Annotated in this window: 98 protein-coding genes, 3 tRNA genes, 1 pseudogene and 1 riboswitch (1 of these 103 running past the window's edge); of the genes and pseudogenes, 69 read left to right on the top strand and 33 right to left on the bottom strand. The window is 55.0% G+C overall.

What is annotated here, in order from left to right:
• From K1558_RS25550 to pyk, 6 genes are all read left to right on the top strand, one after another.
• On the top strand, nt 1-112 hold the final stretch of the coding sequence (locus K1558_RS25550) for a DNA polymerase III subunit alpha (protein WP_238654775.1). 3,551 nt of this gene lie to the left of the window's left edge; the window shows 112 of its 3,663 coding nt (coding positions 3,552-3,663); the start codon falls outside the window, past its left edge; it ends in the stop codon at nt 110-112.
• A 157-nt stretch (nt 113-269) separates the two neighbouring features.
• Nucleotides 270-770 (top strand): phosphatidylglycerophosphatase A family protein, encoded by a 501-nt coding sequence (locus tag K1558_RS25545; RefSeq protein ID WP_238654774.1) that lies wholly within the window; start codon nt 270-272, stop codon nt 768-770.
• Between the two features lie 147 nt (nt 771-917).
• Nucleotides 918-1,106, top strand: coding sequence for a glutamate decarboxylase (locus K1558_RS25540; RefSeq protein WP_238654773.1), 189 nt, complete (start codon nt 918-920; stop codon nt 1,104-1,106).
• Nucleotides 1,107-1,190: 84 nt separating this feature from the next.
• Nucleotides 1,191-2,084 (top strand): acetyl-CoA carboxylase, carboxyltransferase subunit beta, encoded by an 894-nt coding sequence (gene accD / locus K1558_RS25535; protein ID WP_238654772.1) that lies wholly within the window; start codon nt 1,191-1,193, stop codon nt 2,082-2,084.
• A 1-nt stretch (nt 2,085) separates the two neighbouring features.
• Nucleotides 2,086-3,087 (top strand): acetyl-CoA carboxylase carboxyltransferase subunit alpha, encoded by a 1,002-nt coding sequence (locus tag K1558_RS25530; RefSeq protein ID WP_238654771.1) that lies wholly within the window; start codon nt 2,086-2,088, stop codon nt 3,085-3,087.
• Nucleotides 3,088-3,461: 374 nt separating this feature from the next.
• The gene (pyk, locus tag K1558_RS25525) at nt 3,462-4,886 is read left to right on the top strand and encodes a pyruvate kinase (RefSeq protein ID WP_238654770.1); all 1,425 of its coding nucleotides are present in this window, start codon (nt 3,462-3,464) and stop codon (nt 4,884-4,886) included.
• 140 nt (nt 4,887-5,026) lie between these two features.
• Here pyk and K1558_RS25520 read toward each other — a convergent pair whose 3' ends face one another.
• Nucleotides 5,027-5,767, bottom strand: coding sequence for a G1 family glutamic endopeptidase (locus K1558_RS25520; protein ID WP_238654769.1), 741 nt, complete (start codon nt 5,765-5,767; stop codon nt 5,027-5,029).
• 102 nt (nt 5,768-5,869) lie between these two features.
• Here K1558_RS25520 and K1558_RS25515 point away from each other — a divergent pair, with 102 nt between their 5' ends.
• The 3 genes from K1558_RS25515 to K1558_RS25505 are packed head-to-tail and all read left to right on the top strand — an operon-like array spanning nt 5,870 to nt 7,997.
• Nucleotides 5,870-7,051, top strand: coding sequence for an MFS transporter (locus tag K1558_RS25515; protein WP_238654768.1), 1,182 nt, complete (start codon nt 5,870-5,872; stop codon nt 7,049-7,051).
• A 59-nt stretch (nt 7,052-7,110) separates the two neighbouring features.
• Nucleotides 7,111-7,602: an acyl-CoA thioesterase gene (locus K1558_RS25510; RefSeq protein WP_238654767.1), complete on the top strand. Its 492-nt coding sequence runs from the start codon at nt 7,111-7,113 to the stop codon at nt 7,600-7,602.
• Nucleotides 7,599-7,997 (top strand): FxsA family protein, encoded by a 399-nt coding sequence (locus tag K1558_RS25505; RefSeq protein WP_238654766.1) that lies wholly within the window; start codon nt 7,599-7,601, stop codon nt 7,995-7,997. The genes K1558_RS25510 and K1558_RS25505 overlap by 4 nt, the downstream gene beginning before the upstream one ends.
• A 74-nt stretch (nt 7,998-8,071) precedes the next feature.
• Here the strand turns inward: K1558_RS25505 and ytvI are convergent, their stop codons facing one another.
• Nucleotides 8,072-9,187 (bottom strand): sporulation integral membrane protein YtvI, encoded by a 1,116-nt coding sequence (gene ytvI, locus K1558_RS25500; RefSeq protein ID WP_238654806.1) that lies wholly within the window; start codon nt 9,185-9,187, stop codon nt 8,072-8,074.
• 389 nt (nt 9,188-9,576) lie between these two features.
• Between ytvI and citZ the strand changes: the two genes are divergently transcribed.
• From citZ to K1558_RS25485, 3 genes are all read left to right on the top strand, one after another.
• Entirely contained in the window at nt 9,577-10,689 is a 1,113-nt protein-coding gene (gene citZ, locus K1558_RS25495) for a citrate synthase (RefSeq protein ID WP_238654765.1), read from the top strand.
• Between the two features lie 91 nt (nt 10,690-10,780).
• Nucleotides 10,781-12,076: an NADP-dependent isocitrate dehydrogenase gene (icd, locus tag K1558_RS25490; RefSeq protein WP_238654764.1), complete on the top strand. Its 1,296-nt coding sequence runs from the start codon at nt 10,781-10,783 to the stop codon at nt 12,074-12,076.
• Nucleotides 12,077-12,174: 98 nt separating this feature from the next.
• Nucleotides 12,175-12,600: a hypothetical protein gene (locus K1558_RS25485; protein WP_238654763.1), complete on the top strand. Its 426-nt coding sequence runs from the start codon at nt 12,175-12,177 to the stop codon at nt 12,598-12,600.
• A gap of 231 nt (nt 12,601-12,831) precedes the next feature.
• On the opposite strand, the gene K1558_RS25480 is transcribed toward K1558_RS25485, so the two are convergent.
• On the bottom strand, nt 12,832-13,365 hold the full coding sequence (locus K1558_RS25480) for a GNAT family N-acetyltransferase (protein ID WP_238654762.1): 534 nt from the start codon (nt 13,363-13,365) through the stop codon (nt 12,832-12,834).
• A gap of 256 nt (nt 13,366-13,621) precedes the next feature.
• Here K1558_RS25480 and K1558_RS25475 point away from each other — a divergent pair, with 256 nt between their 5' ends.
• Nucleotides 13,622-14,494 (top strand): SDR family oxidoreductase, encoded by an 873-nt coding sequence (locus K1558_RS25475; RefSeq protein WP_238654761.1) that lies wholly within the window; start codon nt 13,622-13,624, stop codon nt 14,492-14,494.
• An 86-nt stretch (nt 14,495-14,580) separates the two neighbouring features.
• Here the strand turns inward: K1558_RS25475 and K1558_RS25470 are convergent, their stop codons facing one another.
• On the bottom strand, nt 14,581-14,919 hold the full coding sequence (locus K1558_RS25470; protein WP_238654760.1) for a hypothetical protein: 339 nt from the start codon (nt 14,917-14,919) through the stop codon (nt 14,581-14,583).
• A 280-nt stretch (nt 14,920-15,199) separates the two neighbouring features.
• Nucleotides 15,200-15,302, top strand: a riboswitch (TPP riboswitch).
• 115 nt (nt 15,303-15,417) lie between these two features.
• On the opposite strand from K1558_RS25470, the gene K1558_RS25465 reads away from it, so the two are divergent.
• The 4 genes from K1558_RS25465 to thiH are packed head-to-tail and all read left to right on the top strand — an operon-like array spanning nt 15,418 to nt 18,252.
• Nucleotides 15,418-16,074 (top strand): thiamine phosphate synthase, encoded by a 657-nt coding sequence (locus K1558_RS25465; RefSeq protein ID WP_238654759.1) that lies wholly within the window; start codon nt 15,418-15,420, stop codon nt 16,072-16,074.
• A gap of 6 nt (nt 16,075-16,080) precedes the next feature.
• On the top strand, nt 16,081-16,284 hold the full coding sequence (thiS, locus tag K1558_RS25460; protein ID WP_238654758.1) for a sulfur carrier protein ThiS: 204 nt from the start codon (nt 16,081-16,083) through the stop codon (nt 16,282-16,284).
• A 57-nt stretch (nt 16,285-16,341) separates the two neighbouring features.
• Nucleotides 16,342-17,106: a thiazole synthase gene (locus K1558_RS25455; RefSeq protein ID WP_238654757.1), complete on the top strand. Its 765-nt coding sequence runs from the start codon at nt 16,342-16,344 to the stop codon at nt 17,104-17,106.
• A gap of 24 nt (nt 17,107-17,130) precedes the next feature.
• A complete protein-coding gene (thiH, locus tag K1558_RS25450) occupies nt 17,131-18,252 on the top strand; it encodes a 2-iminoacetate synthase ThiH (protein ID WP_238654756.1) in 1,122 nt (373 codons plus the stop codon).
• Between the two features lie 52 nt (nt 18,253-18,304).
• Here the strand turns inward: thiH and yfbR are convergent, their stop codons facing one another.
• Entirely contained in the window at nt 18,305-18,925 is a 621-nt protein-coding gene (gene yfbR, locus K1558_RS25445) for a 5'-deoxynucleotidase (protein WP_238654755.1), read from the bottom strand.
• 104 nt (nt 18,926-19,029) lie between these two features.
• Between yfbR and K1558_RS25440 the strand changes: the two genes are divergently transcribed.
• From K1558_RS25440 to K1558_RS25385, 12 genes are all read left to right on the top strand, one after another.
• Complete coding sequence (locus K1558_RS25440; RefSeq protein ID WP_238654805.1) at nt 19,030-20,691, top strand: fumarate hydratase; 1,662 nt, start codon at nt 19,030-19,032, stop codon at nt 20,689-20,691.
• 651 nt (nt 20,692-21,342) lie between these two features.
• On the top strand, nt 21,343-24,318 hold the full coding sequence (locus tag K1558_RS25435; RefSeq protein WP_238654754.1) for an alpha-amylase family glycosyl hydrolase: 2,976 nt from the start codon (nt 21,343-21,345) through the stop codon (nt 24,316-24,318).
• 88 nt (nt 24,319-24,406) lie between these two features.
• A complete protein-coding gene (locus K1558_RS25430) occupies nt 24,407-28,237 on the top strand; it encodes a carbohydrate binding domain-containing protein (protein ID WP_238654753.1) in 3,831 nt (1,276 codons plus the stop codon).
• A gap of 637 nt (nt 28,238-28,874) precedes the next feature.
• Nucleotides 28,875-30,668, top strand: a complete 1,794-nt coding sequence (gene pnpS / locus K1558_RS25425) for a two-component system histidine kinase PnpS (protein ID WP_238654752.1) — start codon at nt 28,875-28,877, stop codon at nt 30,666-30,668.
• Nucleotides 30,669-30,861: 193 nt separating this feature from the next.
• Nucleotides 30,862-31,590, top strand: a complete 729-nt coding sequence (locus tag K1558_RS25420) for a response regulator transcription factor (protein WP_238654751.1) — start codon at nt 30,862-30,864, stop codon at nt 31,588-31,590.
• A gap of 124 nt (nt 31,591-31,714) precedes the next feature.
• Nucleotides 31,715-32,470 (top strand): phosphate ABC transporter ATP-binding protein PstB, encoded by a 756-nt coding sequence (pstB, locus tag K1558_RS25415; RefSeq protein WP_238654750.1) that lies wholly within the window; start codon nt 31,715-31,717, stop codon nt 32,468-32,470.
• Nucleotides 32,471-32,528: 58 nt separating this feature from the next.
• Entirely contained in the window at nt 32,529-33,188 is a 660-nt protein-coding gene (gene phoU / locus K1558_RS25410) for a phosphate signaling complex protein PhoU (RefSeq protein ID WP_238654749.1), read from the top strand.
• Nucleotides 33,189-33,401: 213 nt separating this feature from the next.
• Nucleotides 33,402-36,014 carry a DNA polymerase I gene (gene polA / locus K1558_RS25405; RefSeq protein WP_238654804.1) on the top strand — a complete coding sequence of 871 codons (2,613 nt, stop codon included), beginning with the start codon at nt 33,402-33,404 and terminating at the stop codon, nt 36,012-36,014.
• 51 nt (nt 36,015-36,065) lie between these two features.
• The gene (gene mutM / locus K1558_RS25400; RefSeq protein ID WP_238654748.1) at nt 36,066-36,908 is read left to right on the top strand and encodes a DNA-formamidopyrimidine glycosylase; all 843 of its coding nucleotides are present in this window, start codon (nt 36,066-36,068) and stop codon (nt 36,906-36,908) included.
• A gap of 136 nt (nt 36,909-37,044) precedes the next feature.
• Nucleotides 37,045-37,749, top strand: a complete 705-nt coding sequence (locus K1558_RS25395; protein ID WP_238654747.1) for an MntP/YtaF family protein — start codon at nt 37,045-37,047, stop codon at nt 37,747-37,749.
• Nucleotides 37,750-37,758: 9 nt separating this feature from the next.
• The gene (gene coaE / locus K1558_RS25390; RefSeq protein ID WP_238654746.1) at nt 37,759-38,352 is read left to right on the top strand and encodes a dephospho-CoA kinase; all 594 of its coding nucleotides are present in this window, start codon (nt 37,759-37,761) and stop codon (nt 38,350-38,352) included.
• A 2-nt stretch (nt 38,353-38,354) separates the two neighbouring features.
• A complete protein-coding gene (locus K1558_RS25385; RefSeq protein ID WP_238654803.1) occupies nt 38,355-38,918 on the top strand; it encodes a lytic transglycosylase domain-containing protein in 564 nt (187 codons plus the stop codon).
• An 85-nt stretch (nt 38,919-39,003) separates the two neighbouring features.
• Here K1558_RS25385 and K1558_RS25380 read toward each other — a convergent pair whose 3' ends face one another.
• The gene (locus K1558_RS25380; protein ID WP_238654745.1) at nt 39,004-39,222 is read right to left on the bottom strand and encodes an alpha/beta-type small acid-soluble spore protein; all 219 of its coding nucleotides are present in this window, start codon (nt 39,220-39,222) and stop codon (nt 39,004-39,006) included.
• Nucleotides 39,223-39,387: 165 nt separating this feature from the next.
• Here K1558_RS25380 and nrdR point away from each other — a divergent pair, with 165 nt between their 5' ends.
• From nrdR to K1558_RS25340, 7 genes are all read left to right on the top strand, one after another.
• Nucleotides 39,388-39,855 carry a transcriptional regulator NrdR gene (gene nrdR / locus K1558_RS25375; RefSeq protein WP_238654744.1) on the top strand — a complete coding sequence of 156 codons (468 nt, stop codon included), beginning with the start codon at nt 39,388-39,390 and terminating at the stop codon, nt 39,853-39,855.
• A gap of 226 nt (nt 39,856-40,081) precedes the next feature.
• A tRNA-Ala gene (locus K1558_RS25370) sits at nt 40,082-40,157 on the top strand.
• A gap of 10 nt (nt 40,158-40,167) precedes the next feature.
• A tRNA-Lys gene (locus K1558_RS25365) sits at nt 40,168-40,240 on the top strand.
• A gap of 655 nt (nt 40,241-40,895) precedes the next feature.
• A complete protein-coding gene (locus tag K1558_RS25355; RefSeq protein WP_238654743.1) occupies nt 40,896-41,072 on the top strand; it encodes a hypothetical protein in 177 nt (58 codons plus the stop codon).
• Nucleotides 41,073-41,357: 285 nt separating this feature from the next.
• Nucleotides 41,358-41,993, top strand: coding sequence for a TetR/AcrR family transcriptional regulator (locus tag K1558_RS25350; RefSeq protein WP_238654742.1), 636 nt, complete (start codon nt 41,358-41,360; stop codon nt 41,991-41,993).
• A complete protein-coding gene (locus K1558_RS25345; RefSeq protein ID WP_238654741.1) occupies nt 41,990-42,445 on the top strand; it encodes a DoxX family protein in 456 nt (151 codons plus the stop codon). The genes K1558_RS25350 and K1558_RS25345 overlap by 4 nt, the downstream gene beginning before the upstream one ends.
• A gap of 227 nt (nt 42,446-42,672) precedes the next feature.
• Nucleotides 42,673-47,487 (top strand): Ig-like domain-containing protein, encoded by a 4,815-nt coding sequence (locus tag K1558_RS25340; RefSeq protein WP_238654740.1) that lies wholly within the window; start codon nt 42,673-42,675, stop codon nt 47,485-47,487.
• A gap of 377 nt (nt 47,488-47,864) precedes the next feature.
• Here the strand turns inward: K1558_RS25340 and K1558_RS25335 are convergent, their stop codons facing one another.
• The 4 genes from K1558_RS25335 to K1558_RS25320 form a co-directional block, all read right to left on the bottom strand.
• Complete coding sequence (locus tag K1558_RS25335; protein ID WP_238654739.1) at nt 47,865-49,193, bottom strand: TerD family protein; 1,329 nt, start codon at nt 49,191-49,193, stop codon at nt 47,865-47,867.
• Between the two features lie 21 nt (nt 49,194-49,214).
• Nucleotides 49,215-49,781, bottom strand: a complete 567-nt coding sequence (locus tag K1558_RS25330) for a hypothetical protein (protein ID WP_238654738.1) — start codon at nt 49,779-49,781, stop codon at nt 49,215-49,217.
• A 74-nt stretch (nt 49,782-49,855) separates the two neighbouring features.
• Nucleotides 49,856-51,238 carry a sensor histidine kinase gene (locus tag K1558_RS25325; RefSeq protein WP_238654737.1) on the bottom strand — a complete coding sequence of 461 codons (1,383 nt, stop codon included), beginning with the start codon at nt 51,236-51,238 and terminating at the stop codon, nt 49,856-49,858.
• On the bottom strand, nt 51,238-51,951 hold the full coding sequence (locus tag K1558_RS25320) for a response regulator transcription factor (protein WP_238654736.1): 714 nt from the start codon (nt 51,949-51,951) through the stop codon (nt 51,238-51,240). The genes K1558_RS25325 and K1558_RS25320 overlap by 1 nt, the downstream gene beginning before the upstream one ends.
• A gap of 161 nt (nt 51,952-52,112) precedes the next feature.
• On the opposite strand from K1558_RS25320, the gene K1558_RS25315 reads away from it, so the two are divergent.
• The 3 genes from K1558_RS25315 to K1558_RS25305 are packed head-to-tail and all read left to right on the top strand — an operon-like array spanning nt 52,113 to nt 54,517.
• Nucleotides 52,113-53,030, top strand: coding sequence for an ABC transporter ATP-binding protein (locus tag K1558_RS25315; RefSeq protein ID WP_238654802.1), 918 nt, complete (start codon nt 52,113-52,115; stop codon nt 53,028-53,030).
• Nucleotides 53,030-53,779: an ABC transporter permease gene (locus K1558_RS25310; RefSeq protein WP_274528864.1), complete on the top strand. Its 750-nt coding sequence runs from the start codon at nt 53,030-53,032 to the stop codon at nt 53,777-53,779. The genes K1558_RS25315 and K1558_RS25310 overlap by 1 nt, the downstream gene beginning before the upstream one ends.
• Nucleotides 53,780-53,791: 12 nt before the next feature.
• Complete coding sequence (locus K1558_RS25305) at nt 53,792-54,517, top strand: ABC transporter permease (RefSeq protein WP_238654734.1); 726 nt, start codon at nt 53,792-53,794, stop codon at nt 54,515-54,517.
• 53 nt (nt 54,518-54,570) lie between these two features.
• On the opposite strand, the gene K1558_RS25300 is transcribed toward K1558_RS25305, so the two are convergent.
• The 3 genes from K1558_RS25300 to K1558_RS25290 all read right to left on the bottom strand — a co-directional run bounded on the left by K1558_RS25300 (nt 54,571) and on the right by K1558_RS25290 (nt 57,343).
• Nucleotides 54,571-55,713 carry an asparaginase gene (locus tag K1558_RS25300; protein WP_238654733.1) on the bottom strand — a complete coding sequence of 381 codons (1,143 nt, stop codon included), beginning with the start codon at nt 55,711-55,713 and terminating at the stop codon, nt 54,571-54,573.
• Nucleotides 55,714-55,976: 263 nt separating this feature from the next.
• On the bottom strand, nt 55,977-56,828 hold the full coding sequence (locus K1558_RS25295) for a hypothetical protein (RefSeq protein WP_238654732.1): 852 nt from the start codon (nt 56,826-56,828) through the stop codon (nt 55,977-55,979).
• Nucleotides 56,825-57,343, bottom strand: a complete 519-nt coding sequence (locus K1558_RS25290; RefSeq protein WP_238654731.1) for a sigma-70 family RNA polymerase sigma factor — start codon at nt 57,341-57,343, stop codon at nt 56,825-56,827. Before K1558_RS25290 ends, K1558_RS25295 begins: the two co-directional genes overlap by 4 nt.
• A gap of 234 nt (nt 57,344-57,577) precedes the next feature.
• On the opposite strand from K1558_RS25290, the gene K1558_RS25285 reads away from it, so the two are divergent.
• From K1558_RS25285 to K1558_RS25265, 5 genes are all read left to right on the top strand, one after another.
• Nucleotides 57,578-58,615: an ABC transporter substrate-binding protein gene (locus tag K1558_RS25285; protein WP_238654730.1), complete on the top strand. Its 1,038-nt coding sequence runs from the start codon at nt 57,578-57,580 to the stop codon at nt 58,613-58,615.
• Nucleotides 58,616-58,659: 44 nt separating this feature from the next.
• Nucleotides 58,660-59,766 (top strand): ABC transporter ATP-binding protein, encoded by a 1,107-nt coding sequence (locus K1558_RS25280; RefSeq protein WP_238654729.1) that lies wholly within the window; start codon nt 58,660-58,662, stop codon nt 59,764-59,766.
• Nucleotides 59,763-61,418: an ABC transporter permease gene (locus K1558_RS25275; protein WP_238654728.1), complete on the top strand. Its 1,656-nt coding sequence runs from the start codon at nt 59,763-59,765 to the stop codon at nt 61,416-61,418. The genes K1558_RS25280 and K1558_RS25275 overlap by 4 nt, the downstream gene beginning before the upstream one ends.
• 102 nt (nt 61,419-61,520) lie before the next feature.
• Complete coding sequence (locus K1558_RS25270) at nt 61,521-63,242, top strand: sensor histidine kinase (protein ID WP_238654727.1); 1,722 nt, start codon at nt 61,521-61,523, stop codon at nt 63,240-63,242.
• On the top strand, nt 63,214-64,044 hold the full coding sequence (locus K1558_RS25265) for a response regulator transcription factor (RefSeq protein ID WP_238654726.1): 831 nt from the start codon (nt 63,214-63,216) through the stop codon (nt 64,042-64,044). The genes K1558_RS25270 and K1558_RS25265 overlap by 29 nt, the downstream gene beginning before the upstream one ends.
• Before the next feature lie 65 nt (nt 64,045-64,109).
• Here the strand turns inward: K1558_RS25265 and K1558_RS25260 are convergent, their stop codons facing one another.
• Nucleotides 64,110-64,877 carry an ABC transporter ATP-binding protein gene (locus tag K1558_RS25260; RefSeq protein ID WP_238654725.1) on the bottom strand — a complete coding sequence of 256 codons (768 nt, stop codon included), beginning with the start codon at nt 64,875-64,877 and terminating at the stop codon, nt 64,110-64,112.
• Nucleotides 64,877-65,989, bottom strand: a complete 1,113-nt coding sequence (locus tag K1558_RS25255) for a FecCD family ABC transporter permease (RefSeq protein WP_238654724.1) — start codon at nt 65,987-65,989, stop codon at nt 64,877-64,879. Before K1558_RS25255 ends, K1558_RS25260 begins: the two co-directional genes overlap by 1 nt.
• A gap of 256 nt (nt 65,990-66,245) precedes the next feature.
• On the opposite strand from K1558_RS25255, the gene K1558_RS25250 reads away from it, so the two are divergent.
• Nucleotides 66,246-67,316: an ABC transporter substrate-binding protein gene (locus K1558_RS25250; protein WP_238654723.1), complete on the top strand. Its 1,071-nt coding sequence runs from the start codon at nt 66,246-66,248 to the stop codon at nt 67,314-67,316.
• Nucleotides 67,317-67,350: 34 nt separating this feature from the next.
• On the opposite strand, the gene K1558_RS25245 is transcribed toward K1558_RS25250, so the two are convergent.
• The 4 genes from K1558_RS25245 to K1558_RS25230 are packed head-to-tail and all read right to left on the bottom strand — an operon-like array spanning nt 67,351 to nt 71,189.
• Nucleotides 67,351-68,367: an ABC transporter ATP-binding protein gene (locus K1558_RS25245; RefSeq protein WP_238654722.1), complete on the bottom strand. Its 1,017-nt coding sequence runs from the start codon at nt 68,365-68,367 to the stop codon at nt 67,351-67,353.
• Nucleotides 68,367-69,149, bottom strand: a complete 783-nt coding sequence (locus K1558_RS25240) for an ABC transporter permease (protein WP_238654721.1) — start codon at nt 69,147-69,149, stop codon at nt 68,367-68,369. Before K1558_RS25240 ends, K1558_RS25245 begins: the two co-directional genes overlap by 1 nt.
• 28 nt (nt 69,150-69,177) lie before the next feature.
• Nucleotides 69,178-69,987, bottom strand: coding sequence for an ABC transporter permease (locus tag K1558_RS25235; RefSeq protein ID WP_420800469.1), 810 nt, complete (start codon nt 69,985-69,987; stop codon nt 69,178-69,180).
• An 8-nt stretch (nt 69,988-69,995) separates the two neighbouring features.
• Nucleotides 69,996-71,189: a serine hydrolase domain-containing protein gene (locus K1558_RS25230; protein ID WP_238654719.1), complete on the bottom strand. Its 1,194-nt coding sequence runs from the start codon at nt 71,187-71,189 to the stop codon at nt 69,996-69,998.
• Between the two features lie 216 nt (nt 71,190-71,405).
• On the opposite strand from K1558_RS25230, the gene K1558_RS25225 reads away from it, so the two are divergent.
• Together K1558_RS25225 and K1558_RS25220 are read left to right on the top strand one after the other, a co-directional pair.
• Nucleotides 71,406-72,713 (top strand): APC family permease, encoded by a 1,308-nt coding sequence (locus tag K1558_RS25225; RefSeq protein ID WP_238654718.1) that lies wholly within the window; start codon nt 71,406-71,408, stop codon nt 72,711-72,713.
• 148 nt (nt 72,714-72,861) lie between these two features.
• A tRNA-Lys gene (locus tag K1558_RS25220) sits at nt 72,862-72,934 on the top strand.
• A gap of 375 nt (nt 72,935-73,309) precedes the next feature.
• Here K1558_RS25220 and K1558_RS25215 read toward each other — a convergent pair.
• Nucleotides 73,310-73,675 carry a VOC family protein gene (locus K1558_RS25215; protein WP_238654717.1) on the bottom strand — a complete coding sequence of 122 codons (366 nt, stop codon included), beginning with the start codon at nt 73,673-73,675 and terminating at the stop codon, nt 73,310-73,312.
• Nucleotides 73,676-73,763: 88 nt separating this feature from the next.
• On the opposite strand from K1558_RS25215, the gene K1558_RS25210 reads away from it, so the two are divergent.
• The 3 genes from K1558_RS25210 (at nt 73,764) to K1558_RS25200 (ending at nt 78,240) form a co-directional block, all read left to right on the top strand.
• Nucleotides 73,764-74,129 (top strand): DUF4180 domain-containing protein, encoded by a 366-nt coding sequence (locus K1558_RS25210; RefSeq protein WP_238654716.1) that lies wholly within the window; start codon nt 73,764-73,766, stop codon nt 74,127-74,129.
• A 92-nt stretch (nt 74,130-74,221) separates the two neighbouring features.
• Nucleotides 74,222-77,152 (top strand): insulinase family protein, encoded by a 2,931-nt coding sequence (locus tag K1558_RS25205; RefSeq protein ID WP_238654715.1) that lies wholly within the window; start codon nt 74,222-74,224, stop codon nt 77,150-77,152.
• Between the two features lie 38 nt (nt 77,153-77,190).
• A complete protein-coding gene (locus K1558_RS25200; protein WP_238654714.1) occupies nt 77,191-78,240 on the top strand; it encodes an LLM class flavin-dependent oxidoreductase in 1,050 nt (349 codons plus the stop codon).
• A 68-nt stretch (nt 78,241-78,308) separates the two neighbouring features.
• On the opposite strand, the gene K1558_RS25195 is transcribed toward K1558_RS25200, so the two are convergent.
• Nucleotides 78,309-79,196: a fructose bisphosphate aldolase gene (locus K1558_RS25195; RefSeq protein ID WP_238654713.1), complete on the bottom strand. Its 888-nt coding sequence runs from the start codon at nt 79,194-79,196 to the stop codon at nt 78,309-78,311.
• A 177-nt stretch (nt 79,197-79,373) separates the two neighbouring features.
• Here K1558_RS25195 and K1558_RS25190 point away from each other — a divergent pair, with 177 nt between their 5' ends.
• Nucleotides 79,374-80,021 (top strand): hypothetical protein, encoded by a 648-nt coding sequence (locus K1558_RS25190; protein ID WP_238654712.1) that lies wholly within the window; start codon nt 79,374-79,376, stop codon nt 80,019-80,021.
• A 249-nt stretch (nt 80,022-80,270) separates the two neighbouring features.
• Nucleotides 80,271-81,512: an RICIN domain-containing protein gene (locus K1558_RS25185; RefSeq protein WP_420800468.1), complete on the top strand. Its 1,242-nt coding sequence runs from the start codon at nt 80,271-80,273 to the stop codon at nt 81,510-81,512.
• A gap of 77 nt (nt 81,513-81,589) precedes the next feature.
• Here K1558_RS25185 and K1558_RS25180 read toward each other — a convergent pair whose 3' ends face one another.
• Together K1558_RS25180 and K1558_RS25175 are read right to left on the bottom strand one after the other, a co-directional pair.
• A complete protein-coding gene (locus tag K1558_RS25180; protein ID WP_238654711.1) occupies nt 81,590-83,110 on the bottom strand; it encodes a DUF4179 domain-containing protein in 1,521 nt (506 codons plus the stop codon).
• A 20-nt stretch (nt 83,111-83,130) separates the two neighbouring features.
• Entirely contained in the window at nt 83,131-83,622 is a 492-nt protein-coding gene (locus K1558_RS25175; RefSeq protein ID WP_238654710.1) for a sigma-70 family RNA polymerase sigma factor, read from the bottom strand.
• A 254-nt stretch (nt 83,623-83,876) separates the two neighbouring features.
• On the opposite strand from K1558_RS25175, the gene K1558_RS25170 reads away from it, so the two are divergent.
• From K1558_RS25170 to K1558_RS25160, 3 genes are all read left to right on the top strand, one after another.
• Nucleotides 83,877-84,809 (top strand): alpha/beta hydrolase, encoded by a 933-nt coding sequence (locus K1558_RS25170; RefSeq protein ID WP_238654709.1) that lies wholly within the window; start codon nt 83,877-83,879, stop codon nt 84,807-84,809.
• Between the two features lie 102 nt (nt 84,810-84,911).
• The gene (locus K1558_RS25165) at nt 84,912-85,298 is read left to right on the top strand and encodes an iron chaperone (RefSeq protein WP_238654708.1); all 387 of its coding nucleotides are present in this window, start codon (nt 84,912-84,914) and stop codon (nt 85,296-85,298) included.
• Between the two features lie 50 nt (nt 85,299-85,348).
• On the top strand, nt 85,349-85,543 hold the full coding sequence (locus K1558_RS25160) for a transcription initiation factor TFIIIB (RefSeq protein WP_238654707.1): 195 nt from the start codon (nt 85,349-85,351) through the stop codon (nt 85,541-85,543).
• 121 nt (nt 85,544-85,664) lie between these two features.
• Here the strand turns inward: K1558_RS25160 and K1558_RS25155 are convergent, their stop codons facing one another.
• Nucleotides 85,665-87,356, bottom strand: coding sequence for a M3 family oligoendopeptidase (locus tag K1558_RS25155; RefSeq protein ID WP_238654706.1), 1,692 nt, complete (start codon nt 87,354-87,356; stop codon nt 85,665-85,667).
• Nucleotides 87,357-87,739: 383 nt separating this feature from the next.
• Here K1558_RS25155 and K1558_RS25150 point away from each other — a divergent pair, with 383 nt between their 5' ends.
• The gene (locus K1558_RS25150; protein ID WP_238654705.1) at nt 87,740-88,015 is read left to right on the top strand and encodes a CD3324 family protein; all 276 of its coding nucleotides are present in this window, start codon (nt 87,740-87,742) and stop codon (nt 88,013-88,015) included.
• A 416-nt stretch (nt 88,016-88,431) separates the two neighbouring features.
• Here K1558_RS25150 and K1558_RS25145 read toward each other — a convergent pair whose 3' ends face one another.
• The gene (locus tag K1558_RS25145) at nt 88,432-89,079 is read right to left on the bottom strand and encodes a transcriptional regulator (protein WP_238654800.1); all 648 of its coding nucleotides are present in this window, start codon (nt 89,077-89,079) and stop codon (nt 88,432-88,434) included.
• Nucleotides 89,080-89,314: 235 nt separating this feature from the next.
• Here K1558_RS25145 and K1558_RS25140 point away from each other — a divergent pair, with 235 nt between their 5' ends.
• Nucleotides 89,315-90,640 carry an amidase gene (locus K1558_RS25140; RefSeq protein ID WP_238654704.1) on the top strand — a complete coding sequence of 442 codons (1,326 nt, stop codon included), beginning with the start codon at nt 89,315-89,317 and terminating at the stop codon, nt 90,638-90,640.
• A 30-nt stretch (nt 90,641-90,670) separates the two neighbouring features.
• Here the strand turns inward: K1558_RS25140 and K1558_RS25135 are convergent, their stop codons facing one another.
• A complete protein-coding gene (locus K1558_RS25135) occupies nt 90,671-91,939 on the bottom strand; it encodes a S8 family peptidase (RefSeq protein ID WP_238654703.1) in 1,269 nt (422 codons plus the stop codon).
• A 166-nt stretch (nt 91,940-92,105) separates the two neighbouring features.
• Here K1558_RS25135 and K1558_RS25130 point away from each other — a divergent pair, with 166 nt between their 5' ends.
• A complete protein-coding gene (locus K1558_RS25130) occupies nt 92,106-92,465 on the top strand; it encodes a hypothetical protein (RefSeq protein WP_238654702.1) in 360 nt (119 codons plus the stop codon).
• An 18-nt stretch (nt 92,466-92,483) separates the two neighbouring features.
• Here K1558_RS25130 and K1558_RS25125 read toward each other — a convergent pair whose 3' ends face one another.
• Entirely contained in the window at nt 92,484-93,551 is a 1,068-nt protein-coding gene (locus K1558_RS25125) for a GerAB/ArcD/ProY family transporter (RefSeq protein ID WP_238654701.1), read from the bottom strand.
• Nucleotides 93,552-93,632: 81 nt separating this feature from the next.
• Between K1558_RS25125 and K1558_RS25120 the strand changes: the two genes are divergently transcribed.
• The 4 genes from K1558_RS25120 (at nt 93,633) to K1558_RS25105 (ending at nt 99,859) form a co-directional block, all read left to right on the top strand.
• Nucleotides 93,633-95,087, top strand: a complete 1,455-nt coding sequence (locus tag K1558_RS25120; protein WP_238654700.1) for a spore germination protein — start codon at nt 93,633-93,635, stop codon at nt 95,085-95,087.
• Nucleotides 95,084-96,217 carry a Ger(x)C family spore germination protein gene (locus K1558_RS25115; protein WP_238654699.1) on the top strand — a complete coding sequence of 378 codons (1,134 nt, stop codon included), beginning with the start codon at nt 95,084-95,086 and terminating at the stop codon, nt 96,215-96,217. The genes K1558_RS25120 and K1558_RS25115 overlap by 4 nt, the downstream gene beginning before the upstream one ends.
• Nucleotides 96,218-96,440: 223 nt before the next feature.
• Entirely contained in the window at nt 96,441-97,844 is a 1,404-nt protein-coding gene (locus K1558_RS25110) for an NAD(P)-binding domain-containing protein (protein ID WP_238654799.1), read from the top strand.
• Between the two features lie 176 nt (nt 97,845-98,020).
• Nucleotides 98,021-99,859, top strand: a complete 1,839-nt coding sequence (locus K1558_RS25105) for a UbiD family decarboxylase (RefSeq protein ID WP_238654698.1) — start codon at nt 98,021-98,023, stop codon at nt 99,857-99,859.
• Nucleotides 99,860-100,223: 364 nt separating this feature from the next.
• On the opposite strand, the gene K1558_RS25100 is transcribed toward K1558_RS25105, so the two are convergent.
• Nucleotides 100,224-101,621, bottom strand: coding sequence for a transcriptional regulator (locus K1558_RS25100; RefSeq protein WP_238654697.1), 1,398 nt, complete (start codon nt 101,619-101,621; stop codon nt 100,224-100,226).
• Nucleotides 101,622-101,795: 174 nt separating this feature from the next.
• Nucleotides 101,796-102,953, bottom strand: a complete 1,158-nt coding sequence (locus K1558_RS25095; RefSeq protein ID WP_238654696.1) for a glycosyltransferase family 4 protein — start codon at nt 102,951-102,953, stop codon at nt 101,796-101,798.
• A gap of 176 nt (nt 102,954-103,129) precedes the next feature.
• Here K1558_RS25095 and K1558_RS25090 point away from each other — a divergent pair, with 176 nt between their 5' ends.
• Complete coding sequence (locus K1558_RS25090) at nt 103,130-103,321, top strand: hypothetical protein (RefSeq protein WP_238654695.1); 192 nt, start codon at nt 103,130-103,132, stop codon at nt 103,319-103,321.
• A 310-nt stretch (nt 103,322-103,631) separates the two neighbouring features.
• Here K1558_RS25090 and K1558_RS25085 read toward each other — a convergent pair whose 3' ends face one another.
• Nucleotides 103,632-104,630 carry a zinc dependent phospholipase C family protein gene (locus K1558_RS25085; protein WP_238654694.1) on the bottom strand — a complete coding sequence of 333 codons (999 nt, stop codon included), beginning with the start codon at nt 104,628-104,630 and terminating at the stop codon, nt 103,632-103,634.
• A 240-nt stretch (nt 104,631-104,870) separates the two neighbouring features.
• Here K1558_RS25085 and K1558_RS25080 point away from each other — a divergent pair, with 240 nt between their 5' ends.
• Entirely contained in the window at nt 104,871-106,850 is a 1,980-nt protein-coding gene (locus K1558_RS25080; RefSeq protein ID WP_238654693.1) for a methyl-accepting chemotaxis protein, read from the top strand.
• Here the strand turns inward: K1558_RS25080 and K1558_RS25075 are convergent.
• On the bottom strand, nt 106,830-107,732 hold the full coding sequence (locus K1558_RS25075) for an NAD-dependent epimerase/dehydratase family protein (RefSeq protein ID WP_238654692.1): 903 nt from the start codon (nt 107,730-107,732) through the stop codon (nt 106,830-106,832). The two genes, K1558_RS25080 and K1558_RS25075, sit on opposite strands and share 21 nt — an antisense overlap.
• Before the next feature lie 51 nt (nt 107,733-107,783).
• Nucleotides 107,784-108,506 (bottom strand): RNA polymerase sigma factor, encoded by a 723-nt coding sequence (locus K1558_RS25070; protein WP_238654691.1) that lies wholly within the window; start codon nt 108,504-108,506, stop codon nt 107,784-107,786.
• A 181-nt stretch (nt 108,507-108,687) separates the two neighbouring features.
• Here K1558_RS25070 and clpP point away from each other — a divergent pair.
• Nucleotides 108,688-109,272 (top strand): annotated as a pseudogene (gene clpP, locus K1558_RS25065) (ATP-dependent Clp endopeptidase proteolytic subunit ClpP); the annotation flags it as partial.
• A 19-nt stretch (nt 109,273-109,291) separates the two neighbouring features.
• Nucleotides 109,292-109,498: a hypothetical protein gene (locus K1558_RS25060; protein ID WP_238654689.1), complete on the top strand. Its 207-nt coding sequence runs from the start codon at nt 109,292-109,294 to the stop codon at nt 109,496-109,498.
• A gap of 143 nt (nt 109,499-109,641) precedes the next feature.
• Here K1558_RS25060 and K1558_RS25055 read toward each other — a convergent pair whose 3' ends face one another.
• Nucleotides 109,642-111,309 (bottom strand): acyltransferase, encoded by a 1,668-nt coding sequence (locus tag K1558_RS25055; protein WP_238654688.1) that lies wholly within the window; start codon nt 111,307-111,309, stop codon nt 109,642-109,644.
• Nucleotides 111,310-111,464: 155 nt separating this feature from the next.
• On the opposite strand from K1558_RS25055, the gene K1558_RS25050 reads away from it, so the two are divergent.
• From K1558_RS25050 to nspC, 3 genes are all read left to right on the top strand, one after another.
• Entirely contained in the window at nt 111,465-112,331 is an 867-nt protein-coding gene (locus tag K1558_RS25050; RefSeq protein WP_238654687.1) for an AraC family transcriptional regulator, read from the top strand.
• 407 nt (nt 112,332-112,738) lie between these two features.
• Complete coding sequence (locus tag K1558_RS25045; RefSeq protein ID WP_238654686.1) at nt 112,739-113,938, top strand: saccharopine dehydrogenase family protein; 1,200 nt, start codon at nt 112,739-112,741, stop codon at nt 113,936-113,938.
• Between the two features lie 27 nt (nt 113,939-113,965).
• Entirely contained in the window at nt 113,966-115,102 is a 1,137-nt protein-coding gene (gene nspC / locus K1558_RS25040) for a carboxynorspermidine decarboxylase (RefSeq protein WP_238654798.1), read from the top strand.
• Nucleotides 115,103-115,343: the final 241 nt, after the last annotated feature.

Raw genomic sequence — 115,343 nt, 5'->3', positions numbered from 1 at the left:
GCGCAACCAGAAGGTGCTGGCGCTCAGCGACAGCTACCGGATCGAGCCCTCGGAGCAGCTGATCGCAGACATTGAAGCCATGCTGGGGGCAGGCACTGTGAGAATCAGGTAGTGATGGAATGCACTTGTCCCGGATAGGCACATTTCCTGAAATTTCTGCATACATTAGGTGAACCGGTAGAGTGGGCTTAGCATCTGCCAAGCATCATTCGTAAGTTCAGCTTATACAGCGGGACGACCAAGTCCCGTGCGGAAAGGGGAAATGCGCCATGTCCTATCAAATGGCTGAAGACCTGCTGGAGCGCAGAGGCGTCTCGCTTGCATCCATCGCGGAGATCGTCTACACGCTGCAATCGGCCTATTATCCGGATTTAACACAGGAAGAATGCCTCCTGAGCGTCAAGTCCGTCCTGAACAAAAGGGAGGTGCAATACACCCTGATGACAGGGATTGCCCTGGATGAGCTGGCTGAGCGGAAGCTGCTGCCCCAGCCCCTGCAGGCCGTACTTGAGGCCGATGAGTCGCTATACGGGGCGGACGAGACACTGGCCCTCGGCATCACCAGCGTTTACGGGATGATCGGTCTGACCGGTTTTGGCTACCTGGATAAAATAAAGCTTGGCATTATCGGCAAATTGAATGATGATAAAGGAAGCATTCATGTGTTCCTGGATGATCTGGTTGCCGGAATATCAGCCGCAGCTTCCGCCAGAATCGCCCACCGGCATGAGGGGGCTAACGTCTACCCCCATGTTACCGGAACGGAATAATCCGCTCCGCATCACGGCTGCCCTGCAGCCTCCCGATCCCGCTTCCATCATGCCGGGCTTCTTGCGGGAAAAAAGAAAACTGTGTTATCATGATTCCATTATATTCAGGATACGGCTGGATTTGAGATTAGGGAGGCCTTGCAGGGCATGTGGACGGTAATCTATATAGCGCCGACCGCCAAAGTGGCGGAGATGATCCAGAGGAAGCTTACGGAAGAAGGATTTCTGATTAAATGCCGTCCCGTCAATATGTCCAAGCAGCAGTATGAGATTCTGGTTCCTTCGGGAGAGCTTGAAGAGGTGCAAGAGGTCCTGAATCTGATCCTGCACCCGTGAGAAATACAACGTAGAGCATTAAGAGCATTCAAGACAGCGGCATGCTGCTATTTACGCAAATAAACGGCTGAAGAGGTGCGACCCTTGTTCAAAGATTTATTTCAAAAAAAACGGAAGTACGCGACTATTCCTTCAGAGCGTCTGGAGCGGAGCGGCGGACCGGCAGAAGGCGAGCGCCCCAAGCGTGAGATTCCCGAGGGACTCATGAGCAAGTGCAACAAATGCGGAACGATCCAGTACAGCAAAGAGCTGGAGAAGAATCTGAAAATATGCCCGTCCTGCGGCTATCATATGCGCCTGAATGCGTCGGAGCGGATCGCGATGACGCTGGACCCGGAAGGGTTCATTGAGTTCGACAGCGAGATGGCTTCCATCGATCCGCTGAAGTTCCCCGGCTATGCCTCCAAGCTGGAGCAGCAGCAAGCCAAAACCGGACAGGTTGAGGGGGTCATCACCGGACAGGGCAGTATCGGCGGCTATCCGGTGATTGTGGCCGTGATGAACTTCGAATTCTTCACCGGCAGCATGGGCTCAGTGGTCGGCGAGAAGATTACCCGGGCCATAGAAGAGGCGACCGAGCGGAGAATTCCGCTGCTGATCTTCTCCACCTCCGGCGGGGCCAGAATGCAGGAGAGCATTCTCAGCCTCATGCAGATGGCGAAGACAAGCGCAGCGCTGGCCCGCTTCAGTGAAGCAGGCGGGCTGTATATATCCGTCATTACAGATCCTACCACCGGCGGGGTATCCGCGAGCTTTGCCAGTCTGGGTGACATCATTATTGCCGAGCCTGGTGCGGTATTCGGCTTTGCCGGACGTATTGTTATCGAACAGACCATCCGCCAGAAGCTGCCGGAGGATTTCCAGACGGCAGAGTTCAATCTGGAGCACGGGCAGCTGGATATGGTCGTGCACCGCAAGGAAATGCGCTCCACACTTACGAAGCTGCTGGAGCTGCATGATGTGAAAGGGGGATTTTAGGTTGGCGGGAGAGTTGCCTTTTGAAATGCCTCTGGTAGAAATGCGCAAGAAGATCGCCGAGCTGAAGCAGTTCGGCGAAGAGAAGGGCATCGATTTCAGCGATGAGGTAGCCCGGCTGGAGGAGCGCTACCGTGAGCTGGAGAACGAGATTTATTCCAATATCTCCCCGGCCCAGAAGATGCATCTGGCCCGGCATCACGGCCGCCCGACCTCGCTGGATCTGATCGGGCTGATCTTCACGGATTTCATCGAGCTGCACGGCGACCGCCTGTTCGGAGATGATCTCGCGGTGGTCGGCGGAATTGCCAAGCTGAACGGCCGGCCGGTAACGGTCATCGGACAGCAGCGCGGCAAGGACACCAAGGAGAACATTCAGCGCTTCTTCGGCAGCGCCCATCCCGAGGGCTTCCGTAAGGCGCTGCGCCTGATGAAGCAGGCCGAGAAGTTCGGCCGTCCGATCATCACCTTCGTAGATACCAAGGGAGCTTACCCCGGGAATACGGCAGAGGAGCGCGGACAGTCCGAAGCGATTGCCCGCAATCTGTTCGAGATGTCACAATTGTCTGTACCGGTCCTCTGCGTGATTATCGGGGAAGGCGGCAGCGGCGGTGCCCTGGCTATGGCCGTGGGCAATCGCGTTCTGATGCTGGAGAATGCAATCTATTCCGCGATATCCCCCAACGGGGCGGCTTCCATTCTGTGGAAGGATGCCACCAAGGCGGAGCAGGCAGCGGAGGCGATGAAGATCACGGCCACCGATCTGCTGGAGATGGAGGTCATCGAGGAGATTATCGCTGAGCCCAGAGGCGGGGCGCACCGGGATTACGAGGCGGCGGCGCAAGCAATCAAGGATTCGGTATGGCGTCATCTGGAGGAGCTGTCGGCGATGGACGCGGCAGAGCTGAAGGAAGACCGCTATCTGAAGTTCCGCAAGATCGGCGAGTTCTCGGAGTCGCTGGCGGAGCAGGAAGAGGATCTGGAAGAAGTGCGGACTACAGAGTAGCGGGCGGATTTTTCTACGAAAGACAGTGGCCGGCGGCAGCCGCCGGTTTGCACTTTTCGACATATCCCAGCTTATTCCAAACGGGGAGCAGTGCAAGGTTTGATAGCCTTTCATTTACATTTCAATCATCCTGCGTAACTTGCGGGATGATTTTTATTTTGACGGCAATCCTGCGCTATTCGACTATAATTTACAGCAAAAACAGCCGCTAACATTGATTTTGTCTGCAATTTGCAGTAATATTCATAAGGGCGCAACTGAACGTTGCATGTGAGTGCATGTGATAAAGTTCCTATACAGAGAGCGATCCTTATAGTAGATTTTGTAGTTGGAAAAAGCGAGACAGAGAGAACGAAAAAACGGAGGAAAACCTAATGCGGAAAAGTAAAATTGTATGTACGATCGGACCTGCTAGTGAATCGTTGGAGAATATTAAAAAATTGATTTTGGCTGGTATGAATGTAGCCCGTCTGAACTTCTCCCACGGCGATTTCGATGAGCACGGCGCGCGGATTAACACGATCCGTCAAGCGTCCAAGGAACTTGGCAAGACCGTTGCCATCCTGCTTGACACCAAGGGACCTGAGATTCGTACAGGCAAGCTGGAAGTAGAACCGATTGAACTGGTTCAGGATGAGTATCTGACCTTGACTACGGAAGAGATCCTTGGGGACCAGAACCGTATCTCCATCACTTACGACAACCTGCCTAACGATGTTCAAGTCGGATCGACGATCCTGATCGACGACGGCCTGATCGGCCTGACCGTTGTAGACATTCAAGGCACCGAAATCAAGACCCGTATTGTTAACGGCGGTACCATCAAGAGCAAGAAGGGCGTTAACGTACCGGGCGTTTCCATCTCCCTGCCGGGGATTACGGAAAAAGACACCAACGATATCATTTTCGGGATCGGACAGGACATTGATTTTATTGCCGCTTCCTTCGTGCGTAAAGCCAGCGACGTTCAGGAGATCCGTGAATTGCTCGCGAAGCACAACGCCTCCCACATCCAGATTATCTCCAAGATCGAGAACCAGGAAGGCGTTGACAACCTGGACGAAATCCTGGCTGTATCTGACGGCCTGATGGTTGCCCGCGGCGACCTTGGCGTAGAGATCCCTGCTGAAGAAGTGCCGCTGGCGCAGAAGCTGATGATCCAGAAGTGCAACATTGCCGGCAAACCGGTAATCACAGCTACCCAGATGCTGGATTCCATGCAGCGCAACCCGCGTCCAACCCGCGCTGAAGCGAGTGACGTAGCGAACGCAATCTTTGACGGAACCGATGCCATCATGCTGTCCGGCGAGACTGCTGCCGGGAAATATCCGGTAGAATCCGTACTGACCATGTCCCGCATCGCAGAGAAGGCGGAATCCGCCCTGAATCACCGTGAGATCTTCATGAAGCAGCAGATTGCCCAAGAGACTACGGTCACTGAAGCGATCAGCCAATCCGTAGCGATCTCCGCGCTGGATCTGAATGCTAAAGCGATTATCTCTTCGACAGTAACAGGCCACACTGCACGCGTGGTTTCCAAATATCGTCCTAAATCACAGATCATTGCTGTAACCACCCAAGAAAGAACGATGCGTCAGCTGGCACTGGTATGGGGCGTAACGCCTGTATTCGGCCCTGAAGCTCATTCTACTGACGAATTGCTGGAAACAGCGCTTAACGGCGGTAAAGCTTCCGGTCTGGTGAAGGCAGGCGATCTTGTAGTGATTACTGCAGGTATCCCGCTTGGACGTTCCGGCTCCACCAACCTGGTGAAGGTAGATACGATTCCAGCTGACTAGGCTCGGACGCGTTCTGCACAGCACTGAATATGATAATAAGAGCAGTGGCTTCAGGCCGCTGCTCTTTTTGCGTACAGTGGTTGCTATAAATGATGTGAATGTATATAGTGGACCTGAGAGTTTTGCCCATAGAATTGCCGTCAGGAAGTGATGCGGATCGGGCTCTTGGAATACGGGGCAGGCCGGCTGTTGCGGTAGATCCGTCTCACTGAGAACGCATCGCCGCAGCGCGGCAGCGTAGGTACGGCCAGCAGCTTGTTGTTCTGGACCATAATGCCGCCGTCTGCCGCCTTCAGTTCCGGATTGCGCCCGTTCACCCGGCAGTTCGAGAAGCGGACCGGGGTTATATTGGCCAGCCGGGCGATATCGAATCCGATCTGCGGGGCCTCTGTAATCCATTCGGCCGAGCTTTGCGGCCCGTTGTAGCGCTGTACGGTGCGGAAGACCCAGCATTTGCTGAGGTTGCGCAGGGTGATGCACCATTTGCCTTGACTAAGCTTGACAATGGATGCACGCATGTGATTGCCGGGGGATACCGGCAGGGGAATGACGGTCTCGGAAGCGGGCAGGATCTCCCACCAGGCATAATAACGGACCTTCCCGTTCACCGATTCGTGGCCGGTTCCGGTCTGAATCAGGCTGCTGTTCTTGAAGCCGTCAATACCGATCCAGGCTGAGGAATACGTAGCCTTGGACGTCGGTTTAATGTAAGGTACAATCCAGTCGGCGGATACCCGCTTGTAGCTGCCTTTTTTGCCGGAGATCGCGTAGCCGCTCCAGTTGCTGGAGGTCCAGCCGAAGCCTGAACTGGCCGCTCTTCCTGTATTGAGCTTATCCTTCAGACAGGGCTTGCTCCTTGTTGTTCTATTGATTTGGCCCACTTGTCCACCGCCTTATTATAGGTTCTGCTCTATTTAATGCAGCTAGCGGCTATGAAGGTTGGGTATTCTGTTAAAAAGAAAGAGAGATGACTTGCAACTCCCATGGAAAAAATAACAAAGCTGCGCGGGTTCTATCTGTTCCTGGGGCTGGCCGGGGGCTCCTTCGGCTCTTATCTGTCGCTGCTGCTGAAATCGAACGGGCTTGGAGTCAGCCAGATCGGCGTGCTCATGGCAATGGGAACCCTGATCGCCATCTGTGTCCAGCCCTTATGGGGCATGATATCGGACAGATATAACCAGGCGCGGCTGGTGCTTATATTAAGCGTGGCGGTTCCGGCTGTGCTGGCCGTTTTGTACCGCTCGGAATATTTCATCGTGCTGATGCTGGTCTACACCGTGTCCACGATCTTCTCTTCCACACAGGCTCCCATCGCCGATTCCTACGCCATTGTGGCGGCGAACAAGGCTGGAGCCACCTATGGCAGCATCCGTATGATGATGAGCATAGGAGCGGCTGTAGGGGCCATTGCGGGCGGACAGTATGTGTCCCGGTTCTCTGTCTCGACCATCTGGCTGCCGTTCCTGCTGCTGAATGCGGTGGCGGTAGCCATTGCCCTGACGCTGCCCAAGCAGGCGGAGGAGAACCGGATGATGAGCCAGTCGTTCTCCCAGGGAATCAGACAACTGCTGGGCAACCGCATTTTCCTGGCCTTCCTCGGCGGGAGCTTCCTGGTGAACCAGACGATGGCTGCCTTCGGCACCTATTTTGTCATCGCCTTCCAGTCCGTCGGCGGATCGACCGGCCATGCCGGGATCGCCCTGTTCCTGGCGTCCATTACGAATGTCCCCTCCATGTTCTTCGCCTCCCGTGTCATCCGCAGGCTGGGCATGGAGCGGACGCTGCTGATCGGGGCGGTGATCTATGTACTGCGCTGGGGAATCCAGGTGGCCTTCCCGTATCCTTCTGTTATGATTGGCGTACAAGTGCTGCACGGCCTGTCCTTCGGCTTATTCTATATCGCAGCGGTCGAATATGTATCCAAGATCACCTCGGCGGAGATGCAGGCCACCGGACAGAGTGTATTCAACATTGTTTTCTCCGGGCTCGCGGGGATACTGGGCAATCTGCTGAACGGGATGCTGCTGAACCAGGGCGGGGTCGGCCTGATGAATCTGTCCTGTATGCTGAGTGCGGGTGTAGGTGCAGCACTGCTGTTCTATGTCGCGCGCAGCTCCCGCAGCAGGCTGAAGCTGAATCAGGCCTCTGAAGGCATCGGCGCTTAACCGCCGGATGACTGTAACTGATTGTAACTGTAGAGGCTAGAATAGAAAGGGGCATGACAATGAATCCGCACAAGCCGGGATGGACCAGCCGCTGGCACAGTACTTCCTTCCGGGTACGTTATGAGGAGACCGATCAGATGGGCGTGGTCTATCATGCCAATTATCTGATCTGGTTCGAGAGCGGCCGCACCGAGATGTTCCGGGAGCTGGGCTTCGCCTACCGGACCCTGGAGGGGTACGGGCTGCTGCTGCCTGTAACTTCTGCAGATTTGCAATTTAAAAGCCCGGCGCGATATGATGATCTTATCACCGTGTATGCGCGGTTAACGACCTTCACGGCGCTGAGGGTTGTCTATGAATATGAAGTCCGCCGCCAGCCGGCGGGCTGTGAAGGGCAAGATAGAGCTGCCGGCGAGCTGCTGGTCAGCGGCTCCACGAGCCATGTCTGGCTGAACAGGGAGTGGAGGCCGGTGCGGATCGACAGGGCACAGCCTGAGCTGTTTCAGTCAATCGTGGCTGCGCTCGGGGAAGAAGAAGGAGGAGCAGTATGATCAGGAACAAATGGCTGTGGGCGGGATTATTTGCCGTCCCGGCCGTGGAATTATTCGGTTTCATCTATGTCTCAAGTTTTCTTGGAGCACCTAAGACGCTGCTGATCATGCTGGCCACCTCGGTCATCGGGTTCCTGATGATGCAGTTTGAGGGCAAGAAGGTGCTGCATGACAGCAGAACCCATATGCAGGAGGGCCGGGTGCCCGGGAGGACAATGCTGGACGGCTTATGTATCTTTTTCGGCGGCCTGCTGCTGATTCTGCCGGGCTTCGTGACCGATCTGATCGGCTTCACGCTGGTGTTTCCGCTGACGCGTCCGCTCTACCGGGTCTTCCTGCTGAGATGGATTGAGAAGAAAATGAAAAACGGCACCTTCACCTTCTACCGGCGGTAGATCATAAAAAAGGCGTTCAGCTGCAGAGTACTGCAATTGAACGCCTTTTGAATATCAGGTTAGCGTGAGGCAAGCTAATGCAGCCTGCCGCTCAGAATGTAGCTGCGCAAGGCGCGGAAGACACCGGCGCGGGTGAAGGCATCCAGGATGACGAGCAGCACAGGGCCGAGAATCAGACCAATCATACCCAGCAGCTGGAGCCCGGCGAACATGCCGATCAGCATGGCCAGGGGATCAATGCCGATACTGCTGGCCAGCACCTTGGGCTCCAGCACCTGGCGGGTGACCAGGATGATGCCGTACAGCACCAGCAGGCCAATGGCCAGTCCGATATTCCCCGTCATATAGGAATACAGGGCCCAGGGGAGGATGACGACACCGACGCCTAAATAAGGGATCAGATCGACGATGCCGATGGTCAGGCCGATGGCGAAGGCCGAGCGTACGCCAAGCAGCAGCAGGCCGATAATGACAATCACCGCGGTGACGGAGATCAGCACCAGCTGGGCGCGGAGATAGCCGAACAGTGCCTTGCGCAGATCCATCCAGATTTCCGAGACGGGTCTGAGCATCGAAGCTGGCAGCAGGGATTGCAGCTTGGCCGTATGCCGGTCCCAGCCGGTGCTCAGGAAGAAGGCCGCCAGCACAATGACGATCAGAATAGTGCCAAGGCTGGGCAGCGAGGAGATCAGCTTCAGAATGATATTGAAGAACCCGGTAATCATCTGGGTCACGGCCTGGCCGACCGTCTCTGTGGTCCGGTTGATATTGCTGTCGATCGTGGCATGGTATCCCGGATTATCGTGGTAAAACTGGTTGATCTGGTTAATAATATTCTGAATGCTGGCATTCCTGCTCAGCGATTGCAGCAGTCCCCGCCATTGATCCGTATGGAGGTCGAAGGTCTGAAGCAGCCCGATCAGCTCCTTCACCAGCCGGGTGATCAGGGCGGTCAGCACCAGCGCCGTGCCTCCGATATAGAACAGCAGCGAGAGGGAGACGGCCAGCCACCCGGGCAGCCGCAGCCCCTTAAGCATCTGCACCAGCGGGTGCATCACATAAGCGAGCAGCCAGGCGAGCAGGAGAGGATACAGGAGCGGCAGCAATACATAGACCGCCAGCAGAATTGCAGCGGCGGCAAGCACGACCCACAGGCCGCGCAGCATTCTTTTGAGTACAAGTGTATCGATCCTCAGTCCCTCCCGCTCTGGCAGATTGCCTGAATAACGGCTCGTCTTATATATATTCATCAGGGAGGTGAAAAGACTAACCGCACTCCAAAAGAGTGCCTGAAACATCGGGGCTTAACCTGGGAGCGGAAGCATGAAACAGTTTTTGCGTTCGTTTTTTTCTATCTATGCGATAAAATCATTTGATGCCTTTCAAAGCTTCCACGTTGTTCACATAAACGTCAAAATCCGGTATGATGAATAAAGGTTAAACCGCAGAAATCCCGTTGCAAATCTTCAAAGCCTGTCCTAACGCCTGTTTCAGAAAGTTGAAATACGCAAAAATGTAAATGTTTTCATTAGGATTAAAGCAGCATTATACACCCTTGTTGGCAAAGGAGAGAGATACTATGACAGCTACTAAAGGACTTGAAGGCATTGTTGCAACGACCTCCTCGATCAGCTCGATTGTTGATGGGGTGCTTACGTACCGCGGTTATGATATTGATGATCTTGCGGATCATGCCACCTTTGAGGAGACCGTCTATTTGCTGTGGTACGGCAGTCTGCCGACTGTGCCGGAGCTGGAGGCTCTGCGGCGTGAGCTGAGCGCAGCTGCGCCTATTCCTGAGCAGGTGCTTGCTCAGATGAAGCTCTATCCGAGCGAAGCCAACACTATGGCCGCGCTGCGCTCAGCCGTATCCAGCCTGTCGCTCTATGATGAGGCTGCGGAGGATATGAGCAAGGAAGCGAACCAGAAGAAGGCGCTGAAGCTGCAGGCCCAGATTCCGACTGTGGTTGCTGCGCTGGCGCGCATCCGCAAAGGGCTGGAGCCGGTAGCCCCCAAGGAGGGGCTTGGCATCGCCGAGAACTTCCTCTATATGCTGTGGGGCAAGCAGCCGGATGCCGTATCGGTGAAGGCGCTGGATACCGCGCTGGTGCTTCATGCCGACCATGAGCTGAATGCTTCGACGTTTGCAGGACGGGTCACAGTTGCCACCTTGTCGGACATCTATTCCGGTGTGACCTCAGCCATCGGCACGCTGAAGGGACCGCTGCACGGCGGAGCCAATGAAGCGGTCATGAAGATGCTGGAGGAGATCGGCAGCATGGATGCGGTAGAGCCGTATATTCAGGGCAAGCTGGAGCGCCGTGAGAAGATCATGGGCTTCGGGCACCGGGTATACAAGAATGGCGATCCGCGGGCCAAACACCTGATGAAGATGTCCAGAGAGCTGGGCGAGATGAAGAATGACACCAGCCTCTACGACATGTCGGTCAAGGTGGAAGAGCTGATTACAGGCCAGAAGGGGCTGAAGCCGAACGTGGACTTCTATTCCGCTTCGGTCTATACCCAGCTGGGCATTGAGCGTGAGCTGTTCACCCCGATCTTCGCCATCAGCCGGACTTCCGGCTGGACAGCGCATATTCTGGAGCAATATGAGGATAACCGGATCATCCGTCCGCGCGCGGAGTATACCGGTATGTCCGACATGAAGTACGTCCCTGTTGACGAGCGCTAATAGGGCGGCCCTTGCGGGCCGTCCCACCCCTTTAGTACAATGAATGATAATAATGCTTGTACATCATACCTATTAGGAGGAATTCCCACCAATGTTGAAACTGGAACAATACGATCTGCCCACAGAAGGCGAACAAATTACAATCGAAGACGGCAAGCTGCTGGTTCCGGATCATCCGATCATCCCATTCATCGAGGGTGACGGTACCGGCCGTGACATTTGGAAAGCCTCCAAGCGTGTACTGGATGCTGCTGTAGACAAAGCTTACGGCGGAGAGAAGAAGATTGCCTGGTACGAAGTGTTTGCCGGCGAGAAGGCCTTCAATACATATGGTGAATGGCTGCCGAACGACACGCTGTCCGCCATCCGCGAGTACATCGTGGCGATTAAGGGCCCGCTGACCACTCCGATCGGGGGCGGCATCCGTTCCCTGAACGTGGCGCTGCGCCAGGAGCTGGATCTGTACGTCTGTCTGCGTCCGGTACGTTACTTCGACGGTGTGCCTTCTCCGGTGAAGCATCCTGAGCTGGTGGATATGGTTATTTTCCGTGAGAATACAGAAGATATCTATGCCGGTATTGAATATCAGGAAGGCTCCGCTGAAGTGAAGAAGGTCATCGAATTCCTGCAGCAGGAGATGGGCGTGAACAAGATCCGCTTCCCGGAGACCTCCGGTATCGGCATTAAGCCTGTATCCGAGGAAGGCTCCAAGCGCCTTGTTCGTTCTGCGGTAGAGTATGCGATCAAGCACGGACGCAAGAGCGTGACCCTGGTACACAAGGGCAACATCATGAAGTTCACTGAAGGCGCCTTTAAGAACTGGGGCTACCAGGTAGCTGAAGAAGAGTTCGGCGACAAGGTCTTCACCTGGAACCAGTATGACGCCATCAAGGAACGTGACGGTGAAGCTGCAGCTAATGCGGCACAGAAGGCAGCTGAAGAAGCCGGCAAAATCATCATTAAGGATGCAATCGCCGACATCGCTCTGCAGCAGGTGCTTACCCGTCCGACCGACTTCGATGTCATCGCGACATTGAACCTGAACGGCGATTACCTCTCTGACGCGCTGGCTGCCCAGATCGGCGGGATCGGTATTGCACCGGGCGCGAACATTAACTATGTCACCGGACATGCCATCTTCGAGGCAACCCACGGCACAGCGCCGAAGTATGCAGATAAGGACGTTGTGAATCCGGGCTCCGTGATTCTGTCCGGCGTTATGCTGCTGGAGCACCTGGGCTGGCAGGAAGCGGCTGACCTGATCTACAAGGGAATGAGCACGGCGATTAACAATAAGACGGTTACTTATGACTTTGCCCGCCAGATGGAAGGCGCTACTGAGCTGAAATGCTCTGCGTTCGCTGACGAGATCATTAAGCATCTGTAAGCGTACAGGAACGGCGAACTGGCAGGTATGGGCTGCACATCCGTGCAGCTTATGCCTGTTCTTTTACGTAACATACTAATTGAATGGAGGAGATTACGGTGGGTCATGTTTTCTTTTTACTGCATATGATCGGGACGCTGGCGCTTGGCTTCTACCTGGTGCTGCCGTTCATTCTGAGCGGGACGGCCAAGCTGTCCTCACCGGCGAAGGAAGGCACGTTAAGTGCAATCGGCGGGCTTAACCGTTTCGCCCAGTACGGTCTGGTCATTCAGCTTCTTACCGGCGGCTACATGATGACCAAGGGTGAATACTCCGTACCTTGGATGATCGTGGTCACGATCCTGCTGCTGGCCATGTTCGCCTTCGGCGGCATTATGACCAAGCCGCTGCGCCTGGCTGCGGCCGGTATGCGTGAGAACCGCGATGTCTCGGCCGAGACCGCCAAGATCCGCACCATGAGCCTGCTGCTGATGGTCGCGCTGCTGATCATGGTGTTCCTGATGGTGTACAATCAGATCATTTGATGGTGTATGGGCCCCTGGCCCGGCGGGGATTGGCCGGGTAGGTATTTGAAAAAAGCTCTGGAGGCTGCGCGCTTCCGGGGCTTTTTGTGGGCTTAGGGCAGGTGGCGGGTAGCGGATATAGACGAAAAGCGAATACATTGGGCGTTACGTGGGCGTGTAGAGCAAATGTAATTGGAAAACCGATTATAATGGGCAGGGGTGCGTGTGGTAGTAAGTTTGTTCATTCGGGCTTTATAGCGGCGCGGCGGCAACCTTCTGGTACTCCCGTTCTAATATGGCGTAGAAGTATTGATCTGCCCACTGGCCGTTCCAGTTCAGCTCCTCGCGGAAAACGCCTTCCCGCACCATGCCCAGCCCCTTCAGCACTTTGGCAGAGGCGGTATTGAACGCATTACACATCGCGACCACTCTATGGGCCTTCCACTCTTCAAAAGCAAACTTCAACGCTATCCTCGCCGCCTCCCCGCAATAGCCCTGCCCCCGGAATTCCGGGAAAAGGCAGAAGCCTAGCTCCCAGCTATCCCGTTCATGGACATACCAGTGTATAGTCAGCTCCCCAATAATAGTGGCTTCAGAAGCATTCAGGCGGATCAGGTACTGCTTGTACCAATCACTGCCGATTCGCTCCGCCACTGCCTTCCGCACCGCCGCCTTGTTGGTGGGAATCCGATCCTCGTACGGCCAAAGGCTGGCATTAGTTTCTAGGTCTACGATGAATTCTATGTCTTCCTCAGTGACCGGGGTTAAAGTGATTCTTGGGATCATAGTGTGTTGCCCTCCTTACAGGATGATTGAGATACGTAATCTATCAGCACAAAGTATAGGCCATAACCCTTCCCGCTTATAGATAATATTCTATTTCTAGATGTTCCTTACATACCTGTTTGGCTGGTTGTCGAGCGGGTAATTAACATAACGTACAGCGGTTCTGAACAAGCTGTCAAGATGCATAAACACCAGACCTTAAGCCATGCTAACAGGATTAGACCCTATGATGTGAACAGCGAAAGGAGAATGGATTATGCCAGACACAAGCAAAGAACAGACGAAGACACTACCTCCACAGGTGCAGGACCAGCGTCCGGGCATCGAAAGTGAAATGAACCCGCTCCCGGAGTTTGAGACTTCGGCTTACAAGGCAGCAGGGAAGCTGCTGGGCAAGGCTGCACTCATTACCGGAGGCGACAGCGGAATTGGGCGTGCGGTTGCCGTTCATTTTGCCAAGGAGGGTGCGGACGTTGTGATCTCCTATCTGAATGAGCATGACGATGCGCAAGAGACCAAACGCCAGGTGGAGCAGGAGGGCAGAAAGTGTATTCTGGTCTCCGGGGACATCGGGGTGGAGGCCTTCTGCCAGGATCTGATGAATAAAACGGTGGAGGGACTCGGCAAGCTCGACATCCTCATCAACAATGCGGCCGAGCAGCATCCGCAGGATAATATTGAGGACATTACGGCGGAGCAGCTGGAGCGGACGTTCCGGACCAATATTTTCTCTATGTTCTATCTGACCAAGGCGGCTATGCCTCATCTTAAAAAAGGTTCGACCATTATCAACACCACCTCCATCACGGCGTATCGCGGTAGCCCGCAATTGCTGGATTATTCGTCCACCAAGGGAGCGATTCTCAGCTTCACCCGCTCGCTGTCGATGAATCTGGCCGAAAAGGGTATCCGTGTGAACGCGGTTGCACCGGGTCCGATCTGGACGCCGCTCATTCCGTCTACGTTTGATGCCAAGAAGGTCAGCGAGTTCGGTGCCACCCAGCCGATGAAGCGCCCGGGACAGCCGGAGGAGCTGGCTCCCGCCTACGTCTACCTGGCCTCCGACGATTCCTCCTATGTCAGCGGACAGGTGATTCATGTGAACGGCGGCGAGGTTGTTAACGGCTGATGTCATAGAATAGAGGAATGTGAACAAGCCAGCCGGGAGGCTGGCTTGTTTGCTGTATGGGTGAAGTGTGGCTAAAGCGAAAACGGCTACCTTACTTTTTCAATTACATCTTGTATGGAATTTATGAGTGAATCTGCGGATGTACCTGTGATGCTATCGATACCGCTAAGATCAATCTCGCCGCGATTGTATTGTAAAGATACGTTATTCGATGAATCCATTTCGATATGATACGGAAGCGAAGCAGGAGTATAAAGATCTTGTGGCTGATACTTTTTGAGAAAAAGGATATATCGGCTGTCAAAGTTAGGGTCAACGTAATTCGGATCTGTAAAATTCTCAGCATAGGTTTGCCCTTCAATTACCGTTGAGACTTGCTTCAAGCGGGGGATGCCCACAGGAATATTCTGAGGTAAATCACCCATAAGGGTCTCCTCTATAACAAAATTATAAATATCGCCTTCCGAGTATGGGTCTGCGCTGATTTCCCAGTTTTTCTCGTATTTGTCGTAATGGCCTATTACAATGTAGTCCGCATTTTGGACTAATCCCTCTACGTCAACAGCTAAGGCACGGTCAGCATGGGATTCGACTCTATAAGTGACTTGTCCGGCTCAGTTTAAGGGGGATATGTTAGCATGAAAGGATAGCTCTAACAGGAATAATGTGTTAATATACAAAAGGCAAGAGCACATAATTGCATAGAACGATCACTAGGGGTGCCGCAAGGCTGAGACGGGCGTAATTGCTCGGACCCTTTGAACCTGATCTGGTTTATACCAGCGTAGGGAAGTGGAGAACGAATGATACAGCGGGGTTACACGGCCAGTCCGGGATTTCTGCTTGTGTTCGGAGACTGCTTCCTTATGGGAGGCGGTCTTTTTTGTTGTTGCGGGAATGAAGCAGGGGAGCGGGGGGGGAAGATGTTGTACGAGCTTCATGTGATCTCTGACGGGCGGTTGCCTCCCGGGGCGCTGGCAGAGCTGGCTGCGGCGGTGCAGCCTATGGCGGATTATATCCATCTCCGGGAAAAAGCAATGTCCGCACGGGAGCTATTGGCGGCTGCGGAGCAGTTGCTTGACGCAGGGGTTCCCCCGGCGAAGCTGGTCATCAACGACCGGATCGATATGGCGCTGGCCGCCGGAGCAGGCGGTGTACAGCTAGCCTGGCACAGTCTGCCGCCGGAAGCCGCCCGGAGCATTGCACCAGACCTGCGGGTCGGCCGCTCGGTCCACTCTGCGGAGGAGGCAGCGCAGGCGGGGCAGCAGGGTGCGGACTTCTGCCTGTACGGGCATGTGTTCCCAACGGCCTGCAAGCCCGGGCTGGAAGCGCGGGGCCTGGAGCAGCTGGCGGAGGCTGTCCGCAGCAGCAGTGTTCCGCTGATTGCGCTCGGGGGCATTACTCCAGGCAATACTGGAGCGGTGCTGGCTCAAGGGGCGGCTGGCATTGCCGTCATGTCGGGGATCTGCGGAGCCCCGGACCCTGCGGCAGCGGCCAGGGCGTACAGGGAAGCCCTTGACAGGGCGGCCGGGCGGGCTGATGCACTGGATGCAGCACAGGCCAAAGGCAAAAGGAGGTGAGCAAGCATGAATATAACGGTGAACGGGAAGACGCAGAGTGTTGAAGAGAACTGCCGGACACTGGCCGATCTGCTGGCCCGGCCCGAATGGGCGGGGAAGCTGGTGATTGTGGAGCTGAACGGCGAGCTGGCCGGCAGAGAGATGCACGGGGATATTGTGCTAACTGAGGGGGACCGGGTGGAGCTGGTTCATTTTGTCGGCGGGGGTTAGGGCTTGGGCATTGCATTCATTAAGGTTCCATACACACATCATCCGGGAGGCGTTAACATGCAAGATCCATTCATCATTGGCGGCGTGACACTTAGCAGCAGACTGTTCATCGGCACCGGCAAATACAGCCGGAATACGCTTATTCCTGAGGTCATCGCGCGTTCAGGTTCAGAGGTCATTACGGTGGCGCTTCGCAGGGTAGACCCGCAGAGCGAGGACAATATTGTTCTCCATATTCCCTCCCACATGACCTTATTGCCCAATACGTCCGGTGCGCGCACCGCAGAGGAAGCGGTACGGATTGCCAGGTTGGCGAGGTCGGCGGGGCTCGGCAATTGGGTGAAGATTGAGGTCATCAACGACCAGAAATATTTGCTGCCGGATAATATCGAGACGATCCGGGCGACGGAAATCCTGGCCGCAGAGGGCTTCGTGGTGCTGCCTTATATGAGCCCTGACCTGTCGGCTGCCCTTCGGCTGAAGGAGGCAGGGGCAGCAGCAGTTATGCCGCTGGGTGCGCCGATCGGCTCGAACCGGGGATTGCAGACCAAAGAGCTGATCCGCATTCTGATCTCGGAGACGGATCTGCCTGTCATTGTGGATGCCGGAATCGGCAGACCGTCTGAGGCGGCGGAGGCTATGGAGATGGGCGCGGCTGCGGTTCTGCTGAACACAGCGATTGCGACAGCCAAAGATCCGCTGCTCATGGCTGAAGCCTTCCGTGAAGCGGTATCCGCCGGGCGTAAGGCGTATCTGGCCGGACTTGGACCGGTGGAGGAGACGGCATCCGCTTCTTCGCCGCTGACCGGTTTTCTGGCCTGATTGATAGAAGGGGAGGCGAAGGATATGAGCTTTTATGAAACGATGACCCGGCTTGCGCAGCTTCCTTACGGAACCCTGTGGAGCCGGTATATGGCGGAGGATGTGCAGCGGGCGCTCCGTGCAGAGCAGGTCGATGAAGAAGGGCTGATGGCCCTGCTGTCGCCTGCAGCGGAGCCTTATCTGGAGGAATTGGCACAGAAGGCGAACCGTTTGACGCGAATGCATTTTGGCTATGTGATGCAGCTCTTTACCCCGATGTATCTCGCAGACTTTTGTGTGAATCATTGTACCTACTGCAGCTTCAGTTCGATCTATGATTATCCGCGCAAAAAACTGACGCTGGAGGAAGTCGCCCGCGAGGCAGAAGTCATTGCCGCCACAGGTCTGCGCCACATTCTGATTCTGACCGGGGAATCCCGGAAGGATAGTCCGGCCAGTTATGTGAAGGAGTGCGTGGAGGTGCTCCGCCGCTATTTTTCCTCCGTCAGCATTGAAGTGAACCCGCTCTCTACAGAGGAATATGCGGAGCTCCGGGAGGCAGGCGTGGACGGTCTGACGCTCTACCAGGAGGTCTATCATCAGGAGACGTACCGGGCGCTTCATGTAAAAGGACCCAAGCGGGTGTACCGCAACCGTCTGGATGCGCCTGAGCGGGGCTGCCAGGCCGGGTTCCGCTCGGTCAATATCGGGGCGCTGCTGGGAATGTACGAATGGCGCCAGGAGGCGCTTGCGACAGCGCTCCATGCCCGGTACTTGCAGGACAAGTATCCTGAATGTGAAATCGGGCTGGCGATTCCCAGATTCCGTCCGTACCTGGGGGAGCACAACCCGGCAAGTGATGTCAGCGACCGTGCGCTGGTGCAGATCATTCTGGCCTATCGGCTGTTCCTGCCGCGTGCCGGAATTTCGCTGTCTACGCGGGAGCCGTCTGCGCTGCGGGATCATCTGGTTCATCTCGGCATCACCAAGATGTCAGCCGGGGTGTCCACCGAGGTAGGCGGGCATTCGCTGGAAGGCGGAACCCCGCAGTTCGAGATCTCGGATGGCCGGAGTGTGAATGAGGTTGTGGAGATGCTGCGCCAGCAAGGACTTCAGCCGGTGTTCAAGGACTGGGATATCCTGTCTGAGCCCCTGGCTATATCATGAGCTGACTGATATTAGACAAAGCTTCAACCCGCCGCGAGGCGGGTTATTTGCGTTACAGGTCTTCCTGATTCATGCTTGACGACAGCTCATCCAGGGACATCTCGAAGCTTGGGGACATATGGGTGAGAAAATACTCCATCTCCGGCATTGCCAGCGCATGGAGCTTCGCGGCGGTCTGCTCTCTGGCAGCGGCGAATTCGCGGTTGCCTGCGGCGGTCTCCCAGACGCATTTGAGATAGGCGTCCAGCACATCCGCCGCCTTGACGTAGGGGAGCAGCCCGGCATCCGGGGAGCCGGACGGGATGGCCTGCGGCTGCAGGAGCGGCGCATAGACAGCGCCCAGCTCCGGCGGAATCATGGCCGCCAGCCGGTCGGCAGCCGCCTGCTCCATCTCGCGGAAGCTGGACAGCAGCAGCGGATTGTTATGCTTCACCGGCGTGGCGATATCACCGGTGAAGACCTCGGTGGCGTCGTGGAACAACGCCATCGTGGCTGCGCGGTCGGCGTTCAGCGACCGGCCGAAGCGAACATTGCCGATGGTGCACAGCATGTGCGCCAGCAGGGCGACCTGGAACGAATGCTGCGCCACGTTCTCCGGGGCGGTGCTGCGCATGAGGCTCCAGCGCTGGATATATTGCAGCCGGTAGAGGTAGGCGGAGAAATGGTAGTTCAATTTTGAAGTAACCCCTTTCATGAGCGTCTTAATATGATATGATAATAACTGATTGTACCAGAGTTAGGGCAGGCTTACACAGTTGGAGAGGAGACTGAATGAAGATGCAGCAGTTTGAAGAGAGCATTTATAATCTGATCGTAGAGACCTCCACGAATTTGCCGGGTGATGTGCGCCGTGCGGTAGCCAAAGGCCGAGCGCTTGAGGACCAGGCCACACGTTCGGGATTGGCGCTGACCACCATTGCCCAGAATATCGGGATGGCGGAGCAGCAGGTATCGCCGATCTGCCAGGATACGGGGATGCCTACTTTTATTATTCATACGCCTGTGGGCGTGAATCAGATAGAGATGAAGAAGGATATTCACAGCGCGATCATCCGCGCGACGAAGAACGGGAAGCTGCGGCCCAACTCCGTTGATTCGCTTACGGGCGAGAACAGCGGGGATAATCTGGGGGCGGGGACGCCGGTGATTCATTTTGAGCAGTGGGAGGAAGACGGCATAGATGTCCGGCTGATCCTGAAGGGCGGCGGCTGCGAGAACAAGAACATTCAGTACAGCCTGCCGGCAGAGCTGGAGGGTCTCGGCAAAGCCGGACGCGATCTGGATGGTATCCGCAAATGCATCCTGCACGCAGTCTATCAGGCGCAGGGCCAGGGCTGTAGCGCAGGCTTCATCGGCGTAGGGATCGGAGGCGACCGGACAACCGGCTATGAGCTGGCGAAGAAGCAGCTGTTCCGCAGTGTGGAGGATGTGAATCCGAACGAGGATCTGGCCAAGCTGGAAGAGTATATTATGGAGAATGCCAACAAGCTGGGCATCGGCACGATGGGCTTCGGCGGTGAAGTTACGCTGCTGGGCTGCAAAGTCGGCGTCATGAACCGGCTGCCGGCCAGCTTCTTCGTCTCTGTAGCCTACAATTGCTGGGCCTTCCGCCGCCAGGGCATTCTGGTCAATCCGGCCACCGGCGAGATCCAGGAATGGCTGTATGAGAGCGGCACGGGGATCTCCGTAGAAGGAGATGCGGTTAAGCGTGAACCTGTGGCGGTAGCTGCTGCGCAGGACAGCGGGGCAGCTGCTGTCGTTACAGAGGATGCCACCATTCCGGCTGCGCCGGATATGGTGGCCGGGGGCGGGGCTGTAGCCGAACCTGCGGCGGGAGCCGCAGCCGCTTCAGGGGGCTCGCGGGAGATCCGGCTGACGACACCGATCAGCGAAGAAGATATCCGCAGCCTGCGCGTCGGCGATGTGGTGATCCTGTCCGGCGAGATGCATACCGGCCGAGATGCGCTGCACAAATACCTGATGGATCACGACACGCCAGTGGACCTGAATGGCGCGGTCATCTATCACTGCGGCCCGGTAATGCTGAAGGATGACGAGGGCTGGCATGTGAAGGCAGCCGGCCCGACCACGAGTATCCGGGAGGAGCCGTACCAGGGCGATATTATCAAGAAGTTCGGTATCCGCGCCGTAATCGGCAAGGGCGGCATGGGCCCTAAGACACTGAAGGCGCTTGGCGAACACGGAGGGGTCTACCTGAATGCGATCGGCGGAGCGGCGCAGTATTATGCGGAATGCATCAAGAAGGTGAACGGCGTCGATTTCATGGAATTCGGCATCCCTGAAGCGATGTGGCATCTGCAGGTGGACGGCTTCGCAGCCATCGTAACCATGGATGCCCACGGCAACAGTCTGCACGCCGATGTGGAGAAGGACTCCGCCGCCAAGCTGGCCCAGTTCCGCGAGCCGGTGTTTAAGTAAGGTTGCGGCTGTGGCCCCTGCTTCGTGGGTGTCTCAAATGAACGGTAGCGTATCGCACGTATAACAGCATATTTAGTCAGCAGAGTAGAGCCTCTTTCATTTCGGTGAAGGAGGTTTTTTTTCTCGTGGAGGTTTGTTACAGGGGCGCGTGGATCGGATGTAATCGAAAAACCGACCATATTCGGTTCGGCAGAGGCGCGATGGCGGGATGTGGTCGAAAAACCGACCACATTCGGTTCGGCAGAGGCGCGATGGCGGGATGTGGACGAAAAACCGACCACAATGGCGTTGCCGCAGGCATTTTGTTCTGGAGTTTGGCGGAGGTGCGGATTGTGGACCAAATGAAATCGGAAAACCGATCACATTCTCATTGTGCTGGCACGGGCGAGCGGGTGCATGTTTGCCCTGCCTCCTGCCTGAACGCGCGTTTTTGGTTTTTTCGCAGAACAGCATCATTCAGCAGTTATTTTTTTGCAGAGAAGTTCGCGGATTTGTCTTGACAGCGCATACAAGGGCGTGTTAATTTTTAGTGGGGAAACCGGTTTCCCTATCGATTGCCAAAATTCATAGATTCTAAGATTCTGTCGGCGATGTGTTGGTAGAGTGTTAAGCTTGAGCGCAGGTTATCCATGAGAGGGAGATGAGGAAGGAATGAAAAGGAAACGTAACCGTCTGCTTGTTCCCGTTCTAATCGCATCCATTGTACTGTCCATGATGATGAGTCTGTTTGTGGTACCGCCCTCCAAGGCGGAGGCAGCCAGTATCGGTACGGTGACGGAGAACGACACGATCTATCAGATTATGGTTGACCGCTTCCATGACGGAGATCCGTCCAACAATGCTACCGGAGCGGCGATCCGCTATGGCGAGAATTCCGAAGAGGACTTCCGCTACATGAAGGGCGGCGACTGGCAGGGGGTTATCGACAAGCTCCCGTACATTCATAACATGGGCTACACCGCCATCTGGATCTCTCCGGTAGCCGAGCCGCAGATGACTAACCGTGAGAACAACGGAACAGGTAAGAATACAGCCTATCACGGTTACAATGTCAAAGATCCGAACAAGGCCAACCCTTACTTCGGCACCAAAGAAAAGCTGAAAGAGCTGGTAGACTCCGCGCATGCGCTCGGGATCAAGGTGATCATCGATGTCGTGCCGAACCATATCGGCGATTACATGCTGGGCACCCAGGCTTATTATGACATTCCTTCCTTGCAGCCTGCGGCTCCGTTCAATAATCCGGCCTGGTACCACCACAACGGCGATATCAACTGGTCGCTGGCTGACGGACGGTACGATCAGTGGGCCCAGGATTATCTGGAGAACCACGATCTGGGCGGTCTCGACGATATTGACTTCGATGTGCCTGCGGCGAAGCAGGCGGTGTTCAGCTCGATCAAGGGCTGGTTTGATTATACGGGGGCAGACGGAGCACGGGTCGATGCGGCCAAGCTGATGAAGCCGACCGATATCGGCGAGCTGCAGAACCTGCTGGGCGTGAACACCTTCGGGGAGAACTTCGACGGCAATGCCGAATTTGTCTCCCGCTGGGTCGGCACGAACAAGGAATGGGGGATGCTGGACTTCCCGTTGTTCTTTTCGGTGCTGAACAGTTTCGCTTACGGGCAGTCTTTTGACTCCAATATTAAGAGCACACTCGCTCAGGACTCCTACTACGGCGGCAACGCCAACCACATGGTAACCTTCATTGACAATCATGACCGCAACCGCTTCCTCACCGAGGCCGGCGGCAGTGTGGACAAGCTGCAGAATGCGCTGACCTTCATCTTCACCGTGCGCGGGACGCCTGTGGTGTTCCAGGGAACGGAGCAGAATAAGGGCAACGGCAACGGTCAGATCATGACCGGGGGCATCGCGGATACATGGAACCGCTGGTCGATGGTGAAGCGGGATGCAAACGGCAACGTGCTGGAGAATTACTTCAATGAGAATGCCAGCACCTACAAGCATGTCGCCAAGCTGAATGAGATCCGCAAAAACAACCCGGCCCTCCGCACCGGCACCCAGCGCGAGATGTGGTCAGCACAGAACCTGTATGCCTTCTCCCGGCGGATTGACAGCGGTGCGAATGTAGGCCAGGAAGTCATCTCCGCATTCAGTAATGCTTCCAGCGGGTCACAGACCGTGACACTGCCGCTGCGCGCCGAAAGCTCCCTGACCGCAGGTACAGTTCTCGTGAACCAGCTGAACCCTTCCGATACCGTAACGGTGCAGGCAGGCGGTGTAACCGGCAAGCAGATCACGGTAACTCTGGACGCCAACTCTGCCAAAATCTATTCCAAAGTTCAGCCGGTAACCGATACACAGGCTCCTAGCGCTCCCACAAATGTAACAGCTACCGTGCAGAATGCCTCCAGCGCACTGGTGTCCTGGACGGCTTCTACGGATAATGTCGGCGTGACCGGTTATGAGATTTACCGTAATGGGGTGAAGATCGGGACTTCGGCTACGACCTCTTTTACTGATAACGGGCTGGTGGGCAGTACGAATTACTCCTATACGATAAAAGCGTATGACGCCGCCGCCAATCTGTCGGCCTTCAGCGCTGCTGCTCTGATTGTTACCCCTGCCGGGAACAGTGTGACGATCTACTACAAGCAGGGTTACACCAATCCGTACATCCATTACCGCCCCGTCGGCGGGACTTGGACGACTGCACCGGGCGTAGCGATTCCGGCAGCGGAAGTGGCGGGCTATAACAAAATTACCATCAATATCGGCGCGGCTACGCAGCTCGAAGCCTGCTTCAATAACGGCAGCGGCACCTGGGACAGCAACGGCGGCAGCAATTACCTGTTCGGCACCGGCACCTGGACCTACACGCCTACGGGCAATATCCAGGCAGGCGGTCCGGTAACACCAACGGCAACACCGACCGCTACACCGACACCGACGGTAGCGCCAACCGCCACACCATCGCCAACGCCGACGGTTGCCCCAACGGCAACTCCGGTGCCAACGGTTGCACCGACTGCAACACCAGTGCCAACCGCCACACCAGCGGGCAACACGGCGACGATCTATTACAAGAATACAGCCTTCAGTAATTCATATATTCATTACAAGCTGGACGGGGCCACCACCTGGACGACTTCACCAGGGGTGCAGATGCAGACTTCCGCCTTCAGCGGCTACAAGTCCATCACCATTCCGCTCGGCAATGCCACCGGCCTCACTGCAGCCTTCAACAACGGCAGCGGCACCTGGGATAACAACGGCGGCAACAATTATCACTTCGGCACCGGCAGCTCCAGCCTGGCGGGAGGCAATGTGACCACAGGCGAGCCGCAGGCGGACAGCGTTACCTTCAAGGTAACTGTTCCAGGCTCTACTCCGGCGAATGCGCAAGTGTACCTGAGCGGCTCCTTCAATGCCTGGAATGCAGCTGATCCCGCGTATCTGCTGACTAAGGGGAATGATGGAGTGTACTCCATCACCTTGAATCTTCCGGCCGGAACTGCGGTGACGTATAAGCTGACGCGCGGCAGCTGGGGGACGGTAGAGACCGCCTCCGGCGGAGCGGATATTGCGAACCGGACGCTCACGCCGTCAGGCGGGGCGCAGACGGTGACACTGACCGTGCAGCGCTGGAAGGATCAGTAAAGCGGATTGATGGGGGTGAAGGATGGAAGTCCGTCACCCCCTGTTTTTTTGACGAAGAGAAATGAACCAGCTGAAAAGGAGTTGACCAATGACCAAGAAATCCAGGCTCTTACGCAAAATCACAGCCCTGCTCCTCGGCATGCTTCTGTCCGTTCCGGCAACGGCTTCCCAAGTCTCGGCAGATATTGCCGCCACCCATGTGTACCACAACCATATGCCGAATTTCTGGGCGTATTATGATCTGAACAGCTACAATTCCACCCCAACCGGCAGCCCGATCCGTTATACCTATGACGGTGAAGTGATTGCGCTGAAGCAGAATCCGCCTCCGGGGTATCCTTATTTTTTGCCGGGCGGCTCTCCGATGCCTCATGATGATCTGGTCTCCTATTATTCCCATCACGCCAAGACCGGAGCGTATTTAACCTGGCCCTGGAGTGTGGCGGATGCGCTGCGCAATAATTATCCTCAAGCCCAAATGCATGTCACCATGTCGGGGGCGGTCGTAAACAACGTGAACAGTATTATTCAACAAGGAAATGTAAGCGGATACAACAATCCCGCCTGGGGTACCCCCTGGAAGAATGCGGTGAATCAGCTCCACACCACCAATGGAAAGAATACGCTCGACCTAATCCATTTCTCCGGCCATCATTCGATGGGACCGCTGGTGGGCAATGACTATTTACTCAAGGATCTGATCTACCATGGCGCGACAATGGCCCAGCCTTATTTCCTGGGAAGCAGCTACAAGTCCTCTAAGGGGTTCTTTCCGACAGAGCTGGGGTTCTCGGAACGGATCATTCCGGTGCTGGAGAAGCTTGGTATTCAGTGGTCAGTGATCGGCAACAACCATTTCTCCCGCACGCTTAAGGATTATCCGCTGCTGAATAGCCCCGGTGCGGATACGATGGTCTCGCCGCCGAACCGCAGCGATCTGCAGAATGTCAGCACAGCCGGCGCCTGGGTCAGTGAGCCGATGTTCAACGAGCAGCAGGTGGTTCACAACAAATACCCGTTTGCTTCTACGCCGCACTGGGTCCGATATGTAGACCCGGCCACCGGGGCCGAATCCAGGGTGGTTGGTATTCCTGTCGCGCAGGCGCAGTCCTGGGAGGAAGGGTATTTGGGCCAGGTCAAGGCCGATGCGCTGAAGCCGTATGAGAATCTGGTTCCGCAGAAGCAGATTTTTGTCGTAGCCCATGACGGGGATAATTCTTCGGGCCGGGCCGGCTCGGAGGAGACCTGGCGCAATGCCGGGAATGTGACCTATGCAAGCAGCGGGGTTACGGGCATGGGAATTGATGAGTATCTGCGCAGTAATACGCCCGCCGCAAGCGATGTGGTTCATGTGCAGGACGGTTCGTGGATTGACACCCGGGACTCCTCCTCCGATCCTACCTGGTACCATTGGCGTCTGCCGTTCGGGATCTGGAAGGGCCAGTTCGCGGCATTCAATCAGATGAACGGGACTGCTTACGCCCCGAAGAAGAATCTGGCGGGGGTTGAAGAGGGGATGACGGTCTCCTTTGAGAAGGGCTATCACTATCTTGAGCGGAACTTCGCATTGCTCCAGGCCTCCTTGAATTATGCCAAGACCGCTGAGCAGATCTGGCTGGATGAACATCCGAATTACTGGAAGCCGGCGAATCCGCTGGACCGTGAGGTGACCTATGAGGGGAACCAGCTGAACCCCTGGATGATCTCCTATCCTGTAAAAGGGGACACAGCCAATGATTATGCCGGAGGCGCCAATCCCGCTGAACTGGCGTGGTATTTCCTGCTTCCTGCGATGGACTCAGGCTTCGGCTATTATGATGAGAATGTGGATGACAGTGTGAAGCCGGCGTTGTCTTTTAACCAATCGCTGTATTTCTCCAAGCCCTATGTTTCGGGTAAGCTGGCCAAGGACAAAACCGGCCCTTCCGTCTGGTGGCCGCAGCGTTACCCGTACAATCCGGGCAGTGCCAATGTCAGCAAGGCGGAGGGCTGGACCCTTCAGCATTTCAATAATGCTTTTGCCATCTATACTTATGCGTTTGACACCAGCGGAATTAGCGATATCAAGGTGAAGGTGCGGGTTCACCGCGACAAAACCGCAGATGCGGCAGATAACACCTTCAAGGTCTATGATCCGGCGGGAATGGCCGCAGCAGGGGTACCCAACATCGACCCGGCTAAGGTTGGTGCCTGGACCGAATACCCGATGAATGTCCGCGATCTGAGCAGCGACATTAACGGTGTAGACTGGCAGCCAAGCAGCAAGGCGATGATGCAGAAGGTCCCGGCGACGGACATCGGAAATCTGTACTTCACCTATCTCTCCGGTTACCGGAATCAGCTCCTGGACTACTATATTGAAGCGAAGGATGCCAAAGGGAATGTGACCAAAAGCGAGATCCAGCAGGTCTACGTAGGCGCTGGTAAATATACGCTGGCGAACGGTAAGTATACAGAGAGTATGGAGGGCACAATTGAAGGCACCCATCCGTTCATTACGGATGTGCCTGCGGTCCCGGACACGGAAGCTCCATCTGCACCGGCGAATCTTCAGGTGAAGGTAGCCGATGCCTCCTCGGTAGGGCTGACCTGGGATGCAGCGACTGACAACGTCCGGGTGACCGGCTATGAAATCTACCGCAATGGCGTTAGAATCGGGACCTCCCAGGCCCCTTCCTATACCGATAGTGGCTTGTCGGCCAGTACAGCCTATGAATATAAGGTAAAAGCTTATGATGCCTCCGGCAATTTCTCCGGCTTCAGTGCAGCGGCGGCGGCTACAACCCCCGCCGGAAATCAGGTAACGGTCTATTACAAGCGGGGCTATGCTAATCCGTACATCCATTACCGCCCGGCTGGCGGAACCTGGACGACTGCTCCGGGCGTAGCGATTCCGGCGGCGGAAGTGGCGGGCTATAATAAAATTACCATTAACATCGGCGCAGCCGCCCAGCTCGAAGCCTGCTTCAATAACGGCAGCGGCACCTGGGACAGCAACGGGGGCAGTAATTACCTGTTCGGCACCGGCACCTGGACGTATACGCCGACCGGGAATATCCAGGCAGGCGGTCCGGTGACGCCAACGGCAACGCCGAGTGCGACGCCGACGGCTATGCCAACGCCGACAGTCGGGCCAACGGTGAAGCCAAGTACGACACCAACGGCGACAGTCGTGCCAACGGCGACACCGACGGCTATGCCAACGCCCACTGTTGTGCCAACAGCCACACCGACGGCTATACCATCACCGACTGTAGTACCAACGGTTACGCCATCCGTTGCGCCATCGGCAACACCTGTACCAACCGCTACACCGGCAGGCAACACGGCGACAATCTATTACAAGAATACAGCCTTCAGCAATTCGTATATTCATTACAAGCTGGACGGGGCAACCACCTGGACGACATCGCCTGGCGTGCAAATGCAGACCTCTGCCTTCAGCGGCTACAAGTCCATTACCATTCCGCTTGGTAGTGCTACCGGCCTGACCGCCGCCTTCAACAACGGCAGCGGCACCTGGGATAATAATGGCGGCAGCAATTATCACTTCAGCACTGGAAGCTCCAGCCTGACGGGAGGCAATGTGACCACCGGCGAACCTCAGGGAGACAGCGTTACCTTCAAGGTGAGCGTCCCGGGATCGACTCCGGCGAATGCTCAGGTGTATCTGAGCGGCTCCTTCAATGCATGGAATGCGGCAGACCCCTCGTATCTGCTGACCAGGGGGAATGATGGCGTCTATTCCATCACTCTGAACCTTCCGGCCGGAACCGCCGTGACTTATAAGCTGACGCGCGGAGGCTGGGGGACGGTAGAGACCGCTTCCTCTGGAGCGGACATTGCGAACCGGACACTCACACCGTTAGGCGGGGCTCAGACGGTAACACTGACCGTGCAGCGCTGGAAGGATCAGTAGGGTGTAAGTAACAAACGGGAACGCCTTTTCTAAATGGTGCGGTATCCATTTAGGAAGGGCGTTTTCTGGTTGGTGAGGCGAGCGGACCCAATGTAATCGAAAAACCGATCACAATGCGCCGGTCGGTTGTGAGCGGGACAAATGTAATCGGAAAACCGATTACAATGCGCCGGGCGGGTGTGAGCGGACCGAATGTAATCGGAAAACCGATCACAATGCGCCGGTCGGGTGTGAGCTGACCGAATGTAATCGGAAAACCGATTACAATGCAGCAGCGGAGTGAGCGGGACAAATGTATGCCGAAAACAACATACAATACGCAGTGGCGGAGTGGGCGAGCCAAGGCATGTAGGGTTTAAACTGTAACTCCCACCTCTAAAACAGCGGAGCGGGCGGACTGATTGTGGAGAAGCGACAGCGTTCGCCTTTGTTCACGGATTTTTACCGCTGAGTCCATTCTAATTAAATCCGGGAACAACAGCGATCGGAACAACGGTCCGTTTGCGGAGCGTTCATCCGAGAGTCCCTCCCACACATTTTACACTCCGTTGATAATCGCCGCCGGAACTGGTATTTTGCCGAAAATGGAGGTAGAGTGTTCACAAGGACACAATGACAAGGAAGAGGACTGCCGCTGATGAAACCATTTCGCATTCGACTGACAATTATCCTGATGGCGCTGATCGGGATCTCCATGACCGGGGCCGGGATTACGATGGCCAAGCTGTTCAAGGACTCGCATATCTCTGTGCTGGAGGAGAACATGTCCCGGGAGATCAAGCTGCTCTCCGGCACGTTTACATTCATGGATGTATCCGCCCCAGACGCTATCAATTATTATACCGAACAGGCTCAGAAGATCTCCGAGCTGACCGGCTCACGCGTCACCTTCATTACGAAGCAAGGCCGGGTCATCGGCGACTCCGAGAAGAATCCGCGCGAGATGGACAACCACTCCACCCGGGAGGAGGAGCTGCTGGCCGCGAAGGAAGGGATTGGCCGGGCGATCCGCTACAGCGATACGCTGGACCGCGAAATGATGTATGTGGCGGGCTCCGTGTCCTCGGATCAGGGCTTCGACGGATACATCCGGCTGTCGATGGGGCTGGACGCCGTATCGGAGGGTCTGAGCCGGGCATGGATGATTATGGCGGGCGGGCTGGTGCTGCTGTTCATCGCCGCTACGCTGGTGAGCTACAAGGTGGCCTCCAGTATGACCTCGCCGCTGGAGCAGATTACCCGTGTGGCCCGGCGTATTACTGATCTGGACTACGACGCCCGGGTGCCGCTGAAGCGCAAGGATGAGGTCGGCCAGCTGGCGACAGCGATCAATGCGATGGCTGACAGCCTCCAGGCCCAGCTCAAGACCATCCGCGACAATGAGGACCTGCTGCAGAGCGTCCTCGACAATATGACCGGCGGTATCCTGATGATCAACGAGGAGGGGGAGATTGCCCTGCTTAACCGGGCTGCCGAACGCCTGCTGGATGTGAAGCACAGTGAGATGACCGGACACTCCTATAAAGAGATCAAGCATCATTATGAGCTGACCCGGCTGATTGACGAAGGCGTATCCGCCGGCGAGCCTGTGCATGAGGAGCGCACCATCTATAATCCGGTCGAACGGATTGTGCGTGTAGACGGCGTGCCGATGCTCCAGGACGGCTCTTCACGGGGGATGCTGTTCCTGCTGCAGGAGGTTACAGAGATCCGCCGGCTGGAGAGAATGCGCAGCGAGTTCGTCGCCAATGTCTCCCATGAGCTGAAGACCCCGGTGGCCGCGGTCAAAGGCTTCGCCGAGACCCTGCTGGGCGGCGGAGTAACCGATGAGAAGACCGCCCGTTCCTTCCTGCAGATCATCTATGACGAGAACGAGCGGCTCAACCGCCTGATCGGCGACATTCTGGAGCTGTCCAAAATCGAATCCAAACGCGTGCAGCTGGAATGCTCCCCGGTCCATCTCATCGAATTCTTCGACTCGGTCCTGGAGACGCTCAGCAAGGTGGCCGAGAAGAAGAAGATTACACTCAGCTCCGAGGTGCCGGAGGAGCTGTTCATCGAAGGGGACGAGGACAAGCTGCGCCAGATTTTCATGAATCTGCTCTCCAATGCGATTAATTATACCCAGGACGGAGGGAACGTCAGAGTCACTGTATCCAACCTTCAGAAGCCGGACGGGACGGAGAGTGTGCGCTTTACCGTGAGTGACACGGGGATGGGGATACCGCGCAAGGATCTGCCGCGTATCTTTGAACGCTTTTACCGGGTGGACAAGGCCCGCTCCCGAAGCTCCGGCGGCACCGGCCTTGGCTTGTCCATCGTGAAGCATCTGGTGGAGCTGCACAGGGGAACGATTACAGTAGAGAGCGACCTGGGCATCGGAAGCTCCTTCATTCTGGAATTGCCGCTGCTGCAGGAGGAGAACATATAGGTAGACTAATACATGTATGAATGGTAGTTGTAATACGCGCCGGCCGCAGATGCTTACGAAGCGAGCTTTCCTGCGGAAAGCTTTCCAGGTAAGAATAAATTCAATATTTTACACTAAGTTAACATTACGGTGCTATGATGTGCATGTGTGCAGTTATGTAAAATTAATAACCTATGAAAAGACGGGGGAACCTATGGCACAACGATTGCTTGTCATTGAAGACGAACCGACACTGGCCCGGCTGCTGTCGTATAACCTGACACAGGAAGGCTATGAAGTGACGGTGGAGGATCATGGAACGGCAGGATACGACCGTGCGACTAGAGAACCGTTTGATCTGATCGTACTGGACCTGATGCTGCCCGGCATGAACGGCATTGACATTCTGGATAAATTGCGTGGACAAGGCATACGGACCCCGGTCATTGTATTGACAGCCAAGAATGCGGAAGAGGATGTCGTCCGGGGGCTGAAATCCGGGGCCGATGATTATATTACGAAGCCGTTTGGCGTATCCGAGCTGCTGGCCCGGGTCAGCGCTGTGCTGCGGCGGATCTCCGGGATGGCGGAGGAGACTCCGGCGGAAGCAGAGGTGTCTTCCTCAACCATTATCCTGGGACAGCTGGAGATCTACCCGGAGCGTTACGAGGTGTCGCTGGGCGGACAGAGCATCAATCTGCGGCCTAAGGAATTCGAGGTCCTGCTGTATCTGGCCCGTAAGCCGGGAGTGGTTCTGACCCGGGACGATCTGATGAACGCTGTCTGGGGCTTCGATTATATCGGAGGCCAGCGCACCGTGGATGTGCATGTCAGCTCCCTGCGCAAGAAGCTGGAGCTCGACCCGGAATCCGTGCATATTGATTCCATCCGCGGCGTAGGCTACAAGCTGGTCGTGAATAAGAAGAGAACACCGGTCATTTAGCGATGGCGGTGTTCTCTTCTTATCCGGAGGATTTTACACTGCGTTAACAATTCCCGGGAGCTCTATTTACACTGAACGCTTATCATGGGGAACGAAGATGATGAGAAGGAGACTACCGAAACGAATGAAATCCATCATTGACATAGAGAAGCTGGATCTCTACTATGAGTCATTCCATGCACTGAAGAATGTGGATCTGCAGATTCCGGAGAAGCAGGTGACTGCGTTTATCGGCCCTTCCGGCTGCGGAAAGTCCACCCTGCTGCGAACCCTGAACCGGATGAATGATATGATCCCCGGAACCCGAATTGAAGGCAAAGTGAACATCGGCGGCAAAAATATTTACAGCGACGAGATTGAAGTGGAAAGTCTGCGCAAGCAGGTGGGGATGGTCTTTCAGCAGCCCAATCCTTTTCCCAAGTCGATCTATGACAATGTGGCCTACGGCCCGCGTCTGCATGGCGTGAAGAGCAAGGCTGAGCTGGATGTCATTGTGGAGCAGAGCCTGCGCCAGTCCGCACTCTGGGAGGAAGTGAAGGATTTCCTCAAGAAGTCTGCCCTGAGCTTGTCCGGCGGCCAGCAGCAGCGTCTGTGTATCGCCAGAGCTCTGGCTGTGCAGCCGGATATTCTGCTGATGGATGAGGCAACATCCGCGCTGGACCCGGTGTCCACGCTGAAGATTGAGGAGCTGGTCCAGGAGCTGCGGGATAAGTATACGATTGTGATGGTCACGCATAATATGCATCAGGCCGCCCGGGTGTCGGGCCGCACCGTATTTTTCCTGAACGGGGTCATTGTGGAGGCTGCGGATACGGAGCTGCTGTTCTCTAACCCGAAGGATTCCCGCACAGAGGATTATATTTCCGGCCGTTTCGGCTAAGACCGATGCTTAAGTACACCCGCAGGACGATATGTTTTGGAGGAGGCACGTTGTCAATATGATTCGCAGAAAAGAATTCGACAAAGATCTGGAAGAACTGCGCACTCTGCTGCAGCAGATGGGCGAGCATGTAACGGATGCCCTGGATGGTGCGATACTGGCTCTGCAGACCCTCGATACGGTACGGGCTCAGGAGATTGTCAAAGCGGACCTTAGGCTGAACGCCATGGAAGACAAGATTATGGAGATCGGCTCGCGGCTGATCATCACCCAGCAGCCGGTGGCGAAGGACCTGCGCCGCATTATTGTAGCGTTCAAAATCTCCAGCGATCTGGAGCGCATGGGCGATCTGGCGCTGGATGTCGCCAAGGTTACGATGCGTATTCAGGGGCAGCAGCTCATTAAACCGCTTGTGGATATTCCGCGGATGGCTGATATCGTATCGGTCATGATTAATGAAGCGATTCAATCCTATCTGGATGAGAATACCGATCTGGCTTACAAAATGGCCCAGGACGACGACCAGGTCGATGGCCTGTACAGCGCGATGATTAACGAACTGTACACGTACATGGTTCAGAAGCCCGAAACCGTGAATCAGGCTATGCTGCTTACGCTGGTCGGACGTTATATTGAGCGGATCGCTGACCATGCGACGAATATCGGCGAGAGTGTGGTATATCTGGTGACGGGCAAGCGCCCGGACCTCAACCAATAACAGTATGGACTGCAAGAGGCAAGCCTTCATTCCGGGGGCTTGCTTTTTTATTTGGTGGTAGAGCGGCGATTCCGGCCGGAGCCATTTCGTCTTGGTGCGGGGCATATGTTACTATGTAAGAAGTAAGCAAGATTAAGGCGAGGTGTTAGAGTGGACAAGGACAAGCTGATACTCATTGATGGAAATAATATCATTTACCGCGCGTTTTTTGCGATGCCGCCGCTGACAAATACGGCAGGGCAGCAGACGAATGCGGTCTACGGATTCACGACGATGCTGCTGCGCTTAATTGAAGAACATAAGCCGACTCATATGATTGTGGCCTTTGACGCCGGGAAGATTACCTTCCGGCATGAGGGCTATGAGGAGTATAAGGGCGGACGCCAGAAGACACCGCCGGAGCTGTCCGAGCAGTTCCCGCTGCTGAAGGAGCTGCTGAAGGGGCTGGGCGTCCCGCAGTTCGAGATCGAGGGCTATGAGGCCGACGATATCATCGGGACGATCTCCCGGGAGGCGGATGAAGCCGGCCGGCAGGTGATGATTGTGTCCGGGGACAAGGACATGCTGCAATTGGCCTCCGAGCATACCACGGTGGCACTGGTGCGCAAAGGAGTGACCGAGGTGGAGCTGTACGGGCCGCAGCAGATCCGCGACAAATACGATCTCACCCCGGAGCAGATCATTGATCTGAAGGGGCTGATGGGCGATGCCAGCGACAATATTCCCGGGGTGCCGGGAGTCGGGGAGAAGACGGCGCTTAAGCTGCTCCACCAGTTCGGATCGGTCGAGGGTGTGCTGGCCGGAACCGGTGAGCTGAAGGGGAAGATGAAGGAGAAGCTGGAGGAGCATTCCGACAGCGCGATCATGAGCAAAAAGCTGGCGACCATCTACCGCGAGGTTCCGCTGGCCCACGCCTGGGAGGATATGGTCTTCAGCGGCATCAATACCGCTACGGCTGGTCCAGCCCTGGCACGGCTGGAGTTCAAATCGCTGCTGGAACGCCTGTCCCTGAGCGCTTATTCCCAAGGGACAGACGGCTCTTCCGGGCCTGCGGAGGTGGAAGCAGCAGAGCTGGCGATCACCATTGTGGATGAAGCCAGGCTGGACGCGCTGAACGCTGCATTGCCGGAAATATCAGCGCTGCATGTCGAGTCTAACGGGGAGAACCCGCACCGCTCGGAGGTTATCGGCATCGGCCTGTCTTCGCCGGAGCAGCATTACTTCGTGCCGTTTGCCCTCATGAAAAGTGAGGGGGCAGCGCCGCTCAGAGCCTGGCTCGGCGATGAACAGGCGCCGAAGAGCGGGTATGACCTCCACCGGGCCGATCTGGCGCTGCATTGGCAGGGGATCGCTTTTGCCGGGGCCGCTAAGGATGTTCAGCTTGCTGCTTATCTGCTCGACCCGACAGAGGCGAACCAGAATCTGAATGATCTGACCAGTAAATACGGACTGCCCCGCTTGTCGCCGGATGAGGAGGTCTTCGGCAAAGGGGCCAAATATAGAATACCGGAGCTGGCGGTTCTCGGTGAGCATGTGGCCCGTAAGAGTGCCACCGTGCTGGGAATTGTGCAGAAGCAGCAGGAGGAGCTTACGAAGACAGGCATGACCGGCCTGTTCCAGGACCTGGAGATGCCGCTGTCGCGCATTCTTGCCGATATGGAGAAGCAGGGCATCGCTGTCAATAAGGAGGAGCTTGCCGGACTCGGCAGAGAGTTCGAAGCGCAGATTGCACAGCTAGTGACGGAGATCTATGCGGTGTGCGGCACTGAATTCAACCTCAATTCACCTAAGCAGCTGGGCGAGGTGCTGTTCGTGAAGCTGGGTCTGCCTGTCGTGAAGAAGACGAAGACCGGCTACTCGACCGACGCTGAGGTGCTGGAGAAGCTTGCGCCTTATCATGACGCTGTGCGCCTGATCCTGCAATACCGGACCCTGGCCAAGCTGCAATCCACGTATGTCGAAGGGTTAATGAAGGAAATCTCGCCGGAGACGGGCAAGGTGCATACCTTCTACCGGCAGACGATTGCCGCTACGGGCCGGCTCAGCAGCCAGTTCCCCAACCTGCAGAATATTCCGATCCGGCTGGAGGAAGGCCGCAAGCTGCGCAAGGTCTTCGTGCCCTCCGAACCGGGCTGGTCGATTCTGGCGGCGGACTACTCGCAGATCGAGCTGCGTGTGCTGGCGCATATCTCGGGCGATGAGCGGATGAAGGAAGCTTTTGTCGAGGATATGGATATTCATACGAAGACGGCGATGGACGTATTTGGCGTTACCGCTGACAGTGTGGACAGTAATATGCGCCGCTCCGCCAAGGCGGTAAACTTCGGAATTGTGTACGGCATCAGCGACTACGGGCTGTCCCAGAACCTGAACATTCCGCGGAAGGAAGCGGCGAAGTTCATCGAGCAGTATTTCGAGGTGTTCAAGGGTGTCCGCCGTTATATGGATGAGATTGTGGTCGAAGCCCGCAAGCAGGGCTATGTCACCACGCTGCTGGAGCGCCGCCGTTATCTGCCGGAGATTAATGCGAAGAACTTCAATCTGCGTTCTTTTGCCGAGCGCACCGCAATGAATACGCCGATTCAGGGTACAGCCGCCGATATCATTAAGCTGGCAATGGTTCATATGGACAAGGCGCTGCATGAGCGCGGCCTGAAGAGCCGGATGCTGCTTCAGGTGCACGATGAGCTGGTGTTCGAGGTGCCGGAGGACGAGCTGGAGGAGATGAAGCAGCTGCTGCCTGAGGTAATGGCCGGGGCGCTTGCGCTGTCGGTGCCGCTGAAGGCTGAGGTAAGTTATGGCAGCAACTGGTATGAAGCGAAATAGGGTCCCCGCATAAGGCGGATATCCGGTATAATGGAGGGGAGGTGAGCCATTATGCCGGAATTACCGGAAGTTGAGACAGTCAGAAGAACACTTAACGAATTGATTACAGGCAAGCAGATAGAGCAGGTCACCGTCCGGCTGCCGCGGATTATTCAACGCCCGGACGATTCTCAGGCTTTTGCCCATATGCTGGCAGGCCATACGGTGGAGACCGTAGAGCGCAGAGGGAAGTTCCTGCGTTTCCTGTTCGACGGGCTGGTGATGGTCTCCCATCTGCGGATGGAGGGCCGTTACGGGGTATACCGTCAGGGCGAGCCGCTGGACAAGCATACCCATGTGATTTTTCATTTCACGGATGGTATGGAATTGCGATACACCGATGTGCGCCAGTTCGGAACGATGCATCTGTTCCAGCCGGGCGAGGATCTGCTCCTGAAGCCGCTGAACAAGCTGGGCCAGGAGCCGCTGGATGCCGATTTTACATTTGAGCGGTTCAAACAGATGGTCGCTCACCGGAGCACCAAGATCAAGCCGCTGCTGCTGAATCAGGAGGTTGTGGTGGGCATCGGCAATATTTATGTAGATGAGTCCCTGCACCGTGCGGGCATTCATCCGGAAGCAGCCGCGAAGTCACTCTCGGAAGAACAGCTGGCACGGCTGCACCATGCCATTGTCGCCACACTGACAGAGGCCGTGAATGCCGGAGGCTCTTCGGTCAAGTCGTATGTCAACGGCCAGGGCGAGAGCGGCAATTACCAGGATGAGCACCGGATCTACGGACGTAAAGACCAGCCTTGTGTTACCTGCGGCACGCTGATTGAGAAGAGTGTGGTCGGCGGACGCGGAACACATTATTGTCCGAGCTGCCAGCCTGCTCCCCGGCTGATCGTGTAATTCTGCCTGGAAATCAAACCATAGGCACCCACTGCCCGTCCCGCCCATATAATGTGTGAAGACTGCTGATTATGGCGAAGCGGGGCCCGGCTGGCATCATCTGCCTGGTTCCTGCTCTTCACGGGAGGGATTGCGGGTGCTAAGCCCATGGTTGTCATTGCTGCTGCTGGCGTTTGCTCTTAGCTTGGATGGATTCGGTGTAGGCATTACATATGGTCTGCGCAAAATGAAAATCCCTTTGCTCTCGGTCGTGATTATCTCGCTCTGTTCGGGGGTAGTCATCTATGTGTCTATGCAGGTCGGCGTGCTGCTGGCCAAGGTGATCTCGCCTCATGCCGCTTCCAGCATCGGAGCGGTTATTCTCGTCTTGATGGGCTGCTGGTCTCTGTTCCAGATGCTGACCCAGAAGGAGAAGGAGCAGCCGGATGGTGTGACGGACGGAGAGACGGTACTTGAGACCGCTGCTGCCGCTGCGGTACAGGACCTTGAACAGCAGAAGCCGGCCGTATTCTCGCTGGAGCTGCGGCATCTCGGGGTCGTAATTCAGATTCTCCGTACCCCGTCCTCCGCCGATATTGATGCCTCCGGCAGCATCTCCCCAATGGAAGCTATGATTCTGGGGATTGCCTTGTCGCTGGATGCCTTCGGCGCCGGCCTTGGGGCTGCGCTGCTCGGATTCAGCCCGTGGACGACTGCACTGATGATCGCCGTATTCAGCGGCACCTTCCTGAGGCTGGGAATGAAGACCGGGCTGAGATTGTCCGGCAGTTACTGGATGAAGCATGCCGCCGTTCTGCCGGCGTTATTATTAATTGCAATGGGTATAATGAAGTTATTATGAGGTGAGTACATGATTATAGGCTTAACCGGAGGCATTGCTTCGGGCAAAAGCACCGTGTCCGCACTGTTTGTCAGGGAAGGGGCTGCTCTGGTCGATGCAGATATCATCGCCAGGGAGGTCATGCTTCCCGGACATCCGGTGCTGGCTGCGGCGGTGCAGGCGTTCGGGGAGCGGATTCTGCGGCCGGACGGGACGCTGGACCGGGCAGGGCTGGGCGAGATTGTATTCCGCGACCCGGAAGCGCTTCAGACGCTGAACCACCTGACTCATCCGGCAATCCGCAAGGAGATCAAGGAGCGAATGAATGCGCTGGAGCAGGATGATCCTCAGCGCCTCGTTATTGTTGATATTCCGCTGCTCTACGAGTCCGAGCTGGACACGCTGTTCGAGCAGATTATTGTAGTCTATGTTCCCCGCAGGGTGCAGCTGGCCCGGCTGATGGAGCGCAGCGGTATGACACTGGAGCAGGCGGAGGACCGGATTGCCGCCCAGATGGATATTGAACTGAAGCGCAGGAGAGCAACCTATGTGATTGACAACAGCGGCGGGCTAGAGGCTACGGAGCATCAGGTTGCCGCTCTGCTGGACAGGCTGGAACGCTGATGATGAAATGGCTGCGCAAAAAAAGAGTGCTCCTGCTGCTATTTATAGGCTTCACAGCCGTTCTGTTCCTCAGCACCAACTGGATGTCGTGGTTTTATCCGATTTATTATAAAGAAGAGATCCGCAAGCACAGCATCACTTATGAGATGGACCCGTTCCTTGTAGCCTCCATCATCCGGGTGGAGACCAATTACAAGACCGGCCGTGAATCCAAAAAAGGAGCGATCGGACTCATGCAGCTCATGCCGGACACGGCCAAGTGGGCGCTGGAAAAGGCCAAGCTCCCCGAGGTGTCGCTGGAGCGGCTGAAGGAGGAGCCTTCGTCCAATATTGAGCTCGGTACATGGTATCTGTCAACGCTCTCCCGGCAGTTTGACGGCAACCGGACAGCAGTGATCGCCGCTTATAATGCCGGCCCTGGCAAGGTGCAGAGCTGGCTGGATGAAGGGCAGTGGGACGGACGGGAAGCGACGGTGAAGGATATTCCCTTCGGGGAGACCCGGCATTATGTGCAGCGTGTCATTTATTATTATGACCAGTACAAGGAGCTCTACACTGAATTCTGACTTCTTCCATGATGCAAAAAGAAGCATCAAACGGCCGAAGCCGTTCGATACTTCTTAGGCAAGCTTATGTCGTGTGTTGGACAGGTTATTTGAACTGACCTGCCAGTTGCTGTTCAGCCAGGGTTACAAGACGTTTAGTGATGTAACCACCGATCGAACCGTTTTCGTAAGAAGTTTTATTGCCTTGGTATCCGTCTGGGGAGAGGGTAATACCTAGTTCTTGGGCAACTTCATATTTCAGTTGTTCCAAGGCACCGCGTGAATTTGGAGCTACCAGGTTGTTGGAGCTGCTGTTTTGGCTCATTGCTGTTCACCTCCTATCGGTTGGTAACAGTATTATGTGCCGGACATGCCAATCTCATAACAACAATTAAACGGTGATTTCTGGAAAAAGTTCGACAGCCCCGCACAGACTGTCTACGGGTCTGCGGGGGCTATCCCATCTAACAAAGAGGAAGTGAAGAAGCTTATGAAATGTCCTTATTGCGATCATACCAACACCAAGGTACTTGACTCCCGGCCGGCCAATGAGAATAAGTCGATCCGCCGCAGGCGTGAATGCGAGCAGTGCAGCCGCAGGTTCACCACCTTCGAGATGATTGAAGAGACCCCGCTGATCGTCATCAAAAAAGGCGGCAGCCGGGAAGAGTTCAGCCGTGACAAAATCCTCCGCGGACTCATCCGCGCCTGCGAGAAGCGCCCTGTGCCGGTGGAGCGTCTGGAGGTGATCGTCTCCGAGGTGGAGAAGAGCCTGCGCGGCATTGCCTTAGCCGAGATCGAGAGCCGCCAGATCGGCGAGCTGGTGATGGAGCAGCTCTATCCGGTAGACGAGGTGGCCTACGTCCGCTTTGCGTCCGTATACCGCCAGTTCAAGGACATCAACATGTTCATGAAGGAGCTGAAGGGGCTCCTCTCCAAGAATACGGATGAGCTGTAACCGGCTCTGCTTGGAGACGGCAGGATTAGTGATATTGAAGGGATTGGCCTGGGGTTATAAGGCCGGTCCCTGGGCCGGGAACTTTTTAGAATAAAAGTGTTGACACCCGTGAAGGATTTCTGTATTATATAGAAGTCGGCTACGAAATATAAGAAACTTCAAGCGACTCGAGTGTAACGCTCGAATGAGATTTTAGAATACATAATGTGATTCTAAATCGGCCTGTGGGGCCATAGCTCAGCTGGGAGAGCGCATCGCTGGCAGCGATGAGGTCAGGGGTTCGATCCCCCTTGGCTCCACCAAATTTCATATGGACTCTTAGCTCAGTTGGTAGAGCAGTTGACTCTTAATCAATTGGTCCAGGGTTCGAGTCCCTGAGAGTCCATCACACAGAAGAACGGCAGAGATGCCGTTCTTTTGCTGTGTTCAGGGGATACGGGTGATTAAGTGAGGAGTACAACAGGGGGCTTCAAGTCCATTCCCGAACCTGATGTCTAGTTTTATCGACAACCTTTGGTCTTAGATGTCTGTAAATGACTGCTACGGACCCCACAGCCCTTATCTTCTCTGTTTAGCGCCATTAAATGGGCTTACGGACCATAATGCGCTTAGTGCCATTCCATCAGCTATAAATGAGCTGAAACCGGGAAATAGCTTCATCTGAGTCCGCAAGCTTGGTGAAATTGTGCTTTTTGCAGAAATAGGCGCACTTTGGTCCGTTACAATATATTGATTAGGTTAAACTCTTAGCTGATACGTCCGATAACGCTGCTGTCCTCCAGCAACATCCAATAACTGTTGTTCGACCAAACGATGTAGAATTCGTCTGGAGTGCCTATCAGTTACCCTTGATGGTTGAGCAACAATCTGAATCTAGTCTTTGTATAATTGCTTCAGGGTCGATACGAACTCAATGGATGCCTGATTGCCGTTCTGAATGGCAGCTGTGGGTAAACCGAAATTCGTGATATGACTGGTCCGACATTTGCCAACTATGCAGTGCCTCATCCAGTACATCAATCATAAGAGAGGAGAGCAACATGACAGCTAACGAACAAGCCCGATTATTTAAAGTTACTCTAAGCGACTGGAGCGGTGCGGTGCGCGGGCGGCCAACCCGGAAGATTGCGATTTCTGCAAAGGCGTCGCTGTACGATCTTGCGGTAGTGACGATTGAATCGTTTGATTTTGATCTGGATCATGCTGCTCTTATTTGATTATGGTGATGAGTGGAGAATAATTGTTCAATACCTGGGGGAGACCGAAGTGAAGCCGGGACAGAAGTTGCCTATAATCACGGAGGGTACAGAAGAGGCGCCTGATCAATATGGTGGCTTATAGCTCACCAGGAGCTCGGGATTTTGGGTAGACGGAAGAACCAATCCGTTGTTACCCTGAATCTCAGGGCTCTTTTTATTTCACTCGCTAATTTACAAACCGATGGTCGGTATATATAATTAAAATCACTTACAACATCTTTTAATGAACTCAGGGGGAGAACGATGAAGAACTCGGACCGCCGGAAGCAGACGGTAGGGCAACTGCTGGAGGCGACCAAGGAATTGCTGCGGGACAAGAGCTGTCATGCCATTACTTTGAAGGACATCATGGAGCAGTCGGGGTTATCGAAAGGGGCGATTTTTCATTATGTGAAGAGCAAGGATGAGATTTTCGCCTGGGTGCTGGAGGAGCGGCTTGATGCTGTGAATGACCGTTTCGAGGAGGAAGTGGCAGGGAGTCTGGACAAGGCCTTCGAGGGGCCGATGCTGGCGATCGCCAGAAGCCTGGCTGGACTGGAGGACAGCCGTGAGGTGACCAACAAGGTCCTTCTGTACCTGCTGGGCAAAGAGAATGAACCGGCGGTAGCGGAGGTGCTTAAGCAGTTCTATGAGCGGTCGGTGTCGGTCTCCAGACAGTGGATTACGACCGGACAGAAATATGGGGTGATAAAAGAAAACGTGAATCCAGACGAGACGGCGGAGCTGTTTGTCCTGCTATCGCTGGGTCTGCGGGTTCGGGCCTCCATGCGTTCCACTTCCGGGTCTTTTTCTGCAAGAGAGGTATCTGAATTCATGGCTGGTATTCTGAAGAATGAAGATGAAGCATTATCAAGTGATAAGAAGGGGGAGAATAAATGATTCCTTTATATGCGCTTGTTGCATCCTTTGTGCTGTTTCGGGGCATGGGTCTCATGGGCTTGGCGTATTGGAATGACTGGCAAATCTCCCTTCAGTGGGCAGTAGCTGTTATGCTGCTTCTGGGGGCTTCGGCTCACTGGGGCAGGCGGCGGGCGGATCTGGTGAGAATGGTGCCGCCGGCTTTTCCGCGAAAAGAGTCGATTGTCACGGTTACCGGACTGCTGGAGATAGCCGGGGCTATAGGTTTGCTGCTGCCGGCCGTCTCCAAGGCGGCTGCCGTATGCCTGATTGTGCTGCTCATCGCCATGCTCCCCGCTAATATGTATGCGGCGCGTAATCAGTTGACCATCGGCGGCAGACCAGTGCCGAAATTAAGCGTCCGCCTCCTGATTCAGCTCGTGTTCATCGCAGCAATCCTGCTAGCCTCTCCGTTGTTCCATATATTCCTATAAACTAATATTCCCCGGGCAATGATGTCCGGGATTTTTTTTCGTTTTTTTTGAAAATCCCCCTGTTTAGGTCCTTGTACAGCGGTTTTTGTCGAGAATTGTTAAGAGTTTGTTTAGAGCGGTCTGCTAAAATGGAGCCCAGATATGAAATTTCTAAGGGGGCAGATGCTACACTGCAGCAGGACTTGCGATATACGGCACAGGATGAACGAACAAGGGGGAACGATACATTGGTTAAGGGTAAGGGATTGAAAAGATATTTCTCATTGTTACTCGCGGTCAGCTTGGTTTGGACCGGAGCCTTTCCGGTATATGCGGGTTCAACAGACAATGGTGAGGCAAGCTGGGTGAATGTTGGTCCGCTGCCGGGCAGCAACAAAGTTAACGGAGTTGCTGTAGGCTCAGATATACTAGTTGCGGTGGGGGAAGCCGGAAGTATTGTTACCGCAAGCAGCCCTACGACATGGACGGCTAGTAATTTTGGGGTTGAGGATTTGAATAGTATTATTCATAAGGGCGCAGGCGGCGAATTCGTTGCAGTCGGTGACAATGGTATAGTTCTGACGTCAACAAATGGCGTATCCTGGACACCCTCCGACGGATCCTTCGGTATGAACTGGAATGGAGTCAGTTACGGCGATGAAACATTAGTTCTAGTCGGCGATTCAGGAATGATTATGATTAAAAATGACAACGATCCTGACTGGAAGATAGTATTCTCAGACGCTGAGGAGAATCTGAACGCTGTGGCTTACGGCAACGGTAAGTTTGTAGCGGTTGGAGACGGCGGTAGAGTAGTAACTTCAGTTGATGGATTGGAATGGAAGAAGGTAACAAGCAAAACAACCAACAACTTGAACGGGGTCGCCTTTGGCGGTGGAATGTTCGTGGCAGTTGGTGCGTCCGGAACAATTATTACCTCTCCGGATAGTTCGAAAGGCGCGGCAAAGGTCCTTGAATCGAAAGTGAACCTGAACGGAATAACTTTCGGAAACAGCGTGTTTATGGCTGCAGGAGACGGCGGGAAAGTATTTTCCACCACCGATCTGGGGCAGACTTGGAAGCCAGAGACTACAAACACGACGGCTAAGCTTAACGGCATCGTTTTCAATCCGGGACAGAATCAATTTATCGCAGCGGGTGATTCCGGAGAGATCATAATGTCTTATGTCATTCCCAACATCCCGCGGGTGCTCAGTCTGACCCCAGGGAATGATGAGACCGATGTAGAAGTAGATATGAATCTGGAGATCATGTTTAATCAGCCGGTGACAGCAGCTAGTGCAGATATTGATTCTGATACTGACACAGACACAGATACAGGAAATAACACTAATATCGACAATAACATTAAAATTTTCAAAGCTGCGGATCTGTCCGCTCCGGTTGAAATCATCCCGGCGGATGATACCAGCAGAGTAACGCTAAATCCGGCTACCAATACGGTAACAATTAATCCGGGCAAGAATCTCAATCCAGGTACAAAATATGCTGTAACAGTCGACGCGGATGCTTTCACTAATGGTGCAAGCGGCAATGCAGCAATCGCTGCGGGGGAGTGGAGCTTCACTACAGTTGCAGGGCCGGGAGATACTACCGCTCCGACTGTAAGTGATTATTCTCCAGAACCAGGGGCGACGGGAGTACCGATTGATGCTCAACTGACACTTACGTTCGATGAGGATGTAACGCCAGACAGCGGCAATATTGTGATTTATGACAGCACAGATGAAGGTAACCTAATGGTATTTCCGGTTAATTCGCCGGAAGTCACGGTTAAGGATAACGTGGTAACCATTGTTCCGTTTAAAGATTTTAATTACAGTACTACGTACTATGTAAACATCGATAACGGAGCTTTCAAAGATCTAGCAGATAACCCCAACTATTATACAGGTATCTCGGATAAGGACACCTGGCGTTTCACAACAGAAGAAGCGCCTGATACTACACCGCCGGTGGCGAGTGATTTTACTCCTAAGAATGGAGCAACGGATGTACCGATCGGCACGAACCTGACTCTTACCTTTAATGAAGATGTTCAGAAGAGTGCAGGCGAAATTAAGATATACAACAGTGAGAGCAGCACGCTTCCGTTCATGGTGATTCCTGCGGATTCTGATGGTGTAACCATTGATGGCAAGACTGTAACGATTAATCCGAAGGCTGACCTGGAATACAGTGCAACCTATTATGTGCAGATTGACAATAGTGCGTTTAAGGATATGTCGGACAATAGCTATGCCGGTATCACGAACAATACAACCTGGCGGTTTACGACTACCAGCGAACCGGATACAACAGCCCCGATCGTAAGCACTTACTCGCCTGCGAATGGAGCAACGAATGTAGCGGTTGACACGAACCTGGAGCTTGCGTTCAGCGAGAATGTACAGGCAGGGGAAGGCAGCATTAAGATCTACAGCGATGCATCCGACCGAGCGGTAGCAATTATTGCTGCCGGTGATGCGGGCATTGTAAACAACAAGGTAACCATTCATCTGGCTCAACCTCTGGAGTATGGTACAAGCTATGTTGTGAGAATTACAGACGATGCTTTCGCGGATCTATCCGGCAACTTCTATTCCGGAATTGCGAACAGTACCACCTGGCACTTCAACACCACAGCTGCTCCGGATACAGCACCACCGTTATTAGATGCTTTTGCGCCATTGAATGGGACGACTGATGTAGCTACTGACGCCAATCTGACCCTTACCTTCAGTGAGAATGTAAAGGCTGGAGCAGGCAATATCGTGATCTACAACAGTGCGAATCATACACCGGCAGTTACGATTCCGTCAGCTTCCGGGAATGTTAGCATTCTGAATAATGTAGTGACCATTAATCCTACAGATGATCTGAAGTATGGAGCCAGTTACTATGTACAGATTGACGCTGGAGCTTTTACAGATGCCGCAGGCAACAGCTTTGCCGGAATCACAGACAGTAATGCCTGGCAGTTCACAACCACCGATGCACCGGACCGGACCTCGCCGACGGTAGTTACTTATTCGCCGGAGCCGTGGGCCACAGAAGTGGAAGTGAACGCGAACCTGGTCCTGACCTTCAGCGAGAATGTGAAGGCGGCGGCCGGCAACATTGAGATTTTCCGCAGTACAGATGTTACGCATCCGGTCTTGACGATTCCTGCCGGTTCGGACATGGTAACGATCCTGAACAATGTCGTAACCATCAATCCGGCAGATCATCTGGAGCATGGAACGAGTTATTTTGTACGGGTTACAGAGGGAGCATTCACCGATAATGCGGGCAACAGCTATGCCGGTATCGCAGGCATTAACGCCTGGCGGTTTGTGACCACCAGTGCGTCGGATACCGCAGCGCCGGTAGTTACAACCTTTATTCCAGCGGACAAGGAGACCTTCGTGCCTGTGTCTGCTGCGCTCTCACTGACTTTTAATGAGAATGTACGGGCTGGAAAAGGCAATATCCAGCTTGTTAATGCAGCGGATAATGAGGTCGTAACGACAATCGAAGCGGTTAATCAGACGCTTGTCACCATTACGAATGCTACCGTAAGCATCAACACAAGCGGCTTGCTGAAGCAGGGCGGCAGCTATTATGTGCTGATTCAGCCGGGAGCATTCACCGATGAATCCGGCAACAGCTATGCAGGGATTACAGATAAAACACTCTGGAGCTTCTCGACAGTTCCGGTGCCGGTCACACCAACGGATCCTCCTACACCAGCACCTGGCGGCGGTGGTTCAGGATCAGGCGGGGGAGCCCCGGCTCCGGTACCAACACCAGCCCCGCAGACGGAGAGCATTAATGCAAACGTTGAGAACGGGGCTAGTCAAGGGTCCATGGTATCCTCCGTTGTCATTACCCGCACCAAGGATGCAAACGGAGTGAAGAGTGACACGCTTACGTTCACATTGGAGCAGGCGATCCGGGCGGTCAATGAGCTGAAGGCAGCCGGGTCCAATATTGCCAGAATCATCGTGCCGGATCAGAAGGATGAGGTTGCCGGAACCCGATTAACAATTCCAGCAGCCTCCGGCAAGCAATTTGCCGATAATCAGATTACACTGGATCTGTTCACCGTGAATGCGGAAGTGAAGGTACCCGGCAGCTCGATGGCCGGATTCGGCACAGATATCTATTTCAATCTGGTTCCACTGAAGACTTCCCAGCAGAGTGCAGAGGCTGAAGCCCTTGCAAAAGCACAGGTGCAGAGTGTATCCCCTGGTGCAACGATCACGCTGGTAAGCCGTCCGGTCACGATTGAGACCAATCTGCAGAGCCGTCCGGTCACGCTGGTATTGCCGCTTAACCACTCTTCGTTAACAGCGGAGCAACTGAAGGCACTGGCGGTCTTCATTGAGCATAGCGACGGAACCAAAGAGCTGGTTAAGGGTGAGATCGTGCCTTATGGCCAGACTGGAAAATCAGGAATTCAATTCAGTATCAGCAAATTCAGTACCTTTACCGTTGTACTTGCCCAAAATCCTGCGGTGCAGGTGAAGGCTTATATGACGGGTTATGCGGACGGTACCTTCAAGCCAGGCAACAGCATCACCCGGGCAGAAGCGGCCAGTATCATTGCCCGCACCTTCAGCCAGTCCGCAGTTACTGCTGGCGTAGCATACTCCGATGTTCTTGCCGGCCACTGGGCGGCAGAGGCCATCGGCCAAGTGACCAGAAGCGGGATGATGAAGGGTTACACGGACGGCAGCTTCAAACCGAACCAGACCATTACCAGAGCCGAAATGGCGACTCTGTTATCCCGTCTGATTACAAGTGCTGAAGGCCAATCGGCCGGCTTCAGCGATATTGCCGGCCACTGGGCACAGGCCGACATCAAGCGGATGGCCCAAGCAGGTATGATCACGGGATATCAGGACGGCACATTCCGTCCGAATCAGACATTAACCCGTGCGGAAGCTGTTACTATCATCAACCGCGCCCTGAGAATCGCTCCGCTGACCAGCGCAGCCCCGAGATGGACAGACGTTCCTGCGGGCTACTGGGCATTTGGCAGCATCCAGGCAGCATCTGTAGACCATACTGCAGAATAAAATCATTACTGCAAAACAGCCCTTCCACCGTCTTCTGACGGGGAAGGGCTGTTTGGTGTTGTAGGCTGCATTGCCACGAAGACACGTGGGCCGGATGTGTGCGAAAAACCGACTACATTGGGCCAGCGGGGAGGTGTGAAGCAGAATGTAATCGAAAAACCGACCACATTGGGCCAGCGTGGGGCGAGTGGGCCGAATGTAATCGAAAAACCGACTACATTGGGCCAGCGTGGGGCGAGTGGGCCGAATGTAATCGAAAAACCGACTACATTGGGCCCAGCGTGGGGCGACTGGGCCCAATGTAATCGAAAAACCGACCACCCACAATAAGCGGCATCGCCCGTCAAGGTGATGCCGCTTATGATTATGGCCGCTGTCTACTTGCTTCCAGCCTCCCACCGCAGATTCCAGTGATAATGCTGGTCCAGCTCCTCATGTCCGCTGAAATACTCTACAAGCCGTTCCACAAGGAAGGTTCCATCCGGCTGGCTATGCAGCAAGGCGATGGCACACATTCCCTTATTGTTGTTGTGCTCGTCCAGTTGAACCTTGATCTCCGGCCCGCCCTGCTGGCGGATGGTTACCACAGCGCCAGCTTGCGACCAGTTCGCCGCTCCCTCATAGATGAGGGCAAAGATCACAATCCGCTTGATCTCGGAGAGATAGCGGCTGTTAATCCGCAGATTCTCGCCCGTGGCAATCGAGCCGGTGCGGTCATCTCCGTCCAGGATGATGTAAGGCGGCCGGTTGAAACTGCCGAAGGATTCACCGAGTGCCTGGACCGCGCCTTTGAGACCATTGCTCAGTTCAAACAGGCAGCCCAGATCGAGATCTATCCCTTGTCTGCCGAACCAGCGGGAGGATTCGGTCTGAACCCAGTTGAGATTGATGATGATCTCGCCCGCAGCTCCCGGTCCGCTCTGAAGCCGGACCGACTCCCCGCGGTTCTTCAGCAGCCGGTCTCCCGGATGTCCCGGAGATCCCTGCGGCGAAGCCGGTGCAGCCGGGGGCAACAGGTCCGCTGGCCTCTGCTTGGGGCGCGGCCGCAATTCCGGAAGCACAAAAGGTGACTTCCGTGGTGGTGCTTCCGGTCTCGCCGCCTCCGGTCTTGCAGACTGAACCAATACCTGGATCTGATCCGCTGGTATTCCATAGCTGCGGCACAGGGCCTCAAGGCCGCCGGCATACCCGGAGCCTATCGCGCTGAATTTCCATTCACTCTGATACCGGTAGAGCTCTCCGGCTACAAGGGCCGTCTCCACTGAATAACCGCCCTCCAGAGGGTATCGGAGCAGCTCCGTTCCCTCAGCTGCATTTATGATACGCAGATAAGCGCCCTCCAAGGCAGAGAAGCTCTGCTGCCGCTTCACGGCTTCATGGATCGTCAGCGCGAACGCAATGCGCTCGTATTCCGCAGGAATTATGTCCAGCCGGACCGCAATCTGTACACGGTCCGCCGGGCCGGTACCAACCCAGTGTTCAGGCGGCAATAACACTACAGACTGATCATCGGCAGCGGGATGCCCATAGAATATGAGACTCTCTGCAGAAGTAACCCTCTGTGTCTCCGTAAGCAGAACAGCAGAGCTATCAATCTCGGCCCCGGCTCCCGCAGACTGCCAGCCCAAGCCGATGATGAGCTGCGAGAGATGGGGGTTGTTTTTGGTTAAGCTGACCTTCTGTCCCTTAATTAGCTTGAATGTCATGTGAACCAGCCTCTCCTCAGATTAATATCTGCCGCGTCTGCCAGGGTCCAGATTCGGACCGTTCAGGCTGGACAGCCGCTCTAGCGCCTGCTCGTAGATTCGCACAATGTCCTGTACGTGCTGGAATTCCGGGTCTGAGGGACCGAGGTTGTCCATGAACATGCGCTGCAGAATTTCTTTGTAGAAGGAGATGCGGCTCCCCACCAGATTGCTTTCATAATCGATGACCTCTTCAATCGAGTGCTGCTGAACGAAGTCCATCAGATCATCTGCAGGATTGCCGCCGCGTGACTCGCGTTCATTGCGTGCAGCCACCGGTGTGTTCACATTTTCGAGATTGACAGTTGAGCGTATATCGGTGAACAGGATGCCTTCTTTTGCCAGCATGACCTGGAAAGGCTTGTGCTTGAACAGCTCCTGCGCGACCAGCGTACACATCGCAGGATTCCGCAGCAGCATCCCGTCGAATGGATGAAGCACCCACCCTTCGTCATCCCGGTACAGGCTGAACGTGAAGTACTCGCCGCCGTACTCATATTTCAGGTTAATCGAACTCTCTGAGGTAAGCTCATATTGAAATGCATCCATTCCGGGTTACGCCTCCTGTGTCTACTATGAATTTCTATTAGCATAGCAGAAAATGGCGGATTTTGGAGCAGAAATTATGTTATAGGAGGCAGCATCAACGCCGCGTATAGCCCTTCTCCCGTAGGGCTCTCCAGAATCAGCTTACCCTTGTGGGCTTCGGCGATCCGGGCGACCATCGGGAGGCCAAGTCCGTGGCCCTGCCGGACGGGGCGGGTCCGCTTGCCGGAGTAGGGCAGCAGCATCAGCTCCGGCAAAAGCTCTGCCGGAACCCCGGTCCCGTCATCGGATACGGACAGGCAACATTCCGGCTCCTCCGGGCTGCGGGAGACTGTTACCGTAATCCGGCAGCCGTCCGGATTATGCCGGATGCTGTTCTGGACCAGATTGCTTACCGCACGGTACAGCAGCTTCTCATCACCCATCACTTGCAGGCGCTCATCCACTATGCTCAGGTCCAGTGAATAATGCTCCTCCAGTCCGTTATTAATGATGTCGGATACCACAGTCCGGGCCAGAGTGGACAAGCGGACCGGCTTAAGCTGCAGGGGCTGCATGTCATATTCCAGCATCGACACAAGATTCAAGTCGCTGACCAGCGACCGCAGCTGCTCCCCTTGGCGGCGGATGATAGCTGCCTGCTGCCGTTGCTCCCCGGTCAGGTTATCTTGTTCCTCCAGGTTGCTCGCGTAGCCAAGGATCATCGACAATGGTGTACGGATATCATGCGAGATTCCGGCAATCCAGTTGGAGCGCGCTTCATCCCTTGATTTCAACTGTGTGCTCCGGGTCTGGAGTGTTGCCGAAGCGGAATTGATGCTCTCCGACAAATCGCTGAAGATACCTTCCGTCTCCAGCCGGACGGGCTTGTCCTTGGCCAGGGCATGGATGCTGTTAATCAGGGGGCGGATGCTGCGGATCAGCCGGGTACCGATGAAAATGGAGAGTGCGACGGCAAGTACGGCATTACATAACAAGAGAAGCAGTACCCGTTCAGGAAGGGAGCGAACCCAATCGGTCAGGTATTCCAGCTGATATTTCTCATATGAATATTTGGGATACCCGACAACAAGCAGCCCATCAGGATGCTCCCAGGTGTACACGGGATACTCCATTAAGTAGTATCGTGAGAATTTCGCCACCTCTATAATATTGAAGGAACCGGGTATCTCCGGCGGCAGCTGTTCACTCCACTGTACCTTACCGCCCGCATCCAGCAGCATGGACCAAGCCCGGTTCTGCTCAAGCAGCGCTGCCCCTCCGGCACTGAGGCTATAACCGCCTTCTGACATCTTCAGCTCAGCGGAGATTTCCCGCACGACCTTCCCGGGAGCAGTGTCCTGATGGGTCTCCTTGAAGATCAGCGAACCAAGCAGAATGAGATTGAACAGGAGCAGAAGGGCAGAGACCAGCAGGGTGGACCCCACGAACCTGCGTAATATACGCACTGTGCTGTCCATCAGTTCGCCTCCTGGACCATTAGCTTATAGCCCAGCCCCCGGACCGTCAGCAGCTGCACCGGCTTCGAGGGCTCAGCTTCAATCTTTTCGCGGATCCGCCGCATATGTACCATTAGAGTGTTCTCATACCCGTAGCTGTCATCTCCCCAAACCGCCTGGCAGATGGCATCGCTGGTCACAATCCGTCCGCGGTTCTCATACAGCTTGATCAGAATGGCGTGCTCTTTGGCAGTCAGCGGCAGCTCCTGGCCTTCTCTTATTACAACTGCGCTCTCCAGATCTACCATTTGTTCACCTGCTCTGAAGACCGGCAGCCGCTCGGGAACGGAGGAAGCGTATACCCGCTTCAGGACAGCCGTCAGCCGCAGCATTAACTCCCTAGGCAGAAAAGGCTTGACGATATAATCATCTGCCCCGAGCCCCAGCCCGAGCAGCCGGTCCTCGTCCTCGCCGCGCGCCGACAAGAAGATCACTGGCAGATCGGAGAAAGTCCGTATAGCGGACAGGAGCGAGAAGCCGTCCTGATCCGGCAGCATCACATCCAGAATGGCAATGTCCGGCTTCTCCTGCCGGCACAAGGCGAGGGCACTGCTGTAATCTCCAGCCGTATAGATGCGGTAGAAGCCCTCTTTGCGCAGAAACAGCTCAATCATTTCACAGATTTTTGGTTCGTCCTCAACAATTAGTATTTTCCGGTCCTTCATCGTATTCATAGTCATCACCCAAGAAGTAGTATACACGATCATATGGTGAAGATTGAAAGGCAAAGGCTGATTTAAGGTAGGCGTAAGGTTATCTTCAGCCTGGAGCAAGGAAGGTCCACTATGCTGGGAAGCAAGAGGCCAACTTGGCAGAAATGGAGCTGAACGAAGCAATGAGCACTTATCCTATCATTGAGACGAAACAATTGACCAAAACCTACGGGGGGACGCCCCGGGTGGATCATGTAGATCTGAAGGTACAGCAAGGCGAAATCTTCGGCTTCCTCGGCCCGAATGGTGCCGGTAAGACGACGACGCTGAAGATGCTGCTGGGACTGGTCCAGCCTACGAAAGGTTCGGTTAACGTATTCGGGAAGGAGCTGCAGAAGCACCGGATGGCGATTCTGAACCAGACCGGCTCGCTGATTGAGTCGCCTTCCTATTACGGTCATCTGACCGGGCTTGAGAATCTGCGGGTCATGCAGCGGCTGCGCAGCCTGCCGGCCAAGAATATCGATAAGGTGCTGCAGATCGTCCGGCTCGAGCATCACCGGCACAAGACTGCCCGTGAATATTCCCTTGGGATGAAGCAGCGCCTGGGTATCGCGATGGCCTTGCTGGCTTTTCCGAGCCTGCTGATTCTTGATGAGCCGACGAACGGCCTGGACCCGGCCGGCATCGGAGAGATCCGGGAGCTGATCAAGTCGCTGCCCGCGCAGTATGACATGACGGTTCTGGTGTCCAGCCACCTGCTGTCCGAGATTGAGCAGACTGCTACCTCGGTTGGCATTATCAGTGAGGGCAAGCTGCTGTTCCAGGGAACGATGGCAGCACTTCAGGCGCAGAATCAGGCGGCAGTGCATTTCCGGACCGATCAACCCGATAAAGCGGTCCAAGTATTGTCAGCATACGGATACCGGCCGCGGATAGATGGGCAGCAGCTGGTATTCAAGGGCATGCCGGACGCCGAGGTGTGCCGGATCAACGGGATTCTGGTGTCCCGCCAGATCGGGGTCAGCCGGATTCAGGAGCGTAAGAAGAGCCTTGAGGACATCTTCCTGGAGCTGACGGGAAAGGAGCGGAGCCTGTGATGAGAGCGCTGTTGCTGGAATACTACAAGCTCCGGCGGAGAAGGGTGTGGGCGATGCTGACGCTCTTCCTGGCCGCAGAGCTGGGCTGGGCATCGGTGTCCATGAGCATCTCCATCTCGCGGAGCGCGTCGAATGCCTCGTGGGAAGCGCTCATCTTCAGCCTTTCGTCGATGAACGGACTGTTCCTGCCGATTCTGGCTGCCATTGTGATCTCCCGGATCTGCGATATGGAGCATAAGGGCGATACCTGGAAAATGCTGATGACCACCACAGCCGGACGCCGCTCGGTCTACGCTGCCAAATATACATGTGCGGCAAGCCTGATTCTATATGGAATATTAGCCCAGGCGGTGTTTATCATCGGCTTCGGAATGCTTCATAAGCTGGAGGCTCCGCTTCCGTCAGGCCTGCTGCTGCAATTCACGGCAGGCACACTGGTGGCCAGCCTGCTGATTGCCGCCCTCCAGCAATGGGTATCGCTGGCGGTGAAGAACCAGTCATTTGCCTTATGCCTCGGGATGCTCGGCGGGTTCCTTGGAACAACTGCCAGCCTGTTCCCGGCCGCCGTCCGGAAGGCAGTCGTCTGGTCCTATTACCTGGACCTCAGTCCGGTAACGTATCACTATCAGGCTTCTGCCGGGTCTTATATTACCGGGACAATACCTGCTCTACAGTGTATTGCAGCTCTAATCATCACACTGCTGCTGTATGTGTGCGGAAATGCCCACATCTCAAGACAAGCGATATAAGGAGGGGATCTTATGCTGAGAAGTGTTGCGGCTGAATGGCCCAAGCTGCGCCGTTCCCGGATGGGGCTGGTGCTGGTGAGTCTGCCTGTAGTCAGCCTGATCATCGGGTGTGCGAACTTTTATATGAACCGGGGAGCCCTGGAGGGCGGCTGGTACAGCCTGTGGACGCAGGTCAGCTTATTTTACGGGGAGTTCTTTCTGCCGATTCTGATTGCGATCTGCTGTGCCTTTGTGTGCAGGCTGGAGCATACGAACAGGAACTGGAATCTGATCCTGGCGGCACCTGTCTCGATAACCAGTCTCTTTATTGCCAAGCTGGTGATTGTAGGCGTTCTGATCGCAGGAGCGCAGGCACTGTTTCTGTTCATGTATTGGGCAGCCGGACAGCTGCTGTCCATGACGGGTCCTTTTCCGCTGGACATTGTCATGTGGACCTTCCGCGGCTGGGTTGCTTCGCTGAGCATTGCCGCCCTGCAGCTCGGGTTGTCCATCCGCATCCGCAGCTTTGCCACACCGATCGGCATCAGCCTCTGTGCGGTGTTTGTCGGGCTGGGTCTGTATGTGCTGAAGCTGGGTCTGCTGTTTCCGTACTCACTCTTGACGGTTGGAATGGGGGTGCTCACCCAGCGCGGTCTGACTCCGGCGGAGAACCTGCTGTTCTTCTCCATGAGCGGAGTGTATCTGGTAATCCTGTCAGCCTGGTCTGTCCGCCGGATGAGAGCCAGTGCTGCGGCTTAAGTCCTGCCCTATATACGGAAAAGATGAAGCGGAGGCCAGAGGCCTCCGCTGATTTATTTGCTCATATCGAAATCCGGCATGCCTATGGTAGAGAACCACTGGCGAATCTGCTCCTGATCCTTGGAGAAGGTGAGTCCCAGCTGAAGCAGGAGTCTGGCCTTCTGCGGAAGCAGATCGCCTGCGCCTATGATTCCTTTGGCGCCGGTGTCATACACAGCTCCCGAGCCTGCGCGTGTGGCGCTGACGAACAGGACACCCTTGTCAATTGCCTCTTTGCGGGCAGCCTGCTGTGCGGTTGAGATCCCGCCGGCCCCGTGGCCCGCAGTAACTATGCCTTGAACTCCATCATTGGCCAAGGCCGTGATCGGTGTAGCGGAGGCTTCCGTATAGCTGTATACAATGTCAACCTTGGCGAGATCGTCCGGCTGAATCGTGCTGAGATCGAAAGGAGTCTTCCACTTCTCTGTGCCTGCATCCTTGACGCGGGCCGGGGCACGGACGGCACGAATGCGGTTCTCATCCACCGTACCGAGGGCGCCGTAACGGCCTCCGCCAAAGGTATCCAGACGCAGTGCATCCGTCTTGGTGACTTCTCTGGCGGCGAAAAATTCATCATTCATCATCAACACTGTACCATAGTAAGTGGTTTTCTGACTTGCAGCCAGCCGGATAGCATTCAGCAGGTTGGCTTCCCCGTCGAAGGAGATCGTATTGGATTGACGCATCGAGCCGGTGAAGACCACGGGCTTCGGGCTGCGGACAGTGAGGTCGGTCCAGTAAGCCAGCTCTTCCATAATATTAGTTCCGGTAGTCACGACTACAGCGTTCACGGCCGGCTTCGCCAGTTCCTTATCGATGGCGATAGTGAGGTTATATAAGTCCTTGGAGGAGGTCTGCGCAGAACTGATATTGCTTAGCTCGGTGCTGGTCACATTGGCGATTTTGGACAGCTCCGGCTGTAATCTTTGGATAATATCATTGATGGGGACCTTGGGAGTGCCGTAAGTCTGAAATAACTCTCTGGAGGGTGAAGTGGAGGTGATCGTTCCGCCGACACCGACGACTACGACGTTGGGAATGATTTTCCCGGGTACGGCGGGTTCGGCAGCCTGGGTGATGGACGGGAACGACAACAGGGTGAAGAGGGCAAGCAGCGCGGTAAAGCTCTTTAGAGTCCTTTTGTGAATGAATTTCATAAATGACCTCCTTATATATTAAAATTAATGTGATTATATATGACATAAATCATAATTGTCAAAATGATATATTTACTTATATGTAAAATAAATCTATATTTATGCAGGATTAATGTATAAAAACTTAAAAAAATTTATTTGTGTTAGTTTATATAACAAAAAAGCCGCTTTCAAGCTTATCCTGTGCTTACCGGCTAACACCGGATGGGATAGGCATGACAAGCGGCTTACAATTTTATAACCTGATTCGGTGAGTCCCGGAATTACTCCGGATGTCCGTTACTCAGCCAGCTATCTACGAACAGATCCCCGGCATAATTCTCCCGGCCAGAGATTGCTGCCAGCTTCTGCTCTGCTTCTTCACGGGTGGAGAAGCCGCCGATAACAGCGGCGAAATTACCGGAGGTTGTTCTCAGGAAGGTGACATCATCATCCAAATAGATCTCTTCCAGGATAGCCAGTGATTCCCCCTGCGGCATTCCTTCGCTGCGTACATAGTAGATTTCCTTAGGTGGAGCGGCCTTGCCCTCTGCAGTCAGCTTCAGCTCAAGCGTCCCCGGGTTGCTGTATTCGGTCAGGGTATGCCGGGTGCCTTCCTTCAGTTCAACCACGAACCGCATAGCAGAATCGTCAAGGATGATATTTCTGTAGACATCGCTAACCAGTGGAGAAGCCAGCAGATCCTGCTCCAGCGCACCGTAATCAAAGCGGCGGACGCCGTTAAAAGTAAAGATCAGGCGCTTAGGCCCCTCCCGCTGGTCTACTGTATAAGAAGGCGCACTTGCGGCTGCCTCACCTTCCTGACCAAATACGATGCGTATCGTATTCTCAGAGGTCACTGTGCTTACGGCAGCACCGTCGGTGCGCTCGCCTCCTGTTCCGAACTGCAGCACCTTCACAAGGTTTCCGACTACCGGAACCTGGGACAGGGCGCTTGCTACACCCGGGATATTCAGAACCAGCAGACAAGCTATGAGGGCTGCAGCCGACGAACCGAACCATCTCCACCGTGATGTCCTTCTGCTGCGGGCGGCAGCCTGAGCCTGTGCAGCCTCCAGAACCTCTCCAAGCTGTGCGGGAATTTCGATCTGTGCATAGCGGTCTTTTCCTGTCATATTCCCTCGACCTCCCCATCCTTTAAATAAGCCTTCAGCTTGCCGATGATCCGGTAGAACCGGGTCTTGACGGTGTTCTCCGGCAGCTCCAGAATGTCCGCTATGTCCTTGAAGCGCAGATCCTCAAAAAATTTCAGGATAATATACGCCTTCTCTTCCGGCAGCAATCTGTCCAGAGCCTGGTACAGATCCAGCTTCTCCTCCAATGGAACAGCATGCTCATCCCCGGCATAGCTCTCTGAGTGATCCTCCATGTAAGTAACCCGTTTCTTTCGGTTAAGATGGTCAATAGCGGTGTTGATGACAATCCGGGTCATCCAGGTCTCGAAATACTGCGGTTCCTTCATCCGTCCGAAGGCAAGATATCCTTTATAGGTAGCCTCAGAGACGATTTCGAGCGCTTCATGCTCGTTTTTTACATAACAGTAGGCCTTGCGGAACAGGTTGTTCCGGCAGTCTTGAAGCTGCTCCGCAAACGGATGTGGTACAGGCGGCTGGGCTTTCAGTTCGTTCACTCCTTTATGTGCTTTTGAAGCAGTTGATTGAACATTAGACCGTGTAGCGGCATAAATAGTTTCAGTATCCGGCAAAAAGTTAGAAAACAATCCCCGCTCCACTTAAATGTTAGTTAATATGACGTAAATAGTTATTTTAGTTGCGCATTTTAGATGATTTTGTCGAATAATAGGATTTTAATGAAATTTCAAGCTGATAAAATAGACCTATATTCAGATAAGGGGTGAATGAAAATGAAAAAGTGGTTAAAGGTGTCACTTATTATGACAATGATGGTGGCTGTGCTCTCGGCGTGCGGAGGAAATAAAGCGAATGAAGGCGCGGCGGGCGGCAGCTCGGACAAGCTGGTCGTCTACACCCCGAATAGTGAAGCGATGATTAATGCACTTATTCCGGCCTTTGAGAAGCAGACAGGCGTTACCGTAGAGCTGGTATCGGCGGGCAGCGGTGAGCTGATCAAGCGGATTCAGTCAGAGAAAACCAACCCGTATGCAGACGTTATGTTTGGCGGAGCTTTCGCCCTATTCAATGATAATGCAGATCTGTTCGAGGAATATGTATCTTCTAATGATAAGGACCTGTTGCCGGGTCACACGAATACGACAGGGATCATGACCTCTTATGTCTCTGACGGCAGTGTGCTGCTGGTGAATACGAATCTGGCAGGCGACATTCCGATTAAGGGCTATGCGGATCTGCTTAATCCGGCGCTGAAGGGCAAGATTGCTATGGCAGACCCGGCGAACTCAAGCTCGGCGTTTGCCCAATTGACGAATATGCTTAGAGCGATGGGCGGCGATTATACCTCAGAGGCAGGCTGGGATTATGTAGCTAAGCTGCTGGAGAATCTGGATGGCAAAATTGCCGGCGGCTCCAGTAAAGCACACAAGAGCGTCGCAGACGGCGAATATGTGGTGGCGTTGACATACGAAGATCCGGCCGTCAGCTATGTCAGAGACGGTGCCCCGGTCAAGGTCGTGTATCCCGAAGAGGGCACGGTATTTCTGGATGCGGTAGCAGGAGTAGTCAAAGGCTCTCCGAATCAGGAGAACGCCAAGAAGTTCATTGACTTCCTCATCTCCAAGGAAGGGCAGGATGCACTGGGACAAGAGACTACGAACCGTCCGCTGCGTTCAGATGCCGTCATTGGAGACTTCATGACACCGATGGATCAGATCAAGGTTATCGACGAGGACGTGGCTTATGTGGCCGAGAATAAGGCAGCGATTGTGGAACGCTATAACGAGTTGTTTACGAGCATTGCGAAATAACCCAGACTACAGAACAGCTAAATAGAGAGAGGCGGGTGTGCAACATGAGCGTCGCAATATCCTTCAAGAAGATTGTCAAAAAATATGGCGGCACCACCGTAATCCCCGAGCTGTCCCTGAACATCCAAAAGGGTGAGTTCTTCACCCTCTTGGGTCCTTCAGGCTGCGGGAAGACGACACTGCTGCGGATGGTGGCCGGCTTCAACAGTATTGAAGGCGGGGATCTCGGCTTCAACGATAAAGTTATGAACAACGTCCCTCCGGGCAAACGGAACATCGGAATGGTCTTTCAGAATTACGCCATTTTCCCTCATCTGAATGTATCGGATAATGTGGCCTTCGGGCTGGAGAACCGTAAAGTGGGCAAGGAAGAGCGGCAGCGCAGAGTCGCTGAGATTCTGGATACCGTGCAGATTGAAGTCTACAAGGACAGAATGCCCAAAAACCTGTCAGGCGGACAGCAGCAGCGCGTAGCTCTGGCCCGCGCCATCGTCATAAATCCCGACGTGTTGCTGATGGACGAGCCGCTGTCCAATCTGGACGCGCAGCTCCGCGTGGATATGCGCAATGCCATTAAGCGTATCCAGCGCGAGGTGGGAATTACAACAGTCTACGTTACCCATGATCAGGAAGAGGCGATGGCGGTATCTGACCGGATCGCCGTAATGAAGTCCGGGATTATCCAGCAGGTGGGAACACCGCGCGATATCTATCAGCGCCCGGCCAATCTGTTCGTCGCCACCTTCATCGGGCGGACCAATGTGATTGCGGCGAAGCTGGAGAGCGGAGCCGGCGGCAGCGCGGTTCTTCGTGTGGGCGGCAGCTATTCACTGGAAGTCCCGGGGCTTCAGGAGGAATTAACATCCGCTGCAACGGCAGAGGTGAAAATCTCTGTCCGCCCGGAGGAATTCGTGCTGGCAGAAGACGGGGCAGGTCTCCCGGGAACTGTAGTGAACAATGTGTTCCTGGGGCTGAACACCCACCTGGTGGTGGCCCTTGAGAACGGGCAGGAGGTGGAGGTCATTCAGCAGTCGGCTTCCACTCAGGCGGTTGAGATTGGACAGCAGGTAACGCTGGCCATTCTCCCGGAAACGGTCAATGTCTACGATCAATCCGGCGAACGCAATCTGAACCGGGGGATTCGGCGATGAGCGGCCGGATGAAGCGCTGGGATATCTGGTCGCTGATTACCTTCGTTATTTTTGCCGGATATCTGGTATTCCTGGCTCTGCCCTTGTTCATGCTATTGATCAAAAGCTTCTTCGACAGCAACACCGGAGACTTCTCACTCGCCTACTTCCATAAATTCTTCAGCAAGGCTTATTACATGAACGCAGTGTGGAACAGCATCAAGGTCACAGTAAGTGTTACTCTGCTGTCCATCCTGGTTGCCGGTCCGCTCGCCTACATTATGACCATTGCCAGAATCAAAGGCAGCGCTGCGGTGCGGATTCTGATTCTGATCTCCTCCATGTCCGCTCCGTTCATCGGGGCGTATGCCTGGATTCTGCTGCTCGGACGCAGCGGGGTGATCACTACCTTCATGTCCCGGGTATTCGGGTTCACGATGCCTGACATTTACGGCTTCTCCGGCATTCTGCTGGTGCTGACGCTTCAGCTGTCCCCGTTGATCTTCATGTATGTATCAGGGGCGCTGAAGAATGTGGACAACTCCCTGATGGAAGCGGCGGAGAGCATGAACTGCACGGGTCTGCGCAAAATGTGGAAAATCCTCGTGCCCCTGATTACGCCGACCCTGCTCGCCGGAGGGCTGCTGGTGTTCATGCGGGCGTTCGCAGATTTCGGTACTCCGATGCTGATTGGGGAAGGATACCGGACGGTTCCTGTCCTGATTTTCAACGAATTCATCAGCGAGGTCGGAGGAGATGACGGCTTTGCCGCGGCGATCAGTGTGATTGTTGTGTTGTTCGCGGTCGCTGTCTTTCTGCTCCAGAAGTATGTGGCGAACCGGAAGTCGTACAGCATGAGCGCGCTGAATCCGATTGAACCGAAGAAGCTGAAGGGAGTGGCCAATCTGGCGGCCCACGCCTACGTGTATCTGTTCACTTTACTGGCGATGATGCCGCAAGTCTATGTGGCGTATACCTCCTTCCTGAAGACCTCCGGCAAAATATTCGTTGACGGCTATTCCCTGGACAGCTACCGGGCAGCCTTCTCCAAAGTGGGAGATTCCATCTATAATACCTTCATGATGGCCAGCATCACGATTATCATTATTACGCTGGCTGCGGTCCTGATCGCCTATGTTACGGTGAAGCGCAAAGGTGCAGCGGCCAATGTCCTTGATACCTTCACGATGCTGCCTTATATCGTCCCAGGCTCAATTCTGGGGATTGCCCTGCTGGTCACCTTCAATAAAGAACCGCTGGTGCTGAGCGGCACTGCTGTGATTCTGATTGTTGCTTTTGTCATCCGGCGGCTGCCTTACACGATCCGCTCCAGTGCGGCGGTGCTCCATCAGGTGAATGACAGCATAGAGGAGGCGGCGATCAGTCTTGGAGCCTCTACCCTGCGGACGTTCTTCAAGATTACCGTGCCGATGATGATCTCCGGGGTATTCGCCGGGGCGATCATCAGCTGGATCAGCATTATTACGGAGCTTAGCACCTCGATTATTCTGTATACAGGGAAAACCCGGACAATGACCGTAGCGGTCTACACTGAGGTGGTGCGCGGCAATTATGGTGTGGCTGCTGCCTTATCTACACTTCTGACGGCGATCACTGTGTTATCTCTGCTGCTGTTCTTCAAGCTCTCCGGCAAAAAAGAAGTAACCATGTAGCTGTAGTCCGGGCCCGCGCCAGCGGGTGCCGGGCTTTGCTGCATAGGTATCGGGAATGCGGTTGTCTGGGGTATGATAGCAGGACGAACAGGAGGGAAGGGCATGAGGGCAAAAAGGAGCTTCAAGGATTCGCTGCGCAGACTGTTTTTGCTGCATACGCTTGTGCCGATTTCCATACTGTTTGTGCTGTTCCTGCTGTTCATGATGATTAATTCGCGGTTCGTGCTCATCAATCAGACGGCAGAAGCGGGCAAAAAAATTAAGCTGGCGATGGAGGAGGTCTACAGCTCCTACGTGAAGGAAATGAATGAAGCGGCGGCGCTGGATTCCGTTAAGGCGTTCACAAGTGTGCAGGCCCGAGGAGGTCCTGAGGTGTTCGAGCGGTTCTATGCCTTCAATAACCGGCAGCGGGTGAAGAGCATTATGTATATCATGGGCACTGACGGTGGAATTCTGGCCTCCTCTGCCAACTATGGCTCTGACTCCTCAGACCTTGCGCTCCAGGCGATCGCCAGACGGATGCATAATCAGGGCCTGACGGAACTGGCTGAGACTAACCCTATCCGCTTCTCGCATGACCGCTACACTGCTTATACGTTTGCCAAGGCCATTAGCGGCAGCGGGGGAGTGCAGGGGTATCTGATCTATCAGCTCTTCGAGCCGGATCTCCAGAAGCTGCTCTTCGTGCAGAATAACGAAATCGCCGTGGTCACCGACCCCTACCGGACCATTATTGCCACAACCAATAATCTGACCCAGGGATTAATGAACAAATATAGCCTGACCATTGATGCCAAGGGCTACGTATGGATCGATGACGCAAAATATTACAGCAAGGAAACGTACCTCCCGTCGTCGAAATGGCGGATTTACACATTAAGCGCCGCTGGAGGGAACCGGAGCGCTTACTTGTCTCTGGCTGTATTTTTTGCGATGGCGAGTGTGCTGCTCTGGATTGTTATTTGGTATTCGGCCCGCATTATCTCCACACGCCAATCGCGGGCGATTGATAAGCTGATCTACGCCGTCAGAGAGCTGCAATCCGGCAATATGGATTCTTACGTCTATATCGGAACCGGTGACGAGTTCGAGACGCTGGCGAACCAGTATAACCGGATGCTCCAGCGGCTGAATGAGCTGGTCGCCCAGAATACAGAGCTGTCCGATCTGCGCAGAGTGATTGAAGTGAAGCATCTGCAGTCGCAGTTCCATCCGCATTTCATATTCAATGTCCTGGAGACGCTCCGTTACGCCATTATCGTGGACAATCAGCTTGCCCAGGATATGGTGCTTACGCTCTCCCGCCATCTGCGCTACAGTATAGGCAATGAGCAGGATCATGTGGTGCTCGGGGATGATCTGGAATATATAGCAGGCTATATGAAGCTCCAGCAGATCCGCTTCAAGGACAGGCTCCATTACCGTGAGGAGGTCGATCAGGCGGCCCGGACGGCGCTCGTCCCCCGGCTGATGCTCCAGCCTGTGATTGAGAATACGATTAAGTACGGCTACCGCCAGTGTCAATGTGTGGCAGTTACGGTGCTGGGCTGGGTAGAGGGCCCGGATCTTATTCTTGAAGTGAAGGATGATGCCGGAGGTATGAGCAGGGAGCGGCTTGCAGAGGTGCGGGAAATCATGCATTCACAGGATAATCGTGCCCCGCATATCGGGCTGCATAATCTGCACCGGCGGCTTGTGCTGATGTACGGCGAGCGTTACGGCATAGAGCTGGACAGTACGCTGGGAGAAGGCACAGTGGTTACATTCAGATTGCCATACCGGAAGGAGGAGACCAATGTTCAAGGTGCTGCTGGTAGAGGATGAGGAGATGATCCGCAAGGGGCTGCGGTTCACCTTCGATTGGATGGGAGCCGGCTGCGTCGTGGTCGGGGAAGCCGAGAATGGAGAGGATGGACTGCGCCAGATCGCTGAGCTTCGGCCGGATATCGTCATTGTTGATGTGAATATGCCGCTGCTGGACGGAATCGGCATGATTGAGCAGAGCGTGGAGGAGGCCGATTGCAGCTATATTATCCTGTCCGGCTACGATGAGTTCAGGCTGGCCAAGGCTGCCATCCGGCTGGGGGTAACCGAGTATCTGCTGAAGCCGCTGGAGCAGGAGCAGCTGTTGGCTGCACTGGAGCGGGCTAAGGGGCAGCTCGCGATGAAGCGGCAGTACACGGCCATGCTGACATCAGGCGCGGCTAACGGCGAAGCATTACAAGCCTCTGTCGTTAAGCTCCCCGGGAAGTCGTCCCGTTACGTGTCCAGGATGATTCAGTATGTTCAGGAGCATTATGCGGAGAAAATCGGGATCAAGGATCTCGTGGAGAGCCTGGGAGTTAGCGCCACCTACCTGAACCAGAAGTTCAAAAGCGAAACCACCTATACCTTCAACGACTTCCTGAACCGTTACCGTATCCAGAAGGCGATGGATCTGCTGCGCAGCGGCGAGGACAAGGTCTATGCCATTGCCGCCGATGTCGGCTATAAGGATTACAAATATTTCATTGCCATCTTCAAAAAATACGCAGGCTGCACACCCAGCTACTATCAGGAGCGGTACGGCCTTGGACAGAGCAGCGGGGAAGCGGCAGGTGACAGTCACGCCAAACAGGCAGACTAAAGGGCTGCGGTAACCGCCGCAGCCTCTTTAGTCTGCCTATGTGTAATCTGCCATTAAGCTTAGTATTATCTAGTCTCCAGATAAGCAATGCCCAGGGCTCCCGTCACCGGATTGCAGTATGTCTCACAGGCGACATCGAACACCTCGCCGATCAGCTCCTTCGTCAGAATCTCCGCCGGCTTCCCGCTGGCGGCGACCCGGCCTTCCTTCATGACATAGAGATAATCGCAGTATTCTGCGGCCAGGGTCAGGTCATGGAGGGCGGCGAGAATGCCGATGTCCAGCTTTTTGACGATATTCAGAATCTGCAGCTGGTACTTGATGTCCAGATGGTTGGTCGGCTCATCCAGGATCATGAATTCGGGCTGCTGGGCCAGCACCCGCGCCAGAATGACACGCTGCTTCTCGCCCCCGGACAGGGAGTTATAGCTGCGGCCGGCATGGCCCTCCAGATTCACCTTGCGCAGCGCGGCAGCGATAATATCTGAATCCTCCCGGTTGTCGGTCTCCAGCATCCCCTTGTGCGGGGTCCGGCCCATCGCCACCATCTCCCGCACGGTGAAGTCAAAGCTCAGCTCGTTGAACTGGCCGACGACACCGAGCTTGCGGGCTACGGCCTTCGGGCTTGCTTTCATTACGTTCAGCTCAGAGAGGAAGACATCCCCCTGGCGCGGCTTGATGACTTTATAGATGCTCTTGAGCAGCGTCGATTTGCCGCAGCCGTTCGGGCCGATCAGGCCGACGAATTGCTTATTGTGAACCCTCAGCGAGACCTCCTGCACAATCCTCGCTTCACCGAAGGAGACACTTAATTGTTCAACGTTCAGATTCATCAGCTTTTCCCTCCAAAAGCATAGCCTTTTCTAATCAGCATGTACATGAACATCGGCGCGCCAATCAGGGCGGTAATGATCCCGATCGGCAGCTCCACATTCGGCACAATCGTCCGGGCAATCACATCCGTCCAGATCAGGAAGATCGCCCCGAACAGGATGGAGGCCGGCAGCAGCCTGCGGTGGTCCGAGCCGACCAGTCCCCGGATCAGATGGGGGATAATCAGTCCCACGAACCCGATCATGCCGCAGCTTGCGACCATCACCCCGGTAACCAGGGCAGTCAGCAGCATATAGACCTTACGGAAGACACCCAGATGAATGCCAAGGGTAACCGCAGCCTCATCCCCGAGCAGCATGGCGTTCAGGACGCGGAATTGCGTCAGGAAGAAGATGGCGGCCAGCAGAACGGTGAAGGAGATGAGCGGGAGTTTGTCCCAACTCGATGCAGCGAGGCTGCCCATCGTCCAGAAGGTAACCGTCTTGATGCCTTCGGCATTATTCGCGAAGTAGACAATGAAGTTGGCAAAAGCGGTACATAAGGCGTTAATGACCATTCCGGCCAGCACCAGCTTGACGGAGGTCATTTTGCCGCCTGCACTGGCGAGCAGCAGGACCAGCAGGGAAGCGCCGACCGCTCCGGCGAAGGCCCAGAAGGCAACGCCAGTCTGGCCGAGCAGCCCCATGGTGCCGAAGCCGATCAGAATGGAGAAGGTAGCACCCAGCGAAGCGCCGGAGGAGATACCGAGTATGTATGGATCAGCGAGCGGGTTCTGCACCGCGGCCTGCATGATCGTTCCGCACAGCGTAAGTCCGGCACCGATGAAGAGGGCCATCAGGACACGCGGGAAGCGGATTTTCCAGATAATATCCACGAAGGAGCCGGAGGTCAGCTCCTGGACATCTCCAATCTGGATGCCTGTGATGTGATGCAGCAGAATCCGGTAGGATTGGGAGACCGGAATATCTACCTGTCCGAAGGAGACCGCTGCTCCGGCTGACAGCAGGGTGACAATCAGCAGGACGCCTATAATTGCAATAAAGCCGTAACGGCTGTGAATAAGTGCTTGCTTCGGTTCGGAGGTTGCGGCTGTAGCTGTAGCTGTTTGCATAGCAATCGTAAGGCTCCTTCATTTTTAAAATATAGAATTTATATGTTGCACATGATAAATTATCCTTCTATTTCTCGCTGAAACGGTACCGTCCTTTAAAAGACGGCAAAGCGTTTCCACTTGTTTTTAAATATAAGCTACAGTGAGAATGATTGTCAATGAGAAACATTATCATTGACAGGCTGTCTGGGATTCTATATTCTACGGAGTATCCATGCAGGATCAATACTATACATACAGAAATGGGGACCAAGAAATGAAGACAAGATTCACAAGATATGTACCGCTGCTGGCGATCCTGGTGCTGGCGGTGCTGTTAGCCGCCTGTTCTTCGGGCAACGGAAATACGAAGGAGGCTGCCTCAACGGCTGCTCCGGCATCCGCTAGCCCTGCTGCGGCATCTGCCAGTCCCGCACCGGCTGCCAAGACCGTGTATCCGCTTACGATAGAGAATTATGCGAATAATGGGGAAGGCACCGAATGGAAGGCCAAGGCGCAGACCTTCGACAAGGCTCCCGAGAAGGTTGTGGCGAATACTCAGGGCGCAGCCGAGCTGCTGATCAAGCTGGGTCTCACCGACAAGATAGTTGGCGTAGCGGCCCTCTACGGCGCTGGTGATCCGGCGGTGCAGGAGGAATTCAAGAAGATTCCGGTGCTGTCTCAGGATTATGCCAGCAAAGAGCTGGTGGTGGGCGCAGGCCCGGATCTGGTGATGGGCCGCGGCGGCTTGTTCGCGGATGCGGATTGGGGCGTCGGGACGGTTGGCGGACTCAATGACCTTGGCATCAAAACCTTCGTGCAGAGCACCAGTCTGCAAGGGGCAACGCTTGACAGCCTGTACAAGGATATTGAGCAGCTGGGCCAAATCTTCGATGTGCAGGATAAGGCTGCGGCTTATATTACAGAGTTGAAGGAGCGTGCCGCGAAGCTGAAGGAGGGGGCAGCAGCAGGAGGGAAGACCTTTGCTTACGTCTCTGACGGAGGTAACGGCGCAATCGCTGTCTATAGCGGGAACGTGGATACTTTTGCGGGAGATGTTCTGGGACTCATGGGACTGACCAACAGCTACGCCGATGTGACCGGCGAGATCAGCAAGGAGCAATTGATTGCTACCAACCCTGATGTATTGCTGATTTCGGTGTATACAGGCGGTGTTGATACTGACCAGTCGATTAAGGCGTTCTATGCCGATCCGTCTCTGCAGAGTCTGAAGGCGATCCAGAACAAAGCGATCTATAAGATTGACTTCAACCAGTTCTGGGGCTACAGCTATTCCATCTTCGACGGGGCCGAGAAGCTTGCATCTGAGCTGGCAGCCGCGAAGTAAGCATAGTGTATTGTGAGAAAAACAGCCTGGGCTGTCACTCTAACGGGTGACGGTCCAGGCTGTTTTTGGCATTCTCATAAATGTTCATCACGACCTGCTGGATCGGCAGCTCCTTGACGGAAATGTCCGAGAAGCCATGCCTCCGGGAGATGCTCTCGATGAACTCGCTGATCGAGATGCAGGCCGTGTCTACTTCCAGCGTGATCTGGATGTCGGAGGGCCGCTCAACGACTGTGGTATATGCATTGTCGAAGAGGGTATCACGCACAGATTCGTTAAAGGTGAAGCTTACCCGCTTCTTCTCGCCCAGGAAGGCCTTCAGCCTGGGGAGGGAATCATCGAACACCTTCCCGCCATGGTTGATCACAATGACCCGGTGGGCCAGCTCCTCCACATCCTCCAGATCATGCGTGGTAAGAATGCAGGTCATATTCTGCTGCTTGTTCATCTGGCGGATGAATTCGCGGATTTTGAGCTTGGCGATCACATCGAGCCCGATGGTCGGCTCATCCAGGAACAGGATGTCCGGCTGGTGCAGCATCGCCATGACGAATTCGCATTTCATGCGTTCGCCAAGCGACAGCACGCGGGTAGGCTTCTCCATTACCCCGAATATATCCAGCAGCGTTGCCAGTTCCTCCAGCCGGTTGCTGAAATCGGTGGCCGAGATGCCATAGATCGCCTTGTTCATTTTGAAGCTGTCGATAGGCGGAATATCCCAGATGAGCTGGGATTTCTGGCCGAAGACCGCCCCGATCGTGCGGACGTAGCGTTTCCTGTCGCGGGCGGGGGAGTAGCCAAGAACCTCAATGCTCCCGCTGGTCGGGTAGAGCGCGCCGCAGAGCATTTTGATCGTGGTCGATTTGCCGGCTCCGTTCGGACCCAGCATCCCGCAGATCTCTCCCTCCTCAATGGCGAAGCTGATATCGTCCACCGCCTGGACAGAGACCGCTTCACGCCGGAAAAAGCTCGTGAACGTCTGCCCCATGCCCGCGCCCCGCTTATAAGTCGTATAAGTCTTCGTTAAATGGTTCACTTCAATCACGGACATCAGCCGCCAACCCCCTCGTACATTCTGATCATATGCCGGTAGATCCAGATGCCTGCCGCCAGGAAGGCCGCGCAGGGCAGAATGGCCGCGAAGTCGCTTGCCGTCACCCGGCCAAGCAGTGCGGAGGCCGGGAGGAAGCCGACCATGCCTACTGGAATGATCAGCGTAGCTGCCGCCTGAACCGCCTTCGGGAAGATCGGCAGCGGATATTTGCCGACATGCAGCACACTGTCGGCAAGCTCGGAAATGCGCGAATTGCCTACCCACTTGAAGGACATCGCCGCCATCATCAGCGATAACCCCGCAAGGACAGCTGTTCCGGCCAGGAACAAGCCGGCGAATTGCACCCAGGCCAAAGCCGGAATCGCCCCGACCTGCAGGACGGAGAAGACGAATAATGCGGCACCGCCCAGGAACAGGCCGACACTCTCAACGGAGAAGGTAGTGGCCACAATATAGAACAGCGGGTTCAGCGGCTTAAGCAGAATCACCTCGAAGCTGCCCTCCCGGACATGGGACATGGTGGTCCACAGCACGCCTCCGAACACAAGGCTTGAGAGGCCGCTCGACATGGTGAATACAGACTGGATCAGTAATACCTCGTATAGACTCCAGCCGGGAAAGCTCGTACCTGCCCGGTAGATCAGCAGCGTCACCAGCGGGAACAGAATATTGCCGACCAGGGTAATCAGGCTGCTGACGATGAAGTTCATCCGGTAAGCCGCAGCCGTCTGCACCGCGGAATACATGCACTGCTTATAAACATCGACATATCTATTCATGGTAAAAATAGTCCTTTCTGCGGGCAGCTCATGCGCCGACTGCCGTGAACTGCTTCATCGCCCGGCGGCGGACCCACTCATTGCAGCCGAACATCACCAGCACGGCGGCCGCCTGCATCCCTACCGCTTGCGGAATGGATAATTCCAGCCCGCCCAGTGAATAATGGCCGGTGAACACCATGGCCGGCATGTAAGCAATGTACTGGAAGGGCAGGAACAGCTGGGTCACCTGCAGCCAGTGCGGGAAGAAATCGAGCGGAATCAACGCCCCGGAGAAGATGCTTGACACCAGCAGGAAGGCGCTGCGGATTCCGCCTGACTGCACCAGCCAGAAGGAGGTCAGGCCAATCGTATAATTGACGTAGAAGTTCATCAGGAAGGCCAGCACTACAGACACCAGAGTCCACGGGAGACTTGCCGGCTGCATATCGATGCCGAAGATGAAGATAAAGATCAGCAGGCACGGCAGGAACTCAAATAAGAAGCCGAGCATCCGGTGCCCAAGCTTCTGGAACAAGGCGAAGGAGCGGTGGTGCACCGGACGCAGATGGAAGGTCAGGAATTTGCCGGTGCGGACCAGCATGGACAGATTCCAGTCGGCGAAATCCATAATCAGATAGCCGATCAGTGCCGTGGCCCCGAAGTAGCGGATCATCTGCTCAAGATCAAGCCCGCCCAGCGTAGTCTGACCCCCGTATACTGCGGTCCAGATGAAATATTGCACCATGAAATAGACCGGGCCGACGATCACCGATACCAGGGAGTGGGTGCGGTACGCACTCCACTCCTTGTAGGTCACCTCGGCGACCGCCCGGCAGATCTCCCAGTTCTGCTTCAAGCGGTGCATCAGCTAAGTCCTGACCAGATGATGTTGGTAACATTGAACAGGGCTTCCGCGTACCAGTTATCGTCAGTGAACGGCACGAACCAGACTGCAGCCAGCTGTTCTGCAGGGTCCATCACCATGCAGCAGGCTCCGGCGCCTTCATGGAAATAACTGCCCTCTGAGTAGAAGAAGGCCGGTCCCTGCCGCATATCAAGGCCTATCCCGTAGCTGCGGTCCTTGGTGTTGTTCCCCCAGCAGTAGTCAGGCACGCCGTAGAGGGTGCGGGTGGTAAGCTTCTCAACAGCCTTGCGGCCCAGAATGCGGGTACCGTCCAGGGTGCCCATGCCCAGCAGCATATTGGCGAAGCGGGTGAGGTCAGCCGGGGTAGAGGAGAGGCCTCCTCCTGTACTGGACACGTTCTCCCACAGCTTCTCTGCTGGAGGAGGCTCAGGCACGGTGCCATGGATGACGTCATTCCAGTGCTGTTCCTTCCGTTCACTGCGGATAATGAAGCGCTTCGCCAGCTCTGGCGTCGGCTCCCACGTCGTGTCGTTCATGCCCAGCGGCTTCAGAATCTGCTCTTCTATGTACTGTTCAGCGGTCATGCCTGTAACCTTCTTGATGATCTCACCGAGAATGCAGAAGCCGAAGGAGCAATATTGCCATTCCTCACCGACCGGTTTGTCAATTCCGCAGCTCAGTGCGGCTGTGATCCAGTCGAGCTCACCGTCCTCCGGTTTGTACTGCCCGAAGTATTCGCCAACCCGTTCCCAGTAAGATTTATGATAAGGGATCATGCTGCTGGCGCAGTCCGGGAACAGGCCGGAGGTATGGGTCAGCAGGCTGTAAATATCGATCTTGCTGAACGGCTCCACATCGAACGGCTTCAGGAACATGCCCACAGGCAGATCCAGCCGCAGTACGCCGTCCTCCACCAGCTTGGCAATGGCCACGGAGGTAACCGCTTTGGTAATGGAAGCAATCTGATGAACGGATGTCGGCAGCAGCGGGTCTGCGGGATCGTTACGGTAAGAACGGGAGCCGATCGCGCCGTGCATGAATGTTTTGCCGTATCTGGATACGCAGTACGCAGCGGCCTGAATCTTGTGGTCATCGATTAGCTGTTGAAAGTGGTTATGCAGCACATCGATTCGTGAAGCGTCGTATTGGACCTCTGCCGGTGAGCAGTCGGTCTTGCCGGGAGTGTAGAGCATACGTATATGCCTCCTCGAAGGGTAGTAGCGCCAAGAGGAAGAAGGGTCCGTGATAGCGCTCCCAACTAGTATATATTCCAGATCATGGATGGTTCAATGGTAAGATTGATTTATAACCAATTTATCCTGACCCCAAAAGAGGGGAGGAGTGCAAGAACAGAGAATTTACTAAGGAGACTGTAACTCACACAGAATGGAAGGACAAGGAAAGAACATATGAAATCGAAACCGTTAACCCAAAGTATAACCTTTATGCAAGCCCTGGCTCTTGTGGTCGGGATGATTATCGGCTCGGGGATTTTTTTGAAGCCGGGGATTGTATTGAGTGACGCAGGAACCCCATGGCTGAGCATCCTGGCCTGGCTGGCGGGAGGAGTCATTACGCTTGCTTCGGCGCTGAGTGTGGCAGAGATTGCAGCGGCCATTCCGCAGTCGGGGGGACTCTATACATATCTAACCGAGTTGTATGGCGGAGTCGTCGGTTATCTGCTGGGCTGGGTACAAGCTGTGATCTCTTATCCGGCTTCGGTGGCTGCGTTGGCAATTGCTTTTGCTACCTACTCGGGGTACTTCGTGCCGCTGAACGGCTGGCAGCAGAAGCTGGTGGCGGTGGGGATTCTGGGCTTCATCCTGCTGATGAATGTGATCGCGACGAAATTCGGCGGCATCATTCAGACGGTTGCCACGGTCGGGAAGCTGATTCCGGTGGCGGGCATAGTGGGCGTGGGGCTGTTCTCAGGTGCGGCTCCCGGCTTCAGCGGGATTACTGTATCGGCGGCGGGAGCGGGCTTCGGGGCGGCGGTGCTGGGCACCCTCTGGGCTTATGACGGCTGGATCAGCGTCACCAATATGGCGGGAGAGATCAAGGACCCGGCCAAGACGCTGCCGAAGGTCATTTCTATTGGCGTTATTTTTGTGATTGCTGTCTATGTATTGTTCAATCTTGCGGTGTTCAAGGCGCTGCCCTATGAGCAGATTGTCTCGTCTGAGACACCGGGCGCAGATGCGGCGGAGGCGCTGCTGGGGAGCGGGGGCGGAGCTTTCATTACGGCAGGCATTATCGTGTCTGTGCTGGGGGCGCTGAACGGTTACCTGATGACGGCAGCACGGGTGCCTCAGGCAATGGGGGAGCGGCGGCAGATTCCCTGCGCCAAGGTGCTCAGCAGCATTCATCCGAAGTTCCAGACACCGGCTAATGCGCTTATTTTTCAAAGTGTGCTGGCGGTGATCTATATCTTCTCGGGAACCTTCAATACGCTGACCGATCTGCTCGTGTTCGTGCTGTGGATCTTCTTCACGATGGGCGTGTTCGGTGTATTCATTCTGCGTGTCACCACACCGCCCGGCGCCGGCCGCTACCGTGTACCGCTCTATCCGTTCACTCCGATCCTTGGCGTCGCCGGAGGGCTGTACATTCTGATCAGCACGATCATCAGTGACCCGCTGCGCTCGCTTATAGGGATTGGCATCACTCTGGCCGGGCTGCCGGTGTATGTGATTATGACGCGGAAGAACCGGGTGTAGGCGGCAGTTAACAGGCATGTGCGGAGAGAATTTATAAAAATAGTTGACAACGCCTGTCTCAAGACGTATATTATTAAAGTATCTTTTGAGCGGGCGTGTTCAGCTTAGAGATTCTCGTCTAGTAGATTGCATTACATAGACACCATCTGGACTCTTAGCTCAGTTGGTAGAGCAGTTGACTCTTAATCAATTGGTCCAGGGTTCGAGTCCCTGAGAGTCCATCCCAAAGAAACGGCAGAGATGCCGTTTTTTTGCTGTCTGGAGAAGTGTATGCAAAAAAGCAAACACAATGGGTTGTGCGGTGCGTGCGTGGCGCGAATGTAATCGGAAAACCGATTACATTGGGTCGTGTGAGGGCGCGTGGAGCGAATGTAATCGGAAAACCGATTACATTAGGTCGTGTGAGGGCGCGTGGCGCGAATGTAATCGGAAAACCGATTACAATGGGTCGTGTGAGGACGCGTGGCGCGAATGTAATCGGAAAACCGATTACATTAGATTGTGTGGTGGGTGCGTGGGCCGAATGTATGCGAAAAAGCGAACACAATGTGCTCGCCTGATTGTCCGCCTGCAATTTCCGCCAAAAACGTTACACCCTACAGATGCTCCGCAAGCTGTACCTCGAAGCCGTCCGGGTCGAGGATATAGCAGAAGCGTATGCCGGGGTTCGGAGCGATGGGACCGCGGGCGACCGGGATTCCCTCCTTGGCCAGCTCATCTATTGCCTCATCCAGCGAACCGACTCCGTAACCAATGGACACTCCGCATTCCGGCTTCAGCGCCGGGTCACTTCCCTGAATCAGCTCAAGCTTCGGCTGTCCCTCTTCGCCCAGCATGACAATCTGCTTCCCTCTGCTCTCGAACCTGCGCTCCACCGGAAGTCCCAGTATCCGGTGATAGAAATCAAGGGAGGCCTCCAGATCGCGCACCCTGAGTGTCATCCAATTCATCTTAAGCTTCATGCAACTTCATCCTTTGCTGTATAATTCAATTGCGTAGATGAGTACGCGTTCTCTACAGCTTAACATACCAGATCAGGAGGAACACACTATGAACATAACAACAATAGAAGCCGGCGGTACAAAAATAGCGGTCTTGCGCGGAAGCGAAGCCATCGTGAACAATGTCCAGAGCGCGCTCGACCTGCTGATGTCGGTCCGATATGAAACGGATTGCGACCGCATAGTGATACATAAGGCACTGCTGAGCGAGGAATTCTTCGACCTCAAGACACGGCTGGCCGGCGAGATACTGCAGAAGTTCATTAATTATCAAGTGAAGGCGGCGATAGTCGGGGACTTCAGCGGCTATACCAGCCGCAGTCTGCGTGATTTCATCTATGAATGCAATCACGGAACGGATTTCTTCTTCGTGGCAGATGAGCAAGAGGCAGCTCAGAAGCTGAGCCGGGTATAACCGGAGCGTCATGCCGGCGGCAGTGGAACCCGAAAGCCGAGATATGATAAGCTCATGAAATCAGGGCAGTCCTGAACCAAGGAGGGAAAAGAATGAGCAGCTTAATGACAGGCGGGGTCTATTCCGGGTTTCAAGTCGTACATCAGGAGTATATCCGTGAGATCGAATCCAACGTATATACGATGGAGCATCAGCAGAGCGGCGCACGGCTGCTCTACGTTCAGAATCAGGATGACAACAAGGTATTCAGCGTCACCTTCCGCACTCCGCCGGAGGACAGCACAGGTGTGTTTCATATTCTGGAGCACTCGGTCCTCTGCGGGTCGGAGAAATTTCCGGTGAAGGAGCCGTTCGTGGAGCTGCTGAAGGGCTCGATGAAGACCTTCCTGAACGCATTCACGTTCAGCGACAAAACGATGTATCCAGTAGCCAGCCGCAATCACCAGGACTATGCCAACCTCATGGAGGTCTACCTGGACAGCGTGTTTCAGCCGAATATTTACGGCCAGCCGGAGATTTTTGAGCAGGAGGGGTGGCATTACGAGCTGGCGAAGCCGGAGGATGAGCTGATCTATAAGGGCGTCGTCTACAATGAGATGAAAGGCTCGTATTCCTCGCCGGTGACGGTCCTGATTGACCGGATCAAAAAGTCGCTTTTCCCGGATACCATCTACCATCATTCCTCCGGCGGAGACCCGCAGGATATCCCTGCCTTGACCTATGAGCAGTTTCTGGATGCGCACCGTAACTATTACCACCCGTCCAACAGTTATTTCTATCTCTATGGAGACGTGGATATTGAAGACCGGCTGAAGTACATCGATGAGGAGTACCTTAGCCGCTATACCCGCAAGACTGTGGATACGTCAATTGCCTTGCAACAGCCCACCGGGATCACGGAGCTTGCAGCGGAATATCCGATTCTGGCGGCGGAGAGCACCGCAGACAAGACATATGTGAGCCTGAATTATGTCCTGGGAACCTCCCTCGACCGGGAGCTGAATCTGGCCTTCGCCATTCTCAAAAACATGCTGATGGACAGCAACGCCGCCCCGCTGAAGCAAGCGCTTCTGGAGAGCGGGCTTGGCAAGGATGTAGTTGCCTTCTATTCGGACAGTATGGCTCAGCCTATGCTGGGGATAGCGCTGACGCATTCCAACCCGGAGGCCAAGGAGGATTTCGTGAAGCTGGTCAGAGCCACGTTAAGCCGCCTGGCTGAGGAAGGCCTGGATCAGAAGCTGGTGCTGGCCGCGGTGAACAGCAAGGAATTCGAGCTGCGGGAAGCCGACTTCGCCCAATATCCGAAGGGCCTGACCTATAGCATGGAAGTAATGAAGTCCTGGCTGTATGACGGTTCGCCGTCCACTTATCTGGAATATGAGGCTGCACTTGCGTCTATCCGCGAACAGAGTACAGACGGTTACTTCGAGCGCCTGATTGAGACCTATCTGCTGAACAGCAGCCACTCTAGTGTCGTGGTTCTGAAGCCCTCGCAGACTCTGGCGGGTGAGCGGGAAGCGGCGCTGCGCAGCCGTCTGGCTGCCTATCAGGCCTCACTGACTCCGCCGGAGCTGGATCAGCTTGTCATCCGCACACAGAAGCTGCTGGAGCGTCAGAATACGCCGGATGCTGCCACAGAGCTTGCGAAGCTTCCAAAGCTGACGCTGCACGACATTGACCGCAGTGTTCCGGACAGAGTGCCTACATATGAGCATACGCTGGATGGAATCAAGGTGCTGCATCATGAGGTGGCTGCGAATACCATCGGCTACATCAAGCTGTACTGGGATACAGGCGTTCTCGCAGCTGATCAGATTCCTTATCTGGAGGTACTGGCGAGGGTGCTTGGACAAGTGGAGACGGAGGCCTACAGCATTGAGGATCTGACCAGCGAGATCGGAATGACTACCGGGGGCATCCGGTTTCAGAATGAGGTGTTCGGAGCCGGAAAGGCGGCAGAGCAAGGCTATCAGGCCAAGTTCAGCGCACGCATCAAAGTCATGCAGGGTAATATCGGCGCTTCCCTGAAGCTGCTTCATGAAATGCTCTACCACAGCCGGCTGGACCATCTGTCCAAGCTGCAGGAGATTGTCCGCCGGGAGGCCTCGGCCATGGAAGCGGCGCTGATCCAGAAGGGCAATGAGATTGCAGCCAGCCGTGCGCTCTCCTACTTCTCGGACAGAGGAATGTATGAGGAACAGCTGGGCGGCGTGGCCTATTATCAGTTCATTAAGGAGCTGGCCCGCAGCATGGACCGGCAGGCCGATGACCTTGCGGAGACGCTTAAGGACATCAGTGAGGTGTTGTTCAATACGCAGAATGTGACGCTCTCGGTAACCGGGACCCCGGATACCTTTGCCGAATTTGCTGCGCATTTTACGGAGCTGGATCTGAAGAACCGGCAGACCCGGCGGATGCCGCTCTTGACTGCACGCGGCCGGGCAGATAACGAGGGCTTCATGTCGGCGAGCCAAGTGCAATACGTGGTCAAAGGCTATGACTATAAGAAGCTGGGCTTCACGTATTCCGGCAAGCTCCAGGTGCTCAAAAAAATCCTCAGCCTGACCTACCTGTGGAATGCAGTCCGGGTGAAGGGCGGTGCTTATGGCGCGAATCTGCAGCTGCGGCGGGACGGCGTTCTCCTGTTCACCTCCTACCGCGATCCTAATCTGCAGGAGACGCTGGAGATATATGACCGGGCGTACCAGTTTGCTGCGGATTATGCAGCGGGCGAAGAGGAGATGGAGGGAGCGATCATCGGCACCTTGGCGATGCTGGACCAGCCGCTGAGTCCCGGAGCACAGGGGCGGCAGGCGGACCGATACTATTTTGAACAGCTCAGTACAGAAGACCTTCAGCGCGAGCGTGATGAGATCCTGTCGGCTACGGCTGCAGATATCCGCAGCTATGCCGGTCTGATGCAGGCTGTAGCTGCGCAGAATTATATCTGTGTGGTCGGTAATGAAGCCAAGCTGAAGTCGGCCTCCGGCCTGTTCGGCAGCCTGGAGGAGCTAGTGAAGTAACATATTCATGAATGAATGACATCTGGGAGGAACTATTAGTGGAACTTGGAATAAGCACCTTTGTCGAGACAACGCCTGATGTGAAGACCGGAGTAACTCTGAGCCATGCGGAGCGGTTGCGTGAGGTCGTGGAGGAGATCCGGCTTGCGGATCAGGTGGGGCTGGATGTATACGGCGTAGGTGAGCATCACCGGCCTGATTTTGCCGCTTCGTCACCTGCAGTACTGATGGCTGCTGCTGCGCCGCTGACGGAGAGAATCCGCCTGAGCAGTGCGGTCATGATCCTCTCCTCAGCCGATCCGGTGCGTGTATTTCAGGATTTCGCCACCCTGGACGGCCTCTCGAACGGCCGGGCTGAGATTATGGTCGGACGCGGCTCGTTCACCGAGTCCTTTCCGCTGTTCGGCTATGATCTGAAGGACTACGAGGAGCTGTTTGACGAGAAGCTTGAGCTGCTCTTGAAGCTCCGCGAGTCGGAGCGGGTAACCTGGAGCGGGAAGCACCGTCCGGCCATTAAGAATCTGGGCATCTACCCGCGTCCTGAGCAGAACCCGCTGCCGGTGTGGATTGCAAGTGCGGGAAGCCCGGAATCGGCCGTCCGTGCCGGTACGCTGGGGCTGCCCTTTGCCCTGGCGATTATCGGCAATGTGAACCCTTCCGATTATGCCAGGCATGTGAAGCTGTATAAGGAAGCTGCGGCCAAAGCCGGACATGATGTGTCTAAGCTCCCGATTGCCTCACACTCTCACGGCTTTGTGGCGAAGACCCGGCAGCAGGCGGTCGAGCAATTCTTCCCGTCCACCCATGCACGAACGAATGTCCGGGCGGTGGAGAAGGGGCTGCCTTCCTATGAGCGTGCGGATTATGATGCAGCGTGCAGCTTTGATGGGGCTTTGTATGTAGGGGACCCGGAAACCGTTGCCCGCAAAATCATCCATCTGTACGAGCACGTAGGGATTACCCGGTTCCTGCTGCATGTCCCGCACGGCTCCATGCCTCATGCCGAGGTGATGGAGGCCATCCGTCTCTTCGGGACGGAGGTTGCGCCGATGGTGCGGGAGGAAGCCGCCAGATTGGCAAGCGTGTAGCTATAGACTGCTGCTGCATACAGGAAGACCCCAGGCTGGTGGCCCGGGGTCTTTCTTGTTTTATCTATTCAGGTGATGGAAGCTTCATAGATAGCTTCAATGGAGGCAGAGAGAGTCTTGTGAAATTCCTCGTCACTCTGCTGATCGGTGAGCCCTTGGGACAATGCGCGGGAGAAGCTGGCAATCACGCCATGCTGGCGGGCGAGCTTCTCGTTCGCTTCAGCCTGGGTATACCCTCCAGACAGGGCTACGATCCGCACCACATGGGGATCGGCGGTGAGGTCGCGGTAGAAATCATCCTCAGTCGGGAGAGACAGCTTGAGCATTACCTTAACGTCCTCGTCCAGCTCAGACAGGTGACTGGCCAGCTCACGCTTCAGGATCTGCTCGGACGCCTGCTTATCCGGGCTGAGGATGTCTACCTCGGGTTCAACAATCGGAACCAGCCCGAATGCAGCGATCTGCCGGGCCAGCTCGAACTGCTGCTGCACCACAAGATGAATGCCTTCCGGGTTGGCTTCATGAATGACCGAACGCATTTTGGTGCCGAAGATATGCTTGTCCACTGCCCGCCCCAGCAAGTCATCGAGGCCGGGAATAGGCTTCATCAGCTGTACGCCATGCTGAGGCTCGGCCAGTCCCTGATCGATTTTGAGAAAAGGCACGACCCCTTTACGCTTCCACAGGTAATCGGCAGTGAATTGCCCGTCAATGGACCGGTCCATCGTGTTCTCGAACAGAATCGCACCGAGAATATACTGTGACTGGAAGGCGGGGCTCTGGATAATGCGGGTTCTCATGGCGTGGACCAGCTTGTACATCTCTTCATCGCCGGTATAACGGTCTTCCTTGATGCCGTATTGCCGCAGGGCCTTGGGGGTGCTTCCGCCGCTCTGATCCAAGGCAGCTATGAAGCCTCTGCCGGTATGCATTCTGTCCAGTTGTTCGGTATTCATCGTTCTGTATCATTCCCTTCTGTGAAATGAATGGATGGTGACTCTATCTGCTTAGTATAGCACTTCACCGGCAGGACATACACCGCGAACGGGAGCGCTTTCCATTTGAGCCTGAGAGATATGGTATGTTACCATGTTCAATAGGATGGTATGATAGAAGGCGGGGTGAATCTAATTATGACGAATGAAACAAAGAATGAACCAACTGGTGGAACCACAGGCGGCGAAGCAGAAGCTGCCGGGCAGACCATGACCGAAGAGAATTGGAACGAGCTGCTGAAGGCTGTTTTTCATAACGGCATTGTAGCGCTGAAGATGAGCTTCAGTGATGTCGAGGGCCAGGTGCTGAATCTGGAGGCTTACGGGCCGGTATTCATATACCGGGTGAAGGATCAGGAGAATTCGGATTACTATTGCGGCTTCTTCCTGCGTGAGCTGGCGAACCGGTTCCAGTCCGGCAACAGTCCGGAGATCTGGATGGCCTCCTTCTTCCACGAGCTGATGAAGATCAAGGGCGGCAACTCCATGCCACGGCCGCTCACCAGCGAAGAGGAAGCGAAGGCTGCTGTGGATAATGTGCTGGTTCCTATGTGCATTGCCGCGGTAACCGAGGAGTTCGCACCGGAGCAGGTCCATGCCGGACTCGCCTGGAATGAAGAGCACGGTCCGGTCTTCGAGGCAGGCTTCCCTGCCATCACGGACGGGAACAATGTCTGCGCGATCCCGCTTCACCTGCTGCTGATGCATCTGCAGCTTAACCGTGATCCGTCCGAGCTGCTGCTGCAGGGCTTGTACAAGATCCGGGAAGAGAACGGAATGGAGTAAGAGAAGGCTACCGGAACAGATGGAATAGAGTAGAGGGCCGCTTTGCTGTGGAAGCGGTCTTTTACTGTGTTCGCTGATTTGTCAAAAATCCGGTTCTGTGCGGGAATAAAAACGATATATATGGGGTGTAGTGGATGAAGGCGTTACCATGTCCAATTCCGAAACCGGTTGGGTTAGGTTTCAACGGCGCGAACGTACCGCGTGTGTTGAAGGAACGCCGGCCATTCACGAAAAACAAAGAGGAGGACAATGATGCTGAGAAGAGGAAGGGCTCTAAGTTTGTTCCTGCTGTTCACGTTATTAATCGCTCTGGTGCCTGCGGGGAGTGCAAGTGCAGCCAACTGGAATCTGGTCTGGAGCGACGAGTTCGACGGTTCCTCACTCAATACCGGGAACTGGACAGCCGAGATCGGCACAGGCACCGGGGGCTGGGGCAACAATGAATTGCAATACTATACCAACCGTTCACAGAATCTGAAGGTGACCGGCGGCAATCTGGTCATCACTGCACAGAAGGAATCCTATGAAGGCATGAACTATACCTCGGCGCGGATCAAGACGCAGGGGCTGAAGAATTTCACATACGGCAAAATCGAAGCCAGAATCAAGCTGCCGTCCGGCCAGGGGTTATGGCCTGCGTTCTGGATGCTCGGCTCCAATATTAATACCGCCTATTGGCCGGCCTGCGGTGAGATCGACATTATGGAGCGGGTGAACAATAACGCTGCCGTTAACGGCACGGTGCACTGGGATGCAGGAGGCCATGCCGAATTCGGCCGGGTGTCCGGAAATCTGGACTTCTCCCAATACCATGTATACAGCGTGGAATGGGATTCCAAGTACATCCGTTGGTTCGTGGACGGCAACCAGTTCAATGAATTCTATATTGAGAACGGGACCGGTAACACGGAAGAGTTCCAGAAACCGTTCTTCCTGCTCTTGAACCTTGCCGTAGGCGGCAATTGGCCGGGTGCTCCGAACGGGTCAACCAGCTTCCCGGCCCAGATGCTCGTGGATTATGTGCGGGTGTACCAGGAAGGCGCTCCGTCAAGCGGCATTGTCAGCGGCGGGGTATACACCTTGATGAACAAGGCGAGCGGCAAAGTGCTGGATGTGAAGGATGTCTCCACAGCAGACGGAGCGAAGGTCCATCAGTGGACCAACCTGACCGCTGCCAACCAGCAGTTCAAGGTGGAGAGTACCGGGGACGGCTACTATAAGCTCACAGCTATGCACAGCGGCAAAATACTGGATGTGCCGAATGCCTCCACCGCCAGCGGTGTCCAGCTTCAGCAGGCCAATGACAATGGCAGCAACGCCCAGCGGTGGAAAATCATCGACGTCGGCGGCGGGTATTACAAAGTGATCTCCAAGGCCAGCGGGCTGGCGATGGATGTGTCGAATTCTTCCACGGCAGACGGAGCGGTCGTGCAGCAATGGACGGACAACGGAACGGATGCGCAGAAGTGGCAGTTTATCAAGCTTAATTAGGGAGCGGAAGCTCCAAAGGCTAAACTAAGCAAGAAGCCCCGCAAGCCTGTCGGCTGGGCGGGGCTTCTTGCTCTATTCTATTTTTTCGTGAACAGCTCGATACTGTGCGTCTCCATAATAGGATTCCAAATGCGCCAGACGGATTGGGTAAGCGGCTGCGGGTAATCTGCAGCTTGACTGCCAAAAGATAAACTCATCTCGACAATTCCTGTACCATCTCTAGAGACCGTGGTTCCGCCGAATTCAATTAGTGGCGTTTCCCGATTGGTTCTATCATGCACCTTGCCGCTGGCATCGGTAAATGTGTCGTCCAGTCCTACGCCGATGGACTCTGCCTGTACCGCCCCTTGCGAATCGGTATAATAAAACATGCCAGTCACTTTGCGCCGGAGCAAAATCTCTTCTGCTGTTGCATGATGTTCTTGTTTGGAGGTGACAATTTCAAAACCGTATGTCGGTGCTTCAATCACTTCCTGCTTGTTCAGATCGACCACAAATTTCATACGGTCTGGCTCCAGAGCCGAGATGCCGGCAATCTTCAGCGCCATGGAGTCCGGCTGGTTAAGCCCTGTATACCTGAACACCAGTGTTGCCTGCGAGTGGTCTTTGTACACCTCGGAATTATCGGCCGTGATTTTACCCGGATAAACCAATTTCTCGGATTGACTCCCGGTCGTTGCGATCAGAACAGGGTTCAGCAGGCTGAAAATCTGTTTGGTGTTCGCCTTGTCATACTCCAGATCGACATAAGTATGGAACGGAGTATACTGTACTTGGCGTACTTTGATCTTCTGACCGTCCACTGTAAGCGTGCGATTCACAGGGAGTGTGCGTACCTGGTCTTTGAATTCGTCCGGGTCAAGCTGAAACGATACCTCCAGGCTGGTCCGATACTTGTTGCTGCTGGAGGTGAGTGCCTGGTCGGATGCTTCCGAGAGAATTAGAGTGAACTTCACCTCCTTGGAATCAGTGATGGCAGCCGGATAGTTAGTGTAATAAATAAATTTCTTATCTTCGCCGGGCTGAATTCTGGATTCGCCACTGTATACTAACTCCAGAGCTGCGCCCCGATGCGGATCTGGAACCTCATAATCACCGAATTGAATTTTTGAATGCCCATAATCGACTACTCTATCGGTACCGTTGTGTACATTGAATAGGATATACACTTTACGGCCATCTGTGACGGCACCATCCACATCCATGCGATATCCTTTGTTTGATGCGCTTTGACGCACCGGCTTTACCAGATTTCGTTCCAGGATGCCGCCAACCAGCCGGTTCGTTAATGGCTGCTTGCGATAGTCCGCAAAATCATTCCAGCTTGTGGTACTGGTCGTCTGCACGGAACCGCCGAGGACCGAATCGTCTGTACCTCCGGCCGGCAAGCCGATGGATGAGACAAGCACAAATATGGCTGCGGCAGCGGCTAATACGGCGCCGGCCCCATAGGAATAGAAACGCCGTTTGCTGCGTTTGTTCCCTTGCGCCATTCCACTGCGCATGGCATTATAAATTTTCATTTCCTGAATCTCCTTTGCATGAAGCTGGACCTCCTGGGCGTCCTGTTTCAGGACACGCTCTTCTTTTTCTAACATTTCCTTCACCTCCTGTTTACTCACAGATATTTCCGCAACTGCATGAGTCCTTGACGCATCCAGGTTTTGATCGTGCCTTCCGGTTTATTAAGTACCTTGGCAATTTCGCCAGTCGTCATATCCTGGTAATATTTGAGCATCACGGTATGGCGGTATTTCGGCTTTAGCCGGCTCATCGCCCGCTCCAGATCAAGACGATCGCTGCTCCTCATCTCCTGGGTCTCCTCTGCCACCTTCTCTGTCAGCACAACACGTTTTTTACGCCTTAGCTCATCCATGCAGCAGTTGATGGTAATCCGGAGCAGCCACGGTGTGAAGGCCTGCTCGTTCTTAAGCTGCTTGCGCTTCATCCAGGCCCGGCATGAGGCTTCTTGCACCGCTTCCAGGGCATCTGCTTCTGAGCGCAGATAGCTGTACGCGAGCGCATACAGTTTACGGTGCTCACTTGCCAGCCGCTCATAGAACACCTCTTCATCCATCAGCGCCAGATCTGCTGTATTGGCTTTCTTCATTGTCTTCCCCCCATTCACCATCCCCTCTTCCTTCTGTGTTGGTCTATGGAAGAAGTCGTCCTCGAAATATGTTTTCATAAGTAAGACGGAGCAGACCGCAAAAACGATTGATTTTTATTAAAACATATATAAGATAGGCCAGCCAGTACCAGGGAATAGCCAAGCGGCATAAATGTACTACAATAAATATCCAGATTTGTGGTACTGTTAATTGTAAGCGCTACGATTGTGGCGGAGAATGGGAGGCGGCCGATATGAAAGGTTCTCGAAGCTCCAGGCTGTATCTGTTTCTGATCATACTGTGTATTGTGCTCGGAGGTTGTTCGCGGAATTCAGGTGAAGAGCCTGAAGGGGTGGCTGACAAGGCTGAGACGGCACCGCTGCAAAGCTCAGGCGTTCAGAAGCTGGTTTTTCACAGTGAGGCCCTGGACCGGGATATGCGGCTCAGTGTCTATCTTCCTGCAGGGTACAATGCCTCTCAGCGTTATCCGGTGCTCTATTTCATCCATGGCTATGGCAGCCTGGAGACGGATATTTTTGACGGACTGAACCTTCAACAGAATGCAGAACGATTGATTGAGGCCGGTCAGATCGAGCCGCTCATTATCGTCGCTCCCCAGATGGACAACAGCTACGGGCTGAATACTGCAGCTAATCCGGGTGACCCCACATCGCCCGGCGGTGAACGGTATGAGGATTATTTGGTCAAGGATGTGGTGGAGTATACAGATACGCATTTCAATACTCTGGCTGAGCGCGGCTCCCGCTATATTGGCGGCATATCGATGGGCGGGTTCATCAGCCTGCATTCGGCGTTCTTACATAGCGATGTCTACAGCAGGGTGGGCGGGCATAGCCCGGCATTATTCCTGGACGACTGGTCGGCAGCAGGCGGGGCGAACGGGCTAGTCCAGTTCCTGTATCCGACGGAAGCGCTGAGGCAGGAGCGTGATCCGCTTCTTTTGGCGCAGAAGAGGGATTTGAAGAATCTGAGCGTGTATCTGGATTGCGGTTCTGGGGACAGCTACCGGTTCTTCGAAGGTGCAGAACAGCTATACACCTTGCTTAAGAGCAAAGGCGTGCCGGTGGAATATCACTTCAGAGCCGGCCAGCATGACGGAGACTATTGGATGAGCCATATGGACGAATATTTAAAGTTCTACGCCGAGAGGATGGAGGGATCATGACGCTTACGCATTACAAATTGAATTTTGAAAAGCTGTGTGCTACATATAAGTTGGGCCGACTTAACTACGCCTATGAACGAACCCAAGGGAGATGAAGCCTAAGTGGAAAAGAATAAAGTAACCTATGAATCGGTTGACCAGTATATTGCGGACTTTGCACCTGAGGTTCAGGAGCTGCTGCAGAGCTTGCGGAAGGTCATTTCGGATGCCGCGCCGGAGGCAATGGAGAAGATCAGCTACCAGATGCCGACCTGGTTCCTGCATAAGAATCTGGTGCATTTTGCCGCCTACAAGACACACATCGGGTTCTACCCGGCGCCCAGTGGAATCGAAGCCTTCAAGGAGGAACTGGCGCAGTATAAAGGGGCTAAAGGGTCGGTACAATTCTCCATCCAGGAGCCGCTCCCCTATGATCTCATTACCAGAATCGTCAAATTCAGAGTGGAGGAGAATCAGCAGCAGGCCGCAGAGAAGGGGAAGAAGAAGTAGCAAGTCAGTAGAAGTAATGAAAAGATTAATTTCATTGCAGGAGGTCCGAGATGAGAAACGAAGAATGTTGTCCTGAATGTGGAGGAACAAAATGGGGAGAGGCCAAGTCGCACGGCGAAGCTAGGGTGTATCCTATGAAAAAGATGCTAACCTTAGGATCAGATGTTACTCATGTAATTTGTATAACATGTGGATTTATTTTAAAAAGTTTTGTTAAAGAGCCGCATAAATTTGAGGATAAATAGTGCTTACATCAAATCCAATTCAAAATAAAGAGCTGTCCCAAGTAGCCGCTTCATGGCTGTGGGACAGCCCCTAATCTTAGTTAGTCTGGAGCAAAACCAGCATCAATTCCAGTCCCAGTCCCTACAGCGCCTTATCGTCGATGCTGTTCAGCCAGCCTTCAATCTCACCGATGACGGAGCCGATGCAGCCATCCTCGAACGGGGAGGTTAATCCGGCAAGCTTCACCAGCTCCGTGAAGGAGCGGCTGCCTCCGGCCTGGCAGAGCTTCAGGTAATCCGGCCAGGCCGAGGTGAAGTCCTCGTTCGAGCGTTTCCAGAACTGGAAGGCGCAGAGCTGGGCCAGGGTATAGTCGATATAGTAGAACGGGGAACGGAAAATATGGGCCTGCTTGTGCCAGAAGCCGCCTTGCTCCAGATAAGCGTTGCCGTCATAATCACGGTGCGGCAGGTATTTCCGTTCAATGTCCCGCCAAGCCTGTTTGCGTTCCTGTGGCGTAGCTTGGGGATGCTCGTATACAAAATGCTGGAATTCATCGACAGATACGCCGTATGGAATGAACTCCAGACTGTCCGCCAGGTGGTTGAAACGGTACTTGTCCGCCTCCTCCTTGAAGAACAGCTCCATCCATGGCCAAGCGAAGAATTCCATACTCATCGAATGAATCTCAGCGGCTTCGGAGGTTGGGAACGTATATTCAGGAACCTCCATCTTCCGGCTGGAATACGCTTGGAATGCGTGCCCGACCTCATGGGTCAGCACATCGATATCCCCGGCGGTACCATTGAAGTTGGAGAAAATAAACGGAGTGCGGTAGTCGCTGAAGAAGGTGCAGTAGCCGCCGAATTCCTTGCCTTTTTTGCTGACCAGATCCATCAGCCCGTTCTCCTGCATGAAGCTGAAGAATTCACCGGTCTCCGGGGACATCTCCTGGTACATCTTCGCACCATTCGCCACGATCCAGTCGGGGTCTCCCTTAGGGGTAGCGTTGCCGGAATTGAACTTAATCCCCTCATCGTAAAATTTCAGTCCGTCCAGCTGCAGGCGTTCGCGCTGGCGCTGCTTCAGCTTCCCCGCAACCGGCACGATATGCTCCAGCACCTGCTTGCGGAAGTTCGCTACCATCTCAGCATTGTAATCGGTCCTTCCCATCCGGTCATACCCGAGCTCGACGAAGCTCTTGTATCCCAGCTTGGCAGCGATTCCTGCCCGGACCTTCACCAGCTCGTCATAGATCCGGTCGAATTCGGGTTCATGCTCTGCCATGAAGGCATTACGGGCCTCGAATACGCCTTTGCGAACTTCACGATCCGTGGAAGAATCGAACGGAATCAGCTGTGCCAGCGTGCGTTCTTCGCCCTGGAACATGATTTTGGCGGACGCGATCAATTGGGAGTACTCAGAGGACAGCTTATTCTCCAGCTGCAGATCCTCAATCACTTCAGGACTGAAGATGCGCAGGGAGATTTCAGCCAGGCTTAACAGCTGTGTTCCCCATTCCTGCTCAAGCTCGGCTCTGTACTTGGAGTTGACGAGGGCTCTGTAATAATCAGTGATATATTCCTGGATCACCGGGCCGGTCTCGTCCATATAATCCTGCTCTGCCTTGTAGAATGCATCCTCCGTATCGATGGAGTGGCGGACACTCACGAGGGTCTCCATCGTATCGAAGCGGCTGCGCAGCTTATTGATTGCTGCTACGGCAGCCTTTTGCTCCTCCAGATTGCCTGTCTCCAGGTCCTTGATCAGCGTGGTGAACTCCTGCTTGAATTGCTCCACATCTGGACGTTCGTACACATATTCTGAGAATTTCATTGGCTGCATCGCATCCTTTCTTTACCATATAGATTCTATTATATAGTCGGCGTCCGCAAAAAACTAATCTTCAGGCAGTAAAGTTTGATTATAGCTGAACTCGGGTGCAGGGGCGCTCGAAGGATCTGTGGTTGAACAGATATGGGAATTATCCTAGAATAGAGGTAATCTGCACCAATTACTGAATCCCGGGAGGTGAAGATCTATGTTTGAGATGAGTCAGTACGAGCACAGCACACTCCATGCAAAGCCTGTGAAATAACGAAGGCGATAGCTTTGCATGGAGCGAATTGATATTCGCCTGAAGTATAGAAAGAAGACATACAGTTATTTTCGCAGGCTTTGCCCTTAAAAGATCAATTTATTTTAAGGAGCGAGCCCGGGTGAAAAGTGTAAATGCAGCCAAGTTGTTACCAGACCATCTGCTGAAGGAGATTCAGCAATATATCCAAGGTGAATCCTTGTATATCCCCGCCTGTCCAAGCAAACGCCGCAAGTGGGGCGAAAGCTCAGGGGCAGCCGGTTATTACCGGACCCGCAATGCGGAGATCCGCCAAGGCTACCGTAACGGTACTGATATGGATCAGTTGTGCGAGCAGTATGGTCTATCTATAGATAGTATCCGCAAAATCGTATATTCCAAGAACCCGCAGAGCTGATCTGCGGGTTCTTGGCTTTGGGTGGGCGGTGCCGGACCTGACCGGGGGAAGTGCCCAGGGAATGCTGCGTGTATGGTCAACTGCCTATCGGCAGCCGGCAGGAGGCACCGGCCGAGCGGCTATAGTTAAGTACTGATCGGCTAAGGCAGCGATTTTCAGCGATTTTCACAAAGGCTGCGGACTGAGATTCCGCTAATGTGGATTTACAGCGTCATATGAACTTTGGGCGGACTGAAAATCCGTTATTGCTGCTCAAACAGGTCATTTGGGCGACGTCTAAGGCGGATAGCGGAATCTCAGTCCGCGAATAATCGGATAAGTGGAAATTACGGCAAATAACGGCTTCTCAGTCCGCAACATTAGACTCACACCTATCCGCAACATCGCGCTCCCGCAACCCACGCCCTCAATGCACACTAGAGCCTGAGCTTATATGTGCGAGCCCGCGTAGAACCACTGGCCACCTCCAGGATCTGTAACTCAACCAGCTGATGAAGGATGCGTCTGGCTTGACGGTCACATACGCGTAAATGCCCGGCCAGCTCCAATGGCGTCAGCGGGCGCAGAAGACGCCGGGCCAGGCGGACAGTTTCCGCCTCCAGCCAGGATAAGGATGCAGCTACATCCGTAGCAGCGAATCTCCCAATGAACGCAAGTACAAGCTGCTGACAGAGCTGAGGTTCTTCAGTAATAGACGGGTAGGCAATGGGCAAAAAGGTCCAGCCGTCCAGCGCCAGCAGACAATGCCGTCTGCATAAGTCTTTGAACCTTCTGACATCAAGATCCCGTGCATGGGGACCAAAGCCTTGGATTTCAATGCCGCCCTTGGCACCGCCTGGCATATACGCCAGATCTAAATAACGGTAACCGTTGTTGAAATCACGAACCTCCCACTCCGCGTACAGAGAATTGAAATTGCCGACAGCGGGAAACCACACGGAGCGCAGAAATTCAATGGTTCCGTGCCCTAGACCTTTATTAAGAAACTCCGACCGTATTGAACTTTCCTCCGTCTGAATCTGTTCCTGGAGCCATTCCTCAACATGCTGCTCGAATCTCGACAATAGCGCTTCCCCTTTACAGTAGATTAGCCGTGAATCCATAAAAAAGCCGCCTCCATAGAGACGTATCCAGAGTTAGCTCCAGATAAACGTTCCATTGAGGCGGCGTGTTCTTCACGACCTATACCTGTTTATTATACTGTATACCGGTTACCAGTGGAAATTCCTGTTACCTTTCCGGGCATGAGCCGTATCTAGCATAGTGTCATACATAATCTTCCATGGAGATGATATCATCATGATTCGCAAAGTATCCCTGACAGAAATGATGGACAGTAACCGCCGGCCCGGGGCTTCGCCAGAAGCTCTGCTGGAGCAGTATATGAAGCGCTTCAGAGAGGCGGAGCCGCATATTCATGCGTTTGTTCCTGAAGAAGAGGTTCAGCAGCGTTTGTCCCGGGAAAAAGAAAGCCTGCAGCACCGGATCAGCAAAGACGGAGTCAAGCCAGCCCTGCTGGGTATTCCTGTGGGCATCAAGGATCTGCTGCATGTCGACGGCTTGCCTACACAGGCTGGCTCACACCTGCCCGCCACCCTGTTAACCGGTGCGCAAGGGTCGCTGGTCACCAAGCTACGCGCTCTGGGGGCTGTCATTGCCGGGAAGACGGTGACCGAGGAATTTGCATATAACGGGCCGATTGCCACGCGCAATCCGCATCACTCCGGGCATACACCCGGCGGTTCCAGTGCAGGCTCGGCCGCAGCGGTGGCTGCTGGACTGTGCCCGCTGGCGATAGGCACGCAGACGTTGCGTTCTGTCATCGCTCCGGCTTCATTCTGCGGTGTAGTCGGCTTCAAGCCCAGCTACGGAAGGGTACCGCTGGATGGGGTGCTGCTGCTGTCGCCTTCCTGGGACACCATCGGCTTCTTCACACAGAGCCTGCCGGATATGGAGGCTGCCGCCGCTTTGCTTGTCCCGGACTGGCACTCCAGTTCCGCCGATATCGCCCGCCAGCCGGTGCTGGGCATTCCGAAGGGCATCTACATGGAGCTGATGAGTACTGAGGTCAGGGCTGCATTCGATGCTCAGATTGCCGGTCTTAAGCGGCTGGGCTACGAGATCCGCCACGTCCAAATGCCCTGGCAGGACGAGCTGATCTACGGAAACGCGATGCTGCGCTTCATAGAAGGCGAGCTGGCGCGCGGGCATGAGCAGTGGTTCGCGGGGCATAAGGAGGAATACGGGCTCCCGGTGCAGGAGGCCATCCTTAGAGGCCGGCAGATCCCGGATGAGGAGCTGGCAGAATACCGCATGCGGCAGGTAGAGCTGCGCCGCAGCCTGAAGGACTTGATGGACCGGGAAGGCATTGACCTATGGATATCCCCTGCCCAGGGAGGCACGGCTCCAAGGGTGGAAGAAGGGAATACGGGCTGGGCCGGGATGCCCGCGGTCTGGGGATTCGCAGGCTGCCCGTCGGTTAGCCTGCCTGCGGCCACCCTCGGCGGGCTGCCGCTCGGCTTCCAGTGCATTGGCGCCTACGGGGAAGATGAGGTGCTGTTGGCCCTGGCACGGAAGCTGTGGCCGCATCTTGCATACACAGACGGGCGGCCGCTCCCGGAATAACATCGGATCGGAGCCCGTTAACCGTCCAGGTTATTTACGGCAGCGGCGTTTCTTCAGGAAGCGTACATCAATCTCTCCGCTGCCGCCGGTGTTCGGCTTCAGGCGGAGCGGGAACGCGTTCTGCTTCAGCAGCATCTTCACCTGGCGCGGGGACAGGCAGGGGCGGAGCTGCAGGAGCTGCGCTACGGCACCGGAGACCATCGGTGTAGAGATGCTGGTGCCGGACAGCTTGAAGTAGCGCTTGCCGACCTTATTGCCCGGCAATTCGCGGACCAGCTGTGAGCCGGGGGCACGCAGCGAGATGACCCTGTCTCCTGGAGCGACCAGGTCAGGCTTGACCAGGCCGCCGGGGGCCGGTCCGCGGCTGGAATAGACTGTGATCCGGTCGTCCTTCTGGGTCAGCGTCCGGCGGTCGTTCACTGCACCGACCGTAATAGCGGAGGGGCTGATCCCGGGCGACTCGACGGTCCGGCGTCCCGGTCCGTGATTGCCTGCGGCAATGACTACAGTGAGCCCGGCTTTGACGGCGCGTTCCACCGCCTGGACGAGCAGATCATCTTTGACATCCGGGGCGACCGGTCCGCCGAAGGACATGGACAGGATGCGAAGCTTCAGCTTGCGGCGCCGGGCGATGCACCATTCAATCGCTTTGATAATGGTCGAGTCGTAGCCGTCCCCGTTACGGTCCAGCACTTTAATAGCGACGATTCCGGCTCCGGGTGCAGGGCCGCGGTATTTGCCGCGGCTGGACCAGCCGTTCCCGGCGGCATCTCCGGCGATATGTGTGCCATGCCCGTTGTCGTCATACGGGCATTTCCGGTGATTAATGTAATCCTTGAAGGCCAGAATTCGGTTAACCGGGCGGGTCAGATCGGGATGCGGATACACGCCGGTATCGAGCACGGCAATGTTAATTCCTTTTCCGGTCAGGCCTCTTGAACGTTTAACAGCTGTCGCTCCAATTGTTGGAGTAGCAATGTTCAGCGAGGCTTTTTTGATCCCGTCCAGGTAGACCTTACGTACCCCCTTCCAGCCGCATACCCGTTCCAGGCCTCTCAGCGAGACCCGGGAGGCGAAGGCCCGATGCAGCGGCAGATGATGCTTGACCGGGAGCGTATGTGCGCCCAAATGGCGCCTCAGATCACGCAGGCCTGCAGAAGTTAACGGACGGCGGAACTGAATGATAACCGGAATAGCGGGAACTGGAGCAGAAGCCGAATAAGCTCTGCGGATTTTATGCTTCAGGGGCCGGTTCAGCTTCGCGGCATGATGCCTGACCCATGATTTCTGTTTCTTCATTGTGTGATCACCTCTATGGAAGCATTGTATGCGTCCAGGTGCCCGGTGGATACGAAACCGTAGAACAAGGCAGTGCTACATTTATGGTAAATAAAGGCAATCGCTCGTTTCGGGAGGATTCTAAGCTGCATTTACTACTGTATCTTAACAGAAAGTGGTGAAGGCATTGAAAGAATCAGAGAAGAAGGCATTGCTGGCGAAACGTCTCCAGATGGTCAAAAAAGCAAGAGCAGCGGCAGTCAGACCGAGAAGACGGCGGATCAGACAGGTGCTGAACAACTTTATCGTGCTTGCAATCAACACGAATAACGTCCCTTATGAAACCCAGGGCTGGAGGGCTACCCTGACGCGAAGCTCCGGTACAACCGTCACAGCTCAGTTCGACGAGTATGGCGTAGCCCAATTTAATACAATCAGCACGCTGACCAGTGTAAGCTATACGCTCCGCATCTTCGATGCGGACAATGTGCAGCAGGTGCAGAGATTCGTCCCGGCGAACCGCGAGTTTTACGTCGCCCGCTTCTAAGCCGCAGCGCGTCCCGGGTCAGCCGGAGACGCGCTTTCTTTTGGCATAATAAACAGAGTAGAGGATCAGGGGAATTACCAGGAAGTTAATAAGCTGAATGTAGAGCAGGTAGTCGAGCAGCTTGAACATATTGAAGAGGTCTCTGGAGAAGAGGTACGAGAACACGATCGTCAGCGCGCATACATAGTGCTCCTTGAAGCGGATCTTCAGCCCCGACAGCCGGATCAGCTCCATCAGGGCAAAAAAGCAGACAATATAGCGGATGAACCACCCGGCCACAACCTGTAGCATAACAAACAGCTCGCCAGCCTCCAGGAAGCCGAAGGCACTGATAATCTGCGTCTGCGTCAGCTTGGGAAATAGCAGATTGACTGCCCGGTCCGCCCCGAAGGTCGTAATGACGCCCAGCATCGAGAAGATCTGCATCTGGACAATGAACAGCATGGCGATAAGGGTATACAGCATCAGCTTCGATTTGTCACGCACACTGTTCAGATACGGAATCACTATGCTGACGCAGCTTAGCGCCCCGAGAATCTTCAGCGTGGCGAGCAGCAGATCCGGTGTCACCCCATGCTCCATAATGGGATGGATATACTTCATATCCTTATATTTATGGGTCAGGAAGGCGAGCAGGATGCCGGAGAGGCTGATGAAGAAGATCACGATAATCGTGGTGATGGTTACGGAGGCAATGCCTTTTTTGACCACATACACTGTAGCAATGGCCGTTACCATGATGAATACCCAGACGGGGGTGAACAATTGAAAGCCGGTATGAATGACACTGGCCTCCGCCCCTGCGCTCTCGAATATAGTTAATAGAACAGTGAGCAAAAAGAGGCATGAGAAAAAGCCCCCGCCCCATCTTCCCAGCGACTTCGCATAAATATCTATCAGATTGTAATTTTTCGTCCGGATGTGAATCATCATAATCAGCCATATATACACAAGAATGCATAACGAAGCAGCAATCATGGCGATCCAGGTATCTCTGCCGCCCAGCTTCAGGAACGAGGAGGGGAAGGTCTTCAGAGTGACAATGGCCAGTGCGCTGATGATGAAGAAGAGATGTCTGGAGTTCATAGGTCCCTGAGTACTCCTTCGCCCGTAAAATGTAGACTCCTCTCTAGTATGAGCCTGAATCCCGGATGTTATTCCGTAAAATTGGCATACTATCCATACTACTTCACGGTGAAGGGCGGAGATCGTATGGGCGTACAGGCGGACGAGCTGGCTGCTAAACTTAGCGGCTGCTTTGATTTCATCAGGCGTGATATCGTAATGAAACATTCAGTGATTCCGCTTTTTTTCATAGAAACGATCTGTGATTCCGGCTATATCAGCCAGCATATTATTGAGCCGCTCTCCCAGGCTGAGACGGAGATTACAACCAGAGAGGCCGCCCAGCAGGCGATATCGGTCTCCAAGTTCGGAGAGGTCCATGATCTGGCGGAAGCCCTTGAGCATGTGCTGGCCGGTGATCCGGTGGTGATCTTCGAGGAGCTGGGCTACGCTATTTATTTCGATGCCCGGAAGATTGAATCCCGTGCGGTTGAGAAGTCGCAATTCGAATCCTCGCTGGTCGGCTCGAACGAGAGCTTCAATGAACTGCTGGTGAATAACGTCAGCCTGATCCGCAAGCGGATGGTCACCGAGAACCTGAAGATTGAGAGCCATATTCTCGGCAGACAGTCGAAGACACAGGCCGTGCTGCTCTATGTGGAGGGCGCGGCACCCGGCGATCTGGTGGCCACGGTCCGGCAGAAGATGGAGGCGATGGAGAATGAGTTCGTGCTTGGTGCACAGTACATCGCGGAAGCGCTGAGTCCAGGCAAAACGCTGTTTGATACGATAGGCTACTCGGACAAACCGGATGCGATTGTCGCCAAGCTGTTCGAGGGCAGAATCTCGGTCATCGTCAACGGAACGCCGTTCGCGCTGACGGCCCCCTGCTTCTTCTTCGAGAATCTGCAGTCTCCCGATGACTATGCGACCAATCGGCTGTTCGTGACGCTGCTGCGGATGGTCCGGTTCGGCTCCCTGCTGCTGTCCCTGCTGCTTCCGGGCTTCTATGTGGCCCTGACGACCCATCATTTCTCGCTGATTCCCTCCGCCTTCGTCTTCAAGCTGGCGGTCTCCCGCTCCGGTGTGCCGTTTCCGACAGTCGTCGAGGTCATTCTCATGTTCCTGTTCTTCGAGCTGTCACGGGAAGCGGGGAGGCGGCTGCCGCATCAGATCGGGCAGGCGCTCAGCATTGTAGGTGCCCTGATCCTTGGCGACGCCGCAGTAGGTGCAGGGCTTGCCTCTCAGGCTACGGTCGTAGTGACAGGAATCTATGCGATTACCTCCTTCATCAACCCCCGGCTGACCTCGGCGGTCTCTGTCTGGGCGGTGTTCTCCATCATTATGTCGGCCTGCTTCGGGCTGCATGGCTTCTATCTGGGCTTCATCCTGCTGGCCGCGCACCTTGCTTCCCTGCGCTCCTGTGATTATCCGTATCTCTTCCCGCTGGGCACTGAGCGTTCGTTCCGGACGGCGAACCGGGATATTCTGGTCAGGGGGCCGCTTAGCAGGGTCTCGCGGCCATTTCTGTACAGCGGCAGCAGGAGCCGGAAATGAGCGCGCTCACCGTCAGGCGGCTGCTGCTTGCCCTGATGCTGTCGTTGCAGTGTATGGTGCTATCTTCTTGTCTAGGATACAGAGATCTGGATCATATTGTGTTCGTGACCTCGATTCTGATTGATACAGATGAAGAGAAGAATGCGGTATTTTATTTCGAGACACTGAATTCCATCCGCAGCTCGTCCAAGGAAGCCAACCAGGAGGAACGGATTATATACAAGATCGCGACACAGAATCCCGGCGATGCGATGAACCGGCTGGAGACGTTCACCAGCGCGCCGGTTACACTGGCGCACAATAAGGTGATTCTGTTCACCGAGCGGTTTGCACGCAGCGGGCTGGACCAGGCCTTCGAGCTGTTCGACCGGTGGCAGGAATCGAGCGCCCGCACACTGCTGGGAATTTATACAGGGAGTACAGATTCGTTCATTAACCCCAATCATGAAGAGGAGATCATGACCGGACTCTATCTCTACGACATGCTGGGCACGAAATCCTCTGTCACCTCCTATGGCGTCAAGCTCAACATTAAGGAATTCATGAACCAGCGGCTGACCGGGGATTATGTGAATTCCATGTCGGTCATGAATGTGTCGGACGACGAGGATACGAAGGGGCAATATTATCTGGACGGCCTGGCGCTGGTCAAGGATTACACGATGATTGGCAGGCTGGACAGCAGCCAGTCGATCTACTTCAACTTCCTGCTGAATAACAAGGTATCTGGAAATATTGCAACGGAGAATCCGGAAGACCCGTTGAAGACTGTGAATCTGCTGCTACAGAGCAACCGCTACCGCTCTAAGGTTAGCTATGAAGATGGAGTGGCAAGGCTGGATATTACTCTGAGCCTGAATACGGAGGTATCGGCCATACAGGGGAAGCTGGAGCTCACGGATGAGAATATCGCGAAGCTGGAGGCCTCCCTGGCTGCGAAGATCCGGGAGAACTGCCTGAAGCTGTTCGGGGAGTGGAAGAATAAGGGGATCGATGTATTCGATATCCAGGAGAAGTTCGAACGTAAATATCCGCAGCTGGCCGGACAGAACATGATTAGAATTACGGAGCTTGACTTGAAGGTTGCTGTGGACATCAAGGGCACGACTACACTTAGAGATGCTGAATGATGATGAAGGGGCCTCGCTTGTCAAGAGTGATGACAAGGTGGTGAGAAAATGTAGGTTCAATGTACAATTCGTCCGGCTGATTTTAGCAGTGATGACAATAAACCTTCCATGAATATTCAAAAACAGGTTCTTAGCCGATATAATGGGGCCATATATGTTAGCAATGGACTGTGGGGCAGAAGGCTTGTTCCGGTCTAAGATGCCAGCGAAAGGTCTGAGGGATATGAGCCTGGAAGCCTTGAATGAACGTGTGAAGATGGATCTGTCCTATCTTGCCTACGGCGGCGCAGATTGGGTACGCCCCCTGGAGCACGCCGAAGGTCATGTCTATGATGTGGTGATTGTGGGCGGCGGGCAGAGCGGACTCGGGGCAGCGTTCGGCCTGCTGCGGGAGCGTGTTTCCAATCTGCTGGTTATTGATGAGAACCCGGACGGGCTTGAAGGACCATGGGAGACCTACGCCCGGATGGTGACATTGCGTACGCCGAAGCACCTGACCTCTATTGATCTGGGCATACCGTCTCTTACCTTCCGTTCCTGGTGGGAGGCTCAGCATGGAGCAGCTTCCTGGGATGAGGTGGACAAAATCCCGCGCAGCCAGTGGATGGCCTATCTGCGCTGGTACAGGAAGGTGCTGGAGCTGCCGGTCATGAATGAGGTGCAGCTGTTGCTGGTGGAGCCCGGCGGTGACGGGATCTACCGCTTGCAGGTGGCAGGGCACGGTGCACCGTCCGGGGCGCTGCTGGCACGCAAGGTGATCCTGGCGACCGGCATCCAGGGAGGGGGCCAGTGGCATGTTCCGCCGATGATTGCCGATCACCTGCCGGAGCGGCTGTACGCCCATACCTCACAGCCGATCGACTTCGCTGCCCTTCGCGGCAAACGGATCGGGATTCTCGGCGGCGGGGCCTCTGCCTTCGATAACGCCAACTTCGCGCTGAGCGCAGGTGCAGCTGAGGCGCAGGTGTTCGTCCGCCGGACGAAGCTGCCGGGTGTGAATCCGATCCGCCAGATGGAGGACTCGGGGATGATTGAACGCTTCCATACCCTGGCGGACGGGGACAAATATAAGGTGATCTCGCATTTCTTCCATTATAATCAGCCGCCGACCAATGATACCTTCGCGCGTGCGGCAGCGTGGCCCGGCTTCAAGCTTCATCTTGGCTCCCCGTGGCTTGAAGTGAAGGCGGAGGGGGAAGAGGCGGTCGTAACCACCTCCTCAGGTCTGTTCCGATTCGATTATCTGATCATCAGCACCGGCCTGGTCAGCGACCCGGCACTGCGCCCGGAGCTCCGGCTGGTAGAATCCCATATCGCCCGCTGGAGCGACTGCTATACAGCTCCTGAAGGAGCAGGGAATCCGCTGCTGGATGCCCATCCGTACCTGAGTCCCGGCTTCGCGCTTCAGCCCAGGGATGAGAAAGGGCGCCAGCAGCTGCACGGATTATTCGTCTTCAATTATTCTGCCCTGGCCAGCTGCGGGTTGTCAGCATCAGCCATCTCCGGGCTGCGCAATGCCATTCCCAAGCTGGTTGGCGGTGTGGCCGACCAGCTGTTCCAGGATGACCGGGAGCAGATTCTTCAGGCTTATTATGATTACGATGAGATTGAATTTACTGGACAATGAGTCTGGGTTCAAGAAGAGGCTGTACCGGGGTAGGCTTGAAGCCCTCTGGTACAGCCTTTGCTATGCTGCGGGTTCTCCCGGCGGAACTGCGGGCTGATCATTGCCGGATTGACCTCGCGGGCGTGCTCATTGATAATAAAGAGGTTCATATTCTTAAGCAGAATGGGAGTAGAAGCATGGCATACCGCAATCTGGAAGAATGTATTATTGACCTGGAGAAGCACGGGCATTTAATTCGCATACATGAGGAAGTGGACCCCCATCTGGAGATGGCGGCAATCCATATGAAGGTCTATGAAGCAGGAGGACCCGCACTGCTGTTCGAGAATGTTAAGGGCTCGAAGTACCGCGCAGTTTCGAATCTGTTCGGTACGATCGAGCGCAGTAAGTTTATTTTCCGCGATACCTGGGAATCCTCCCAGGCGGTCATTGCCCTGCGCAGTAACCCCATGAAGGCGCTGAAGCAGCCCTTCCGGTATGTCGGAACGGCCCTGGCCGCGAGAAAAGCCTTGCCGATCAAGAAGAGCGGCAATATTCCCGCCGGCTTCGAGGAGATTCAGATCTCCGACCTGCCGCAGATCAAGCATTGGCAGGGAGACGGCGGGGCGTTCGTCACACTGCCGCAAGTGTATTCGGAGGACCCCGATAAGCCGGGGATCATGAATTCCAATCTTGGGATGTACCGTATCCAGCTTAGCGGCAACGACTACGAGATCAATAAGGAGGTCGGCGTCCATTACCAGATTCACCGCGGCATCGGCATTCATCAGACCCATGCCAACCGGCGGAGCGAGCCGCTGAAGGTGAGCTGCTTCATCGGCGGGCCGCCGGCGCATACACTCTCGGCAGTCATGCCGCTGCCTGAGGGGCTGAGCGAGATGACCTTCGCCGGGCTGCTGGCCGGACGCCATTTCCGTTATACCTATGCAGACGGCTTCTGCATCAGCAGTGATGCCGACTTCGTGATTACCGGCGAGATTCATCCCGGTGAGACGAAGCCGGAGGGCCCGTTCGGTGATCATCTGGGCTATTACAGTCTGACCCATCCGTTCCCGGTGATGAGAGTCCATAAGGTCTACGCCAAGCGGGGAGCGATCTACCCGTTCACGGTAGTCGGCCGTCCGCCGCAGGAGGACACTGCCTTCGGGGAGCTCATTCATGAGCTGACCGGCGGGGCGATCCGCTCGGAGATTCCCGGCGTGAAGGAGGTTCATGCTGTAGATGCCTCCGGCGTGCACCCGCTGCTCTTCGCTATCGGCAGTGAACGGTACACCCCTTACCAGCAGCTGAAGCAGCCGGCCGAGCTGCTGACGATGGCGAACCGGATTCTGGGAACCGGCCAGCTCAGCCTGGCCAAGTATCTGTTCATTACCGCCGAAGAGGAGCGGCCCGTCAGTACACATGATATCCCCGGGTTCCTCACGTATATTCTGGAGCGGATCAATCTGCACCGTGATATTCATTTCCAGACGAATACGACGATGGATACACTGGATTATTCCGGAACCGGCATCAACAGCGGGAGCAAGGTGGTCTTCGCAGCGGTGGGAGAGCAGAAACGGAGCTTATGCACGGAGGTGCCCGAGGTTCTTCACCGGCTGGGGCCGGACTTTGGTCCGGCAGCCATGATTATGCCCGGGATTGTGGCGCTGCAGGGCAAGCCGTTCGCTGATTACACGGCAGTTACAGAGGAGATTGCCAGCTTGAGCGCTGGCATTGCGGCAGAGGGACCGCTGGACTCTTGTCCGATGATTATTCTGTGTGATGACAGCACTTTCCTGTCCGAGCAGTTGAACAATTTCCTGTGGGCGACCTTCACCCGGAGTAACCCTTCGCATGACATTCACGGGGTGAACAGCAGGCTAGCGCATAAGCACTGGTCCTGTGACAATGTGATCATCGACGCCCGGGTGAAGCCGCATCAGGCACCGCCGCTCATTCCGGACCCGGAGGTGCAAAGGAATATACAGCGGATTTTTGCACCGGGGGCCAGTCTGGGCGGGTTAATAAGATAGTGCAGTAAGCATTCGGCAACTTCACTACCGCTGAGAAGAGGGATGTCTATGGCTGAGATATTTGCAGGTCTGGTTGAATTTGTGTTGAATCTCTTGTTCGATCGCAAGAACAGCAAACGCAGAAGAGAGAAGAGAAGAGAGCGCAGGCAGAACCGGTCAAGACGTCCCTGAACGGGGAATGTGTTGAAGATGAGAATGTAGACATATAAGGTCAACGTAACAATGACGCTCCCGGATCCGGGAGCGTCATTTCATGCTTCAGCCGTTTCCGGTTCCATGCCCCGCAGGTTCAAGCACTGCCATTGCAGGCTCAGCTGTTAACGCTGCATTTCCGCCATAGGGGATTACCAGTGCCAAAGCCAGACTACACGAAGCCAAAAGTATGATCCATCTTTTTGTCATTGAAACTCTGCACCTCTCCAATCAGAAGTTTGTATTGTTCTGTCTCTGCCCCGCTAGCCAGATGCCGGTGCTGCTCAAAGAGATTGACACACTTAATGATTATGCTCTCGCTCTTTATTTTAGCAGCGGAATCCAGGCTCTGGAGAATGAATTCAATTCCTTCTCTGCGGTGATTATGCAGGTAATAGACAGCTAACTCCGCCAGGAAAGTGGAATACTGGTCCGCCAGAATCTGCTCGTTATGCAGCAGGCCGAAGTCTCTCAGATTCGTCCGGTACGGAATATAAGAAGAGAAGCGGCTCAGGATGTGGTCCACATTCCAGGAGAAGCGGTTGGCAGAGATCATAATATTATACAAGGCTACAAAAATCTCGTTCGCATGAGGAGCGACATACTCCACGTATTCATCCAGCACCTGAACATCGCCGGACATCATCCGGTAGAGCATCGTGTTGGCAGCGCCCCATTCCCGGAATTGTGCCAGCACAACCTCGGTTTCTTCTCCGGTCTCCAGAACCCAGCTCCGGTCCATATACATAGACACGTAACTAAGCGCCGCTGCGTAATCGCCGTACTCCTCACAGACGCTTGCGCGCATTAGATACGAATACAGGATATAGAAAAAAAGCGGCTTCACCGGCGGCTTGTCCGGCTTCTCCCTCCGCAAGGAACGGTGCAGATGCTGGTAGCTGAGCGTAGCCAGACGGTGCATCTCCCGGGCCAGCTCATCTACCTTGTCCCACTTGTGCAGAGAGTAGTAGACATGCATTAAGTGCTTCAGCCCCTCAAGCTGATCCGGTACCTCCAGCCGGTTAATATAACATTCAAACAGCAGCGCCGCCTGCAGATTGAGGGTCTGGCTGTCGCCGATGGCAATGCGGAACAACCGGTACTGGCAGATAGCCAGCCGTTCCGAATGCTGATACTTCTCGCTTGCGCTCACATTCTTGTACAGCACGGCCGCCGCCTGCCACTGGTTCTCCTCAAATAATCCCTCTGCTACTTCAAACAGCATTGGGGCATAGATCAGGTTATCGAGCAGATTCTTCACGACCTGCTCAATACAGTCCAGCCGGCCCAGCGCTGCGCAGCTCAGGATGAACGGGCGCAGCCTCCGCCAGGTGGGGGCTGAATACAGGAAGCATTCATCGATATACATGCTATAGAAATAATCCTCCGGCAGCTTCATACCCCGGGTGATCAGCTTCAGATGATTCATCGCCACGGGCTGCTGGCCGCTAAGGAGCCGGCTTAACGTGCCGGAATTGATGCCGGACTGGACCGAGAATTGGTTGATGGACATATGCCGGATATCGAGATAAGCCTCCAGATGACTGCGGATGTTGGCTGCAGGCTTCATGGGATCACCGCCTTACTGAATTCCAAAATTTGGGTTATTGGTATAAGTGTATAATATAAGCCAATATACCAATGGTCAATAGACCGATAGTGACAAAAAGTGAACAAATCAAAAAGCACTCCTGCATGCAGCAGGAATGCATATGACTGCTGGTAATTATGGTTGCGGCCAGGCTCAGGCTGTATAAATCCCCGACCGGTTCAGAGCTCTCCGGCGATCCACTACGTCTTCGTAATCCCGGATTAGCCCGTCAAAGACCAGCTCCCAGGAACGCTGGAGCGCCAGACGGCGTCCTTCGCGGCCCATCGCGGTCCGCAGCAGATACCCGGATGCCGTCTTGATGATCTCCTCTGCCATAGCTGCCGGATTACGTGGTTCAACCAGCTTGCCGGTGACGCCGGGCACAACCAGCTCCTTGGAGCCGCCTGCATCGGCAGCAATAACCGGCAGGCCAGACGCCATGGCTTCCAGTACGACATTGCCGAAGGTCTCCGTCGGGGACGGGAAGACGAACAGATCGGCAGAGGCGTACAGCGCTGCCAGCTCTTCCCCGTGCTTAGCTCCGGTGAAGGTGACCCTCTCCGGCGCCTGGGACCTCAGCTCCGGGAGCAGCGGGCCCTCTCCAACTACAATCAGCTGTACGGTTGCTTGCACAGATTCCGGCAGAAGCTGCATGGCTTGAAGCAGGGTAGCGAGCTCTTTTTCCGGGGCGATCCGTCCCACGTAGAGCAGAATCAGCTCCGCGCCTAACTCGTAGCGCTCCCGGATCCCGGTGCTGCGCTTCTCCGGCGAGTAGAGTGTGCAATCCACACCTCTCGACCAGAGGCGCAGCCCTGTGAAGCCCTCTGAGCGCAGCGAGGCGGCCGTCTCCCGTGACGGAGCCAGTATCGCATCGCAGGAACGGTGGAACCACTTCATATATTTCCAGTAGAGAGGCAGGATTCTTCGCATTTTGTAATATTCGAGATAGCGGTCAAAGTGAGTGTGGTAAGAGGCAACGTGAGGGAGCTGATGCTTGCGCGCATAGCGGAGTCCGGTTAGGCCGATGTTGAACGGGGTGGCCAGATGGAGCAGGTCGGGGGCGAAGGCTGTAAGCTCGCTCTGGATAGAAGACATGCCGGGTAAGGCCAGCCTGCATTCGGGATAGAGAAAGAACGGGATGCTGGCAATAGGGCGTACAGGATCGGGGTAGCTGCTCTCCGGAGCGGACTTCGGAGTGAACAGCAGATGCTCAATTCCCCGGCGGTGCAGATAATCGGTCAAGCGGCCCAGCGTGCGGGCCACACCATTGGTTTGCGGCAGAAAGGTGTCCGTGAACAGAGCCAGACGCATCGGTATCCCTCCCAGTACTCTTGTTGCTAAGATCATATCAGGCCAATATGTGTTGGAGATCAACCGGAGGTTAAACCTCAGGGGGCTTGGACATTGACAAAGGACAGCTCACAGAATTATTCAAGGCGGGGAGGAGCGGGTATACTAGGGTATCAGGAATGAAGGAGGTAAGGAGTATGATGGATAAAGATCTGCCGCCAGAGGTTCCGCCCAAGGTTGTTCCCGATGTGAAGCCGGATATTCTCCCGGAGCCGGTCGTAATTCCGCCCGAGGTGGTGCCGGAGAAGACGCCTGAGATCACCCCGCCGGATTCGCCGGAGGTAGTCCCGCCGAGCCCGGCGGAGGATATTCCGCCGAACCCGCTGTAAGCTGAGGGCTACAGGGTTGAAGAGCAAGGATGGAAGAGTTGTGGGATAGAGAAGTAATTGAATAGATGATGAGGCGCCCGGGAAACCGGGCGTTTTTGGCGGTACAGAGGTGACCGTAGCGGCGGACTGCCGGAAATGGGCTCATGGATGGAATGAGGTGCATAAATACACTTGAATGTGCCAAAAGTCGGGCGCCATTAGGCAACCACAGGTCCGTCCCGCCCCACCGGCTTCGGCCCGCCAACCAACCAGTGTCTCTCACTACACCCGTTGTTCCCACCCTTCCCCCGCACGGGACCAGAGCCTGCCGTCAACCGCCGGGCAGACTCGTCCAGATCGGATCCGCGTACTGGTTGTGCAGATTCAGGCTGCAGTCCTTGCCGGTGTCGTATGAACGGTTGCCCAGCACCGCAGCGAATGCGCCAAGCTTGCGGCTGGCAGCATTACGGTCCGCAGCAGCCGTCCCCGCACAATCCAGCCAATCAGCCAGCGCGCCAAGGACAATCCGGCCTTCGGCAAGCGCCGCCTCCCACAGGTCCCATACTGAATCAGTGCGTACCTCGGAATAGAGAGCGGGGTGACGCCACTCGGCGTGCTGTTCATTCAAGTAATCCAGCCGTTCCTCACGGGCGGTAAGCTTGCGGGAGAACATCCGGCGGGTCCGGCCCCAGGTGATCGCCTTCTTCCAGCCTAACGGATCATACAGACAGCGCTGGGCCAGCACCATATCCCGGTAGGCGCTCTGCCAGATCTCCACAGGCAGACTGTCCATCGCTGCCGGGTAATACTCAAGTGCCGTGCTATGAAGGATGCGATGAACCACACCCGGCAGCCGCCGGCCCGCATCAATCCGCGACCAGGCAGGATTCTTCCAGGTTTGGAACGCCCGGCGGCGGCACATGAACAAGGTATCCAGATCAATCTCGAAGCGCTGATGATCCCGGTATTTGTAACCGGCCTTCCAGTTGATATATGGGTGAAGGTTCCGGTCCAGCAAATGATGAGTCAGAAAGCCCAAGAAGTAGAGCCGGGCCTGCTCCTGCTCCGTCCCTTCAAGCGAGAGAGTAGCCTTCCAGAAATCTATAAGCACAGGCCCGCAGTTCTCTGTATGCATCAGATCGCCGAGCCGCAGTGCCCCCGTGTCCTTGCTCCAGGGAAGAAAGCTGTGATACAGCAGGAAATCCGGCCCCTGGCATCCGAGATTGTAGAGTTGCTGCTGCTGGTCCAGAAGCGTAAGGAAGGGAAACCGTCCGCTGAACTCCTCCGCCAGCTGTTGTCCATATTCAAGGTGCATCCAGATATTGGGCATGATCATTCCTCCTACTTACTAGCATAAACAGAAGTATCTTTATTGTAACGTCCCTGTGTTAAAAGAAAATGAGAATTGCCACTTCGCTCAAATTTTCGCTTTTGTTAACATTTTCGCAACATAATCTTTACACCCGGCATACATAACTGAAGAGAGCAGTTAATATCAGGCTTTTACAATGAGGTTATTAGCAGAATATACCTATTGCCAAATCAAGCTTGATATGAAGGGATGATACTTTTGAAGGGGAACCCGCTGCACTTTTCGATGAAATGGAAGCTTATCCTCAGTTTCTCGGCCATTACACTCATATTCCTGGGGGTGGCGGTGTATCAGGGGTACAAGATTAATCAGGTGGAGCATTCCATGGAACGGCAAAAGAGTGAAATGGAGAACCGGATTACAGTCTCCACGCTCACCCAGCAATTGCAGGAGCTGAACCGGGCGGAGACCGCGTTGGCGGAATCCAGTGATCTGGAGCAGGCAGAGCCTTTGCAGGAGAAGCAGCGGCAGATGACGGCTGAGCTGGCCAAAGTGAATTTCGAGCAAGGTACGCCTGCGTATTCATTGCTCGGGAAGCTGGCCGACCAGGCCGGCGAATACGGGAGCTATATCAAGGAACTCGCAGACACGATGTCGGACGAGACCCTGGATCCGCTGACGGTGCTGGAGAAAATAGATGGTATACATACGAAGGCGCTTGCGCTGAATCAAGACATGCTGAACACGAACGGAAAGCTCTATACCGAGGCTGCCCGCAATGCCGAGCAGGCTCAGCTGGTCTCCTTCACATTGCTCGATGATACCGTGTCCATAGTGGCTTTTGCTGCAATTGGCGTAGCCTTGTTCATGCTGGTGCTCGCCTGGCTGCTGATCCGCTCGTTCCTGTCGCCGGTGCGCAAGCTTCAGGCTGCGCTCCGGCAGATCGCGGACGGCGACCTGCGGCAGCAGATTAACTCCCCGTACAATGATGAGCTTGGTCAGCTCAGCCATCATTTCGACCATATGGTCGGCCGGGTGCGGGAGATGCTGCGGCAGACCATGTCTGCTGCGGGGTCGTTGGCCGAGTATTCGCAGTCCTTCCAGCAGCATTCGGCGGTGACCGCACATACGAACCAGACGATTGTCCGTACGATTCAGGAGATCTCGCTGGGGGCGGACCAGCAGGCGGTCCAGTCGGAGCAGAATACGCATCTGCTGATGGAGCTTGCGGGTGGCGTGCAAGAGATCAGCGAGTATACGGATATCATGCTGGCCACCAGTAAGGCGGCGAACCGCAACCGGCAGCTCGGCTCCGATACCGTTACTGTGCTGCGCCGCACTTCAGAGCACTCCCGGGAGTCTATCGGCAGGGTGTATGGTGCTCTGGAGAAGCTGGTGGAGCAGTCCAGGGATATTTCACGCATTACGAATTCGATTACGGAGATCTCGAAGCAGACCAATATTCTCTCGTTGAACGCGGCCATTGAGGCGGCAAGAGCAGGGGCTGCAGGCAAGGGCTTCGCGGTGATTGCCGATGAAGTAAGGCTTTTGTCCGTGCAGACGAATGAATCCTCCGTGCATATCAGCCGGATTATCGATGAATTGCAGGCAGGGATGGAGGATTTCCAGGCGTATATGCTGGAGACGCGGGGGAGTCTGGCTCAGCAGGATGACCAGGTGGCGGAGACTCTGGCTGCCTTCACGGCAATCGATGAGTCGATTACCGGCATCAGCACACAGATCGGGCAGATCCACCAGAAGGTGGAGCATACCCGGACGATCCATTCACGGCTGTCCGAATCGGTACATGCGGTAGCGGCTGTTGCGGAGCAGACGGCGGCAGGAGTCCAGGAGGTTAACGCCTCCAGCTCCCAGCAGGATCAGGCGATCCAGGGCATCGCCCGGCAGGCGGAGGAGATTCATGACATCTCGCAGCGGCTGTTCCGGGAGATCCAGATGTTTAGAATCCCGGATGCCGCCGAAGCCGGAGAGGGGCATGGAGCGGGGGTGGCAGCGGCAGACGAAGCACCGGCACAAGCATTCATTCAGGAGACTGCCGCCCTTCGTGCGGACAAGCCGGCGCCGGAGGTGAAGGCTGAGGCACAACACAGGCCGCACCAGCCGCGGCCGGTTGCAGCAGGCGTACAGCGGGAACCGGCCTCAAGCCCCGGCGCACCGGATAATGCCCAAGAGATCACGAAGGAGCTGGAGGAGGAGCTACTGGTGCTGGCGAAGTGAGCTGTGAAGCAGCGCCGCCAGCTCCGGGAACCATTCGGATAAAGAGAGGAAGCTGAAGCCCGCGCTGCGGGCTTTTGACGTATCCATGAACCATGGTGCTTCTATGCCAAAAGGGGACTGATCTGCCTCAGCGGTCTCGTGCTGAATGACAGCCGGCTGTCCCGTTATCTGCTCAATAATGGACATCACGCCGCCAATAGTCAGCGTACCGTCCGAACAGGCATTCACAGGACCCGTGACGGCAGAGCCATCATGGCCCAGCCAGTACAGGAATTCAGCCGCTTCATCCGATCGGATGAATGAAATCTCCGCTTCCGGATTCGGAATGCCGACCGGCTGCCCGGCCAGAACATGCTCAATGTGGAAATGCAGCCTGCGCGTATAATCATCCGTGCCTAGTACAATCGGGAACCGGACCGCCGCCACCGGGAAGTCAGCTGTCTGAAGCAGAACGGCTTCGGCCTGTCTTTTACCCTCCTGGTAGCTGATCGCTGTCTGTCCACCGAGCTTCACCGGATAATACATAGGATTGAAATCGGCCTCAGTCAGCGCGTCCGGCTGCGGATCATACACAGACAAGCTGGAGGTGAGGATGTACCGCTTGACCCGCCCCGTCAAAATCCGCACCGCAGCCGCAGCCTCCTCCGGTGAATAGCAGATGTTATCATATACGATATCCCAATGGGTATCGCCAACAGCCCGCTCAAGCGCCGCTTCATCGGTCCGGTCCGCTGTCAGCCGGGTCACCCGGTCACCGAAAGCATCCTTGGTTTGGCCCCGGGTCAGCAGAGTCACCTCGTTGTCCTGGCTGCGGAGCAGGAGCTCCACCAGCCTTTTGCCGAAAAATCTGGTTCCTCCAAGCACAAGCACCTTCTTCTTCATCCGATCACTCTCCTAAAGTAGGGGTAAGAGCCGCAGCTCAAAGTCTCATGATTAAGCAGCCATCCGCAGCTCACCCGCAAGGCCGGAATGTACAGCCTGTACGGTGAAGGTGCTGACGGCGGAAGCTGAAGTCTTCGCGGTCTCCTGGCGGAGCAGCTCCAGCATCACCGGAATTTGTCCATGCTCATAGGCCTGGGCCAGCGCCCGGAGATACGCCCGGTAATCGGCATCCTGCGGCAGGGCGGGACCCTCGTGCGAGTCCAGCTCTTCCCTAACCATTACAAGAGCCAGGCGGGCTCTGTGCAGTGCCGCTTTGACGGCTCCTTCGGTAGTATCCAGCAGTCCGGCAGCCTCGGCAGCAGAATAACCCAGCACATCCCGCAGGACCAGAGCCGTCCGCTGGAGCGGCGTAAGATGGGCCAGCAAGGCCTGGAAAATCAGTTCAATTCCAGTCAGGTCTCCTTGCACCGCCACTGTGGAGGCTGCTGCTGTCCCCGAACGCTCTACTGCACGGATCAGCGCACTGTTACGGCGGATGTGATCAATCCAAGTATTACGTGCCATCCGCAGCAGCAGCGCCTCGGGATTCGTGCTTGCCGTGAACTTGCGGTAGCTGAGCGCTTTGGCCCAGGTCTCCTGCGCCAGATCGTCGGCCTCACTGCCCGAACGGGTCAGCGACAGGCAATAGCGGTGCAGTGCAGCCCCCAGCTTTTGCAGGCGTTCCTTATCCATATCTATAGGTTCCGGGTTGCGGTGGTGGTCAAGTATCAACACGGCGGCTCCCTCCTTCACAGGAATTCAATTGCTTCTATTATATAAACGAATAGCTCATTGTAAAAGATACGCCGTCCCGGAGTTTCTGCCATTGGCCCGCCTCCCGTATCCTCTGACCGCCTTGATCCGTCTACAGGGTATCTACACCAACCACATTTAGCAAGATCAGAGGAGGCAGAGCAGAATGAGTGTAATTCCTTATGTAATTGAACAGACAGCCCGTGGAGAGCGGTCCTATGACATTTATTCCCGGCTGCTGAAGGACCGGATTGTGTTTGTCGGTGCGGCGATCGATGATGCGCTGGCGAACAGTATTATCGCCCAGCTTCTGTTCCTGGCGGCGGAAGAGCCGGAGAAGGATATCCAGATGTTCATTAACAGCCCCGGAGGCTCGACGACAGCGGGCTTTGGCATTTACGATACAATGCAGGTCATCAAACCGCAAGTCAACACGATCTGCACCGGGTTCGCCGCTTCGTTTGCTTCACTGCTGCTGCTGGCCGGAGCCACAGGCAAACGGTCCGCGCTCCCGAACAGCGAGATCATGATCCACCAGCCGCATGGCGGCGCGCAGGGACAGGCGAGCGATATCGCGATCAGCGCGCGGCGTATTCTACAGGTCCGCCAGAAGATTGTCCAGATTACAGCGGAACGTACCGGACAGCCGGCCGAGAAGGTGGAGAAGGACATGGACCGGGATTACTTCATGACGGCGGAGGAAGCCCGCGAGTACGGGATCATCGACACGATTATCACCCATTTGTGAGGCGAAGGAGAGGAAGAGCATGCTGGAAGCGCTGAAGGGACAGGAAGTCACGATTCATTTTTTGGATGGTACAAGTGTTAGGGGAGGCGTACTGGAGGAGCTGGATGAGCGGTTCGTGAAATACAGTACGGAATATCAGACCTCGTACATTCCGGTCACTTCCATACGGTCGGTGGAGGTGCAGACGAAGGAGCGCGAACGTCCGCGTGTCGGCTTCGGGCAATAGACGGGAACTGTCTATAAAAGCCTGCAAACCCCTGTCATCTCTGCTCTGAACGAGTGGAGATGACGGGGGTTTGTGCTTGTTTGGGAATGTATGCGGAAAACAGCATACATTAGCTCTGGCCGCCTTGTGGACGCTAGTCCCGCTTACACAGATAACGTGAAAGCGGGCTCCAGGCGGTGAACTCCCTTAGGGGAGTAGCCCAGCGCTGAACTTAACCCGCACAGATCGGCCAGCAGATAAATAATGCTCAGCCACATCTCGGTTCCCTGCAGGCCGGTATCCTGCTGACGGGAGAGCTGGAAGGCAAAGCCGCGTCCAGGCACCCAGAAGGGCAGCACCTGCCCGAGCATATCCTCTGCCCAGGTGCGGATCTCCGCCTGCCGGTAATCACTTTGCTTCAGGCAGAGCCACAGCGGGTGCACGACATCCAGCACGTTGCAGGCATTCAGCACTTCCGTGCGGAAGAAGCGGCGGTCCCGGCTGTGGGCCAGCACCGTATCGATGGTGCGCTCAGGATACGGCAGGGGGAGGCCGAACTGGGCATAGGTCGCGCGGGTAAGCCGGTAAAAGCCGTTCACCGGCTGCAGCCATCCCTCCTCCGCAGTAGGCAGACCCCACAGCCCCGAGTCCCGGCGGCAATGCGTCGCCAGCCAGCCGAACAGATCATCCGGCCGCTTGACGGAGCCGAAGGACTTCAGGTTGTGGTAGAGGCCGGTAGCATAGCAATCGATCCAGTCACCGGCACCCCAGGCATTCTCCGCCCACGGCAAACGGTCCAGCTGCTGGTACAGCGTCAAGGTATCCATATTCTCGATGACGGTAACGGAATAGGGCAGAGCCGAGCCCAGTGTTTCAAGAGCGTAGCCTACAGCGAGCAGATGATAACGAGAGAGGTGGTCGGTTAACAGCTCCGGCTGATCCCCCGGCCCTGGCGGGGACCATGGATCAGGCAGTAAGCCGGTCCGGCTATCCTGGAATTGCTGTAAAGTGGCGATTAGCTCTTCCTTCGTCCAGCCGGGCGGTAGGCTGCTGAACATTGCAGCGATTTCTACGGCATCGCAGTAGGCCCGAACAGTCCGCCCCGCGCCCGGCCGGTCCCGGAACAGCTTTTCTCCGTCTATAATTTCGGAGTAGAACTCCAGCAGAGGCGTCAGCTGTTCCCGCACTTGCCTGCCGAAATACTCCAGCCGTCCATATAGGGTAGCGGGGGCCTTCTTATAATCGGCTATCCCTGTATCCCCGGCCAGACGGCTGCGGATCAGCTTGGCCGGATTGCCGCCGGCAATGCTATACGCCGGTACATCGCGGGTCACGATGGCCCCTGCTGCAACAATACTGTGCGAGCCGATCGTCACCCCGTCGAGAATAACGGCACCTGCCCCGATCCATACATCATCTCCGATTACGATGCCCTTGACCGTCAGCGGCTGGCGGAAAATAGGGACGTCCGTCACAGCGAAGCCGTGATTGAAGCCGTATAGACTGGCGTGGGAAGCGATCCGCACGCCGTCACCCATGGTGATATCGCCTGACAGTACGCTATAGCTGTTAATGGAGCAGTCGCTGCCCGTGACCAGCCGTGTACTGCGGACAATGGCTCCTCCGGCAATATAGCTCCGGTCTCCGAGCTTCAGCTGCTCCGGCAGCACGATGGCTTGCGGCGAGACGAAGCAGTCCTCCCCGAAGCTGCAGGGATAATCTTCAGCGAGCTGCTGCTGGTGAAGCTTCTGCTTAAGCCGTTCTTCTTCGGACAAGCCAATCCAGGGCATGTAGTCCAGAGCTTGTATTGAGGGTGATTGTGGTTCAGGCATCCTGTATCTCTCCTTATCATTCCAGTCGTTAATGCCCTAAGTGTAGCAATGATTACGGGAGAGGGGCATGGTATAATGAACAGAAATGCCATGTCAAAATCGCTTCGAAATCCCACTCTGTCCAACAGGCATACAGAGAAACGGAGGTGCTGCCGATGGAGGAAATTCCGCAGAATCTGGTAATGGATATTCACTGGATTCATGACAAGATGACCTTCCCGCACTGGACGGATATCCGTCAGAACATACAGGTACACAGCTTGTACTGGATTCAGGAGGGGGAGGGAATCTTCCGCACAGAGACAGAAGAGCATCCGGTGTCACCGGATATGCTGTTCTATCTGCGGCCGGGACTGTCCATGCATATGAGCAGCAGTGACCGCGAGCCTCTGCGGATCACCATGATCCTGCTCTCGCTCTATACATTGTCGCCTTCTGCTGACAACCAGGGAAGGGTCCAGCCGATTGCCGAGCTGCCGCTGCCGTTCCTGATGCGGCCCGGGAGGGAGCCGGGCAGAGCGCTGGGCCAGATGTTCCGCGGGATTGCCGGCGAGTGGGTTCCAGGAAGTCCGGGGAGCGGAATGAAGACTAAGGCGCTGCTGTACCAGCTTTTGTATGAAATATTTCTGGCTAAGGATAGCAGCCGCCCTGACCGGGGACAGGGATATGAGCTGTTCGTGCGGATGAAGGAGGAGCTTGAACGGCGCTACAGTGAACCCATGCAGATTCATGAGCTGGCGGTGGGCTACGGCATATCCCCGTCGTATGTGCGCAGTCTTTTTCAGCGGTATCTGCACAAGAGCCCCAAAGCGTATTTAAGTATTCTCCGCTATGAGCACGCCAAGAAGCTGCTGCTATACACACGGTTAACCCTGAAGGAGATTGCGGCCGCCTGCGGGTACAGCGATGAGTTTCATTTCAGCAAAGCCTTCAAGCAGCTCAGCGGTCAACCGCCGTCTGGGATGCGGTCCCGGGAGGGAATGGAGCAGTGGCGCCCCGGCGATCTTCACAGGGACAGTTAATAGAAGGCCAAATTGGGTAAGTTAATATAATGTGCTTCCGCCTGCGCTTTTGTCCGGAAGACCTGCTTAAATTTGAAATAAAAGTTGAACCGCACCGCCGTTGTGATATAATTATCCGGTTGGTCTCATGTGGCGGTAAGCGGCCTGGAATCTTATGCAGTTGTTCGATTAATTAAGCTTAAAATCACAGGAAACCGAAGGATTTACGTGTAATGATGTGAATAACAGAGTATTAATGCAGAAAACTGCGGATTTTACACGGAACATCTCATTTTTTGTCGGAATTTATTGATTTATTGAGAAAGTTTCTGTATAATCAGCCTTGTTGATTTTTCATAGGATGTAGCCTGTTCCAGTGCAATAAGGCTAATAACTAATAACTTAAGCAAATTTAGGGGGTTATTATTTTGGGAAAAGCGTTAATTATTGGCGCTGGCGGAGTTGCGAGCGTTGTTGTTCATAAATGCTGCCAGAACCCGGATGTATTCGAAGAGATCTGCATTGCCAGCCGTACGGTGGCGAAATGCGATGCTCTGAAGGAGAAGCTGGACGGGGGCCAGACGAAGATTTCGACGGCTCAGCTGGATGCTGACAACACGGAAGAAGTGATTGAGCTGATCAAGAGCTTCCAGCCGGATGTCGTAATTAATGTGGCTCTTCCTTACCAGGATCTGACGATCATGGATGCCTGCCTGGCTACAGGAGTGCATTATGTAGATACAGCGAACTACGAACCGCAGGATACGGCGAAGTTCGAATATTCCTGGCAGTGGGCGTACAAGGAGCGCTTCGAGAAGGCCGGCATTACGGCGCTGCTCGGCAGCGGCTTTGACCCTGGGGTTACCGGCGTATTCACTGCTTATGCGCTGAAGCATTATTTTGACGAGATTCATACGATTGACATTGTGGATGCGAATGCCGGTGACCACGGTTACCCGTTCGCAACCAACTTCAATCCTGAGATAAATATCCGCGAGATCACAGCGAACGGACGTTACTTCGAGAACGGTGAATGGATTGAGACGCCGCCGCTGTCCGAGAAGAAGGTCTACGACCTGCCGGAGATCGGTCCGAAGGACATCTATCTGCTGTACCATGAAGAGCTGGAGTCCCTGGCGGTGAATATTCCTGGCGTGAAGAAGATCCGCTTCTGGATGACCTTCTCGCAGAATTACCTGACTCACCTGAAGGTGCTGGAGAATGTCGGCATGACCTCGATCGAGCCGATTATGTATGAAGGTAAGGAGATTATTCCGCTGCAGTTCCTGAAGGCGATTCTGCCTGACCCGGCTTCGCTGGGACCAAGAACGAAGGGCAAGACGAACATCGGCTGCATCATTCAGGGTACGAAGGACGGCCAGCCGAAGACTTATTATGTCTACAATGTATGTGACCATGAAGAGTGCTACAGAGAGGTTGGCTCCCAGGCGATCTCCTATACAACCGGCGTTCCTGCAATGATCGGAGCTATGATGATCATCAAGGGCATCTGGAACAAACCGGGTGTACACAACATTGAAGAATTCGATCCGGACCCGTTCATGGAGGCGCTGAATAAGCACGGTCTGCCTTGGCAGGAAGATTTCTCGCCGACGCTGCTGGACTAAGGGCGCATGACCATGAAGAATAAGGACATCGATATTGATATCAGCAATCTGCCTTCTCCCGCGTACCTGGTGGATGAGCGGCTGCTGACGAAGAACCTGGAGACCCTGAATTACGTGCAGGAGCGGAGCGGAGCCAAGATTCTTCTTGCGCAAAAAGGCTTCTCCATGCACGCCATGTACCCGCTGGTCGGCAAATACCTGCATGGCGTTACCTCCAGCTCCCTGTTCGAAGCCCGTCTGGGATTCGAGGAGATGGGTAAAGAGGTGCATGTCTATGCCCCGGCTTATGTCGACCGCGAGTTCGATGAATTGCTGCGGTACAGCGATCATATGGTGTTTAACTCTTTTGATCAATGGAGCCGGTTCAAGGAGCGGGTACAGAATGCACCAAAGCAGATTAGCTGCGGCATCCGCGTCAATCCGGAATATTCAGAGATTGAAGTGCCGCTTTATGATCCTTGCTATAACTATTCCCGCATGGGCGTAACCCTGCCGAACTTCCGGCCGGACGAGCTGGACGGCATCGACGGGCTGCATTTCCATACGATGTGCGAGCAGAATTCGGACACGCTGGAGCGTACCCTGAAGGTCGTAGAGGAGAAGTTCGGGCAATATCTGCACGGGATGAAGTGGCTGAACTTCGGCGGCGGGCATCATATTACCCGTCCTGACTACGATCTGGAGACTCTGATCAAGTGCATTCTGCATATGAAAGAGACTTATAATGTAGAGATCTACCTAGAGCCGGGCGAGGCGATTGCCCTGAACACCGGTTATCTGGTAGCTACGGTTCTCGACACGATGCATAACGGCATGGACATCGCGATTCTCGACACCTCTGCCGAATGTCATATGCCGGATGTACTGGCAATGCCGTACCGTCCGGGTATCATCGGTGCCGGACAGCCGGGCGAATTCCCTTACACCTACCGTCTGGGCGGCATGACCTGCCTGGCAGGCGATGTCATCGGGGATTATTCCTTCCCGGAGCCGCTGAAATACGGCGATAAGCTGATCTTCACCGATATGGCGCACTATTCCATGGTGAAGAACCATATGTTCAACGGCGTCAACCTGCCGGCCATCGCTTCCTATAATGAAGAAGAAGGCCTCAAGGTAATCCGCGAGTTTGAATACAGTGACTTCAGCGGACGGTTGTCTTAGAAGAATAATAGAAGTGCCCCCTCGGCTTTGGCTGAGGGGGCAATTTTAATGCCGACAGGGGGAAATCCTGCAAAAAATGCAACAATGCAGCTCCCGATCCGCCCATCTGCCTGAAATCCTGCATAAATGAGACAATTTCATAATTCAATGTGTTAGATAGCAAGAGCGGGCCAAGGATTTAAAGTCATTTTTTCAAAAATCAGGCGATTTTCTGGGAGTCTCTCAACTGCTGGTTTAACTT

This window comes from Paenibacillus piscarius, from assembly GCF_022234545.1.
GTDB lineage: Bacteria > Bacillota > Bacilli > Paenibacillales > Paenibacillaceae > Paenibacillus_AQ > Paenibacillus_AQ piscarius.
This window is presented reverse-complemented; position numbering and strand designations above follow the sequence as displayed.

What these genes read in the sequence shown, in the direction of transcription:
- K1558_RS25545 (WP_238654774.1), top strand. Translation starts at nt 270, where the DNA reads ATGTCCTATCAAATGGCTGAAGACCTGCTGGAGCGCAGAGGCGTCTCG.
- K1558_RS25540 (WP_238654773.1), top strand. Translation starts at nt 918, where the DNA reads ATGTGGACGGTAATCTATATAGCGCCGACCGCCAAAGTGGCGGAGATG.
- pyk (WP_238654770.1), top strand. Translation starts at nt 3,462, where the DNA reads ATGCGGAAAAGTAAAATTGTATGTACGATCGGACCTGCTAGTGAATCG.
- K1558_RS25515 (WP_238654768.1), top strand. Translation starts at nt 5,870, where the DNA reads ATGGAAAAAATAACAAAGCTGCGCGGGTTCTATCTGTTCCTGGGGCTG.
- K1558_RS25510 (WP_238654767.1), top strand. Translation starts at nt 7,111, where the DNA reads ATGAATCCGCACAAGCCGGGATGGACCAGCCGCTGGCACAGTACTTCC.
- K1558_RS25505 (WP_238654766.1), top strand. Translation starts at nt 7,599, where the DNA reads ATGATCAGGAACAAATGGCTGTGGGCGGGATTATTTGCCGTCCCGGCC.
- citZ (WP_238654765.1), top strand. Translation starts at nt 9,577, where the DNA reads ATGACAGCTACTAAAGGACTTGAAGGCATTGTTGCAACGACCTCCTCG.
- icd (WP_238654764.1), top strand. Translation starts at nt 10,781, where the DNA reads ATGTTGAAACTGGAACAATACGATCTGCCCACAGAAGGCGAACAAATT.
- K1558_RS25480 (WP_238654762.1), bottom strand. Translation starts at nt 13,365, where the DNA reads ATGATCCCAAGAATCACTTTAACCCCGGTCACTGAGGAAGACATAGAA.
- K1558_RS25475 (WP_238654761.1), top strand. Translation starts at nt 13,622, where the DNA reads ATGCCAGACACAAGCAAAGAACAGACGAAGACACTACCTCCACAGGTG.
- K1558_RS25470 (WP_238654760.1), bottom strand. Translation starts at nt 14,919, where the DNA reads ATGGGTGATTTACCTCAGAATATTCCTGTGGGCATCCCCCGCTTGAAG.
- K1558_RS25465 (WP_238654759.1), top strand. Translation starts at nt 15,418, where the DNA reads ATGTTGTACGAGCTTCATGTGATCTCTGACGGGCGGTTGCCTCCCGGG.
- thiS (WP_238654758.1), top strand. Translation starts at nt 16,081, where the DNA reads ATGAATATAACGGTGAACGGGAAGACGCAGAGTGTTGAAGAGAACTGC.
- K1558_RS25455 (WP_238654757.1), top strand. Translation starts at nt 16,342, where the DNA reads ATGCAAGATCCATTCATCATTGGCGGCGTGACACTTAGCAGCAGACTG.
- thiH (WP_238654756.1), top strand. Translation starts at nt 17,131, where the DNA reads ATGAGCTTTTATGAAACGATGACCCGGCTTGCGCAGCTTCCTTACGGA.
- K1558_RS25440 (WP_238654805.1), top strand. Translation starts at nt 19,030, where the DNA reads ATGCAGCAGTTTGAAGAGAGCATTTATAATCTGATCGTAGAGACCTCC.
- K1558_RS25435 (WP_238654754.1), top strand. Translation starts at nt 21,343, where the DNA reads ATGAAAAGGAAACGTAACCGTCTGCTTGTTCCCGTTCTAATCGCATCC.
- K1558_RS25430 (WP_238654753.1), top strand. Translation starts at nt 24,407, where the DNA reads ATGACCAAGAAATCCAGGCTCTTACGCAAAATCACAGCCCTGCTCCTC.
- pnpS (WP_238654752.1), top strand. Translation starts at nt 28,875, where the DNA reads ATGAAACCATTTCGCATTCGACTGACAATTATCCTGATGGCGCTGATC.
- K1558_RS25420 (WP_238654751.1), top strand. Translation starts at nt 30,862, where the DNA reads ATGGCACAACGATTGCTTGTCATTGAAGACGAACCGACACTGGCCCGG.
- pstB (WP_238654750.1), top strand. Translation starts at nt 31,715, where the DNA reads ATGAAATCCATCATTGACATAGAGAAGCTGGATCTCTACTATGAGTCA.
- phoU (WP_238654749.1), top strand. Translation starts at nt 32,529, where the DNA reads ATGATTCGCAGAAAAGAATTCGACAAAGATCTGGAAGAACTGCGCACT.
- polA (WP_238654804.1), top strand. Translation starts at nt 33,402, where the DNA reads ATGCCGCCGCTGACAAATACGGCAGGGCAGCAGACGAATGCGGTCTAC.
- mutM (WP_238654748.1), top strand. Translation starts at nt 36,066, where the DNA reads ATGCCGGAATTACCGGAAGTTGAGACAGTCAGAAGAACACTTAACGAA.
- coaE (WP_238654746.1), top strand. Translation starts at nt 37,759, where the DNA reads ATGATTATAGGCTTAACCGGAGGCATTGCTTCGGGCAAAAGCACCGTG.
- K1558_RS25385 (WP_238654803.1), top strand. Translation starts at nt 38,355, where the DNA reads ATGAAATGGCTGCGCAAAAAAAGAGTGCTCCTGCTGCTATTTATAGGC.
- K1558_RS25380 (WP_238654745.1), bottom strand. Translation starts at nt 39,222, where the DNA reads ATGAGCCAAAACAGCAGCTCCAACAACCTGGTAGCTCCAAATTCACGC.
- nrdR (WP_238654744.1), top strand. Translation starts at nt 39,388, where the DNA reads ATGAAATGTCCTTATTGCGATCATACCAACACCAAGGTACTTGACTCC.
- K1558_RS25355 (WP_238654743.1), top strand. Translation starts at nt 40,896, where the DNA reads ATGACAGCTAACGAACAAGCCCGATTATTTAAAGTTACTCTAAGCGAC.
- K1558_RS25350 (WP_238654742.1), top strand. Translation starts at nt 41,358, where the DNA reads ATGAAGAACTCGGACCGCCGGAAGCAGACGGTAGGGCAACTGCTGGAG.
- K1558_RS25345 (WP_238654741.1), top strand. Translation starts at nt 41,990, where the DNA reads ATGATTCCTTTATATGCGCTTGTTGCATCCTTTGTGCTGTTTCGGGGC.
- K1558_RS25335 (WP_238654739.1), bottom strand. Translation starts at nt 49,193, where the DNA reads ATGACATTCAAGCTAATTAAGGGACAGAAGGTCAGCTTAACCAAAAAC.
- K1558_RS25330 (WP_238654738.1), bottom strand. Translation starts at nt 49,781, where the DNA reads ATGGATGCATTTCAATATGAGCTTACCTCAGAGAGTTCGATTAACCTG.
- K1558_RS25325 (WP_238654737.1), bottom strand. Translation starts at nt 51,238, where the DNA reads ATGGACAGCACAGTGCGTATATTACGCAGGTTCGTGGGGTCCACCCTG.
- K1558_RS25320 (WP_238654736.1), bottom strand. Translation starts at nt 51,951, where the DNA reads ATGAATACGATGAAGGACCGGAAAATACTAATTGTTGAGGACGAACCA.
- K1558_RS25315 (WP_238654802.1), top strand. Translation starts at nt 52,113, where the DNA reads ATGAGCACTTATCCTATCATTGAGACGAAACAATTGACCAAAACCTAC.
- K1558_RS25310 (WP_274528864.1), top strand. Translation starts at nt 53,030, where the DNA reads ATGAGAGCGCTGTTGCTGGAATACTACAAGCTCCGGCGGAGAAGGGTG.
- K1558_RS25305 (WP_238654734.1), top strand. Translation starts at nt 53,792, where the DNA reads ATGCTGAGAAGTGTTGCGGCTGAATGGCCCAAGCTGCGCCGTTCCCGG.
- K1558_RS25300 (WP_238654733.1), bottom strand. Translation starts at nt 55,713, where the DNA reads ATGAAATTCATTCACAAAAGGACTCTAAAGAGCTTTACCGCGCTGCTT.
- K1558_RS25295 (WP_238654732.1), bottom strand. Translation starts at nt 56,828, where the DNA reads ATGACAGGAAAAGACCGCTATGCACAGATCGAAATTCCCGCACAGCTT.
- K1558_RS25285 (WP_238654730.1), top strand. Translation starts at nt 57,578, where the DNA reads ATGAAAAAGTGGTTAAAGGTGTCACTTATTATGACAATGATGGTGGCT.
- K1558_RS25280 (WP_238654729.1), top strand. Translation starts at nt 58,660, where the DNA reads ATGAGCGTCGCAATATCCTTCAAGAAGATTGTCAAAAAATATGGCGGC.
- K1558_RS25275 (WP_238654728.1), top strand. Translation starts at nt 59,763, where the DNA reads ATGAGCGGCCGGATGAAGCGCTGGGATATCTGGTCGCTGATTACCTTC.
- K1558_RS25270 (WP_238654727.1), top strand. Translation starts at nt 61,521, where the DNA reads ATGAGGGCAAAAAGGAGCTTCAAGGATTCGCTGCGCAGACTGTTTTTG.
- K1558_RS25265 (WP_238654726.1), top strand. Translation starts at nt 63,214, where the DNA reads ATGTTCAAGGTGCTGCTGGTAGAGGATGAGGAGATGATCCGCAAGGGG.
- K1558_RS25260 (WP_238654725.1), bottom strand. Translation starts at nt 64,877, where the DNA reads ATGAATCTGAACGTTGAACAATTAAGTGTCTCCTTCGGTGAAGCGAGG.
- K1558_RS25255 (WP_238654724.1), bottom strand. Translation starts at nt 65,989, where the DNA reads ATGCAAACAGCTACAGCTACAGCCGCAACCTCCGAACCGAAGCAAGCA.
- K1558_RS25250 (WP_238654723.1), top strand. Translation starts at nt 66,246, where the DNA reads ATGAAGACAAGATTCACAAGATATGTACCGCTGCTGGCGATCCTGGTG.
- K1558_RS25245 (WP_238654722.1), bottom strand. Translation starts at nt 68,367, where the DNA reads ATGTCCGTGATTGAAGTGAACCATTTAACGAAGACTTATACGACTTAT.
- K1558_RS25240 (WP_238654721.1), bottom strand. Translation starts at nt 69,149, where the DNA reads ATGAATAGATATGTCGATGTTTATAAGCAGTGCATGTATTCCGCGGTG.
- K1558_RS25230 (WP_238654719.1), bottom strand. Translation starts at nt 71,189, where the DNA reads ATGCTCTACACTCCCGGCAAGACCGACTGCTCACCGGCAGAGGTCCAA.
- K1558_RS25225 (WP_238654718.1), top strand. Translation starts at nt 71,406, where the DNA reads ATGAAATCGAAACCGTTAACCCAAAGTATAACCTTTATGCAAGCCCTG.
- K1558_RS25215 (WP_238654717.1), bottom strand. Translation starts at nt 73,675, where the DNA reads ATGAAGCTTAAGATGAATTGGATGACACTCAGGGTGCGCGATCTGGAG.
- K1558_RS25210 (WP_238654716.1), top strand. Translation starts at nt 73,764, where the DNA reads ATGAACATAACAACAATAGAAGCCGGCGGTACAAAAATAGCGGTCTTG.
- K1558_RS25205 (WP_238654715.1), top strand. Translation starts at nt 74,222, where the DNA reads ATGAGCAGCTTAATGACAGGCGGGGTCTATTCCGGGTTTCAAGTCGTA.
- K1558_RS25195 (WP_238654713.1), bottom strand. Translation starts at nt 79,196, where the DNA reads ATGAATACCGAACAACTGGACAGAATGCATACCGGCAGAGGCTTCATA.
- K1558_RS25190 (WP_238654712.1), top strand. Translation starts at nt 79,374, where the DNA reads ATGACGAATGAAACAAAGAATGAACCAACTGGTGGAACCACAGGCGGC.
- K1558_RS25185 (WP_420800468.1), top strand. Translation starts at nt 80,271, where the DNA reads ATGATGCTGAGAAGAGGAAGGGCTCTAAGTTTGTTCCTGCTGTTCACG.
- K1558_RS25180 (WP_238654711.1), bottom strand. Translation starts at nt 83,110, where the DNA reads ATGTTAGAAAAAGAAGAGCGTGTCCTGAAACAGGACGCCCAGGAGGTC.
- K1558_RS25175 (WP_238654710.1), bottom strand. Translation starts at nt 83,622, where the DNA reads ATGAAGAAAGCCAATACAGCAGATCTGGCGCTGATGGATGAAGAGGTG.
- K1558_RS25170 (WP_238654709.1), top strand. Translation starts at nt 83,877, where the DNA reads ATGAAAGGTTCTCGAAGCTCCAGGCTGTATCTGTTTCTGATCATACTG.
- K1558_RS25160 (WP_238654707.1), top strand. Translation starts at nt 85,349, where the DNA reads ATGAGAAACGAAGAATGTTGTCCTGAATGTGGAGGAACAAAATGGGGA.
- K1558_RS25155 (WP_238654706.1), bottom strand. Translation starts at nt 87,356, where the DNA reads ATGAAATTCTCAGAATATGTGTACGAACGTCCAGATGTGGAGCAATTC.
- K1558_RS25140 (WP_238654704.1), top strand. Translation starts at nt 89,315, where the DNA reads ATGATTCGCAAAGTATCCCTGACAGAAATGATGGACAGTAACCGCCGG.
- K1558_RS25135 (WP_238654703.1), bottom strand. Translation starts at nt 91,939, where the DNA reads ATGAAGAAACAGAAATCATGGGTCAGGCATCATGCCGCGAAGCTGAAC.
- K1558_RS25125 (WP_238654701.1), bottom strand. Translation starts at nt 93,551, where the DNA reads ATGAACTCCAGACATCTCTTCTTCATCATCAGCGCACTGGCCATTGTC.
- K1558_RS25115 (WP_238654699.1), top strand. Translation starts at nt 95,084, where the DNA reads ATGAGCGCGCTCACCGTCAGGCGGCTGCTGCTTGCCCTGATGCTGTCG.
- K1558_RS25110 (WP_238654799.1), top strand. Translation starts at nt 96,441, where the DNA reads ATGAGCCTGGAAGCCTTGAATGAACGTGTGAAGATGGATCTGTCCTAT.
- K1558_RS25105 (WP_238654698.1), top strand. Translation starts at nt 98,021, where the DNA reads ATGGCATACCGCAATCTGGAAGAATGTATTATTGACCTGGAGAAGCAC.
- K1558_RS25100 (WP_238654697.1), bottom strand. Translation starts at nt 101,621, where the DNA reads ATGAAGCCTGCAGCCAACATCCGCAGTCATCTGGAGGCTTATCTCGAT.
- K1558_RS25095 (WP_238654696.1), bottom strand. Translation starts at nt 102,953, where the DNA reads ATGCGTCTGGCTCTGTTCACGGACACCTTTCTGCCGCAAACCAATGGT.
- K1558_RS25090 (WP_238654695.1), top strand. Translation starts at nt 103,130, where the DNA reads ATGATGGATAAAGATCTGCCGCCAGAGGTTCCGCCCAAGGTTGTTCCC.
- K1558_RS25085 (WP_238654694.1), bottom strand. Translation starts at nt 104,630, where the DNA reads ATGCCCAATATCTGGATGCACCTTGAATATGGACAACAGCTGGCGGAG.
- K1558_RS25075 (WP_238654692.1), bottom strand. Translation starts at nt 107,732, where the DNA reads ATGAAGAAGAAGGTGCTTGTGCTTGGAGGAACCAGATTTTTCGGCAAA.
- K1558_RS25060 (WP_238654689.1), top strand. Translation starts at nt 109,292, where the DNA reads ATGCTGGAAGCGCTGAAGGGACAGGAAGTCACGATTCATTTTTTGGAT.
- K1558_RS25055 (WP_238654688.1), bottom strand. Translation starts at nt 111,309, where the DNA reads ATGCCTGAACCACAATCACCCTCAATACAAGCTCTGGACTACATGCCC.
- K1558_RS25050 (WP_238654687.1), top strand. Translation starts at nt 111,465, where the DNA reads ATGGAGGAAATTCCGCAGAATCTGGTAATGGATATTCACTGGATTCAT.